This window comes from Flavobacterium johnsoniae (assembly GCF_030388325.1).
GTDB classification, from domain to species: Bacteria; Bacteroidota; Bacteroidia; order Flavobacteriales; family Flavobacteriaceae; genus Flavobacterium; species Flavobacterium johnsoniae_C.
In genome coordinates, this window is sequence record NZ_CP103794.1 from 2,998,921 (window position 1) to 3,114,263 (window position 115,343).

The following is a 115,343-nucleotide window of genomic DNA, read 5'->3' on the forward strand; positions in this document are numbered from 1 at the left end:
TCAATTAATGCCGCACGACGAGAAACACCACCTTTATTAGGATTACGCGGATCATCAGCAGGAAAAGGATCGATATGGCTATGCACATCATTAGTATGTAAAACAGTTAAATGTTTAATATCGTTAGTTTCAAAACTGCTCAAAGACAATCCTAAACTTAATAGGGCAGTACTTGCTGCTGTTTTTTCTATAAACTCTCTTCTTTTCATTTTATATTTTTTTTGCAGGAATGCTTACTTTTTCTTTAATTTTTATTCTTCAGTAATTCTGATATTTTTCGGAGCAAGAACGGTATCTACTTCTTTAAAATAATCAATTAATACATTTCTAAGCTTATAGTTTAGATCGAATTTTTGAGTGCTTTTTGCAAAGAAAGTCATGCTGTCGCCACCATTTGCCAAATAATCATTGGTTGCAACATAATAAGTCTTATTAAGATCAAGTGGTTTTCCTTGAATTTGAATGTTTTTAGCGGTATTCTGTTTTGTAATCGTAAAAGTCATTCCAGATAAAGGCTGAGGTTTTTTCTCCTTTATTATATAAGCCGCAATATCTTGAATTTGCTCACCTTTTAGCGCTAATACTACGAGATTGTTTTCAAAAGGCATGATTTCAAAAGCAGATCTTGTAGTCACATTTCCTTTAGGAAGAATAGCGCGAATACCTCCATGATTTAAAAGACATAAATCTATATCTTTATTTTCACGCGCTTTAAAAACAGTATTTCCTCTTTGCAAACAAACGTCAGCTAATAAACTTCCAATGCTAGTTTGCCATTTTCCTGTGCTTTTGTCTAGCGTTTCAGGACAATAAGCTAAAACATTATCTAAATCTTGGTTAATGTGATCGCGATAAGGCTTTATAAAGGATTCAATTTCTGGTGTTTCCGAAGCTTTTTCTGTAACAGGAAGCTGTTTTCCTTCGATCTTAGTTAAATTGTAATTTTTCGTTCCGCAAGAAGAGATTGAAAAAAGTGTTAAGAATATAACAAAAAGTTTTAAAAATCCGTTATACTTTTTTAGTTTTACCATTTTAAATGCAACTTAAATAATTAATTTTGTAATCTGGTAAAAGTACTATGTTTTTGAATTATATAAAGGAGTTTTTTGTAAAAAAATCATTAAAAAATAACTTGAGTAATGAAAATGACAAAGTTTTTTCCAGAAACGTTCAAACAATTGGTTTATTGATAGATGAAAGTAATTTTGAAGATTCAGAATCTTTAATTAAAGAATTAACGCTTCAGGGAATTGCTTTAGAAAACATAAAAGTTGTTGCTTACGAAGCTAAATTCAAAGAAAAAGCAATCTATTTACGACCTACTTTTGGTAAAAAACACATTAGTTGGAACGGCGAAATAGCAGAAAATTTTTTAAACGAATTTATAAATTTAGAGTTTGATGTTTTGTTGAGTTATTATGATGTCGAGAATGTCTTTTTAATGATGATTACAAATAAGTCGAAAGCTAAATTTAAAGTCGGATTTTCTAATGTAGACAATAGATTAAACCGTTTGATGATCAATACAGAATTACAAAACTATAAACTGTTCATTTCGGAATTGTTTAGGTATTTAAAAAATATAAAATAAATTATAATTAAAATATGCAATCATTAATAGGAACTGGTGTTGCTTTAGTAACTCCATTTAAAAAAGATTTTTCAGTTGACATTGAAGCTTTACATCGAATTGTAAACTTTTCTATAGATGGAGGAGTGGAGTATCTTGTTGTTATGGGAACAACTGCAGAAAATGCAACCCTAACAGCAGATGAGAAAGAATTGGTTATAAAGACTGTAATCGATGTAAATAAAGGAAGATTGCCTCTAGTTTTAGGAGTTGGAGGAAACAACACTATGCAGATTGTTGAAGAGTTAAAAACAAGAGATTTTTCTGCTTTTGAAGCAATTTTATCTGTTTCACCATATTATAATAAACCAACGCAAGAAGGAATTTACCAGCATTTTAAAGCAATTGCTGAAGCTTCTCCGATTCCGGTAATTTTATATAATGTTCCAGGAAGAACATCTAGCAACATGCTTCCTTCTACAGTAATTCGTTTGGCAAATGATTTTGATAATGTTGTAGCGATAAAAGAAGCAGCAGGAGATATGGCTCAGGCAATGCAGATTATCAAAAATGCACCAAAAGATTTTCTTGTTATTTCTGGAGATGATATGCTGGCGCTGCCAATCGTTTTAGCGGGTGGAGCAGGAGTTATTTCTGTAATCGGACAAGGTTTTCCTAAAGAATTTTCAGAAATGATTCGTTTAGGATTGAATAAAAAAGTTGCTGATGCATTCAAAACGCATTACTTTTTATCAGACAGTATAGATATGATTTTTGAACAAGGAAATCCAGCTGGAATCAAACAAATCTTCCAAGCGCTTGGAATTGCTGATAATACCGTTCGTCTTCCATTAGTTTCTGTTGACGAATCTCTAGCAGAAAGACTAAATGACTTCGTAAAAAATAGCATTAAATAATTGTTAAAGTGTTAGTATTTTAAGATACTAAAAAATTATTTTGCAGTAGCTAAATTAATAACTAAATTTGCCACCGATTATTCGGTGTTATTTTGCTTTGGCATAATTGTCTGAAATCGTAATAATAATTATAAAATGAAAAAAATAGTATCGCTATTAATTGTTGTAACTCTTTTTTGTTCTTGTGGAGAATATCAAAAAGCGTTGAAAAATGAAGATGTTGCAGCAAAATTTGAAATGGCAACAAAAATGTATGATGCCGGAAAATATTCAAAAGCGATTCGTCTTTTCGAGCAATTGGCAACTTCTTATAGAGGAAAGCCTCAAGCAGAAAAGCTATTTTATATGTTTTCACAATCTTATTATAAAACGAAACAGTATTATTTAGCAGGATATCAATTTGAAGCTTTCGTTTCTGGTTATCCAAGAAGTGAAAAAGTACAGGAAGCAGCTTTTTTAGGAGCTTACAGTTATTCAAAACTAGCGCCTGTTTATAGTTTAGATCAATCAGATACAGTAAAAGCATTAGATAAATTACAGGCTTTTATCGATAATTATCCAAATTCAGAATATATTGCTCAAGCGAATGAAGCAGTGCAAAGACTGAACGGAAAATTAGAGAAAAAAGCATACGAAAATGCTAAAGGTTATAATACAATTTCAGATTATAAATCAGCTTTGGTCGCTTTTGATAATTTTATCGCTGATTTTCCTGGAACACCTTTTAAAGAAGATGCCTTGTTTTATAAATATGATTCGGCATATCAATTGGCAATTAACAGTGTGTCTTCTAAAATGGAAGAACGTTTAAATGTTGCTAAAGTGGCTTATAATAACTTAATTAAGTTTAAAAGCGATACAAAATACAAAGTTAAAGCGGACGAAATGAACGCTAGAGTTGAAACAGATTTACAAAAATTTACTAAATAAATAAAGTCATGGATTTAAAAAAGACGAATGCTCCTGTTAATACAATAACTTACAATAAAACAGTTATTGAAGAGCCAACAGGAAATGTGTATGAGGCAATTACCATTATGGCTAAAAGAGCAAATCAAATTAATTCTGAGATTAAAAAAGAATTGACTGAAAAATTAGAAGAGTTTGCTACTTATAATGATAGTCTAGAGGAAGTTTTTGAAAATAAAGAACAAATCGAAGTTTCTAAATTTTACGAAAAATTACCAAAACCACACGCTTTAGCTGTTCAAGAATGGTTAGACGGAAAAACTTACCACAGAGGTTCAAACAAATAATATAGTACAATGTCAGTTTTAAACGGGAAGAAAATTTTACTGGGTGTTTCCGGTGGAATTGCAGCCTATAAAACAGCCACTTTAGTACGACTTTTTATAAAAGCAGGTGCACATGTCCAGGTGATAATGACACCTGCTTCTAAGGATTTTGTAACTCCACTTACATTATCTACTTTATCTAAAAACCCAGTACATTCAAGTTTCTTCAATCAAGATGATGAAGGTGAAGTTTGGAACAATCATGTTGAATTAGGTCTTTGGGCCGATTTAATGCTGATTGCGCCTGCTACTGCCAATACTTTGTCTAAAATGGCAACGGGAAACTGTGATAATCTCTTAATTGCGGCTTATTTATCTGCTAAATGTCCAGTCTATTTTGCGCCTGCAATGGACTTGGATATGTACAAACATCCTTCTACTTTATCAAGTTTTGTAGCTTTAAAACAGTTTGGAAATGTTATGATTCCTGCTGAAAACGGAGAATTAGCAAGCGGTCTTTCTGGAGAAGGAAGAATGGCTGAGCCAGAAAATATTGTTGCCTTTTTAGAAGCTGATTTAGAAAGTAAATTACCTTTAAAAGGAAAAAAAATACTAGTTACTGCAGGACCAACATACGAAGCGATAGATCCCGTGCGTTTTATAGGAAATCATTCTTCTGGTAAAATGGGGTTTGATATTGCTAATGAAGCGGCTAGTTTAGGGGCAGAAGTTTTTTTAATTGCAGGGCCAACACATTATAAAGCAAAAAATGCTTTAGTAAAAGTAACAGATGTAGTTTCGGCACAAGAAATGTATGATGCTTGTCATTTGTATTTTGGCAAAGTAGATGCTGCAATTGCTGCGGCTGCTGTAGCAGATTATAAACCTAAATTTGTTGCAGATCAGAAGATTAAGAAGAATGATGCTGAATTTTCGATTGAACTTGAAAAGACAAAAGATATATTGTCTTCTTTAGGTGCAATCAAAAAAAATCAGTTCTTAATTGGATTTGCATTAGAAACTGAAAATGAAATTGAAAATGCTAAGTTGAAAATTCAGAAAAAAAACTTAGATTTGATTGTTTTAAATTCCTTACAAGATAAAGGCGCCGGTTTTAAAAAAGAAACCAATAAAGTAACTTTTATTGATAAAAATTTTGAGATCGAACCTATGGAATTAAAATCAAAAGAATCTGTTGCGGCTGATATTTTGAATAAAGTTATAAAGCATTTTTCAAAATCATAAATTTAAAATATACGCCGAAAACACTAAATCGAAATGATTTGTGTTTATAAAATTAAATTTTAGATGATTATGAATAAGATAGTTACGCTATTGATGTTTTTAAGCTTTGGTTTTGTGCAAGCGCAACAGCTAAACTGTACAGTAACTATTAATACTGAGCGACTTACAAATCCGAATAATCAGGTTTTTAAGACGCTTCAAACTTCTCTTTCTGAGTTTGTAAATAAAACAGATTGGACAGGTTCAGCTTTAAAGCAAAACGAAAGAATAAACTGTTCGATGTATATCACTTTATCATCCAACAGCTCAGATCAATTTACGGGAACTATTCAGGTGCAATCTTCTAGACTGATTTTTAATTCTACTTATTCTTCCCCGATCTTAAATTACAACGACAAAGATTTTAATTTCAGATATACAGAATACGAACCGTTGTTGTTTAATCCAACGACTTATGACTCGAATTTAGTTTCTGTGATTTCTTTCTACTGCTATATGATTTTGGGTATGGATGCCGATAGTTTTCAAATGGGAGCTGGAAATCCGTATTTTCAAACGGCACAAAATATTGCCAATGTAGCACAACAAGGTGGATTTAAAGGTTGGAGCCAAGCAGATGGACTTCAAAATCGTTATTTTTTAATTAACGATATGATTGCGCCAACTTACAGTGATTTGCGTCAGACTGTTTATTCATATCATACTGGTCTAGATGCTATGACTTTAGATTTAAAAGCTTCAAAGGAAAAAATTAAATCTTCATTGATGCTTATCGGAAAATTAAATTCAATTAAACCAAACGCTTTTATTACTCGAGTTTTTTTTGATGCCAAATCAGATGAAATAGTTTCAATTTTTTCTGGTGGTCCAAGTATTACTGTTTCTGATTTAACTGATGTTTTGAATAAAGTTTCGCCTTTAAACTCAACAAAATGGTCTCAGATTAAGTATTAATTCTGTTTTCGTTTTTATAAATCTTCACTAAATTTCATTTTACAAAACTGCTCTATGATTACGTCACTGTCAATTAAAAATTATGCTCTAATTGAAAAACTTGCAATAGATTTCTCTAAAGGTTTTTCTATAATTACAGGTGAGACAGGTGCGGGTAAATCGATTATATTAGGTGCAATTGGTCTTGTTTTAGGAAAAAGAGCCGATTTAAGTTCTTTAAAAAATAAAGAAGAAAAATGTGTAATCGAAGCTCAGTTTGAAATTGGTAAATATAACTTGAAAGAATTTTTCGAAGCCAATGATTTGGATTATGAAGAGGAAACAATTATTAGACGTGAAATTCTTCCTTCGGGCAAATCACGTGCTTTTATAAATGACAGTCCAGTCAATCTTCAAGAATTGCAAGATTTAAGTTTGTATCTAATCGATATTCATTCGCAACAGCAAACTCAAGAATTGTCAGATGAAAATGTGCAATTTAAAATTATTGATGCCATTGCAAATAATGGAGATATTATTTCCGAATATCAAAAACTCCTAAAATCTTATAAAACAGATAAATCTAAGTTTAATGCTTTGCTTAAAAAACAAAGTGATTCTGGAAAAGAACAGGAATACAATACTTTTTTGTTGAATGAATTGGTTTCGGCTCAATTAAAATCTGGTGAACAGGAAGAATTAGAGTCTGATTATGAAAAACTGAATAATGTTGAGGTAATTAAAGAAGCTCTTGATAAATCTTTGGTAATTTCAAATGAAGAACAATTTGGTGTTTTTCATAATTTAAATGAAATAAAAAATGCGCTACAAAAAGTGGCGTCATTTTCGCCAGAATATCAAAATCTATTTGAAAGAATAACGAGTTTAGCAATTGAATTTGATGATATTTCCAAAGAATTAGAAAATTGTTCGGAAAAATTATTAAATGATCCTACGCAATTAGAATTAGTAAATCAAAAATTGCAATTGATTTATAATCTTCAGAAAAAACATGCGGTAAGTTCTGTTGATGATTTGTTGCAGATTCAGGCAGATTTAGGAAATACTTTGTTGGAGCTTGATAATATGGATGAAGAAATTGCTTCGTTATCTAAAATTATCGAGCAAAAAACAATCGAATTGGATAAATATGCCGATAAAATTCATCAAAATAGAATAAATGCTATCCCGAAATTATCAGAACAGTTAATTTCGATTTTGCAAACTTTAGGAATGCCGAATACGCGTTTCAAAATGGAATTGTTGCCTTCAGAAACGTATTTTCAAAACGGAAAAGAAGAATTACAATTCTTATTTTCTGCAAACAAAGGAACCGATTTTGGTTTGTTGAAAAAAGTTGCTTCGGGAGGAGAAATGTCACGTATTATGTTGGCAGTAAAAGCAATTTTGGCAAAATATTCGAAATTACCAACTTTAATTTTTGACGAAATTGATACTGGAGTTTCTGGAGAAATAGCAATAAGAATGGGAGAGATTATGAAAGAAATGAGCGCTACAATGCAGATATTTGCAATTACACATTTGCCGCAAATTGCAGCAAAAGGAGATTCTCATTTTAAAGTTTCAAAATCTACAGTTGGAAATGATACGCAATCAGAATTGAAGCTTTTGTCGCAAGAAAACCGAATTTTAGAAATTGCTCAAATGTTATCTGGAGCAAATGTTTCTGATTCGGCATTAAACCATGCAAAACAATTATTGAACTAAAATATAGAAATGGAAAGTTTGAGTTTTTACGAAAATCAATTTATTAAAGCTGATGCATTAATTTCTGAAGGAAATTCTGCAGATGCAAAAGAATTACTAGAAGATATTTTGTCTCAATATCCTGATTTTGGAAAAGCCCATAATCATTTGGGATGGATTTACTATAATAAATTAAGTGACTACGAAAAAGGAGTTTATCATTATAAATTAGCAATGAAATTTGATTCAAAATATCCTGCTCCTTATCTTAATTATACTTATTTATTAATAGATCTTGGTCGATACGCTGAAGCAAAAGAGCATATCAATTTTACTTTAGCAAATTTAGAAAATGCGGATAACTCTACTTATAACAGTGAATTAGGTAGAATGGCAGAATATGAAGGTGAGTTCGCGGCAGCTTATGCTTATTATAAAGGAGCGACTAAAAATGCTTTAAACCCAAATTTTATTGACAATATGAATGCCAATATGAAAAGGGTTAAGGATAAAATGTCTATTTTTGAAAAATTAAAATTGAAATTCAAATAATACAAAAAAAATAATTACAAGATGATTATAGAACCTAGAATGAGAGGATTTATTTGTTTGACTGCCCATCCAACGGGAGCTGAACAAAATGTAAAAAATCAAATCGAGTACGTAAAATCTAAAGGAGAAATTGCTGGGCCTAAAAAAGTTTTGGTAATTGGTGCTTCTACTGGTTTCGGATTAGCTTCAAGAATTACTAGTGCTTTTGGTTCTGGTGCATCAACTATTGGAGTATTTTTTGAAAAACCACCAGTTGAAGGAAAAACTGCTTCTCCAGGATGGTATAATTCTGCTGCATTTGAAAAAGAAGCTCATAAAGCAGGTTTATATGCTAAAAGTATCAATGGCGATGCATTCTCAAATGAAATAAAAAGAGAAACTTTAGATTTAATCAAAGCTGATTTAGGGCAAGTTGATCTTGTAATTTATAGTTTAGCTTCTCCAGTTCGTACAAATCCTAACACAGGTGTTACACATCGTTCAGTTTTAAAGCCAATTGGACAAACTTTTACAAATAAAACAGTTGATTTTCATACAGGAAAAGTTTCAGAAGTTTCTATTGCTCCTGCAAACGAAGAAGATATTGAAAATACTGTAGCCGTTATGGGAGGTGAAGACTGGGCAATGTGGATTGATGCTTTAAAAGCTGAAAATTTATTAGCTGAAGGTGCTACAACGGTTGCTTACTCTTACATCGGGCCATCATTAACAGAGGCAGTTTACCGTAAAGGAACTATTGGGCGTGCAAAAGATCATTTAGAAGCTACAGCATTTACAATTGGAGATTCTTTAAAATCTATCGGAGGAAAAGCTTATGTTTCTGTAAATAAGGCATTAGTAACTCAAGCGAGTTCTGCAATTCCAGTAATTCCGTTATATATTTCACTTTTATATAAAATTATGAAAGAAGAAGGAATTCATGAAGGTTGTATTGAGCAGATTCAACGTTTATTCCAAGACAGATTGTATAACGGTTCAGAGGTTCCTGTTGATGAAAAAGGAAGAATCAGAATCGATGATTGGGAAATGCGTGATGATGTTCAAGAAAAAGTGGCTAAACTTTGGTTAGAAGCAACTACAGAAACATTACCAGAAATTGGAGATCTTGCAGGATATAGAAATGATTTCTTAAATTTATTCGGATTTGAATTTGCTGGTGTAGATTATGCTGCAGATACAAACGAAGTTGTTGAAATAGAAAGTATCAAATAGTATATTTTTACTTATAGTAAAACGAAAACCATCAATCAAAAGTTGATGGTTTTTTTGTTAATATACCTTATCTTTGTTAAAATTTTAAATATTTAAAAATTACCCTTTAATAACCGCACACTCTGCTATGATTTTTTCTCTAATTATACCCGTGTATAATCGTCCTGATGAAGTTGATGAACTTTTAGAAAGTCTCTCAAAATCAGATTATAATGAAGCTTTTGAAATTGTTCTTGTCGAAGATGGATCTTCAGTGCCATGCCGAGATGTGGTAATGAATTATCAAGGAAAATTAAACATATCCTATTATTTTAAAGAAAATTCAGGTCCTGGAGATTCAAGAAATTATGGAATGCAGAGAGCAAGAGGAGATTATTTTATCATTTTTGACTCAGATTGTATTATTCCGGCGCAATATTTAACAGAAGTTCGTAAAGAATTAGATGCTAATTATGTAGATTGCTTTGGAGGTCCAGATAAGGCACTTGATAGTTTTTCGGACATTCAGAAAGCCATCAATTTTGCAATGACTTCTTTTTTGACTACAGGCGGAATTAGAGGAGGTTCTGAAAAGATAAATAAGTTTCAGCCAAGAAGTTTTAATATGGGAATTTCTAGAAAAGCTTTTGAAGCTTCAAAAGGTTTTGGAAACATACATCCAGGCGAAGATCCAGATTTATCAATCCGTTTATGGAACTTAGGATTCGAAACTAGGCTGTTTAAAGAGGCTTATGTATATCATAAAAGAAGAATTGATTGGGAAAAATTCTCTATCCAAGTCAATAAATTTGGTATTGCGCGACCGATTTTAAATAGTTGGTATCCAGAACATAACAAGCTAACTTTTTTCTTTCCAACCCTTTTTATCTTAGGTTTATTATTAGCTTTTTTATTGTTAATTTTCAATATTGATATTTTATTACAATTATATTTCGTATATTTCGTTATAATTTTTCTTACAGCAAGTATTCAAAATAGAAGTATCAAAATTGGGTATTTGTCTGTAATAGCAGTTTGGAAACAGTTTTTTGGTTACGGAACAGGATTTTTAAAATCTTATATAAAAGTGATTTTATTAAAGAAAAAACCACAAGAAGCATTTCCACGTATGTTTTTTAAGTTATAATAATGACAAAGGTTATCGGTCTTACAGGAGGAATTGGTAGTGGCAAAACGACTATTGCGAATTATTTTAATGAATTGGGAGTTCCTGTTTATATTGCCGATGATGGCGCCAAAAGAGTAATGCAATCTCATGATATTCTTGAGGAAGTAAAATCTGTTTTTGGTAATAGCATTTTTGATGGAGAAGTTTTAAATAGAGCAAAATTAGCTCAGATAGTTTTTAATGATAAAGAACAATTAGCAAAATTAAATGCAATTGTACATCCAGGAGTAAAAAGAGATTTTGAATTATGGATGCAAGGTTATAAAAATTATGATTATGTAATTTATGAAGCCGCTATATTATTTGAAAGTGGTCGTTATAAAGAATGTGACGTAATTATAACAGTTACAGCTCCTGAGGAAATAAGAATTGAGCGTGTTATCGAACGAGATAAAACAACTAGAGAACAAGTTTTAAGCAGAATGAAAATGCAGTGGGATGATGAAAAACGAATTTCTAAGAGTAATTTCGTGATTAATAACGATAATCTTAAAATTGCTAAGGAAGAAGTTGTTAAAATTCTTAAAATTTTAAATATAAAACAAAATCAGTCTTAAATGTTAATATTTGGTTAATGTATTATTTAGTATATTGTTAAAATATTAATTTTGTTTCGATGAATAAATTATTTTTTAGAATACTTGTTTTGTTAATGAGTTTGTCCTTAATCGGGATAATTCTGGTTCAAGTATTTTGGTTCAATTCTTCGTTCAAAAATAATGAAGAACAATTTAAATACCACGTTACTCAAGTAATTGGAAATGTTGCAGACAAACTGGAACAGCAAGAAGAGTACAGTTTCTACGACAAATACAACCGTATTAAAGACAGTACGGGTAAAATTCCAAAAAAAGAAGATTTACTGGAAGTACTTTATGTACAAAGAAACCCGAAAACGAATAAAACAATTGTCTATTCGAGTACTTTGACATCTGAAGATTACGACATCAATGGTTCGGTTTTTGATAAAAAATTCAGTAATGAGCGTTTTAAAAATTTTAGTTCGAAAAGAGTCACTGAAATTTACAACAATAACAACGGTATTGATAATAACAATTTAGGACACAGTATCTTTCCAGATGATAGAATAGAAAAATCTGGAAGTTTAGATATTTTAAATAAAGTTCAGCAACAAATTCAATATAAAGACATTGCTTCTTTAACTCCAATTGAAGGAAGAGTAACAAAAGATAGGCTTTTCAAGTTATTAAAAAAAGAATTGGGAGAATATGAGGTTAAAACCAAGTTTGAATTTGGAATTTATAGCAGTGGCGTTCCAACCAAAATAAAATCTGACGGATTTCATTATGATAAAGACGCTACTTATAATATTCCAATTTTTACTGATAATGAAGGAAATAGTAAATATGAATTGTCTGTTACTTTTCCGAATAAAAAGAAATTCTTGTTATCAGAATTATTAAGTATTACTATTTTATCTATAGTATTTACATTGATTATTATAGTTGCTTATACAAGTGCATTGAATCAATTACTGCGTCAGAAACATATTTCTGAAATCAAAACCGATTTTATTAATAACATGACGCATGAGTTTAAAACTCCTATTGCAACTATAAATTTAGCTTTAGATGCTATTAAAAGCCCGAAAGTTATTGAAGATAAAGAAAAAGTTTATCGTTATCTCCAAATGATTAGAGATGAAAATAAACGAATGCATGCACAAGTTGAAAACGTTCTTCGTATTTCTAAGTTAGAAAAAAGAGAACTTGACATAACTAAAGAGCCTACTGTAGTTACTGATATTATTGATGATGCAATTGAGCACGTAAATCTAATATTAGAAGACAGACAAGGAACGGTTGAAAGGCATTATAATGCAGCGAGAACAACAGTTTTAATAAACGAAGTTCATTTCACAAATGTGTTGGTTAATATTTTAGAAAATGCTATAAAATATTCTCCAGACACTCCTAAAATTGAAATTTTTACAGAAAATGTAAAAGATGTAATTTTAATTAAGGTAAGAGATCACGGTTTAGGAATGAGTAAGATAGCTCAAAAGCGAGTTTTTGAGAAATTTTATAGAGAGCATACGGGAGATCTGCACAATGTAAAAGGTCATGGTTTAGGCCTGGCTTACGTAAAGAGAATTGTAGAAGACCATAACGGTCAAGTATATGTAGAAAGCGAAAAAGGAAAAGGTAGCACCTTTATAATAAAAATACCATTAATAAATTAAAATATGGAAAATACTAACAAAAGAATACTTTTAGTAGAAGATGACCTAAATTTTGGGGCGGTTCTTAAAGATTATCTAATGTTAAATGACTTTGAAGTTACTTTAGCTAAAAACGGTATGGAAGGTTTCGAAAAATTCAAGAAGGACGTATATGATTTGTGTATTCTTGATGTCATGATGCCTTATAAAGATGGCTATACTTTGGCTAAAGAAATTAGAGAAAAGAACAGTGAGGTGCCAATTATCTTTTTAACTGCAAAATCAATGAAAGAAGATGTGTTGAAAGGATACAAAGCTGGTGCTGACGATTATTTAAATAAACCTTTTGATTCTGAAGTGCTTTTAATGAAAATTAAAGCAATTATTCAAAGAAAATCTGCTGATACAAAAGCAGAACAAGTTCAATTTGAGTTTAACATTGGTAAATTCCATTTAAATTCTAAACTAAGATTCTTGACTTTCCAAGATGAAGAGCCTATTAAGTTATCTCCAAAAGAAAATGAATTGCTTAAAATGCTTATTCTTCATGAAAATGATTTAATGCCAAGAGAATTAGCTTTAACAAAAATTTGGAGAGATGATAACTACTTTACTTCAAGAAGTATGGACGTTTACATCGCTAAACTTAGAAAATACCTAAAAGCAGATGAAGATGTTGAAATCTTAAACATCCATGGAGAAGGTTTCAGACTTGTTGTAAAAAGTAAAGTTTCTGAATAATATTTTAGAATTCACTTAAAAAAAAGATATAAGCTCTGAGAAATCAGAGCTTTTTTTGTGGGCAAAATTTAGAATATTTTAAAAGATTCTTTTATGATTTATCTGATTGATAATTAATAGTTTAATTTCTGTTTTAAACTTGAGATTTGTATCTGAAAAATATTTTAAAAAGATTTTTCTCTAAAATAAATTTGGAAAATCAAAAAACAATTATGAATATTTGCACACGAAAAAAATAATAACCCTTTAAAAACGAAGAAAAAATGTTTGTACTTACATTGACATCACAAAGCTTCACGCCAAACGGATTTGGTGTAGCGTTTCTTCGTGGCTTATTTCAATCTTAGAAATATTTTTAGATATAAAAAAAGCCCGAAGACAGTTAGTTTCGGGCTTTTTTTATTCTAGACACTTCAAAATTTTCCCGAAAACATTTAGAATTTATCCGAAAGGATAGCAAATTCAGCATGTTTATTTCATTTTGATTTCTTTTAGATTTCAATCTGATTTATTCTGCATAACAGTATAATTAAAAATTTATGGGAAATAAATTATCTGGAAAAGACCTGATTAAACTAGGTTTTCCAAAGAACAATTCAATAAATATCGCCTTAGGGCAAATAAATAGATATAGAAAAAGAGAAAAAAAAGAATCTATTCTAACAGAAGCAAAAGATGTTTTATTGCATCCTGAAAAGTACGAAGGAAATGGAACATGGGGAAAAGTTGCCGAAGGTTTGATAAAACCGGTTCAGGTAAGAATGCATCAGCTTAAAAACACTAGAGTACCTTTTAAAATTTTTGGTGAAAATGAAATTGATGAACAAGCAAAGTTTCAATTGTATGATTCATTGAAACTGCCAATTTCAGTTGCTGGAGCTTTAATGCCAGATGCACATTCAGGTTACGGATTGCCAATTGGCGGCGTTTTGGCAACAGACAATGTAGTGATTCCGTATGGAGTTGGAGTTGATATTGGATGTCGAATGAGTCTTTCGATTTTTGACTTGCCAGCTTCTCATTTTAAAGGAAGAGAACATCAACTGGAAGCTATTTTAAAAGATAATACAAAGTTTGGAATGTATGAAACGCATGCTTCCAGAATTGATCATGAAGTATTTTATAAAAGTGAATTTCAAGATATTCCATTATTGAAAAATCTTTTACAAAAAGCCTACAAACAATTGGGAACTTCAGGTGGAGGAAATCATTTTGTAGAATTTGGAATTGCTAAAATCGATAATCCAGAAAATGAATGGAAATTGGAGAAAGGCGAATATTTCGCAGTTCTTTCACATAGCGGTTCTCGCGGTTTGGGTGCAAACATTGCAAAGCATTATACGTATTTAGCAACAAAACAATGTCCGTTACCAAAAAATGTTCAGCATTTGGCTTGGTTAGATTTGAATACACATGATGGTAAGGAATATTGGCTAGCAATGAATTTAGCTGGAGAATATGCAAAAGCCTGCCATGATGATATTCACAGACGAATTGCCAAAGCAATTGGAAAAAGAGTAGTGGTGACTATTGAAAACCATCACAATTTTGCTTGGAAAGAGATGGTTAACGGTCAGGAATGTATTGTGCATAGAAAAGGAGCAACTCCAGCAGGTGAAGGACAATTGGGAATTATCCCAGGTTCAATGACTGCGCCGGGTTACATTGTAAAAGGAAAAGGTAATGCTGAAAGTCTAAATTCGGCTTCGCATGGTGCAGGGCGTTTGTTTTCGAGAGCAAAATGCAAAAGCACTTTTACGCAAAGCGAAATCAAAAAGGTTTTGAAAGCTAATGATGTAACCTTGATTGGAGGAAATATTGATGAAGCACCAATGGCATACAAAGACATCGAGAAAGTAATGGCAAACCAAACCGATTTAGTTGAAGTTCTTGGAACCTTTACGCCGAAGATTGTTAGAATGGACCGTTAAAAAGAAAAAATATTATGGAAAGATTTCAAGATGAAAATAAATGGTTAGGGCATTTTGCAAATGAAATTTTTGTAAAATGTCCAAAATGTGAATGTAAATCTAGTATTATAAGAAATAAAATCAATCGTAACTGCAAATGTGGTGAATGTTATGACTATCAAGCATTGTTTCTATAAACTTGATAAACCAGTTTATCAATATATAGCTTATGGAAATCCATATTGCAACAATTGTTATGAACAATATGAATTTGAATCACAACCATTAAAAGAAAAACCAGAGAAGTATAAAGCAAAATGTCAATATTGTGGGTTTCACGAAGAATGGAAACCAAAGATTAAAGAGTTTCAACAGGATTCAAAAGTAGAAGATGGTTTGGTAAAAGATCAATACTATAACTTACCTCTTTGGTTTCAGAAAGAGATTGGTGGAAATATTTTCTGGGCTTATAATCAAGATCATATTGATTATCTAGAAAGATATATCCAAGCTAATTTAAGAGAGCGAAATTCAAAAGCGAATTACAATTCAAGCTTAGTTTCTCGTTTACCACAATTTGTAAAAGCAGCAAAAAATAGAGAAAAGCTGCTTAAAATTTTAAAAAAAATGGAAAGAATAATTCAAATAACAGCGGGTCGTGGACCTGCAGAATGCACTTGGGTTGTTGCTCAAGTGCTTAAAAAAGTTTTGGAAGAAGCTCAAGACCAAAATTTAGATGTGGTTTTACTGCAAAGAGAGAAAGGAGAAGAGAACGGAACTATTGAAACCGCATCGATTTCTGTAAAAGGAAAAAATGCAGATCAATTTGTGAAATCTTGGATAGGAACGATTCAATGGATTGGGCAGAGTCAGTTTAGGAAAATGCATAAACGGAAAAACTGGTTTATTGGAGTTTTTGAAATTGAACAGCAAAAGAATGAATTGGTTTCAGGAAATGATATTCAATATCAAGCTATGAGAAGTTCAGGAGCAGGAGGTCAGCATGTGAACAAAGTGAGTTCGGCAATTCGTGCGACGCATATTCCAACAGGAATTGCAGTTGTGGCAATGGATAGCCGTTCGCAACACCAAAACAAAAAACTGGCAACAGAAAGATTATTAAAAAAACTTGAAGACGAGAAGCTTGTTCAGCTTAAAAATCATGTGGGAAAACAATGGGAGAATCAACTGAATGTTGAAAGAGGAAATCCTGTTAGAGTTTTTACTGGAAGTGATTTTAAAAAGAATAAAATCGAGAAAAGCTACAAAGGAACTCGTCAAAAATTAAAAAACGATTTACGAAATGAAAACAATTGATAAATACCTTTTTCAAGCTTTGGATAATTATCCGTTTTGGCTTGAAGGAACAATTGAATCTCTAGATTATGCTTTCTCTTATGATGATAAAAATACAATGGTTTTGTGTTTGTACGGAAGAATTCAAGCAGAGCAATTATTGAATTATGAAGAAGCAAAATCTTATTTTCAGCAAGCTTTGTCGATTAATATTCATGCGCTTGAAGTATATCCGTATTATTTAAAAACATTGATTTTAAATGAAGATTATGAAGAAGCTCAGAAATTAATTGATTTTGCTTTGACAGTAAAAGGAATAAACAAATCGGAGATTTATATGAAGAAAGCAATCCTATTAGAAGTGCAGTATAAATTTAAAGATGCTTTAAAAGAAATTAAGCAGGCAAAATTATTTTCTATTCAACATGATTATGATTCGGGAATTAGTGAAGTTGAGAAAAGAATTAAAGGTAAAATGGATTTGTCAAAAAAGAAAAAGGAGAAGAAATCTAAGAAAGGTTCTAAAAAGAAATCGAAGTGATTTTGGTAAAAAAACGATGCAATTTGCATCGTTTTTTTTATTTATCAAAAGTAAATACTCAAAGTTTGTCATTTCGACGAAGGAGAAATCTTCGCGAGAAACTCTACAAAGATTGGCAAATTATTTGTGCGGAGCTACTTGCGAAGATTTCTCCTTCGTCGAAATGACAATATTGTGGTAAAGTAGGACGTTTAAAATTTCTGAAGTTCTATTTATTTCCAATGCAATTCTAAAGCAAAACAAGTTTTTTCGCCTTTTGTAATACTGAATGTTGCTGTTGTATGATCGTCGTCTTCGCTTTCGTGAATTACAACTTGATCTTTTAAAGAGAGCTCTTTCATAAAGTTCATTTCGAAGCTTTTTACTTCTTGTTTCATAATTCTTTTCGGGTCAACATGATCTAAACACCATTCTAGATATTTTACGTTATTTACGTGATTTACAATGTCTAAATCAGATAAATAAACTGTTTTTTCAAAAACGGCTTCTTTTTCGTGATTAATATTGATTTTAGAAAAACCTTCTTCTGTTGCTCTGTTTTCTGGAAATAATTCAAAATGTTCGTATGGAAGTGCCAGTGCTTCTGGACGACGTGTTTGTGTGTTAAAAACGGCCCAATAGGTTTCGCAACCTACTATTTTTTTACCATTAACATACATTTCCAACGCACGAACAGAACGCGAATTTTCTAAACTGTTTATCCATGTTTTTACGGTTACAACATCCTGCCATTTTGGTAAGGAATGAACTTCAACTCGCATTCGGCTTAAAACCCAAGCCTGGTGAAATTCTTGCATATCATAAAAGCTAATTCCTCCAACCTCAGAATGCGCTGCCGCGGTTAATTGTAAAATATTACACAAATCGGTATATTTTAAAAATCCTGTCGGTGTGCATTGTGTGAAATTGATTTCCCAGTCTTTACTTAAAACTGATGTGAAATTTGGAGATATTGGCATTGTTAATTTTAGATTTTAGATTTTAGATTTTAGATTGATGATTTTAGATTTTCTTCGATGTAATGAATAATCTCATTTCTGTCAGTCGAATAATCAAACCATTTGGTATTCTCATTTCTTTTGAACCATGTTAATTGTCTTTTAGAGAATCTTCGGGTGTTTTTCTTGATTTCTTCGATTGCAAAAAGCAACGTGAAATCTCCGTCAAAATAACTAAATAATTCTCTATATCCGACCGTTTGCAGCGCATTTAACGCTTTATTAGGATATAATGTTTTTGCTTCTTCAAGCAAACCTTCGTTGATCATAATATCTACACGCTGATTGATTCTGCTGTAAATAATTTCTCTGTCGGCATCTAAACCAATTAAAATAGGAGTGAAGTCTCTATTGTTTTTCTTTTGATTTAGAAAAGAAGAATATGGTTTTTGAGATCCAATGCAAACTTCTACAAAACGCATCATTCGTTGTGGATTTTGTAAAGTCTGCGGATTTTCAAGAGTTATTTTTTGATAATAATCAGGATCCAGGTTTTTTAATTGTTCTTGAAGATATTCGATTCCGAGTTTTTCGTAATTTGAATTTACTTCAGAACGAACTTTTGAATCGATTTCTGGAAATTCGTCGAATCCTTTTAAAATAGCATCGACATATAAACCTGAGCCACCAATAAGAATTGCAAAATCATTGGTTTGAAATAGTTCTTCAATTTTGGCTAAAGCTTCTTTTTCATAATCGCCAACGGTATAATTTTCAAAAATAGATTTGTTTTGAATAAAATGATGTTTGGCTGAACTTAATTCTTCCTGATTTGGAACGGCGGTTCCGATAGTCATTTCTTTGAAAAACTGACGACTGTCGCAAGAAACGATTTCGCATTTAAAATGTTGTGCCAAAGCAATGCTTAAGGCTGTTTTGCCTATAGCTGTTGGTCCGACAATGGTAATTAGGTATTTCATAGTTTTTAGCCCAGATGGAAATGAAAACCCCGGACTTATATTTGTTGCATTTTTTTGGTGTAAAAGAGCGACTCCCGACGCTTCGGGAGAAACTCCTTTTATGCCTTAAAAAATTACAAATATAAGGAGGAGTTGGAATGTACAGCTGGATTGGCTTCTAAAATTAATTATTTGGCAGTTCGGTTCCGCATTCGTAACAATATTTTGCGTTGTCAAAATGCACTTGTGACTGACATTTTCGGCATGTTTTTTTTCCGCTTACAGAATTGTTTCTTAAACTGCTTTTGGCAAATTCGGCAGTTACAATTCCTGTTGGAACTGCGATAATTCCGTAACCTAAAATCATAACAAATGCTGCTATAAATTGTCCAAGTGGCGTTTGCGGAGAAATATCTCCATAACCGACTGTTGTTAAGGTGACTATTGTCCAATAAATTCCCATTGGGATGCTCGTAAAACCTGATTCTCTGCCTTCGACTAAGTACATTATGGTTCCGATGATTACGGTACTGATGAGCACAAAATAGATAAAAACTAGAATCTTTTCTTTACTGGCTTCTATTGCTTCTTTTAATTGCAGGGATTGATGATTGATTTGTGGAATATGCAAAATTTTGAATAATCGTAAGAAACGTAACGCTCTTACAATCGATAAAATGCTCGCGCCAGGAAAAAATATGGATAAATACATTGGTAAAACGGCAAGTAAATCGATGATTCCGTAAAAACTGAAAATGTACTTGACAGGTTTCTGAATAGAAATTATCCTTAAAATATATTCGATTGTAAAGAATATTGTAATTACCCATTCGCAGATTATTAGTTGTTCGTGATATTTAGAACTGATTCCTTGAACGGTATCTAACATTATTAAAAGAACACTCAGTAAAATTAAACCCAGTAATACTAAATCGAACATTCGCCCTAAAATGGTATTGGTGCCATATAGAACGATTTTGACCTTTTCTCTAAAGATTTCGTACTGTGATTTTGTGTTTTTCATATCCTTAAAGATAATCCAATTTTTACTGTCTTAAAAATGAAGTATTTTTAATGATTTACTTTTGCGAATATAATTTTGAATAATGTTTTTTACATCGCGATTGTGCTGCATCGGAATAAGAATGTTTTTTAAGATTTCGATATTCGTGATTTGATAATTTAAATCGTAATACGCGTAACCTTTGTAAGCTCCATTTTCGATTAAAATGGCACTTCTTTCATTAACGTTTCTGCCTCTGTCTATTAAAATCATGCTTTTGTTTTCAAAACTATTTTCTGAAATAAATTGTTGAACTCTTAAATTGTAAGTTTCTGGAGCAACTTCACCTATGCATGCGCCGTCACATTCTTTGATTTTATACTGAAAGCATTCTTTTTTAGATTGGTATAAACCAGTCAGTTTTTGACATAAAAAGTATTTTGCTGTGATTTTGAAAAGTGCGTTTTTGCCTTCCTGTAAAGAAGCGTAAGATGTAATTTCTTTTTTGCGTCCGTCGGCTTTTTCAAGTTTTAGATTGATGTATCCATTAGCATCTTTTTCAGCATATAGAGCAAAAGGAAAAACGCTTTTCTTTTGTGAACGATTGTATCGAGGTCGGTTGATTTTTACTTCCTGACTTTCTTTTAAGAGTGCAATTAACTCGCTTCCCGTTTCGTCATAAGTAATTGTAAAAACTTCTGCCTGAATTCTTTTGCTTTTAGTTGTAATTCCTGTAAAATGCTGATTTACTCTTTTTTTGATATTTTGGCTTTTGCCAATATAAATTAGAGTACCTGCTTCGTTGTATATATAATAAACACCTGTTTTTGCAGGCATTTGATTAATTAGATCCAGAAATTTTGGAGAAATTCCTTTTTCGACTTCTAGTTTTATAAAATCTTTTACGATTGTTTTTTCAACATCTTTTTCTAAAAGCATTTTGAAAAGCTTAGTCGTGGCCATAGCATCTCCGCTGGCGCGATGTCTGTCTGCCATCGGAATTCCGAGTGCACGAACTAGTTTTCCTAAACTGTATGAAGGTTGTTCTGGAATTAATTTTTTTGCTAATTCTACAGTACAAAGAGTTTTGGCTTCGAAATCGTAGCCTAAACGTCTAAATTCGGTTCTAAGAATTCTATAGTCAAAAGATGCATTGTGAGCCACGATTACGCAGTCTGAAGTAATCTCGATAATGCGTTTCGCAACTTCATAGAATTTTGGAGCTGACTGCAACATAGCATTATTGATTCCAGTAAGTTTTACAACAAACGGTTGGATTGGAATTTCAGGATTGACAAGGCTTATGAATTGATCAACTACTTCATGCCCATCAAATTTATAGATAGCGATTTCGGTAATTCCCTCTTCATTAAATTGCCCCCCAGTGGTTTCTATGTCTAGTATTGCGTACAAATTTAGTGTTCAGTCTCAGTTTTTAGTATTCAGTTTTTTTCTGTAAAGGCGTATTATTTGTTCGCTTTACAGGATTTGATGTCGAAATTATCTTCCTCCAAAAATGCTGCTTCCAATGCGAACCATTGTGCTTCCGCATTCTATCGCTAATTGATAATCTCCAGACATTCCCATCGATATTGTGCTTAGATTACAGTTTTCAGCTTTCAATTCTTTTATTGAATCAAAAATGGATTTTAAATGGGTAAATTCTTTTTTAATCTGGTTTTGGTCTTCGGTGAAAGTCGCCATTCCCATCAAACCTAATATACGAATATTTTTCAACTCTTTGAACTCTACAGAAGTTAAAAGTTCATTTAATTCATTTTCGTCTAAACCAAATTTAGATTCTTCTTCGGCAATATAAATTTGAAGAAGACAATCTATAATTCTATTGTTTTTTAAAGCTTGTTTGTTGATTTCTTGCAATAATTTCAAACTGTCAACACCGTGAATTAAAGTTACATACGGCGCCATAAATTTGACTTTATTCGATTGAACGTGGCCAATCATATGCCATTGAATGTCTTTTGGCATTTGTTCCCATTTCTCCGTCATTTCCTGAATTTTGTTTTCTCCAAAAATGCGTTGTCCAGCTTCGTAAGCCTGCGTCAAGTCTGAAACAGGTTTTGTTTTTGAAACAGCAACGAGAGTTACGTGTTCAGGTAATGAAGTTTTAATTGTATTTAAGTTTGATGCTATTGACATTTTTATTTATTTTTTTGAAAGCTGAACATGTAATTTTTCATTTCTTTCTGACGGAATGTAAAAATCTATCTTTTTATCTTCCATTTTTAATTTAGGATCAAATCCAGGTCCTTTTGCCTCATTTTTTAAGTATGTGTAAAAAGAACCCATATCACTTTGATAAAGATTTCCAAAAATTTTATCATAGCAGTTAACAGAACCACAAAAATAACCTACTATTTTATCATCAAGATTAACGACTATTACTTCAAAATTTGCTTTTAGATTTAAATCCCTTAAATATAGAATTAAAAAATTGTGTTTTCTTTTTTTGTCAAAACTTTGAGTACTTTTGAAGACACAATTTTTGTATTTCTTGTTGTTAATATCTAATTGATAGTTATTCTCTTGTTTTAAGATTCGGGTTGTTCCAAAGAAATATTTAATAGTCATTGGTTTGTACCAATAAAGAGCAATTAAGCTACAAACAATCAGAATGACTAAAGAAAATACTCTTTTCATAAATTAATTAAAGTTTATAAAAACTGCTTCGAGATTTTTTCTGCTTTTTTGCTTTCGCTATAATCGTAGAAACCTTCTCCAGATTTCACTCCCAATTTCCCAGCTCTCACCATATTTACTAATAATGGGCAAGGAGCATATTTTGGATTTTTGAAACCTTCGTACATTACATTTAAAATGGCAAGACAAACATCAAGACCTATAAAATCAGCTAATTGAAGCGGTCCCATTGGATGTCCCATTCCTAATTTCATTACCGTGTCGATTTCATAAACTCCTGCAACTTTGTTGTATAAAGTTTCGATAGCTTCGTTTAGCATTGGCATTAAAATTCTGTTTGCCACAAAACCTGGATAATCGTTTACTTCAACAGGAACTTTGCCTAATTTTTCAGATAAAGTCATGATGATTTTGGTTACTTCATCGCTTGTATTATATCCACGAATGATTTCAACCAATTTCATAATCGGCACAGGATTCATAAAGTGCATTCCGATAACGCGCTCAGGATGTGCTACAACAGCTCCGATTTGTGTAATGGAAATTGAAGACGTATTAGTAGCTAAAATAGTATTGTGAGAGCAATATTCATTTAATTGTTTAAAGATGTTTAGCTTTAATTCAACATTTTCTGTAGCCGCTTCTACAACTAAATCTGCGCCAACAACACCATCTTTAATGTCTGTGTAAGTAATAATATTGGTTATTGTTTTAGCAACATCTTCTTGCGTAATTGTTCCTTTTGCAAGCATACGTTCTAAATTGGTCGCAATAGTTGCCATTCCTTTATCTAATGATTTTTCAGAAACGTCAATTAATTTTACAGTAAATCCGCTTTGTGCGAATGTATGAGCAATGCCGTTGCCCATTGTTCCTGCTCCAATTACAGCTATTGTTTTCATTTGTTTGATGGTATTTTATTTTACGATTAAGCCACGAATTCACAACTTGATTGTGACTTTCGTGGCCAATATTTTAATTTTTTGTTTTAATTATTTATTGAAACATTCAATAATTTGATACGCTACGCGCAAAGCATCTGTTGCTTGCTCTAGTGTTACAACTGGTGTAGTATCTGTATTGATTGCGTTAGCAAAAGATTCTAATTCGTCTAAGATAGCGTTATTTTGTTCAACATCAGGATTTGTAAAATAGATTTGTTTTTTTACACCTTCTGCATTTTGTAGAATCATATCAAAATCTCCTGGAACCTCTGGCGCATCTTTCATACGAACGACTTCGCATTTTTTCTCTAAAAAGTCTACTGAAATGTAAGCATCTTTTTGAAAGAAACGGGATTTACGCATATTTTTTAATGAAATTCTGCTTGCAGTTAAATTAGCAACACAGCCATTTTCAAATTCAATTCTAGCATTGGCAATATCTGGAGTATCACTAATTACAGATACACCGCTTGCGTGAATATCTTTTACTTTGGAATTAACAACACTTAAAATAGCATCAATGTCATGAATCATTAAATCCAAAACTACAGGAACGTCTGTTCCGCGTGGATTAAATTCAGCCAAACGATGCGTTTCTATAAACATCGGATTTTCGATCATGTTTTTTGTGGCAATAAATGCAGGATTAAAGCGCTCAACATGCCCAACTTGCCCTTTTACGTTGTATTCTTTTGCCAAAGCGATAATTTCTTCAGCTTCTTCAACCGTATTTGCAATTGGTTTTTCAATAAAAATATGTTTTCCTGATTTAATGGCAACTTTTGCACATTTATAATGCGAAAGGGTAGGAGTAACAATATCAATCACGTCGACAGCGTGAATAAGTTTTGCAATAGTGCTGAAATTTTTATAGCCAAACTCTTTTGAGATTCTTTCGGCATTTTCTTGATTTTCGTCGTAAAATCCAACTAATTCGTATTTGTCAGATTGTTGTAATAAGCGTAAATGTATTTTACCAAGATGACCAGCACCTAAAACTCCTACTTTTAACATGAGAATGTATTTTAAACAAAAATAGAATTTATTTGTTGAATGTAAAAATGAATTTAGCTAATTGTGAGTTCAGAATCATGAATTATAAATTATCAGAGGCGCCCTTTTGACTTTTGGCTTTGAACTTTCGACTGTATTAATTTATTATTTAAAAATCAATATTTGAAATCCTGTTTTGTTTCTTATTTTTGCGAAAATAAAACCTACCCAATTTTGAAAGATACTGCCAAACATCAAGGACTTCGTAATCAATTAGTAACCACTTTAGAGCAAAAAGGAATTACTGATAAGACAGTTCTAGAAGCAATAAAAAAAATCCCGAGACACCTTTTTTTGAATTCTAGTTTTGAAGATTTTGCTTATCAAGATAAGGCTTTTCCTATTGGTGCTGGGCAGACTATTTCTCAACCTTACACTGTTGCTTTTCAATCGCAGCTTTTAGAAGTGCAAAAAGACCATAAAATTTTGGAGATTGGAACTGGTTCTGGATATCAAACAGCGGTTTTGTTTCATCTTGGTGCAAAAGTTTATACTGTAGAAAGACAAAAAGAATTGTTTAAACAGACTTCTATCTTATTTCCGAAATTAAATATTCGTCCAAAACATGTATCTTTTGGCGATGGTTACAAAGGACTTCCTAATTTTGCACCTTTTGACAGCATAATAGTTACAGCGGGCGCACCGTTTATTCCGCAACCCTTAATGGCACAATTGAAAATAGGAGGAAGACTAGTTATTCCGCTTGGAGAAGACGTTCAGATTATGACTTTATTAATTAGAAAGAATGAAACTCAATTTGAAAAGCATGAGTTTGGAGAATTTAGATTTGTTCCTTTATTAGAAGATAAAAATTAATAAGAAAGTCCAGTTTTAAGCTGGGCTTTTTTTATTGAGTTAGAATTCCAATATATCTTTCTAAGCTTTCTTTTTGTGTTTGAGCTATAAAAAGCAAAAAATCTTCTTTATCCTTTTTAGTTTGAGCGACTTCTAAAGATTGATAATAGCGCATTCTATTTTCATAATCACCTTTAATATTAGCAATTAGATAACCTTTTTGCATCAAAATTAAATTCATTATTAGTCTTGAAGTTCTTCCGTTTCCATCAATGAAAGGATGAATTGTGACTAATCTTTCGTGCATTTCTGCAGCTAAAACAACAGGATGCAATTTATTTTTGTTGATTTCGTACCAAATAAAATATTCTTCCATTTCCTGCGGAACAAGTAAAGGTTGTGGAGGCATATGACTGCTTCCTTGAATCATAACCTGAACTTTTCTATAACGTCCCGCATCTTCGGGAATTATTCCTCTCAAAATTAAATTATGAATAGACAAAAGATCACGTTCATTTAATGAATTATTTTTGTTCATTAAATCTTTGATAAAACCAATTGCTTCTTGATGATTTATGGCTTCTAAATGTTCTCGCATACTTTTTCCAGAAATCGTTAAGCCTTCATTAATAACCATATCTGTTTCACGAAGTGTCATTGTATTTCCTTCGATTCTATTGCTTTCAAATGTATATTCAAGTTCTAAAGCTTGTCTAATTTTAAAACTGTCGAATTGCCTGTAAGAGTCTAATTTGTCTTTTAAAATATCAATCTCTTTTAATATTTTCTCTAAAGAAGTAGAAAGTTTAAGATTAGAAACTGTTTTGTTGTATTTGATTTCATCTTCAGCAACTTTTAAAGCTTTCAATGCAAATTCATCGTCACCAATTTCATAAAGAATTTTTTCCTTAAGCCAAGCGACCATTAAAGTTTCGTAATCAATTTCTAAAAGTTGAGACAGTTTAATGATTTGATCTTTTGTTGGTTTTCGCGTTCCAGATTCAAATTTGCTTATCAAAGCCTGATCAATTCCTGCAAGTTGTGCCAATTCGCGGGTTTTTAAACCTTTTTGTTCTCTAGCATTTTTTAGAAGTGATTTCATTATGAAAAATTTAGTCTTGACAAATTTAGTCAATTTTATTTGTGTAAAAAAAAGCAACTTTTATTTAGTTGCTTTTTTGATTTTATTTTGGAGGTAAAGAGCCGTCTTTTCTCATTTCCTTGACTACTGCTAACATAATTGCATCTACAGTTTGTCCTAAATCTGTAACATTTTGAGATTCTGTAGTTCCTGTCCAGATTAATTTATTTTCTTTTAATGAAAAAACATTGGTCTCTACCATGTATAAAGTCGATTCCTGATAATAACCCGGATCGTAAAAATTAGGAGAATACATACCGTACCAATTACCGAAACCATAACCATACATTCCTGTATACATTCCGTCAAATCCTCCATAATACATTCCTGTATAAGTTCCAGGTACATAGGTGGTTTCCTTTTCTTTGCTGACTAAACGCATACTGACAACTCCGTCAAAATTCTCATCTTGAAGAACCTTTAGTTTTTGTTCTTTAGTAAGTTGATCCGCAACACCTAAATATTGATATGAAGTTTTAAACACAGGATTACTTGCTGCAATTCTGTTTTCGGCAATTCGCCTTGAAGCTTCGTCTTTGACTAAAGCAACAACCAAAACCTTTTTAAATTGTTCCTGCGCAACAGTTACTTTTGGATCTCTCCAACTGTTGACGATAGTGGTGTTACTGCCGCATCCTATAAATGCAAAACTGGCAATCAGCAAAATAAAGTACTTTTTCATATTTTACAGTTAAATTGGTTATAAGTAAAAATAACTATAAAATACTAATAAATAGAAGTTTATGCTTAAAATTAAAAAAGCTTACTAATTATAAGCTTTTTTTATACGGTCTAAATCGCGTTTCGTATCTTGTTCTTTTAAAGATTCGCGTTTATCGTAGTTTTTCTTTCCTTTACAAAGTCCGATTTGCAGTTTTGCCAAACCTTTTTCGTTGGTAAATAGTTTTAACGGAATAATTGTTAGTCCTTTTGCCTGAACACTTTTGTGAAGTGTTTTTAATTCTTTTTTGTTTAAAAGTAATTTTCGCTCACTTCTTGATTTGTGATTGAATTGATTTCCAAAAGAATATTCTTCGATGTAAGTATTGATAGCAAAAAGTTCCATACCGCTAAACTCGCAGAAACTCTCTGTAATATTTGCTTTTCCTAAACGTATAGATTTGATTTCGGTACCTGCCAAAACGATTCCAGCAGTATAGGTATCGATTATTTCATAATCAAATCGCGCTCTCTTATTTAATATATTGACTGATTTTAACATAGTGCAAATGTAAGACAAAATTGAAAACTTTATCAAGGCACAAGATAATTAAAGTTTTTTTTAATTCTATGATTTTAATCAACTGGGACTAAAATGTTTGCTTTTAAGTTTGTTCTGTAATTTAAATTCGTTTTCTAATTATTCTTTATTTGATTGATGTAAAATTCTATTTCGTAATTTTACAAAAAAAGAAAGACCGTACTTTTTTGCAGTACGGTCTTTTTGATATATTTAAAAAGTATAAAATGGAAAATAAATCAAAAGATCCTTTACACGGAATTACACTTCAAAAAATTGTCGAAACTTTAGTCGATTTTTACGGTTTTGATACTTTGGGAGAATTAATTCCTATAAAGTGTTTTATTTCTAATCCAAGTATAAAATCGAGTCTTACTTTTTTAAGAAAAACAGATTGGGCTCGTAAAAAAGTTGAAAGTCTTTATATTAAAACACTTTCTAAACTAGGATGATTTTTATAATTTATAAGAAATCATAACTCCTCCACGGTACGGAAGCCATTCGCCACTTTTATTCCAGTTAACCGTTTTTTCATATCGTCCAGGAGTTCCATCATTATATTTACCATGATAAAATCCTTGATGCCAACCGCCTCCAACAAAAACATCAAGTAAAAATTTATCGTTTAATTTGATGTTGTAACCAACAGTTGCTCCAATTCTATAACCAAAGCCATCTTCATAATGATTGCTGTCCCAATAGTTCCATTTTTGTAGTTCGTATTTATCTGCTCCAATATGGGCTCCGGCATAAAAACCATTATATTTTTCTTTAAAATGGTAACGTATTTCTGGAGTTATCGTAATAAATTTCATTGGGTGATTTCCATTGAATGACTCCCAAAATGAAGCCATTACATCGGCACTAAAAGTCGTTTTTTTACCAATGCTGGTTTCTATTCCAACATTTGGAACTAATAATAGAGCTGTCGCTCCATTAAATTTTACAAAAGTCTGGCTTTGTAATTGCATACAAAATAAAAGAACAATAAGGGCTGATATTTTTTTCATAAAAATGTTTTCGTATTCAAAATCAGCTTTTTTTAACTGATTTCGAGCGCAAATATAACGCATAAAGGCAGATATCTATTGTGTTAACATAAGATTTAACAAGTGTAAAAATCTATTTTTCTAGTAATGAATAGATTACCTTATCTAAAAATTTTCCGTTATAAAATTCAGACTCTTTAAAATGCGCTTCTTTCGTAAATCCGCATTTTTGAAGCACTTTTTCAGAAGCATAGTTTTCTGGAGCAATAACAGCTTCAATAGAATGTAGCTTTAAATCTTCAAAACCATATTTTGTAAGTCTTTTTACGGCTTCAGGCACATATCCCTTTCCGTGAAATTCTGGCAAAATCATATAGCCAATTTCAGCTCTATAATTTTCTGGTTGCATTCTATAGAATCCAATAATTCCTAATAGTTTTGGTTCGTCTTTTATTCTAATTGCCCAATTAATACCGATATTGTTTTCAATATTGTCTAAAATCATTTTGATATGCGCCAAAGCATCTTCATTGTTTTTTGCCAATGGTCGCGGAATATATTTCATCGTTTCAGGATTAGAACGCAATTGAAAAATTTCATTTACATCTGAATTTTGAAGAAGATCTAATCGTAAACGTTCCGTTTCCATAACAGGAAAAGGAGAAAAATTAAATTCTAACATTGTGACGGTATTAAAGTATTGTAATGCTAAATTTCGCAACAAAGCTTTTATTTTGTTCTAAAGTTAAAATTCCTTCTTTTTCATATAAATTTCCAGAATTTTCATTCGTGTCAGAATAACCAAGCCAAGGTTCAATACAAACAAACGGAGCATTTTCTTTAGTCCATAAACCTAAACTTGGGAAATCTTTAAAATCAACTTTTACATAAGGTTTTGAATTTTCAAGAATAGTCAAAGATTTAGATTCTAATGTTTTAAAAATTAAAGCGTCATTCTTGAAAAGCTCATAATTTAAGGGAACAATTTTGTTTTTTGCTTCTAAAATTTTAGTTTTTGATGAAATTAAATCATTTTCAAGAAGATAATATTTTAGATTTTCCTCTTTTTCAAATTCAAAAGCATAATTCTCAAAGTTGTCAGGTAATGCAATTGCAGGATGAGCTCCAATTGAAAAAGGCATTTTTTGGGCTCCATTATTGATAACATTATATTCAAGTTCTAAAGAATTTTCATTTAAAGTATAAATAAGCAGTAATTCAAAATTAAAAGGATATTTTGTCAACGTTTCCTCAGAAGATTGTAAAGAAAATACAGCTTTGTTTTCAGTTTTTTCAATCAATTGAAATTCCATGTCACGCGCGAATCCGTGACGCGGTAAATTATATTCTTTACTATCGATTTTATAAGTGTTGTTTTTTAAAGTTCCTACGATAGGAAAAAGAACTGGTGAATGCTTTCCCCAAAAATCAGGGTTTCCTTCCCATATATATTCTTTGTTTTGGTTGTCTTTTATAGAAAACAATTCAGCTCCAAGATGATTTATAGAAGCCGTTAATGTTGAATTTGAGATTGTTGTAGTCAAAATAGAATGTCTAAAGTGAATAAAATTTACAGTGATGTAAATATATTTTATAAAAATTACTTTTTTGAGAAAATCGCTCAAATTATTTTATTGATAAAATTTTGCTAAAATTCAATTTATGTTTTGAAATTTCTCTGCGAATAGCTTTTTTTTTCATTAATTTGCTACATAAACAGCTAAAAAATATGAAAAAGCAATGTGCAAAAGCCATTTTAACCGCGGCTTTATTTTTTGGGATTTCTTCGGTTTGGGCGCAGCAAACTCCGTCAGCATCAACTGCAAATCCAGTAAATAATTACAATTATCATGATGCCTTTGGCCCTCATTTTTACACTAAAAACGGGACTTCAACTCGTACAGCGAGCGGTCAGCCAGGTGTTGAATATTGGCAAAATAGAGCCGATTATCAAATCACAGCAAAATTAAACGGAACAACAAATGAAATTGTAGGTACAGATGAGATTACTTACACTAATAATAGTCCAGATAAATTAGGCTTTCTTTGGTTGAATTTAGATCAGAATTTATTCAAAGACGATTCTAGGGGGAATGCAGTTGTGCCTTTAACAGGTAGCCGTAACGGAGCTCAAGGTCAGGTTTTTGACGGCGGTAATAAAATTAAATCTGTAAAAGTAATTTCTGGAGGAAAAAATAAAACAGAAGTTGAAGCAAAATATATTGTTACAGATACCAGAATGCAGATTTTTCTTCCGCAAGAATTGGCTGCAAAAGGAGGTTCTGTAAAAGTAAAAATTGAATTCTCATTTATCGCGCCATTCGAAGGTTCGGATAGAATGGGAGTTCTAGAAACTAAAAACGGAAAAATCTTTACTATTGCACAATGGTATCCGCGTATGTGCGTGTATGATGATGTACGTGGTTGGAACACGCCTCCTTATTTAGGTGCGTCTGAGTTTTATTTAGAATATGGAGATTTTGACGTGAAATTGACTGTTCCTGGAAATCACTTTGTAGTGGCTTCTGGTGAATTGGTTAATGGTCAGGAAGTATTTTCTGCAGATCATTTCAAAAAATATAAAGAAGCTTCTAACAGCGATAATACGGTAACAATTCGTTCGGAGCAAGAAGCAAATTCAGCTTCAGCTGCAGGAACGGATAAAACATGGCATTATAAAATTAAAAATGCACGTGATTTTTCTTGGGCATCTTCTCCAGCGTTTATCTTAGACGGAGCAAAAATCAATCTTCCAAGTGGTAAAAAAGCATTAGCATTATCTGCTTATCCTGTTGAAAGTGCAGGGAAAGATGGTTACGGACGTTCTACAGAGTATGTAAAGGCTTCAATTGAGCATTATTCTAAACAATGGTTTGAATATCCTTATCCAGCAGCTACAAACGTGGCAGGTAATGAAGGCGGAATGGAATATCCAGGAATTGTGTTCTGCGGATGGAAATCTAAAGGAGCAGATTTATGGGGAGTTACAGATCACGAATTCGGACATATTTGGTTCCCAATGATCGTAGGTTCGAACGAAAGACTATTCGGTTGGATGGATGAAGGATTTAACACTTTTATCAATTCATTAAGTACGGCTGCATTTAATAATGGAGAATACAAAGAACCAGCAGCAAATTTACACGAACAAGCAGAGTCATTTACACGACCTGATTTAGAAACCATTATGAGTTCTCCTGACAATATGAAGGAACAAAATATTGGAATGTTATGTTATTTTAAACCAAGTGCAGGTTTGGTAATTTTGAGAGAACAGATTTTAGGAAAAGAACGTTTTGATACAGCATTTAGAACTTACATTCAGCGTTGGGCTTACAAACACCCGCAGCCAGACGATTTTTTTAGATCTATCGAAAATGTTGCAGGAGAAGATTTAAGCTGGTTTTGGAGAAGCTGGTATGTAAATAACTGGAGATTTGATCAAGGAATTAATTCTATTAAATATGTAAAAAATGATCCTGCAAAAGGAGCAGTTATTACTGTAGAAAATTTCGATAAAATGCCAATGCCAATCGTTTTAGATGTTAAAACAAAAAGCGGAAAAGTTACAAGAGTAAATCTTCCTGTAGAAATATGGCAGCGTAACAACAGTTGGTCTTTCAAACATAATTCTACAGAAGAAATAGAAAGTATAACTTTAGATCCAGATAATGCGTTTCCAGACAATAATACATCAAACAATGTTTGGACAGCTGGAAAAGGTAAAGTAGAAAAAGACATTATTTTAGATCCGTATTTAGGAAAGTTTTCAACTTCGAGAGCGCCTCTTAAAATTGAAGTTACTGAGAAAAATAGTACTATGTATGTTGAAATTACAGATTTCCCTAAGTTTTCAGTTAAACCAGTAGAAAACGAAAAAGACACATTTGAGTCTAAAGGAGCTGGTTTGAAATTTAAATATAATGAAGCAAAAACAGGTTTTGATATGATTGTTTTAGGTAACGGACAAGTAATTCCTTTTACAAAAAACTAACTATAAAATCCTAGTAATATATAAACCCGATGGTATTTTTATCATCGGGTTTTCTTTTGTTTAATTTTTTTTGTTTCAAGTTTAAGGTTTCAAGTTTATCTCTTCAAGTTAGAAGAATAAAACCTCAGAACCTTAGTGACTTAGAATCTTAGTGTCTCCAAATAATAACTTTTCATTAAAAAAATGTTAGAATTTTAATTTTTTCTTTTGTGAATAAAAAAAAGATGTACTTTTGCACCGATGAATAAAATAAGTTTACATATAACTTCTTTGTCACGGACAAACTCACCGATTACTTCTCCCGAAGTACGGACACTAGCTCTATAGTGTTCACTGAGTTTTATAGCCGTATATTTATTTATTCATATCCATTTTTCATTTTGAAATCACATAATTTGTCCATTGGACAAACATATCCTAAAAGTATTTATTATTTTGTAAATTTTCTTGATCAAGCTTTTGATTTTGAGAATGTTACTTCTATTTTGCTTAATTTTATTGGATTCAATTCTGGATTTCAAACTAAACAATATGCTTTAATTTTTAACTCTAACTTCAATTATTGAAATGAAGATCTCTATTGTTGTTACCCAGGAAGAACACTTCAAATTCGCACAAGAAATCTGCGATACGATAGAATCATCTGCCTTGCTAAGAGGTACGGGGATTGCTAAAAGAACTCCTGAGTACATTCAGAAAAAAATGTCGAATGGTGATGCAATGATTGCTTTAGCTGATGGAAAGTTTGCTGGTTTTTGTTACATAGAAAGTTGGCAACATGGAAAATTTGTTGCTCATTCTGGATTAATTGTACATCCGGATTATAGAAGTCATGGTTTGGCAAAAAAAATAAAATCAAAAGTTTTTGATTATTCATTGAAAAGATTTCCAGATGCTAAAATCTTTGGTATTACAACTGGTTTAGCGGTTATGAAAATTAACTCTGAACTAGGCTATAAACCAGTTCCTTTCTCTGAATTAACAACCGATCCAAGCTTCTGGGCTGGCTGTAAAACGTGTACTAATTTTGAAATCCTACAAAGCAAACAAAACAAAATGTGCCTTTGTACTGGAATGTTATACGACCCAAAAGAAAAACAAAAAACACCGCCGAGACATCCTTTTAATGAGGCTGTTTTAAGCAGACTTAAAAAAATCAAACAGGCTTTATTCTTAAACAAAATATTGTCGCTTATTTTTTTATTCAAAATTTAATCAAAAAGAAATCTCAAACTGCTACATACGAAAGTATTAGCCTAAATTATAAAAAATGAAAAAAGTAGTATTAGCTTATAGCGGAGGATTAGATACCTCGTATTGTTTGAAATATTTAAAAAATGAAAAAGGATACGAAGTTCACACTGTTCTTGTAGACACAGGAGGATTTTCTGCTGAAGAATTAGTAGCTATTGAAAAAAGAGCTTATGAGTTAGGAAGTGCACAACACGCCAACTTAACGATTTTAGATAAATATTACGATAAAGCTATTAAATATCTGATTTTCGGAAACGTCTTAAAGAACAATACTTATCCATTATCAGTAAGTGCAGAGCGTGTTTTTCAAGCAATTGAAGCTATAAAATATGCGAAAAAAGTAGGAGCTACTGCAATCGCTCACGGAAGTACTGGTGCAGGAAACGATCAAATTCGTTTTGATTTGATTTTCCAAACCATTGCTCCAGAAATCGAAATTATTACACCAATTAGAGATTTAAAACTTTCTAGACAAGAAGAAGTAGATTATTTAGCTCAAAACGGAGTTCATTATTCTTGGGAAAAAGCACAATATTCTATTAATAAAGGACTTTGGGGAACAAGTGTTGGAGGAAAAGAAACTTTAACTTCAAGCCAACCATTGCCAAGCGAAGCATATCCATCTCAATTACAAAAAGAAGGTGAAGAAAAAGTAACGCTTCATTTTGAACAAGGAGAATTAGTTGGTTTAAACGGAAAAACAGATAAGCCTTCAAACAATATTGTAGCTCTTGAAAAATTAGCAAGTGCTTATGCAATTGGTAGAGATATTCATGTTGGAGATACCATTATTGGAATTAAAGGAAGAGTTGGTTTTGAAGCAGCAGCTCCTTTAATTATTATCAAAGCGCACCATTTATTAGAGAAACATACTCTTGGAAAATGGCAACAATACTGGAAAGAACAATTAGGAAACTGGTACGGAATGTTATTCCACGAAGGTCAGTTCTTAGATCCGGTTATGAGAAACATTGAAACGTTTTTACAAGACACTCAAAAAACAGTAAACGGAACTGTTACAGTTTCATTAAAACCATATCATTTCTCACTTGACGGAATTGAATCTGAAAATGATTTGATGAACACCGGTTTTGGTCAATACGGAGAAATGAACAATGCCTGGACATCAGACGATGCAAAAGGATTTATCAAGATTTTAGGAAATGCACAAAACATATTCTCATCTGTAAACAAATTAGATCATGATTAATGTCGGAATTATTGGTGGTTCGGGCTACACGGCCGGAGAACTCATCAGAATTTTAATGTATCACCCAAAAGTAAACATCGATTTTGTTTACAGTACAACAAATGCAGGAAAACCGCTTTCTGTGGCGCACCACGATTTGATGGGTGATATTGAAATGAATTTCACAGCTGAAATCAATCCAAATGTGAATGTTGTTTTTTTGTGTTTAGGTCACGGAAAATCGATTTCATTTTTGAAAGAAAATCAGTTTGCAAGTCATACCAAAATTATTGATTTAGGAAATGATTTCAGATTGAATAAAGACGCGCATTTCGAAGGAAAAGATTTTGTTTACGGTTTGCCTGAAATCAATAAAAATGAAATCAAAAAGACAAATTATATTGCTAATCCGGGTTGTTTTGCAACTGCTATTCAGTTGGCGTTATTGCCTTTAGCAAAACACAATTTGTTGAATAATGATGTTCATATTAACGCTACAACAGGAAGTACAGGAGCGGGAGTAAGTCTTTCGGAAACTTCTCATTTCAGTTGGAGAAACAATAATATGTCGCATTACAAAGCTTTTGAACACCAGCATTTGGGAGAAATCGGAGAAAGCTTAGTTCAATTGCAAGATGATTTTGACAGCGAATTGCTTTTCATTCCAAATAGAGGAGATTTTCCAAGAGGAATTTTTGCAACACTTTATACATTGTGTGATGACAGTTTGGAGCAATTGGTTGCTAAATACGAAGATTTCTATAAAGATCAACCTTTCGTAACCATCACCACAACAAACATCAACATGAAACAAGTGGTGCAAACGAATAAATGTATCATTAGTTTATTGAAAAAAGGAAACCGGGTTCTCATAACATCAATTATCGATAACTTAACCAAAGGTGCTTCAGGACAAGCGATTCAAAACATGAATTTAATGTTCGGATTAGAAGAAACCACAGGTTTACATTTGAAACCAAGCGGATTTTAATTTTTTAGTTTCAAGTTTAAAGTTTCAGGTTTCACGTTCTATACGTAATCTGAAATATGATAAAAGAAACATAACTAGTTTCAGGTTTAAAGTTTCACGTTGCAAGTTAACTTGAAACATGAAACCTGAAACAAAATAAACAAAACAAAAATGAACTTATTCAACGTTTACCCATTATACGACATAACTCCAGTAAAAGCAGTAGATTGTACAATTTTTGACGACAAAGGAGTAGAATATTTAGACTTATATAGCGGACATGGTGTGATTTCTATCGGACACACTCAACCAGATTATGTAGCAAAATTGAAGAATCAATTAGATCATTTAGGATTTTATTCGAATGCGATTCAGAATCCTTTGCAGGTTGAATTGGCACAGAAATTAGGAAAACTTTCTGGTCTTGAAGATTACGAATTGTTTTTATGCAGTTCTGGTGCTGAAGCCAACGAAAATGCTTTAAAACTAGCTTCTTTCCACAACGGAAAATCAAGAGTTGTAGCTTTTGATAATTCTTTCCACGGAAGAACTTCTGCGGCGGTTGCTGTTACAGACAACAAAAAAATTGTTGCGCCAATAAATGCACAGCAAGAAGTTACATTTTTGCCTTTAAACCAAATCGAATTAGTTGAAGCTGAATTGGCTAAAGGCGATGTTACAGCAGTAATTATTGAAGGAATTCAGGGAGTTGGAGGTTTAGATCAAGGAACAACAGAATTTTTTCAGGCTTTAGAAAAAGCATGTAAAAAACACGATGTTGTTTTAATTTTAGATGAAGTACAATCTGGATATGGAAGAAGCGGGAAATTTTTCGCTTTCCAACACCACGGAATCAACGCTGATATTATCTCCGTTGCAAAAGGAATGGGGAACGGATTTCCAGTTGGAGCTATTTTAATTTCTCCAAAATTCGAAGCAAGTTTCGGATTATTAGGAACAACTTTCGGCGGAAGCCATTTATCTTGTGCAGCAGGAATTGCAGTTTTAGATGTAATTGAAAAACTGGATTTACAAAAAAATGTAAACGAAGTTTATGAATATTTCTTAGAAAAAATCAAAGAAGTTGAAGGCATTAAACAAGTAAAAGGAAAAGGATTAATGCTTGGAGTTGAGTTTGATTTTGATGTAGCGGCTTTAAGAAAGAAATTAATCATCGAAAAACACATTTTTACAGGAAGTGCCAACAATAAAAATCTATTAAGAATTTTACCGCCGCTTACAGTGAAAAAAGCTGACATTGATACTTTTGTAAAAGCTTTAAAAGAAAGTTTAGAAGAATTAAAAAACTAATTCTCAGCGTTAAACCTCACGGGTTTTTAAAATCCGTGAGGTTTAAAATATAAGTTTCTACTACATAAAAGAAACATCCAAAAAACAACTAACCAACTACAAATTATGAATCCATTATCAATTGAAAAACGCAATCTCGTTCTGCGGACTATGGCGAAGCTGGTCGAACAGGATCGGAATCAGATTATCTTAACCAATCAGGAAGATCTTGCTGATTACGACGGCTCAGATTTAGCGATGGAAGAACGCTTAAAAGTAGATGATAAAAAAGTCGACGAAATGATTTTATCATTAAACCAATTAGCTTCTCAGGAAGATCCCGTTGGCGTTGAGCGTTTTCATTTTACTCATGATAATGGAATAAAAGTGGTTAATAAAACGGCGGCTTTTGGAACGATTTTAATTATTTACGAATCTCGCCCTGATGTTACAATAGAAGCGGGAGGAATTGCCTTTAAATCCGGAAATAAAATTTTATTAAAGGGAGGAAAAGAGTCTTTAAAATCAAATTTAAAAATCGTAAGTCTTTGGCATAAAGCTTTAGAAGAAAACGGAGTTTCAAAAGACTGGGTGGAATACCTGAATTATAACAGAACAGAAACTCAGGCATTTTTAGAAAAACCAACTCAAAAAGTCGATTTAATAGTTCCAAGAGGCGGAGAAAAATTAATTGAGTTTGTAAAAGCACACGCCACTTGTCCCGTAATAGTAAGCGGACGCGGCAATAATTTTGTTTACGTTCATAAAGATGCTGATACAGATTTAGCTTTAAAAGTAATTTTAAATGCTAAAACAGCCAAAATTTCAGCTTGTAATGCTTTAGATAAAGTTTTAATTGATTCGAAACTTCCAAATTTTGAAGGTTTTGTAGCAATGTTAATTGAAGCTTTAATTGAATCAAAAGTTGAAGTTATTGTAGATAAATCGTTAGAGTATTTCGAAAATACCAAGACAATCGAAAACGAAGATATTTGGTACGAAGAATTTCTGGATTATAAAATCGTAATAGGAACCATCGATTCTCAAGATCACGCAATCGATATGATTAATAAATACTGTGGTGGACATTCTGCAGCAATTATTACAAGAGATAATGAAGTTGCACAGCAATTTATGGAATCGATAGATGCAGCAGCAGTTTACCAAAATGCATCAACTCGTTTTACAGACGGCGGACAATTTGGTCTTGGCGGAGAATTAGCGATAAGCACTGATAAATTGCATCAACGCGGTCCAATTGGTCTACAACATTTGGTAACTAACAAATGGTACGTTTACGGAGAAGGACAAATTAGATAGTTAGACTTTTCTTAGATAGTTAGACTTCTTAGAATTTTAGATTGATGATTAACGATTTTAGATTTCAGATTATTGGAATTTGGTTCCGCTGCTTTGGGATAAAAAATGATATTTATTTAAAGATTTAGCTTTGCGAACTTAGCGTTTGTAGACACAAAGAATATAAAAAAACCTTGCGCACTTTGCGGTTAAAAAATCGCAACAAAACAACAACAATGAGCAAAAAAAGGATTTTATTAAAAATAGGAAGTAATACTTTAACCAAAGAAACCAATCATATTTCGCGGGGAAAGATTGAAGACCTTGGAGTTCAGATTGCGGCTCTAAACGATGAATATGAGTTTATCATAGTAAGTTCAGGAGCAATTGCGGCAGCAAAACAATTTGTAAAACTGGATAATCAAGACAAAGATGTTTTTGTAAAACAAGCTTTGGCTTCAATCGGACAGCCACATTTAATGCGGATTTACAATGAAAATTTTAAGGATTTAGGATTAAATACTTCGCAGTGTTTACTTTCTTATTCTGATTTCGAAAAAGAGCAGACCAAAAAGAACATTGTGAATACTATTAATGTATTAGTTAAAAACAATTACATTCCGATTATTAATGAAAATGATACCGTTGCCACAGATGAGATTCGGTTTGGAGATAATGACAAATTAGCGGCTTTAACGGCTGTTCTTTTAAATGTTGATATTCTGATTATTGCAACCAATACTAACGGAATTTACACCAAAGAATCAATTCATAATGAAGTTCCGGAAACAATAAAATTGGTAAATGATTTAAAAACGCTGGAAAAAGAAATCGGCGAATCAAAATCATCACACGGAACAGGAGGAATGCAGTCTAAAATAGAAGCAGCAGCAATTTCAAAAGCAGCAAATATAGAAACTTGGATTGTCAATGGATTGAATGATAATTTTATTTTAAAGGCGTTGAAGGACGAGATTGCGTTTACCAAGATTGTGTGATATTGAACGTGGATGAAACGGATTCGCTATCGCGAAGGCGCTGATTTAAACTGATTTTATATTTATTTTAATTTTATGTAGTATATTTCATTCGAATTTGTTTTTATGGAATTATTACATCGAGAGTTAACTGAAATCATTATTAAAACTTTTTATGAAGTATATAATGAATTAGGACATGGATTTTTAGAAAGAGTTTATCAAAATTCCTTGTATTTGGAATTGAAAAATAAAGGTTTGTATGTTGAAGCTCAGAAGAAAATTAAAGTTTATTATAAAGGAATAGAAGTTGGAGAATATTACGCAGATTTAGTAGTTGAAGATTTAATTATTTTAGAACTAAAAGCTGCTAATTGCATAGTAATAGAATTTGAAAACCAAATTTTAAATTATTTAAAAGGCACAAACTGTGAAGTAGGTTTGCTTCTAAATTTTGGAACAAAACCAGAATTTAGACGAAAAGTATTTGAAAACAGTAGAAAAATAAGAATATAAAAAATCCGCGTTAATCTGCGTCTTCGCGATAGCGAATCCGTTTCATCCGCGTCTAATTTTTACAAACCAATAAGAAACAAAGAAAAAAACAATGAACTACATCTCAATAAAAGACATCAACTCTTTATCAAAATGGGTGAAACAAGCGATTAAAATCAAAAAAAATCCACTTAAAAATCAAAGTTTAGGAAAGAATAAAACTCTTGGAATGTTATTCTTCAACCCGAGTTTAAGAACGCGTTTGAGTACTCAAAAAGCGGCTTTAAATTTAGGAATGAACGTTATGGTAATGAATTTTACCAATGAAGGCTGGACATTAGAGTTTGAAGATGGAGCTGTAATGAATTCTGGCGCTTCAGAGCATATCAAAGAAGCAGCAGAAGTAGTTTCTCAATATTGTGATATCATCGCTATTCGTGCTTTTGCAGGTTTGGTTGATAAAGAAAAAGATTATCAAGAAACTGTTATTTCAGGATTCTTGAAATATGCAACAGTGCCAATTGTAAATATGGAAAGTGCTATTCGTCATCCATTACAATCATTGGCAGACGCAATTACAATGGAAGAATTCAAGCCTAGACATAAAGATAAACCAAAAGTGGTTCTTTCTTGGGCGCCGCACCCCAAAGCTTTGCCTCAGGCAGTTGCAAATTCTTTCGTAGAAATGATGCAGATGCAAAAAGATATGGATTTTGTAATTACACATCCAGAAGGTTATGAATTGAGCCCAGAAATCACAAAAGACTGCAAAATCGAATACGATCAAGACAAAGCTTTTGAAAATGCTGATTTCGTTTACGTAAAAAACTGGAGCAACTTCAACGATTACGGAAAAGTAACCAACAGCGATCCAAATTGGACAGTTACTGCCGAAAAAATGGCGTTAACCAACAACGGAAAATTCATGCACTGTCTTCCAGTTCGTCGTAATGTTATTGTAAGCGACGAAGTTTTAGACGGAGAAAATTCAATCGTAATCGAACAAGCGAATAATAGAACGTATTCAGCACAATTAGTTTTACAAAAGATTCTTAAGAAAATATAATTTATAGGTGCAAAGGTTCAAAGTTGCAAAGGAACAGAGGTTTTACAGCCTTTAGAAAAACCTTTGCACCTTTGTCCCTCTGCTCCTTTGAACCTTGAAGAAATGAATGTATCAGTAATAAAAATAGGTGGAAACATCATCGACAATCCAGCAGAATTAGAACAATTTTTAACCGATTTTTCTAAAATAGAAGGATATAAAGTTTTAGTTCACGGCGGTGGAAAATCGGCTACAAAAATGGCACAGAGTATTGGTTTGGTTCCGCAGATGATTGACGGACGCCGAATTACAGATGCTCCAATGCTTGATGTTGTGGTAATGATTTACGCAGGGCAAATCAATAAACATATTGTGGCGCAATTGCAGGCTAAAGACAATAATGCAATTGGTTTTTCAGGAGCAGACGGAAATTTAATTCAGTCCACAAAAAGAAATCACCCAACAATAGATTACGGATTTGTAGGTGATGTAAAACAAGTCAACACCAAATTACTGACGACTTTATTAGAAGCTGGAGTTGTTCCTGTTTTCTGTGCAATCACACACGACAAAAATGGACAATTGTTAAACACCAATGCTGATACAATTGCAAGTGAATTATCAATTGCATTATCGGAAGTTTTTGATGTGACGCTGACATATTGTTTTGAAAAACAAGGTGTTTTGCAAGATTCTGAAGACGATTCATCTGTAATTACAGAAATCAACGAAACATTATACAATAAGTTAAAAGAAGAAAAAGTAATCCATTCTGGTATGATTCCAAAATTAGATAACTGTTTCAATAGTTTATCAAGAGGCGTGCAGAAAATCAAAATTGGACATCACAGAATGCTCCAAAACTCAAATATTCTGCATACAACGATTACATTATAAAAAATACTGCCACGAATTGACTTTAATTTTACTGTTAAAAGAGAAAATAATTTTAGACTTACATTAAAAAGTTTATTTTGATTTTAATCTGTGACAAAAAAATAATGTTTGAAAATCCGTGTAATTAGTGGCAAAAAAATAGAGCGCACGAGGTATTTTAAATAAATTTGCGCAAGTAAAAATGGTCAAAGGAAAGCTCAAAAACTTTGTTGCTTTGTTCCTTTGAGCCTTTGAACCTTATTAAAATGAAAAATATAGATACGCTTACCCAGGAAGCAATTAGTTTATTAAAAAGCCTAATCGAAACCCCTTCGTTTTCAAGTGAAGAAGATCAGACGGCTCTTTTAATCGAAAATTGGTTCAATCAGAATGAAATTCCCTTCAAGAGAGAAAACAACAATGTGTGGGCTTTCAACAAATATTTCGACGAGAACAAACCAACACTTTTACTAAACTCACATCACGATACTGTACGACCAAATCAAGCATATACAAACGATCCGTTTAAAGCGATCGAAAAAGACGGAAAATTATTTGGTTTAGGAAGTAATGATGCTGGAGGATGCCTAGTTTCTTTACTGGCAACGTTTGTACATTTTTACGAAAATCAAAATCTTTCTCATAATATTGTAATTGTGGCTTCCGCCGAAGAAGAAAGCAGCGGAAAAAATGGTTTAAACAGTGTTTTAAAGCACTTACCAGAATTAGATTGTGCCATTGTCGGCGAACCAACTTTAATGCAACTTGCAGTTGCTGAAAAAGGACTTTTAGTTTTAGATGTAAAAGTAAAAGGAACCGCAAGCCATGCCGCACATCAAAATGATGATAATGCATTATATAAATCAATTCCAGTAATGGAATGGTTTAAAAACTATAAATTCGATAAAATCTCAGACGTTTTAGGTCCTGTAAAAATGACCGTGACGCAGATTAATGCCGGAAAACAACACAATGTTGTACCATCAGAATGTGATTTGGTTGTAGATATTCGCGTAACTGACCGTTATACAAACGCTGAAATTTTGGAAGTTGTAAAAGCAAATGTAAACGCCGAAGTAACACCAAGATCCATGCATTTAAATGCGTCATCTATTCCAGTTGCACATGGTTTGGTTCAAGCAGGAATTGCTTTAGGAAGAACAACGTATGGCTCACCAACACTTTCAGATCAATCCGTTTTAAGCTGTCAGTCTTTAAAATTAGGGCCAGGAGAAACTTTACGTTCGCATTCAGCAGACGAATTTATTTTTGTAAATGAAATTGAAGAAGGAGTCGATTTGTATATTAAAATACTAACTGATTTCTTTAAATTATAAAAACGAAATTAAACCCGACAGGTTTTCAAAACCTGTCGGGTTTCTAAAAATAGTACCTATGAAACTTTGGGAAAAAGGAATACCAACAGATAAACAAATCGAACAATTTACCGTTGGTAACGACCGTGAACTAGATTTAGTTTTAGCAAAATATGATGCTTTAGGTTCAATTGCTCACGCGAAAATGTTAGGGCAGATTGGTTTGTTAACTCAGGAAGAAACAACTTCTTTGGTTGATGCATTAAACGAAATCATCGCAGATATCGTAGTTGGAAATTTCGAAATCGAAGACAGTTTCGAAGACGTACATTCTAAAATTGAGTATCTTCTAACAGTAAAACTAGGCGATGCTGGAAAGAAAATCCACACTGCGCGTTCTCGTAACGATCAGGTTCTAGTAGACGTTCATTTGTATTTAAAAGACGAATTAAAAGCAATAAAAGAACAGGTAAAAACTTTGTTTGACTTGTTGATGGAATCGGCAGAAAAGCATCAAAACGTTTTATTGCCTGGTTATACGCATTTGCAAATTGCAATGCCATCGTCATTCGGAATGTGGTTTTCTGCTTACGCTGAAAGTTTGATTGACGATATTACAATGTTGAACGCCGCTTCAAAAATTGTAGATCAGAATCCGTTGGGTTCTGCTGCGGGTTACGGAAGTTCATTTCCAATCAACAGAACATTTACGACTCAGGAACTAGGTTTTGAAACGTTGAAATACAATGCCGTTGCAGCGCAAATGAGCCGTGGAAAAGCAGAAAAAACAGTTGCTTTTGCTATGACAAGTGTTGCAGGAACATTATCAAAATTTGCAATGGACGTTTGTTTGTATATGAGCCAGAATTTCGATTTTATTGGTCTTCCGGCGCATCTTACAACAGGTTCAAGCATTATGCCTCATAAAAAAAATCCTGATGTTTTCGAATTAATCAGAGGAAAATGCAATAAGATTCAGGCGCTTCCATACGAAATCACTTTAATTACAAATAATCTTCCAAGCGGATATCATAGAGATTTACAGCTTTTAAAAGAAGGATTATTTCCGGCAATTCAAACTTTGAAATCTTGTTTGGATATTGCTATTTTCTCAATTAAAGATATTACAGTAAAAGATTATATTTTAGAAGATAAAAAATACGACTATTTATTTACTGTAGATACATTAAACGAAATGGTTGTGGCAGGAATGCCGTTTAGAGATGCTTACAAAGCTGTTGCTGAACAATTGGAAGCGGGAACGTATAAATCTCCAAAAGAAACCAAACACACGCACGAAGGCAGTATCAATAATTTATGTCTTGATGCGATTAAAGATAAAATGAAAGCAGCTTTTTAATGTTTCGTGAAATGTAAAAAGTAAGCTGTAAAAACTAAAAAGGTCATTGATTTGTTTCAATGACCTTTTTGATTTATCTAAATTTTAGTTTTTTACCAACTTAAATGTTTTGCTTCTGTTTTCAATTTGAACTTTGCAGATGTAAATTCCTTTCGCAAGATTTCCAACATTGAGTTCTAATTTTTCGTCAGCAGTAATATTTTTAGAATGCGAATATACTTTTGATCCATTCGAAGAAAATAAATCCACTTCAGCCAAACCGTTATCAGAGCTTGAAAAATCAATATTCAAAAGACGGTTAATTACTGAAGGATAATATTTCAAATCTAGATTGTTTACGCGGTCATTTAAGCCTAAATTATTGCAACTTGTAGATAAAACACCTTGAGCAGTAACCTGTAAAGTCGCCCCAGCGCCACATGTTGGGTTAGAAACAAATCCAGCAACATTAGCGATCGGTAAAACACTATAGTTATAAGAAGGTTTTGTTACAGCAGTTCCAGAGTTTGCAGGAGCATTTAAACAATTGGAAAAAGAAATGCCAATTGTACCGCCATCTGTGCTTACGTAACTTTTGAAAGGAGTTCCGATTTTAGCAAAATCCGTTCCTTCAACGTAACAAGTTGTGTTGTTGCTTCCTCCGCCTAAACCAATTGCTAAAGAACCTGATACAGAAGTGTTATAATAGCAATTTAAAATATGAAGTTCTGCATTTCTGGCTCTTGGCATTCTTTCTTTACAGCCTTCCGCCCAATAACAATTTTTGAAAGTAATGCTGTAATGCCCGTCAGAAGGCGCATCAGTTTTAGAAGATCCTACTAAATCAGAAAAACGATGATCATCTGCACCGCCAGAACCTCCCGCTTTTGGAGTTTTCAAATATGTAAATTTACACCAAGAAACAGTCACATTATCTGCAGCGCCTTTATTGTCGAAATTACCATCCATTCCGTCTTGAAATTCGCAATGATCTACCCAAATATTTGTTGCTTCGGAAGTCAAATTATCTTTACCGTCGACATCGTAAGCGCCTGGTCCTTCAAAAATTAAATTTCTAATAATGACATTATTTGAACCAGGTTTTAAATTTAAAATTCCAGAACCTGCGGCTGTCTGATCCAGATTTACCAATCTCGCTCCGGGAAGTCCAATTATGGTTTTGTCATTTACCTGCAAACTTGTATACGTGCAGTTTAGAATTCCAGAAACTAAAATGACTTGCGGAGTGGTTAATTTTAATTTTGCAGTTAAATCAGCAAGAGTAGAAACCGTAACAGGTGTTGCATTTCCTCCGCCGGTTGTAGAAGCTCCAAATCCTTCAGGTGCACTCATAAAATAATTTTGCGCAAAAAGAAAGGAGTAAGGCAGGAGCAAGGCCAATAAAATAAGTTTTGTTTTCATTTAAGTGTGGTTTTTTGTGGTTTAATAGTTTAATGTAATCGATTACACAAATGTAAAAGAATAAATATAATTTCAAATTAATTTATCAAATTTTTATGCTTTAATGTTTTGATTCTTAGATAAATAAGTGTTGTTTTTACACTAATAATTTATAAAGCGATGGATTAGAATGTTTTATCAAATAGGAAAAGGTTTTTAAGGAAAAGCAGAAAATTCATCCTAAATACATATATTTGATATACCAGTTTATATCAAATCAATGGGAAAATTTAAAGAAGAAGCTACTCTGAAACTTTTTGAGAAAGGCTTAATTACTGAAAATCAGTTTGAAGAAATAAAAACATATCGAAATCTAAATATCTTTTCATTAAATGCAGAATTAAAACTATTTCTGTATTTGTCTGTATTATTGTTTACTTCTGGAATAGGAATTTTGATTTATGAAAATATCGATTCTATCGGACATATTGCAATTCTTTCTTTGCTTTTGGTTGTAATTGTGGTTTGCTTTTATTATTGTTTTAAAAATTCTAAAGGTTTTCAGAAAACTGAAACAACATTTGAACACCCTGTTTTAGAATATTTAGTTTTAGCAGGAAATATTCTGACTTGTATTTTTATCGGATATCTTCAGTTTCAATACAAACCTTTTGGAGAACATTACGGATTGGCAACTTTAGTTCCTACTATTGTCAGTTTCTTTTGTGCTTATTATTTTGATAATCGAAGTGTTTTAACAATTGCAATAACAGGTTTAGCGGCATATGTTGGACTTTCTGTAACTCCTCAAGATATTTTTAATGATGGCAATAATTTTTATGCGAGTCAAGGTTTGAGTTATTCAGCAGTAATGCTTGGAGTTTTATTGATCTTATGGACAATTTACAGCCGTCGAATTTCCTTAAAAATACATTTCGGATTAGTTTTTCTAACTTTTGCTTTACATATTATAAGTATTGCTGCAATTAGTAATTTAACTAATTATGATGTCTTAACATGGATAATATTTGCTCTGGTTTTGGCAGTTTCTACCTATTATTTTTATAAAGCAAGTTACGATTACAAAGCAATGTCTCTCTATGTATTTATGATTATATACGCTTATATCGGTGCTAATATAGTTTTGTTTAGAATTTTTGAGAATGTAGATTTTTCTCAAATATGGGAATTGTTTATTTTCCTGCTTCCAGCATATTTTGTTGGTTCGATTATAATGTTCATAAAGTTGATTAAAAAATTCAATAAAGAAATAGCAGAATGATAGCGTACGATAAAAAAAAGTTAGATAATGAAGTTTTGATTGAAGAAGCAGATACTTTATATAAAGGAGGTTTTATTAATAAAGAACAGAAGAAATTTGTAGAAAAAGAGTTGCCTGTTTTAAGAAGTCAAGATAACATTTTGGTTAGAATTGGTTTCTTTCTATTAGGAAGTTTGCTTTACAGTTCTATCTGCGGAATGATTTCTTTGTTTGGATTAAATTCGGAACACATTTACCTGCAAATTTGTTTTTATATTTTTGCTGCCATTGGTTTTGCTGGAGCAGAATTTCTTGCTAATCAAGAATATCATAATCACGGTTTAGATGATGCTTTTATTTTAGGCGCTATTTCACAGGTTGGAATCGCTGTAGCGATTACGACTGAAGGTTATGAAACTGTAATTGCTTTTTTTGTGGCTGTTACTGCTCTTTTTATGTTTGTGCGCTATTTGCACGTATTGTCGATGTTGGTTTTTTGCATAGCGGTAACTGCATTTTTATTTTTTGAAATGTTTGAATTAGGAGATCTCGGAAAAGCTATTTTACCATTTGTTGCAATGGTTTTTGCAGGAGCTTTTTACTTTATAACAAAAAAGATAATCAGAAATCTAACAGAAAGTTATTATTACAATGGACTTTTACTAGCTAATAGTTTTTGTTTGGTTCTGTTTTATTTTTCTTGTAATTATTTAATTGTTAGAGAATTATCAGGAGAACTTTTAGGAATAGAAGTTAAATCTGGAACCGATATTCCGTTTGCGTTTTTCTTTTACGGATTTACGGTAATTGTTCCAATTATTTATTTGGTTCAGGCTTTAAGAACAAAAGATAGAATAATGCTATGGCTGAGTTTTCTAGCAATCGGATTCTCAATTTTTACCATTCGTTTTTATTATTCTGTTTTACCAGCTGAAGTTGCGTTGACACTTGGCGGATTAGTTTTATTTGCAATAGCTTCTTTTTCAATTAAAAAATTAAAAGAAAAAGAAAGCGGATTAACATTTAAACCAGACAGAATCAATCATTCTGATAATTTCTTAAATGCAGAAGCTTTAATTGTAGCTTCAACTTTTGGAATGAAACCAGAAGTGAAAACAGTTTCTCCAATGGAATTTGGTGGAGGAGGATTTAGCGGCGGAGGCTCTGAGGGAAGTTTTTAATTAATTGTGAATTGTAAATGATTAATTATTAGTTGTAAAAAAACTTATAAATTAAAAAACGCTGAATTTTTGATTCAGCGTTTTTTAATTTATTTAATAAAGAATCTTAATCGAAATACACTTCGTATTCTTCTATTTTAGTTCGTAAACGATTTTCTAAATAAAGATTACCGCCTTTTAATTTATCCAAAATAATCGCCGCTTCCTTTTTGTAATTTCTTCTTTTAAGATTATCCCAAGTTTTTGGAGGTTGTTGCAAATTGGTAATTCTATCCGCTAATTTTACAGCCCAAACTTCTTTTCTAAGTTTAGAAATTCTGTTTAAACTATCGAGCATTTTTTCTTCTTTTGGTAAATCATTGTTTTTTGTAAGTGCAGCAACTCCTTCGGCAACTTCCAATCCAAATTCAAGTTCTAATTCCTTAAATGTAGTATTAGTATCTTCTAAAGTATCATGCAATAAAGCAACTTTCGTTGCAAAATTTAAATCAAAATTTTCCGTGTTATTTGATGCAATCAGAATTTCCATTGCAACATTACTCAAATGAATAACATAAGGCAGATTAGAATCTGTAATCGTTTGGTTATTTTCTAAATGCTTTATTGTGGCGAAAATTATTGTTTTTTGATAAGCTGTTTGAACATCCATTCAATAGATTTTTAGAAGTATTACACTTTACTTTTCAATGCTTGTGCATCAATATCGCTGTGAGAAACATCATAAACAGCTTTTCCATTTTTGATTAAAATCAATTGTGGAGATTCATGGTAAACTCCAAATCTGCTTGCGATTTCGTTTGAAATATCTCGGTGCGCTATTAAATCTAAAAAATAAGCATCGACAACACCTTCAAGATCAAATTCTCTTTCAAATTGTTTTAATGCCATTCGGCTAATGCTGCATCTTGTGCTGTGTTTGAATATTACAACAGGTTTTTCTTTTGAGATAGCTTCGATTTCCATTAATTGAAGAATATCTGTTAATTCTGTCCAGTTTACGTTACTTTTTTGTGCTTCTGAGTTCTCTGAACTTCCGAAGATTGAATTAAAAAAACTCATATTTGGCTTGTTTTGTGACTTTTTGACGTGATAAAATCGTTAAAACATGATTTTAAATGTCATTTTGTCTGTTTTTTATGTGTGGAATATAATTTGAATATTCAATAGCAAAGTTAAATCTTTTGGGTTAAAAAAATATCTCAATAAGTCTTAACTTTAATGTAATCGAATATTAAAAACAAAAAATCAATCAAATCATAAAAATATGAACATAAATAAATTTACAATTAAATCGCAGGAAGCCATACAGTTGTCGCAACAATTAGCACAGCGAAATGGCCAGCAGCAAATTGAAAATGAACACATTTTCAAAGCTATTTTTGAAGTGGATGAAAACGTAGCGCCATTTATTTTGAAAAAACTAAATGTAAATGTTCCGTTGTTTCTTCAAATTTTAGACAGTACAATTCAGAGTTTTCCAAAAGTATCTGGTGGCGATGTTATGCTTTCTAGAGATGCAAATAAAGCTTTGAACGAAGCTGAGATTATCGCACAAAAAATGAACGATGAATACGTTTCGATCGAGCATTTAATCTTAGCCATTTTTGATTCAAAAAGTAAAGTTTCTCAGATTTTAAAAGATCAAGGAGTTACCGGAAAAGGACTTAAAGCAGCAATTGAAGAATTAAGAAAAGGAGAAAGAGTAACTTCGGCTTCAGCTGAGGAAACTTATAATTCTTTGAATAAATATGCTAAAAACTTAAACGAATTAGCAAGAACAGGAAAACTAGACCCAGTTATTGGTCGTGACGAAGAAATCCGCCGTGTGCTGCAGATTTTAACTCGTAGAACTAAAAACAATCCGATGTTAATTGGTGAACCGGGAGTTGGTAAAACCGCAATTGCAGAAGGATTAGCGCACAGAATTGTGGACGGAGATGTTCCTGAAAACTTAAAAGACAAAATCGTTTTCTCGCTAGATATGGGAGCTTTGATTGCTGGAGCAAAATACAAAGGAGAATTTGAAGAACGTTTAAAATCGGTTGTAAAAGAAGTTACTGCTGCAGACGGAGATATTGTTCTTTTTATTGATGAGATTCATACGCTTGTTGGAGCGGGTGGAGGAGAAGGCGCAATGGATGCGGCAAATATCCTAAAACCAGCTTTAGCTCGTGGTGAGTTAAGAGCTATTGGAGCTACGACTTTAGATGAATATCAAAAATATTTCGAAAAAGATAAAGCGCTTGAAAGACGTTTTCAAAAAGTTCTAATCGACGAGCCAGATACAGAAAGTGCGATTTCGATTTTACGTGGAATTAAAGAAAAATACGAAACGCATCATAAAGTTCAAATCAAAGATGAGGCAATTATTGCAGCGGTTGAACTTTCGCAAAGATATATTACAAACCGTTTTTTACCAGATAAAGCAATTGACTTGATGGACGAAGCGGCTTCTAAATTGCGTATGGAAATCAACTCAAAACCTGAAGAATTAGATGTTTTGGATCGTAAAATCATGCAGTTGGAGATTGAAATTGAAGCTATTAAGCGTGAAAAAGAAGAAAGCAAACTGAAAATTTTAGGGATGGAATTGGCCAACCTAAAAGAAGAGCGAAACGAAATCTACGCAAAATGGAAACAGGAAAAAGATATCGTTGACGGAATTCAAGCTGTAAAACACGAAATAGAAGACTTTAAATACGAAGCAGAACGCGCAGAACGTGATGGTGATTATGGAAAAGTAGCTGAAATTCGTTACGGAAAAATAAAAGAGGCACAAGAACGTCAGGAAAATTTGCAAAAACAATTATTAGAGTTTCAATCTGGAAGTTCTTTAATAAAAGAAGAAGTTACCAGAGAAGATATTGCAGAAGTTGTAGCAAAATGGACAGGAATTCCAGTTACAAAAATGCTTCAGACAGAAAGAGAAAAACTATTGCATTTGGAAGACGAATTGCACAAACGTGTTGTTGGTCAGGAAGAAGCGATAGAAGCCGTAAGTGATGCCGTTCGTAGAAGCCGTGCTGGTTTACAGGATATGAAAAAACCTGTTGGATCGTTCTTATTCTTAGGAACAACTGGAGTTGGTAAAACGGAGCTGGCAAAAGCTTTGGCAGAATATCTTTTTGATGATGAAAATGCGATGACTCGTATCGATATGAGCGAATATCAAGAGCGTCACAGTGTGAGCCGTTTGGTTGGTGCGCCTCCAGGATATGTGGGTTATGATGAGGGAGGTCAGTTAACAGAAGCTGTTCGTAGAAAACCTTATTCTGTTGTGCTTTTAGACGAGATCGAAAAAGCCCATCCAGATACTTTCAATATTTTGTTGCAGGTTCTAGACGAAGGGCGTTTAACTGATAACAAAGGACGTTTGGCTGATTTTAGAAATACGATTATTATTATGACCTCAAATATGGGAAGTAATATAATTCAGGAGAAATTTGAAAATCTAAAAGGAAGTGTTGAAGCAGCTACAGAAGCCGCTAAAAATGAAGTTCTTGGGTTATTAAAACAAACTGTTCGTCCTGAGTTTATTAACCGTATCGACGAAATTGTCATGTTCACGCCGCTTACAGTTGAGAATATTTCAAGAATTGTAAGTTTACAGTTGAAGAGCGTTACCAAAATGCTGGCTTTGCAAGGCATTACAATGGATGCAACTCCAGAAGCTATTGCATATTTGGCAGACAAAGGTTACGATCCACATTTTGGAGCAAGGCCTGTGAAACGTGTGGTTCAGAGAGAAGTACTTAATCAATTGTCAAAAGAGATTTTGGCAGGAAATATTACAACAGAAAGTATCATTTTATTAGATGCTTTCGATGGCAATTTGGTTTTTAGAAATCAGACAGCTAAATAATTTTTTTTCATGTTAATCTTAAAAAAGCATCAGTTTATAACTGGTGCTTTTTTTGTTAATATTTAAGTTGTTTTTACGTTTTTTTAATCTTTGTATCTATAAGAAATAGTATATATTTGATTCGAAACTATTAAATCATTTATATGAAAAGAAACCAAAGGACATTTTTAATTTTATTACTGTCTACTTTTTTCTTTATGGGAAAAACCTATTCGCAACAAAACATTGTTGCTACAGGCGGAAAAGGCAGTGGTATAGGTGGAACATCAAGTTATTCCATTGGTCAAATTGCCGATTTGCAATTGAAGGGAAGTGGTGGTTCTGCACAAGAAGGTATTCAGCAACCTTATGAAATTGCAACATTAGGGACTGATGAATTTAAGGAAATCAATCTTACCATGGTTGCTTATCCAAATCCAACTGTTGATGTTTTAAACTTGAGTATTAGTAACGATAAATTAGATGATTTAACATATGATTTATTTGATATCAATGGAAAAATAGTGTCGAAGAGCTTAAAAATAATAGCTTCGGAAACAACAGTTAATATGCATGAATTGCCACAAGGGGTTTATTTTCTTAGAGTAAACAGCAATTCAAAAACTATAAAAACTTTTAAAATCATTAAAAAATAAAATTCTAAACTGCAGACAGATATATGAAAAAAATTACTCTCGTATTACTATTATTAAGTTCTTTTACAATCTTATTTGCCCAAGCTCCTCAAAAAATGAGTTATCAATCGGTAATTCGTAAAACAGACGGAACATTGCTAGCAAATACTTCAGTTGGTATTAAAACTAGCATTTTGCTTGGTTCTGCAACAGGAACGGCTTCTTATGTAGAAACTCAAACTATAACAACAAACGCCAACGGATTAGCAACAATGGAAATCGGAGGAGGAACTCCAGTTACTGGTACATTTTCAGGAATTGATTGGGGGGCAGGTTCTCATTTTATTAAAACAGAAATTGATCCAGCAGGAGGAACTAATTATACAATTAGTGGTACAAGTCAGCTTTTGAGCGTGCCTTATGCATTATATGCAGGAAGTAGTGTGAATAAGGGAAAAACAAGTATAATCATCACTGGTGAAGTTACAGATGCAGAGGCGGCAGCACAATTAATGGCTGAGTTTGGTCCTTACACTGAAAATATCTATGTAACTAGCACAACAAATTTGACAACAATAGATTTGAGTTCAATAAAAAAACTAGTGAATTTAAAAATTCAAAATAACTTAAAATTAGTAAACTTCAATTTGAGTAACCTTATTGAGGTTTATAATGATTTAGATGTAGGTAATAATGATGTATTGACTTCGGCTACATTTCCGGCTTTGAAAATATTACATGCATATGATACAGGTATTTTAAATAATCCGCTTCTAAAATCAATCTCATTTCCTGTTTTAACTTCTAGTAAAGGGTTATATTTTAGTAATAATAAACTTCTTACTTCTATTGAATTGCCTGCATTATCAGTTGTAACAGATCAATCCATAACACTTGATTTTACTAGAAATGCTCTTTCTAGTTCCCAAGTGAACTTAATTTTAAAAAGACTTTTAAATCTTTCTTCGAATACAGGTGTGAGACTTGATGGTCAAAATCCTCCTGCTCCGCCAACAGGACAGGGAATTACAGATAAGGCGACTTTAATTGGCAGAGGAGTTACTGTTAATACAGATTAAATTTATCTTGAAGTAGAAAAGCATTAGTTTTTACTGGTGCTTTTTTTATACCTAAATTCTGAAACTTTTAATTCAAGTTATATAACAATTCATGTCTAAAATATATTCAATTTTAAATAAATAAAAATCAGCAAATTATTAATTAAAATTTAAAATCATGAACAATATTTTTAGAGGACTTTTAGCCGGTTATGGAGCTAAAAAATTAGGTGGAGGTTGTTTTGGAACTATTATCGTTTTTATTATTCTTTGGGTTTTACTCGGACAATGTAGCTAAAAGCAGATTACAGAAAATTACGAATAAAAAGATAAATTTTGATGCAATATTATTGGGAAGATTAATTCAAAATGTCTAGATTCGCATCACTAAAAATAAATTTATAAAATGGGTTCAGGTTTTTTCGCTTTGTTAGATGATATCGCAGCAATTATGGATGATGTTGCAGTAATGAGTAAAGTTGCTGCAAAGAAAACAGCTGGAATTCTAGGCGATGATTTGGCTGTAAATGCCGAAAAAGCTTCAGGATTTGCTTCTTCAAGAGAGCTTCCCGTTTTATGGGCAATCAGCAAAGGGTCTTTATTAAATAAAATTATTATTCTTCCAGTCGCCTTTTTATTAAGTGCATTTTTTCCGATAGCAATTATAGTAATTTTAGTTTTGGGAGGACTTTTTTTAGCATATGAGGGAGCCGAAAAGATCTACGAATTTATTTTTCCTCACAATCACGAAGAATCTGAAGGAATTACAGATGAAGTTTTGACTGAAGAACAGATTTTATTAGTTGAAAAAGATAAAGTAAAATCAGCAATTATTACAGATTTTATTCTATCAGTCGAAATCGTAATTATCGCTTTAGGCACTGTAATGGAAGAACCGCTAATGCAGAAGATAATTGTAACTTCGATAATCGCGCTAGTAGCAACCATCGGAGTTTACGGAATTGTGGCACTTATTGTTAGGATGGATGAAGCAGGTTTTAAGCTTATAAAACATAGCAAAAGCGAAAAGAGCCTTTCAAGATTTATTGGAAATTTGTTAGTAAAAGCGCTTCCGCTGGTAATAAAAGGTTTAACTGTAGTTGGTACAATTGCATTACTTTTAGTTGCTGGAGGAATCTTTGTACACTATATTCCGTATTTTCATCATTTATCAGAAGAAATTAAAATCCCTGCTATTATCAAAGAATTTACAATTGGTTTAGTTCTCGGATTTATAGTTTTACTTTTTGTAAATCTCTTCAAAAAGATTTTCAAAAAGAAATCAGCTTAATAAATAATCAAAATATACTTTAAAAAACATCAGTTAACGCTGGTGTTTTTTTTGTTTTAGAAGCAGAATGAATCGTTTTCAAAAGGACATTTGGTTCCGCTATCCACTATATCTTTTTCCTGCTAAAGGAGCAAGAAAAAGGATGTCGTTTCTATCGGGGCTAAACCAGAAATATTTATTTTTATAAGAAATAACGGTATTTTTATAAACTTTTTTTGCTAAATAAGCTTTTGATTTACAAATACTTAATGTTTTAATGAAAATTTTTAACATTTCACTAAAGCAACCAAAGCAATCTTCTCACATCTTCATAGTAATTAACAATTAATTATTATTTTATATGAAAAGTTTTAGATTAAAATCGGTTTTGGTAGTATTATTTTTATCAATTGCATTTGTTTCATGCAATAACGATGACGACGAAACAACGCCAGCTACAACATCAAAAGCAGCTTTGGCAACCGAAATTAAAGGACCGGCTACAGGAAAAGTAAATGACGAATTAAGCTACGATGTAACTTATGTTGTTGATAATGCTTGCGGAGAATTTGATAAAATCTCAGAAGTGAAAATAGGAGAAGTAAAAGGTTTGCAAGTAATGGCGAAATATCCAAAAGAAGGAGTTTGCACGCAACAAGTTCCAGAACCAAAAAAGACGGTTTATAAATTCAAATCGACTACAAAAGGAACTTTCGAAATTAAATTCAAAAAATCAGAAACTGAATTCGTAACTCAGAAAGTAGTAATCGAATAAAAATAATATCGATTTAACATTGTAGAATTAAAAATCCGCTTTATTTACACTTAGTATACTAAGTATAAATAAAGCGGATTTCTTGTAAGAAATATTCTTTAATTTGGAAAAAAATAATTAATATTGAATAATTAATTTAGATACCATTTTTTAACTTTTTATCCCGATATGGCAAGAACTTTACATTCTATTACACTTTTTTTTATCACCTTTTTTTTTACAATCTCGCTTTATTCTCAAAAAGATTGGGAATTGTTAAATCCAAAACCATCTTACAAAAAAGGATTAGATATTCAATTTGTAACCGATAAAATTGGATATGTAATAAATAATACAGAGATATTAGAGACATTAGACGGAGGTGTTTCTTGGAAAAAGACGAGAAACATAAATGCAAGTAACGATCTAAGTTTTTTTAATGAAATAGGATATATAGTAGGCGATAATGGTTACGTTTTAAAATCTGAAAACTCTGGTGCAGAGTGGACTAGTGTAACTACAGGCTTTACTGGTAAATTTAATACAGTAAATGTTATAAGTAAAGATGTAGTTATTATTTCAAGTGACAATACTATTGTTAAAACTATAGATGGAGGTCTGACTTGGAAGCAATTGATTATTCCGAATGTTAAAGTCAATAAGACATTTTTTACCACATCATTAGTAGGTCATGCAGTATGTAATAATGGAACTATTCTTAAAACAAAAGATGGAGGTGTCTCATGGTACAAAACAGCGACTGATAATGTTATTCCTTCTAATTATTTTACCGTTTATTTTATTAATGAAAATATTGGTTTTGCATCTAGAGAGCATAGTTATCTATATAAAACAGTTGATGGAGGAGAAACATGGACAAACGTTAAAGGTTCTTTACCAGCTTTTTATACTTTTTCTTTTCTAGATGAAAATGTAGGTTACGCTGGAGGCGAACATGGTGCAATTTTTAAAACAATAGATGGCGGATTAACGTGGACTTGGGCAAGTTTTCAGAATGCTTACATTGCTTCTACTGAGATATACGGGATTCATTTTTTAGATCACAACACTGGATTTGCAACAGGGGCTACAGGTAGAATTGTTAAAACAATAGATGGAGGGAAAAATTGGAGTCAAAATTCACCAACTCATAACGATATAAATAAATTAGAATTTTTGACAAAAGATTTAGGATATGCTCGCGTAGGAAACTCTTTTTACAAAACAATTGATTCAGGAAATAGCTGGAAACTTGCAGGATCAATTGATAATGGTACTTATAATTACTACGTCACATCATCTAAATTTTTGAATGAAAATGTTGGTTATGCGGTAACAGGATCTTTGGGATATATTTATAAAACTGTAGACGGAGGAGTTACTTGGAAAAAATTAGGTGGAGATAATTTATGGGTTGTTAATGAAGGAATTAATACTATGAGTGTGATCAGTGAAAAAATAATTTACATAAGTGGAGGATTTAATCAGCGTAGTTTTATGAAAAGTGTTGATGGGGGAGAAACCTGGACAATCCTTTCTAATTATAATTTTTACAGAATGCAATTTTTAGATGAAAATATTGGGTATGCTCATAATACATATGATAAGAAAGTGTACAAAACAATTGATGGAGGTAAAAATTGGTCTGTAGTTTTTACAGGAGATCAGGGTGTAAAATCGATAGATTTTTTGGATCAATATAATGGTTACGTAATTGGTGACAATGCTATGATGTATAAGACAATAAACGGAGGTGCCTCTTGGGAGAAAATAACAATTCCTTATGAATATTACACATTTGTTAAGTTTTATACTCAAAATGTGGGATATATTTTTGATGAAGAAGGAAGTTTTTATAAAACTGAAAATGGGGGTAAAAGTTGGAAATCTTTAATGGGGTTGGAAGATAGAGCATCACTAAAAGCTGTGGCCTTTAATGATGATAGTATATATGCCTATGGAGGGTATGGGAAAATTTTTAAAAGTAAGGTAGATTTTGCACCTTATTTTCTTAATCTCGATCCTGCTGTAGATGTACATAACAGATCTGCAAATTTACCAGGTAATGTAATTTCGAATGATGGAGAAATTACAAACGTTCGACTAGAAGTTTTAAGAAATAAAGTTATCATAAAAACTGTACAAATAGATCCAGACAATGTAAAACCAGGGTCTTCGTTAAGTTTCAAAGTCCCTGTTTTGGATCTTATTCCAGATACATTTTATGAATATAGAATTGTAGCAGTTCGTAATAATAGTGAAATTTATAGTCAATTTTCTAATTTTAGAACAGCAAAGAATTTTAAATTTACAATTAATCCAGTTACAGATATTAATCCTACTAGTGTTTTTGTGGCTGGATCAATCTTGTCGGAAGAAGGTGATATTACTGAAATTGAAATTGAATATAGCAATAAACAAGATTTTTCAGATTACAAAACTTTTAAAACCAATGTTGTTGTAAAAGGAAATACATCAGAAGATATTTCAACAACATTATCTGATCTAAATCCTAAAACACTTTATTACGTTAGATTAAAAGGTTTTCAAGAAGGAACTAAAATTTATAGTGATATTATTTCTTTTCAGACAAAATCAGAATATGAAATAAATATTTACTTCCCTTATGAAACTACTGATGGAGCAGTTTTAAATGCTTATCTTATTTCAAATGAGAAAGATATTACCAATGTTGTTTTTGAATATGGAGAGCTAAATTTTGATAAAAGTATTGCTGGAACTCCAGATAAAATATTGGGAAAAAGAGATAGTTTTGTAAGTGGAGAATTGAAAAATCTTGACAAAACTAAAGCTTATTTTTACAGAGTAAAAGCGATTTATGGAGATAAGGTAATTTATAGCAAAACAGAAATTTTAAATTACTCTAGAAAAGCAATATTATTTCTTGAAACTGCAAATTCTAATCAAAATGGCTCAGTTGAGTTAAAAGGTATTATAAATGCTGCAGGCAACTATCTTACAAATTTAGTGTTTGAATACGGGACTACAGAAAATTTTGGTTCAAGTATTCAAACAAATCCATCATATGTTTATGGAACAAGTACTCTGAATGTTAGCGCAACCATTCAAAATGTAACCGCTAATCAGAAGTATTATTATAGACTAAAAGCTAATATGGGTGGAACATTTCTCTATTCTAATACCTTATCTTTTATTAATTCAAATTTAGATGTGAATGATTTCAACTATGAAAAAAATATTTTATTGTTTCCAAATCCGACTAAAGATGTAGTAAATATTAAACTTATTGATAATAAAAAAATTGCTGCTTTAAAAGTAATTGATCAGTCGGGAAATGTACTTTCTTATGAAAAAGATGTTCGTCCAGAAGAAACTAAAATAATTGATTTTTCAGATAAGTCTACAGGAGTTTATTACATCCAATTTATTTTAGATGATAATTCAAAAATTAATAAAAAGGTAATTCGTAATTAAAAATCAGTTCCTGTAAGTGCAGAACTGTTATTGCCATTCCTTTAAAAAGTATTATTTTTGCACTCTAAATTTTATGTCATGCCGAAAAGAAAATATAAAATATCAGTAATTCAGTTAAATCTGAATGATGTTGCTGAAAATAATCTTAAAAAATGTATCAGCTGGGTAAGAGATGCTGCAAGTCAAGGAGCAGAGGTAATCTTACTTCCTGAATTATATAGCAGTCATTATTTCTGCCAAAGTGAAGATGTAGATAATTTTGCATTAGCAGAACCATTGTACAGTACTTCATTTGTTGCTTTTAGCGAATTGGCAAAAGAATTAGGCGTTGTAATTATTGTTCCTTTCTTCGAGAAAAGAATGGCTGGAATTTACCACAATAGTGCTTATATTATTGATACAGATGGTACAGAAGCAGGTTTGTACCGTAAAATGCACATTCCAGACGATCCGCATTTCTATGAAAAGTTCTATTTCACTCCAGGAGATTTAGGTTTTCAAGCAATTGAAACTAAAAAAGGAACTGTAGGAACATTAATTTGCTGGGATCAATGGTATCCAGAAGCTGCGCGTATTACAGCTTTAAAAGGTGCTGAAGTTTTATTTTATCCAACAGCTATCGGATGGCATCCTAAAGAAAAAGAACAATATGGAGAAAACCAATATGGCGCTTGGATGAATGTTATGAAAGGCCACGCGGTTGCAAATGGTGTTTTCGTTGCTGCTGCAAACAGAATTGGTCTTGAAAAATATCTTGAAGGAACTGAAGGAATTCAATTCTGGGGAGCTTCTTTTATTGCAGGACCACAAGGTGAAATTTTAGCGCAAGCTTCACACGATAAAGAAGAAATCTTAATTGCTGAGGTTGATTTAGATCTTCAAGAAAATGTTCGTCAAAACTGGCCATTCTTTAGAGATAGAAGAATTGATGCTTTTGGAGATATTACAAAAAGAGCAATCGATAAATAATTCAATTTATTTACAAATATAAAAAAGGCAAAATATATTATTTTGCCTTTTTTTGTAAGCTTCGGAGAAGCAAAATATTTATAGAACTTCAATAATACAAATGAGAAAAGCTCCAGCGGAGCGACACATTTTAACAACATAATATGTGTCGCTCCGCTGGAGCTTTATATTGTAAACATTTTTCCTTTTCTATAAATATTTTGCTTCTCCGAAGCTCTATACGTATTTTTTAATAACAAAAAAGGTGGTTTCAATATTTGAAACCACCTTTTTAAATATATATAGACTAAGATTATTTTACTTGGAAAGTAACTCTTCTCACGATTTGACGTGCTTCTTTAGAATTTTTGTTTACAGAAGTATCTTCTCCGTTCGCAATTACATTCAACCTAGAAGCATCAATTCCTGCATTTACAGCTACTTTTTTCACAGCTTCAGCTCTTTTTCTAGACAATTCAGTGTTGTAATTTGTATTTCCGATTTCGTCAGCGTAACCAATAATGTCAGCAGATTTTCCTGGATTGTTTTTCAAATATTTAACTAAGAAATCAACACCAGATAAAGAAGCGTTTGTTGGTTTAGACGAATTAAAGTCGAAATAAACATTTACATAACCACCGTTAATTAATTCTTCAACAGTGTTGTTTGTATTTGTTCCAGCACCTTTCTTTTCGTAAGTTTTATCTAAATAGCTTTCTAACTCATCTGGAACACCATTTTGGTTAGTATCAATAGATTGCCCTTTTGTATTTACTGCAACTCCAGCAATACTATTTGGTTCTAAATCGTATAAATCAGCAACTCCATCTTTGTCTGAATCGATAAGACCAGTTTCGATTAAGTCCACTCTTTTTTCCAATTCTCCAATTCTGTCTTCTTCACCAACCCAGTCAGCATGTTTTGTTTGTTTTCCTAAGTAGAAAGTTAAACCGACAGAAGCATTAAGTAAAACTCCATCAAAAGAACCAGTTGTAGTGTTGCCCATTCCGTCAAAGTTCCAGTTTTGTCTTCCGTTTACAATTCCTGTTAAGTCTCCAGTTAATGCTACTCTATTGCTTAATCTAAGTTGACCTGTTAAACCAGCAATTCCGTGAGCCATGTAATCTTGACCTCCAAAACCAGTTTCTGTACTAATTTGAGCAACTCCAAAACCACCATGAGCCAAAAGACCAAATGTGTTTGTCCATGTTTCAAAGTTTAAAGCACGTCCAACGTTTACAACTCCTTGTAAACTTGCTCTTACATAACGGCTTTCAAAATCTGGAGTATTCTTTTTCTCTTTAAATTGATCGTAACCAACATCTAATTTCAAACCAAATTTTGGATTAAACATATATCTTACACCTAAATCTCCGTGAAAGAAGTTGGCAGATTCTGTTGCGTAACCAGGAGTCATAGTTCTCGTTGGTTTGTTAACACCGCCATTAAGTTCAATAGACCATTTGTTGTATTCTTGATCTACACTTGGTTTTGTAGATGTGGTAGCCATATTTTGTGCACCTGCGGCAAAGGATAGTAATAATAAAGAGGCTGATACTAATTTCTTTTTCATGATATCAAAAATTAAATTGTTTTTATTTTAAACTCATGAACAAAAGTAGAGCACACGTTTTAAGTATGTGTTGTATACCTAATTACATAATTTCCATGTTTTGGCTTATAATTATGAAAATTAGTTAATTAAGTGTCAATAAAAAGCAAAAAAAAAGAGCAAAATTAATATTTTGCTCTTTCGAAATTTTGATAATTTTATGATTATTTCAAATCTGGCTGATAAATTTTAACAGTTCCGTCACCTTCACTGCTTACAACTAATAAACTTCTTTTAGTTGGGCTTTTTGAAGCTGGAATGAAAAGCAATCCTTCAGGAGCATCGCCTGTTTTAACGGTTTGTAAATATTGAGGAGAATTAGGATTTGTTACATCATAAGTAACAAAAGCATCAGCTCTTTCCAAACCAACAAAAAGAATGTTTTGAGAACCCATTTTTGCTACATAAACAGCTTCTGGCTCAGAACCTTTGTCATCACTTCTTTTATCGTCATAAAGTCCTAATTCATGAGCTTTTTTATCAAGATCATTTTTACTGTCGTAAACAATTTTTCCAGTATTACCGTTCCATATTGAGAAAGATCTTGCTCCAAAACTTACTAATTCGTCTATATCTCCATCTCCGTCAGTATCGCCCATATCGGTAACAAGATTTAATCTTCCTAAATTAGCATCTAATTTTAAATTAGCATCAGGGAAAGCCGTAGCATCAAGTTTTACGCTTTTCATTCTCTTAATATCTGTGTAAGCGTTGTATTCTCTTGCATCACCTTCGTTTGCAGTAACAAAATAAGGTACATTATTAGCAGAAAAATGACTGATTGCATCTGGCATGAATAATCCTTTAACTTTCCAAGGATTAAAAGCAATTTTATCGTCAAGATCACTTACATCAATAGCATTTTCAGCAGTATTGTAATCTTTTAAACCTAAAGGATAAATAGCAGTGATAGTTTTAGAAGTCAAATCAACTTTTGCAACACCATTGTTTTCTTGTAAAGTAACCCAAGCAGTTTTTGAATCGTCAGAAATTGTAATGTATTCTGGTTCAATATCCTGAGCGAAACTTTTAGCAAATTTAGAAATTCTAAATCCGTCTTTAGCTAAAGCAGCAGCTTGGTTTGCAAAAGAAGAAAAATCTAAAGTTGTAACAGTATAAGAGCTTGTTTCGATGATAGAGATTGTTCCGTTAGGATCTTGCGAATAGTCTGTATTTGGTTCTCCTTCGTTAGCAGTCATGATAAATTTTCCATCAGGAGAAAAAGTAACCATATCTGGCAAAGCGCCAACTGTAACTTGTTTGATTAAGCTATAATCTGAAGTGTTGAAAATAACTACTTTTCCGTTAGCTTGTTTATTTGCAGTAGATTCTAAAGCCACAGCTAGTTTTCCATCAAAAACAGAAACACTGTTTGCAGCGCCTGCGTAAGTTGTTAAATCAATTTTTCCAATTTTGGCTGGTTTAGTAGGATCAGTAATATCAATAACATCAATTTGGTTTACACCGCTATTGTTTACTGTAAAAAGTCTTTTAGTTTTTTCGCAATAAGCAGAGATTTCTGCGGCAGCTTCTCCACCAATTGTGATAGACCCAATTTCTTTAAAAGTTCCTGGGTTTTCGTTTGCACCTACTTCTGGTTGGTTGTTGTTTTCATCATTATTACAGCTTGCCAAAATCAAAAGTACAGCTAATAATGAGATCGATAATTTTTTCATGTGTTAGTTTTTAGTTTCGAGTGCAAAAGTAATTCTGCGATTCTGGTTAAATATTAAGAATATATTATATAATCTTTAACTTAAATTTTGCAGGATATTTTCTGTGAAATAACACATGAATTTCAATCAAATGTTTTATAATCCTAACGAATGCTTATCTTTGCACTTTCTAAATTAGAACGTATTTATGTCAACAAATAATAGAAGGTTTCCAGCAGAATGGGAAAAACAACAAGGAATTGTTTTATGTTTTCCGCATAATGGTAATGATTGGCCAGGAAAATATGAGGCTGTTCGATGGGCTTTTGTAGAATTTATTAAAAAAGTAGCCACTTTTGAAACTGTTTTTTTGGTTGTAGCCGATGAAAAACTAAAAGAAAAAGTTGCTGATATGTTAGAAAGAGCTCGAGTAAACCTTAATAATGTTTCCTACATCATTCATAAAACCAACAGAAGCTGGATGCGCGACTCAGGACCGATTATTGTAAAAAATGGTTCGAAAAGAGAAGCTTTAAACTTTAATTTTAATGGTTGGGCAAAATATAAAAACTATCAGTTAGATAAATTTGTTCCAGGTAAAATTGCTGATTTTATTGATGTTCCGTTAACTCAGGTTACTTACAAAGGAAAACCAGTAATTGTTGAAGGTGGAGCGATTGATGTTAATGGAAAAGGAACTTTACTGACTTCAGAAGAATGTTTGATGCATCCAACAATTCAGGTTCGTAATGCTGGTTTTACAAAAGAAGATTACGAAGCGGTTTTTAAAGAATATCTTGGAGTTACGAATGTAATTTGGCTTGGTGACGGAATTGAAGGTGATGATACGCATGGTCATATCGATGATTTATGCCGATTTGTAAATGAAGATACGATTGTAACGATTGTAGAAACAGATAAAAACGATTCAAATTACAAACCTTTACAGGATAATTTGAAACGTCTTCAAGAAGCAAAATTAGAAAACGGAAAATCGCCTGTAATTGTTGCGCTTCCAATGCCAAAACGAGTTGATTTTGAAGAGCTAAGATTGCCCGCTAGTTATGCTAATTTCTTAATTTTGAATAATTGCGTTTTAGTGCCGACATTTAATGACAGTAACGATCGTGTAGCTTTAAATATATTATCAGAATGTTTTCCAGACAGAGAAGTAATTGGAATTAGCTGTATCGATTTTATTTGGGGATTCGGAACTTTGCATTGTTTAAGCCAACAGATTCCAGCTTAATCTTTTTGCCAAGAACGTACAAAGACGCAAAGTTTTTGAATTGTTTTGTCAGGCTGAGCGAAGTCGAAGCCCCACAAAGTTTTTCCTCAAAGTTTTGCATTATGATTTAATCTCGCAAAGTCGCGAAGTCGCAAAGTTTTGTGAATTATTAAATAGCCTCCAGTTTTAACTGGAGTAAAATAAAGTCATAATAAAGGGCTTTAGCCAAAATTCGTATTTTGGCTAAAGCCTTTTTTGTTGTAAAAAATAAATCCCTCCAGTTAAAACTGGAGGCAACTGAAAAAACTTTGATAAAAAACTTTGCGACTTAGCGACTTTGCGAGATTAAAAAATACCGAGCAAAAAAAACGTTAGAAAAATCATTTATAATCCCTTTAATCTGTGGCAAAAAAAGACATAAAAAAACCTTGGCTCTCACCAAGGTTTTATATTTTCTATATCTCTTCAGATAATTTATCTGCTCTTCATTGTCTAGTAAAAGGAGGTAATAATTGGCTAGAAACTTCTCCGAAACCAATTCTAACTTCTGCATTTTCACAGAAACCACGAATAATAACAGTATCGTTATCTTCGATAAATTTACGTTCGCTTCCGTCCTTTAATTTAAGCGGATTTTTTCCTCCCCAAGTTAATTCCAACATAGAACCAAAACTATCTTGAGTTGGTCCAGAAATTGTTCCAGAACCCATCATGTCACCAGAATTTACACGGCATCCGTTTGATGTATGATGTGTTAATTGCTGTGCCATTGACCAGTACATATATTTGAAATTAGATTTTGAAATTACAGTTTCTTCCTGATCTTCAGGTTTTAGAGAAACTTCTAAATGAATATCAAAAGCTTTTTTTCCTTTTGTCTGTAAATAAGGAAGCGGAGAAGGATCTTGTTTAGGACCTTTTGTTCTAAAAGGTTCTAAAGCATCCATAGTAACAATCCAAGGCGAAATTGAAGTCGCAAAGTTTTTCGCTAAGAATGGTCCAAGAGGCACATATTCCCATTTTTGCATATCACGGGCACTCCAGTCATTTAGTAAAACCATTCCGAAAATATAATCTTCAGCTTCATAAGTTGAAATGTTTTCGCCCATTACATTTACATCTGTAGTAATAAAAGCAGTTTCCAATTCAAAATCTACCAAGCGGGAAGCACCAAAAACAGGTGTTTCATGTCCTGCAGGCAAAGTTTGTCCCATTGGTCTGTGAACTGGAATTCCCGAAGGTACAATTGTAGAACTTCTACCATGATATCCAACCGGAATGTGAAGCCAGTTTGGCAATAATGCATTTTCTGGATCACGGAACATTTTACCTACGTTTGTGGCATGTTCTCTGCTTGAATAAAAATCGGTATAATCGCCAATTAAAACAGGCAATTGCATCTCTACATCGTCGATTTTAAATATAACAATATCTCGGTGTTTTGTTGAATCTCTTAGCTGTGGATTGGTTTCGTCAAAGATATCAGCGATACGATTTCGAACCAGACGCCATGTTTTTTTTCCGTCAGAAATAAAATCATTTAGCGTATCCTGCATAAACATATCATCGGTTAAATCTATTCCTTCAAAATAGTTTAATTGTTGTAAAGCCCCTAAATCTATAGCATAATCGCCAATTCGCGTTCCTACTGTAACGACATTTTCTTTGGTAAGAAACACGCCAAAAGGAATATTCTGAATAGGGAAGTCGCTATTTTCTGGCACTTCTAACCATGATTTTCTACTGGTATCGTTGGCGGTTATAGGCATGTTTAATGTTAATTATTTGTTGAAAAATTGTATGTCAAATATATCATAATCTAGCAGTTTGACAAACGTTTTTTTGTATTTTTGCGTGAAATTAACGAAAAACATAGAAATGCAACGCGACGAACAAATTTTTGATCTTATCCAAGAGGAAAAAGAAAGACAAATTCACGGACTAGAGCTTATCGCTTCAGAGAATTTTGTAAGTGATGAAGTAATGGAAGCAGCTGGTTCTGTTTTAACTAACAAATATGCTGAGGGTTATCCTGGCAAAAGATACTACGGCGGTTGCGAAGTAGTTGACGTTATTGAGCAAATTGCTATTGACAGAGCTAAAGAATTATTTGGTGCTGAATACGCAAACGTACAACCACACTCTGGTTCTCAGGCAAATACTGCTGTTTACCATGCTTGTTTAAATCCTGGTGATACTATTTTAGGTTTCGATTTATCTCACGGAGGTCACTTAACTCACGGTTCTCCTGTAAACTTTTCAGGTCGTTTATACCGTCCTGTTTTTTATGGTGTAGATGCTGAGACTGGTCGTTTAGATTATGATAAAATTCAAGAAATTGCAACTAAAGAACAACCAAAATTAATCATCGCTGGAGCTTCGGCTTATTCTCGTGATATGGATTTTGCTCGTTTCAGACAAATTGCAGACAGCGTAGGAGCAATCTTATTTGCTGATATTTCTCACCCTGCAGGTTTAATTGCAAAAGGATTATTAAGTGATCCAATTCCACATTGTCATATTGTTTCTACAACAACTCACAAAACTTTACGTGGACCACGTGGAGGTTTGATCTTAATGGGGAAAGATTTCCCAAATCCACAAGGATTAACAACTCCAAAAGGAGAAATCAGAATGATGTCTTCATTATTAGATTTAGCTGTTTTCCCAGGAAATCAAGGTGGACCTTTAATGCACATTATTGCTGCTAAAGCAGTTGCTTTTGGTGAAGCTCTTAAAGATGAGTTCTTTACTTATGCAATGCAATTACAAAAAAATGCAAATGCAATGGCAGATGCTTTCGTAAAAAGAGGTTATAATATTATCTCTGGCGGAACTGATAACCACATGATGCTTATTGACTTAAGAAATAAAAATATTTCTGGTAAAGAAGCTGAAAATGCATTAGTAAAAGCAGAAATTACAGTAAACAAAAACATGGTTCCTTTTGACGATAAATCTCCATTTATCACGTCTGGAATTCGTGTTGGAACAGCTGCAATCACAACTCGTGGTTTAGTTGAAAAAGATATGGAAACTATCGTAGCTTTAATTGATAAAGTTTTATCTAATCATACAGATGAAGACGTTATCGAAGAAGTTGCAGAAGAAGTAAACGAATTAATGAGCGAAAGACCGATTTTTGCTTACTAAAAAATAGTTTCAAATTTTAAAGTTTCAAGTTTAAAGTTTTGGACTGTTCAAAAGACAGTTTAGAACTTTAAACTTTTTTCGTTCCTAAAAGAACCTGAAACCTGAAACTTGAAACAAAATAAACAAAAGACTATGGGCGTATTAAGATTACAATTGCCAACCGACCCAAGATGGGTAAATATTGTTGAGAAAAATATCGAAGAAATTCTAACGGATCACGCATGGTGCGAACAGAAAGCCGCAACAAACGCAATTACGATTATAACAAACAATCCAGAACATCAGGATTTGGTGAAAGATTTGTTGGCTTTAGCCAAAGAAGAAATTGATCATTTTGAGCAAGTTCACAATATTATCATCAAAAGAGGACTAAAATTAGGACGCGAACGTAAAGATGATTACGTAAACGAATTATACCAATACATGAAAAGAAGCGGAGACGGAAGTCGTGTTTCTGGACTTGTAGAAAGATTATTATTCTCAGCAATGATCGAAGCGAGAAGTTGCGAACGTTTTAAGGTGCTTTCTGAAAATATTCAAGACGAAGAATTAGCTGTTTTTTATAGAGAATTAATGGAAAGCGAAGCTGGCCACTATACTACTTTCATAACTTACGCACGTAAATACGGCGTTGGAATTGACGTTGAAAAACGTTGGAGAGAATGGTTGGCATTCGAAGAATCAATTATTACCAATTACGGAAAAGGAGAGACGATTCACGGATAAGTTTTAGTTTTCAGTATTCAGTCTCAGTGGCAGTTTTCAGTTTTTACTTTGTTAGTCTTTGTGAAAGCTTTGCGAATCTCTGTGAAATTTGATTATGCGTTTGTCAGGCTGAGCGAAGTCGAAGCTCACGCAAAGTATATCAGCTTCAAAATAATATTTAATCAGTGCTTTCGCGAAAGCGAATCAGGATCATAATTGTTCAAAAGTTCGGGTTTTTGTTAATCTAAAATCTCAAATCAGCAATCTAAAATTCTTATATTTGAAAGTAACCAAAATCTCGAACTATGAGAATAGAAATGGATCTAAAGCTAGGCTTTAAAGATGTAATGTTTAGACCTAAAAGATCAACGCTTAAAAGCCGATCTGAGGTTTCTTTAGAACGAAATTTCAAGTATTTGCACAGTTCGGCAGATTGGACAGGAATTCCGATTATGGCGGCAAATATGGACACGGTTGGTACTTTTGAAATGGCAAAAGTTTTAGCGAAAGAAAAACTATTCACAGCCATTCATAAACATTATACTTTAGAAGAATGGAACGCTTTTCTAAAAAATGTAACTCTAGATTTTTACGATTTTATTGCAGTAAGTACAGGAATCGGAAAAGAAGATTTTGAAAAGATTGAAAAAATAATTAGTGCAAATCCGTTGCTGAAATTTATTTGCATTGATGTTGCAAACGGATATTCTGAGCATTTTGTGCAGTTTTTAAAGAAAACCCGAAAACAATATCCAGATAAAATCATTATTGCTGGAAATGTCGTTACAGGCGAAATGACCGAAGAACTTTTATTGGCTGGAGCCGATATTGTAAAAGTCGGAATTGGACCAGGTTCTGTCTGTACTACTCGAGTTAAAACTGGAGTTGGTTATCCGCAACTTTCTGCAATTATAGAATGTGGAGATGCTGCTCATGGTTTAGGAGGACATATTATAAGTGATGGCGGATGCAAAACTCCTGGTGATGTAGCAAAAGCTTTTGGTGCAGGAGCCGATTTTGTTATGTTGGGCGGAATGCTTGCCGGACATACTGAAAGTGGGGGAGAACTAATAGAAGTAAATGGCGAAAAATTCAAACAATTTTACGGCATGAGTTCTAAAACTGCCATGGACAAACATTCTGGAGGCGTTGCTGAATATAGAGCAAGTGAAGGCAAAACAGTTCAAGTTCCGTTTAAAGGAGATGTAATTCAGACCGTTTTAGATATATTGGGTGGCATTAGAAGTACTTGTACTTATGTTGGTGCATCAAAATTAAAAGAATTGACTAAACGAACGACTTTCATCCGCGTAAGCGAACAAGAAAATCAAGTTTTTACAAAATAAATATGATTAAGATTACCGAAGCATTTGTTGAAGATATTGCTAAAATTCAAGAAATCGCACATATAACTTGGCCAATTACGTATGGCGAAATTTTGACTTCAGAACAATTAGATTATATGTTGAATCTTATTTATTCTGATGAAGCGCTTTCGAAACAAATTCAGAATAAAGAACAGTTGTTTTATTTAATTTCAGATTCAGAATCTGTAATTGGTTTTATCGGAATTGAGCATCATTATAAAAATGAAGCGATTACCAAAATCCATAAAATCTATCTTTTACCAGAAACGCAAGGAAAAGGTTATGGTAAAATAGTTTTTGAATCTATAGAAAAACTGGCTTTAGAGAATAATTCAAATGAACTTTTATTGAACGTAAACCGCTTTAATACGGCTTTGAACTTCTATAAAAAATTAGGTTTCGAAATCAAAGAAACTGTTGACATAGAAATTGGAAATGGGTATTTGATGGAAGATTATGTGATGGGAAAACTAATATCAAAATAATCTTCCCGCAATCTTGTCATTTCGACGAAGGAGAAATGACAAATTTTGTGTATACACTTAATGTTATTGGCTAGAATTCAGTTTTTTTTAACTAACTCACAACAATATCATGCGTAAACAATAATCCTTTCACTTCTTTCAAAGAAAAAATAGCTTTCTTCAATTTAGTTTTAGAAGGATCGATCGTATAGTTATAACTCGTTTTAAAATCGGTTTTATTGGCGATTGCTTTGTTGAATTCAGAGCGATATAAATCGCAATTGTCAAATAAAACGCTGGTTAAATCTGTTGCCATAAAATCTACAGCAATTAAACTGCAATTGGTAAAAATTGTTCCTTTTAGTTTTAAAGTATAAAACTTCGAGAAATCAAGAATACAATCATTAAAACCAATTTCAAAAATTAATTTATCGCACATTGCAAAATTAACGTCTTTAATTTCGCATCGATTGAAAGTTGCAGTTCTAAAAGCAACATAATTGATTTTTGCTTCACTGAAAATACAGTCATTAAAAATACAATCGATAAAAGTAACGGCAAGAAAAGTGCAGGCAGAGAAATTACAATTATTAAAAACGCAACATTCAAAATCCTTAAAATTAAGATCATCTTTTGCGTAAATAATCGTATTGTATTCTTTATCAAGAAAATATTCGCTTTCTTTTTTCAACTCTTTTGGGTAATTATTTGAGGGTGAAAAGTTACTAATTTACTATAGAAAAATCGGAACAAATTATAAATGATTTTGATTTCATTCACATTTTTAATTGATAAAATAATGTAGCTTTACACTTATTTTTTTAGTCAAAATTTATCAATTTCATTATATGGAATCAACAAGAAAAGAACACGATTTTCTAGGAGAATTAGAAATTCCAGATCATTTATATTACGGAATCCAGACTTTTAGAGCTGTAGAAAATTTTAATATTACAGGAATTCCGATTTCAAAAGAACCTTTGTTTATCAAAGCTTTAGGATATGTGAAAAAAGCTGCTGCATTAGCAAACAAAGACTGCGGCGCAATTGATGCAAAAATTGCCGAAGCAATCTGTTACGGAAGCGATCAAGTTATTGCGGGTAAATTTGATAAAGAATTTGTGAGTGATTTGATTCAAGGCGGCGCAGGAACTTCTGTAAATATGAATGCAAATGAAGTTATTGCAAATATCGGATTAGAATATCTTGGTCATAAAAAAGGCGAGTATAATTTTCTTCATCCAAATAATCACGTAAACTGTTCTCAGTCAACAAATGATGCTTATCCGTCGGCTTTTAGAATTGCTTTGTATTTGAAAATGGAAAGCTTTATTAAAACTTTTGCAGGTTTGGAAGTTGCTTTCGCTAAAAAAGGAGAAGAGTTTAAAGAGGTCTTAAAAATGGGAAGAACACAATTGCAAGATGCGGTTCCGATGACTTTGGGACAAGAATTTAAAGCATACGCAACCACAATTGGAGAAGATATTCAGCGTTTGAAAAATGCACACGAATTATTGTTGGAAATTAATATGGGCGCAACCGCAATCGGAACAAAAGTAAATGCTCCAGAAGGTTATCCTGAAATTTGCGTAAAATATTTGGCAGAAGAAGTTGGAATTCCGTTAACACTTTCACCAGATTTAATTGAAGCAACTGTAGATACAGGAGCTTACGTTCAGATTATGGGAACTTTAAAACGTTCTGCGGTTAAGATTTCAAAAATTTGTAATGATTTACGTTTATTAAGTTCTGGCCCAAGAACAGGTTTAAATGAAATTAATCTTCCGGCACGCCAGCCAGGTTCTTCAATAATGCCTGGAAAGGTAAATCCGGTAATTCCAGAAGTGGTTAATCAAACTTGTTTTTATGTAATCGGTCAGGATTTAACGGTTACAATGGCGGCAGAAGCGGGGCAATTGCAATTGAATGTAATGGAACCTGTTATTGCTTTTGCGATGTTTACTTCGTTGGATTATCTTTCAAATGCAATTCAGACTTTAATCGATAAATGTATTAACGGAATTACAGCAAATGTAGATCATTGCTACAATATGGTGATGAATAGCATTGGAATTGTAACGCAATTAAATCCAATTATTGGTTACGAAGAAAGTGCCAGTATTGCAGGCGAAGCTTTGAAAACAGGGAAAAGCGTGCATCAAATAGCTGTTTTAGAACGAAAATTAATTACTCAGGAAAAATGGGAAGAAATTTATTCTTTAGAAAATTTAATTCATCCAAAGTTTATCACAAAGTAATTTTGTTATAAAATATATGATAACAAGCCGTCAAGAAATTGATGGCTTTTTTTGTTATTTGTAAATGTATTGTTGTTTAAAGTATTGAAAATGAGTTATATTTACATGAGTATTGAAACTTGATTTTATAAAAGCTAAAACTTTACGAGTGTGGAATTTTTTAAAAACACAAATTTTCAGCATGATATCAAAGTAGCAGTTTTGCTTTTTATGATTCCATTATTTCTAAATGCTCAAAGTGAATTTGAATCGCAAAATCAAGATAAATGTCCTCCAAAAACTATTTTAGAAATTTTTAAGAAAAAAGATTCGGCCTACGTAGTTAAACCCACAAAAAATGACTTTTTTCTTGTAATTCCAGCAATTGGTTCTCAGCCTGCTACAGGATTTTTCTTTGGTGCAGTAGCGCAATATACTTTCAAAGGAAAACAAGAAAATGATAAATATTCTGTTACCAATTTAGGTATCCTTTATACACTAAAAAAACAATGGATGATTAATGTCAAGAATAATATTTTGTTGAAAAACAATAAAATTTTTCTTAGCGGAGATTATCGATTTTATATTTTTTCGCAACCCAATTACGGACTCGGAACCGATATTATTCCGCCCCGAAGAGACCGTCCTGATGGTTTTAGCATTGATTCTATTGCGCAATCAATGGATTACAATTATTTCAAATTTCACCAAACGGCTTCTTTTGAAATGAGAAAGAATTTTTATGTTGGCGGCGGTATAAACATCGATTGGTACACCGATATTCAAGACAAAGAACTTGATGTTGAAAACGGAAATTTAACCTATCATTACAATTACAGTCAGTTGCACGGTTTTGATAATTTAGAATATTTTTTAACGGGAGTAAGTTTGAACATGGTTTACGATTCTCGTGACAATCAGGTAAATTCTTCTCGAGGCTGGTTTGCAAACATCAATTATCGTTTTAATCCAGTTTTATTTAACAATCAAAAATATAGTAATGTTCTTTACGCTGAGTATAGACATTTTGTACCTCTTTCGCATAAAAATGACCGTTATATTTTGGGTATTTGGGCTTACGGACAATTTATAACCAGAGGCGAAGTTCCGTATTTAAATCTTCCTGCTATTGGTTGGGATCAGCGGAGCAGGAGTGGAGAAGGTTATACGCAGGGTTTATTTAGAGGAAATGGGCTAATTTATCTTTCAACTGAATTTAGATTTCCAATTACCTGCAATCAAATGCTTAGCGGAACGGTTTTTACCAATTTTGTAACGGCAAGTAATGCTGATAATAATACAGGACTTTTTCATTCAATTCAGCCAGCGGCAGGAGTTGGATTTAGAATTTTGATTGATAAAAAAACAAGAACCAATTTAGTTGCCGATTATTCTTGGGGAAATAATTCGAAAGGATTTTACTTAAATGCAGGTGAAGTTTTTTAATGTAAGTATTTGATAGTGTGAAAATTAAATTTTAAAATATTAAATTTTTAGAAGAAAAAACTTAAATTTGATATACCATTTAACTTTCAAACACAAAATTTATGAAAAAGTACAGTTTATTATTAGTTGTATTTCTGTCGGCGATAGGAATGCAGGCTCAAGATGCAAGGTCATTTTCTCTTAATTTATATGGGGGTTACGTATTTTCAGATAAAGTAGAATATGATAATGCTTACGGGTATGTTGAAGATGGTTTCGAATATGGAGCTGGTCTAGAATATTTTTTTATGCAGAATAGTTCAGTTGAATTAAAATATAATAGATTAGACACTAAACTTCCTCTTTATGGCCCACTAGGAAATCAAATAAATGCGGGTGATGACAAAGGTGCGATAAATTATATTTTGTTAGATTACACACATTATTTTGATACAGGATCTAATTTATTACCTTATTTAGGAGCTGGCGCTGGTGTAGCAATTCTAGAAACACCGCAAAGCGGAAGTGGCACTTATTTTGGATGGGAAATAAAAGGAGGTGTTAAAATCAAAACGGCTTCATCTGTTTCAATTAATCTAAATGCTTACCTTCAATCTATGGCTGCTGCTGTAGGTGATAGCTATTATTGGACGTATTATGGAATTGTAGGAGTTACGGATTATGTTTCTACTTATCAATTTGGTCTCGGAGCAGTATTAAGTTTTAATTTTAAAAATTAAGGATTTAAAGCTTTAAAACATAAATAAATAAAGATGAGCAGGCTATTTGGCCTGCTTTTTTTATGTTTTGGCATAATTGTTCATAATAAATCATAATTTCTATCCGTAATAAGTACTATTTTTGAATCTCAATGCTTATTTTTGTTGTATATACAAACTTCTCAAGATGAAATTACTGATAGTTGAAGACGAACCAAATCTATTATCTATACTACGAAAAGGATTTGCTGAAAATAATAATGAAGTAAGCGTTGCCATGGATGGTAAAACAGCCTTGGAGATGATTCATAACTATACTTTTGATGTTGTCGTATTAGATGTAATGCTTCCAGATATTAACGGAATCGAAATCTGCAGAAGACTTCGCGCAAGCAAAAACTTTGTTCCAATTTTACTTTTAACAGCTTTAGGAACTTCAGAAAATATCGTAACGGGACTAAATGCTGGTGCAGATGATTATTTAGTTAAGCCATTTAAATTTGGAGAATTAGATGCAAGAGTAAATGCTTTGTACAGAAGATCGCATCAAGAAACAGAAAAAATAGATACCATTACGATTGCCGATTTAGAAATAAACGGACGAGCAAAATCTGTAAAAAGAGGAGGAGAAAATATTACTTTGACTGCAAAAGAATTTAAACTTCTGTATTATTTGGCAAAAAACACAGGAAGAATTGTTTCAAGAGATCAGATTTTGGATAATGTTTGGGATATCAATTTTGATATGAATACTAATGTTGTCGATGTATATATTACTTATTTAAGAAGAAAAATTGATAAGCCTTACGATACCAAATTGATTCACACAATGAAAGGTTTGGGCTATGTTATAAAGCCATAAAATGGATATTAGAAAAAAAATCACCTTTAATTACGTTGCCCTTTCTACCTTTAGTACATCGCTATTGTGTATTATTGTTTTTTTCTTGTTTAGGGAAAACAATCGCTATCACTTTTTAAAGCGTTTAGATGATAGATCTAAAATCGTTTCTTCTATTCATTTTCAAAAAGATCCAGAAAAGATTAGGTATTATAAAAACCTTAAAAAAAATGGACTTGAAGAATTAATTGAAGAAGAAGAATATGTACTAAAAATTAATAGTGAGAACAGTTTTGATTATAATACTAATCTAAATCTTCCTAATACTTTTTATACCAATATTTTAAAAACAGGAAAAGATTCTTTTGAAAGAGATAATAAATATTATTTAGGTCAGATTTTTCAGGAAAATAATCAAAAATATATGGTAATTGTCGGAGCGAGAGATCGTAAAGGAAAAGACACAACTATATATATTGTCAAAATTATGCTGTTTGGCGGAATCGGTTTTGTTATTCTAGCATTTCTTTTAGGACGATTTTTAGCCAAACGTGTCATAAATCCTGTTGCGCGAATTACTAAAGAAGTAAAAAGAATTAGTGCTTCTAATCTTCATAACAGACTTCCAGAGGTTAAAAATTCTGATGAAATTTCAGATTTGACCAATACTTTTAATAATATGCTTGATCGATTGGAAACTTCTTTCGAAATACAAGCCAACTTTATTAATAATGCTTCTCACGAATTAAAAACGCCAATCACAACGATTATTGCCGAAGCAGAAATTATGTTGCTCAAAGAGCGTGAAGTGGCAGAATATGTTGAATCTTTAGAAAATATCTATAGCCAAGCTTCAAGATTAGGAAATCTAACAGAAAGCCTTCTTAAACTGACTCAAACTGGTTATGACGGACAAAAACAAGTTTCGGATATTGCTAGAATTGATGAATTATTATTGGATGTAAAATCAGATTTGGATAAAATTTATCCTGATAACCGAGTAAGTGTTAGACTTAATTTTGCACCAGAAGATTCTAATTTGCTTTTATTGCCTTGTAATAAACCATTATTAGAATTGGCAATCAATAATATTATTACAAACGGGGTAAAATATTCTGATAATAATGAAGTTTTTGTAAGCCTTTCGGCTAATGACGAAATGATTAAAATTACGATCAACGATATCGGAATTGGAATTCCGCCCGAAGATATTCCGCATTTGTACGAACCTTTCTTTAGAGGAAAAATTGCAACCAAATATATTGGTTATGGTTTAGGATTGCCTTTGGCTTCTAAAATTATTAGAATGCATCAAGGAGAGCTGCAAGTTCAGTCTGAACAAAATAAAGGTACGATTGTAACTATCATTTTTAAAAAATTGAATATTAAAAAATCTAATGTTTAATTTTAGAAAATTCTAATTTAAGATTAATAAGCGTCTAATTTTCTGAGAGTTATTTTGTAAGTATAAACTAAAAGATTGTACTTATGAAAAATTTTCTAATACCTACGACTTTAAAAGACGATACAATTCTGGCTGTTAAATCTGCTGTGAATCAGTCTAAAAATACGGAATCGGAAATTATTTTAGTATTAGTTTCAGAAGCGCCAGATACTTTTTCTTCGTCTAGTTTTTTAAGAGAAATGAGGTCTGGGCTTACTAAGAGTCAAGAAGAGGTTCTAGAAACCTGTCGTTATATTATTGATCACACTCCAAATGTCAAACTAAAAGTTCATAATCAATACGGACTTTCAGCGCCAATTTTTAAACGTCTTATCGAAGCATTTGCTGTAAAATTGGTAATTCTAACTCATTCTTATAAACAAGAAACAAAGAAAATTCACCAATATTTAGTGCAATTGGCTGGAAACCAAAAATGTCCGATTCTTCATTTAAGCACAGAAATTAACAAAGACGTGTTTCATAAAGCGCTTTACGTAGAAAATTCAAGCCGAAACATTCATGTAAAAGATGTTCAGGAATTTTTAAGTGCTAATTTCTCTTTCGAAATTGTTAGCCAGACCGCCAGTTTTGAAGATAATTACGAAAGTGTTGCGCCATTTCTATCAGAAGCTATTTCTAAACACAATATTGATATGTTGGTAGAAACTCGAAAAGGCGAAAAAATCAAATTTAAAAAAGCTAAAAAAGAAAATGTCAATGAAAAGTTAGGGCTTCCTGTACTTTCATTGTATGAAGAGATGGTTTGAAGTTATTAGTCCTTAGTAATTAGAGAGTACTGATGATTCCTGTTTTAACTAGCATTAATTAATTGTATAGTAACCCCCATTTTACAAATACAAGAATAGTTAAAACTAGATTGTTATTATTTATAAAACCTAATAGCTAAGGACTAATTGCTAATAACTAGACAGTTGTAATATTAATTTAATTTAAATGCCGGAAATATGTTGTTAAAGAAAAGAATACCAATGAAGTACGTTCTCGGGAAAATTAAAGTAGAAATTGCATTAGTGTTGGCTTATACCGTACTATTTGAAATATTTCATCATTATTTCATCAATCTTCCTGTAGATATCCCGATTGCCATTCCAACCATGATTGGAACCATAATATCCTTACTATTAGCTTTTAAGTCTAATCAAGCCTATGATAGATGGTGGGAAGCAAGAATTGTTTGGGGAGCAGTTGTAAACGATTCTAGAACTTTAATTCGTCAGGTTTTAACGTTCTATGAAGATCCAGATTTTTCGGTTGAAGCTAGCGAATTCAAGGAAAATTTTGCAAAAAGACAAATTGCGTGGTGTTACAGTTTAGGTCAGTCACTTCGAAATAGAGACGCAATTGCTCCTCTCGAAGGTTTGATGAGCGAGGAAGAAATTAAATATATAAAAAATCATCAAAACGTTCCGAATGCGATTTTAATGCTGCACGCAAGAGATTTGCGAAATGCGAAAAATGAAAAGAGAATAAATGTCTATCAGCAAGTCGAAATTGATAATACTTTGTCAAGATTATGCGATGAAATGGGAAAATGTGAAAGAATTAAAAACACCATTTTTCCAACCACTTATAGCATGTACATCAGATTGACATTGTGTTTGTTTATTCTGCTTTTGCCTTTCGGATTGACAAGTGTATTAAGTTGGTTCGCGATTCCTTTGATTACCGCAATTGGTGGAGCTTTCTTTTTGATCGAGAGAATGGCGATACATTTGCAAGATCCATTCGAAAACCGGCCAACTGATACACCAGTTACAACGATTGCAAATACTATAGAAAGAAATATCAAACAAATGTTGAATGAATATCAAAGCGAATTTGATATTTTAAATGAATTTGAATTAAAAGACGAACCTAAGAAAGTCGAAAAAGGCGCTTATTTTGTCTTATAAATAAACATTTTGGTTATGTTTAATTGTTGGCTGGACAGTGAGTAGTTGCACTGTTCAGCTTTTTTTTATTATTTGAACACATAGAAACATAGTTTTTTGAATGTAAAAAAGGCGTTTCACTTATTTGAATGCACATAGCTATGTGTGAGAAACTAGTTTCTTTCTTTGTTCTTTTTCGAAAAAATGAAATCTATGTCTCTATGTGTTTAAAAGATTTTATAGTTGTTTCGCCAGTCTCCCTAATGTCTGAATAGCAATTCTCAATTCATTAGACCAAGGCAATCCAAAACTTAAGCGCATACAATTAGAAAATTGATTTTGAAAGGAGAAAATCCTTCCTGGAGCAATACTAATTTTGTGTTTTAGCGCCAAATTATAAAAAGCCGCTGTATCGATTTTTTTATCTAATTCTACCCAAAGAAAAAATCCGCCTTGAGGTTGGCTCACTTTTGTTCCAGCAGGAAAAGATTCTAAAACAGTATTGATATAATTAGTACAATTTCGATTTAAAATCTGACGTATTTTTCTAAGATGATTTTCATAACGACCATTTTTCAAGAAATCTCCAACGACTTCATGTGTAATTGTAGAATTAGAGATTGTGTGGTATAATTTAGTTCTTAAGACTTCCTTTTTAAATTTTCCTGGAGAAACCCAACCAACGCGATAACCAGGAGCTAAAGTTTTAGAAACTGAACTGCAACACAAAACAATACCGCTTTCGTCATAAGTTTTGCAATTTGTTGGTCGGCTTGTGCCAAAGTACAAATCGCCGTGAATATCATCTTCAATTAACGGAACATTATAGAAATCCATCAATCTAACAATTTCTTTTTTATGTTCATTTGGCAGCATACTTCCAGACGGATTACTGAAATTGCTCATCAAAACGCAAGCTTTTACTTTATTTGTAGAAAGTGTTTTTTTAACCGCTTCGAGTTCAATTCCAGTTGTCATGTTTGTTGGAAGTTCCATCACGTACAATCCCAAAGATCTGGCTAATTGTAAAATTCCAAAATAAACCGGACTTTCTGTAATAATAGTATCTCCAGGTTTTGTCAACGTTAATAAACAATCTGAAATTGCCGAAATACAGCCTGGAGTTGTAATAATATCATCTTCAGTAAGAGAGCCGCCCCAAGTAAAAGACCAACGTGCAATTTCTTTTCTTAAATTACTATTTCCTTCAATTTCCTCATAACTCGTTCCGCTATTAGGCAATTGACGCATGGCTTGAACCATTCCTTTATTTAGTTTCGCAATCGGAAGTAACTCATTTGACGGAAAACCAAGCGAGAGCATCGTAATATCTTTTTTGCGCATATCGCCATAAACTAGATCAACTAAGTCTTCACGATCAATATTTTCAAGAGTTAAAATTGGTGTGCTTGCCGAAGGTTCAGGAATTACGCGTGCAGAAATATTACTTACATAATATCCAGATTGCGGACGAGATTCGATCAAAGAACGGCTTTCAACTTCATAATATGCTTTGCTAACCGTGCTCATGCTGTAACCTGTTTCGGCACAAACTTCTCGTATAGAAGGCAATTTATCGCCTACATTTAAAAGTCCCGATTTAATCTGTTTCTCGATTCGGTCAGCAAATTGAAGGTATAAGTAATTAGAATTTTTCATGGAAATAAAAACTGTTATGCTACAATTTACAAAAACTGTATCTGTATTGCTGTTTTATTTTTTAGAAATTTGCTTCATTAAAAGAAAACAATTCAAAACAGCGTTTTTGTGAAAACAACAAAATACTATATAGCAGCAATCTCAGCCTTTGTAACTTGGGGACTTTTCAGCTTGGTTTTAAAGCCAATTCATGAATATCCTTCGTTGGATATTTTGTTTTTTCGAGTTTTTAGCTGTGGTATTTTGATGCTTTTAATTGCTTTTCTATTCAAAAGAAAACAAATAAAAGAAACCATTCAAATCTTTAAATCTCTATCAAAATCAGAAAGAAGAAAATCGATTCTTTTGAATATTGGCGGAAGCGCATTTTTGATGGCCAATTGGTTTACATTTATTTATGTAGTCAATCATGTTAGCGTAAAAGCGGCTTCTCTGGCTTATCTCGTTTGTCCAATTCTGACGACTTTATTGGCTTATTTTATTTTGCACGAAAAGCTTCTAAAAACACAATGGCTTTCTGTAGGTTTAAGTATTTCAGGATGTTTGCTTCTTTCATACAGCGATATTATGGATATGTTTTTTAGTATCATTATTGGTTTAACATATGCAGCATATTTAGTAAGCCAGCGCGCTAATAGAGGTTTTGATAAATTTATTGTATTGAGTTTTCATATTACTTTGGCTGCCTTAGTTTTATTACCTTTTTATCCGGTTTTTGGGGGACCGGTACCAACGGAATTCAAGTTTTATCTTTGTATTGAGACCATTGCAATTATTTTTACGATAATTCCGTTGTTTTTAAATTTATATGCACTTTCTGGAATCAATTCTTCTACAGTTGGAATGTTATTAAACATCAACCCGATGATTGCATTTGGATTGGCGGCTTTTGTTTTCAAAGAAAATATAACGCCTTTGCAGATTACAGCATACGGTATAATTTTTACCGCAGTGTTAGTTTTTAATTCGCATCATATTTTTGCTATAAAGCAAAAAATGACCTCAATATCCAAGGGTTCTTAATTATTAGTTTTCATATTTTTTATTGGTTTAAAATCGAAAATTATCAGAATCTTAACAGGATGTTTAAACAGGAATGAGTATTTTTCATTCCTGTTTTTTTATGCGATAAAGCGTAATAAAAATATCGCCAAAGATTAATTGGATTAAAAAGATTAAAAAAGCTTGCCGCGAATTACACGAATTTCCACGAATTTTTTTTTCAAAATCTAAAATTAAAATTTGTGGAAATTCATGTAATTTGTGGCTAAAAAAATCCTTTAAATCTGTGGCAAAAAGAACAACTATAAACCGAATACTATCTATATGAAAATATCAAAACTTCAAGCTTTTACGCCATTATTTTATTTAGTGTGGTCAGATGATTTATTGACACAAAAAGAATTTGCAACCTTAAAAGACTTTATAAATTCTTTAAGTGTTTTATCTCAAGAAGAAAAAGATTATTTGCTTTCTAAAGTTGATATTTCAAATCCGCCTTCGCGAAATGAACTCACACAATGGAAATCGGATATTGAAAAAAGTATTCAAGATACCTCTTCTATAAAATCGATTTTTGATATTACAAAAGCACTTTCAGGCAATGATTTAGATTTGTCACCAATAGAATCAGACTTTAAAAAACTAGAAAATGATTTAGGAATTTTAGGCGAAGAAGCGCTTCAAAATTTCAAAACAAAAACGGGTTCTTTTACCGCAAATTCTCATACAAACGCGAGTTTTGACATTCAGAAAATCACAAAAATTTTAGACGGAAAAGAAGCCGCAATAATTGAAAAAGTAAAATCAGTTATTTCAAGACCTGAATTTGCTTATGAAACTTCTACAGACATTAATGTTTTCAGAGAAACGGTTTATAAATGGTGTAAAATCTTAGCCGATGAAAATCTTGGAAGTATGGCTTATCCGAAGGAATACGGAGGTGGAGGAAATGTAGAAGATTATTTTGCAATTATGGAAACGCTGAGTTACCACGATTTAAGTTTGGTGATAAAATTCGGTGTTCAGTTTGGACTTTGGGGAATGAGCGTTCAATCTTTAGGAACAGAGAAAAATTATGCTAAATATTTGAAAGACATTGGTTCGCTTAAACTTCCAGGCTGTTTTGCGATGACCGAAACTCATCACGGATCTAATGTAAAAGGTTTAGAAACTACAGCAACTTATAATCATTCAGATCAAACTTTTACGATTCATACACCAAATAAAAACGCTCAGAAAGAATATATCGGAAACGCAGCAGTTCACGGACAAATGGCAACTGTTTTTGCAAAACTGATTATCGACGGACATGATTACGGCGTTAATGCTTTTGTTGTTCCGTTACGTGATGCGAGTGGAAATGTTGCAAAAGGAGTAACCATTGGCGATTGCGGACATAAAATGGGATTAAACGGCGTAGATAACGGAACAATCAGCTTTGATAATGTCGTAATTCCGAAAGATGAAATGTTGGATCGTTTTGCTTCTGTAAATGAAAAAGGAGAATTCGAAAGTCCGATTCCGAGTGATAACAGAAGATTTTTTACTATGTTAGGAACTTTGGTAGGAGGAAGAATCGGAATTCCGCGTTCGGCTTTAGCGGCGGCAAAATCGGGATTAACAATTGCCATTCGCTACAGCGATCAAAGAAGACAATTTGGACCAGAAGGCGGATCTGAAGTTCCGATTTTGAATTATAGAATGCATCAGCGTCGATTATTACCTCATTTAGCCAAAACTTATGCAGTACATTTTGCACTTCAATATCTAACAAACAGATTTTTGAATAGAACAGAAAGCGAAATGCAGGAAATCGAAGCTTTGGCAGCTGGAATGAAATCGTATTCTACATGGAGTACAAGAGATATTCTGCAAGAATGCCGAGAAGCTTGCGGAGGAAAAGGTTATTTGTCTGAAAATAGGATAGATGCTCTTAAAAATGATACTGAAATTTATACCACTTTTGAAGGAGATAATACGGTTTTAATGCAATTAGTTGCTAAAAATCGTTTGTCAGAATTCAGAAAATCATTTGGTGAAATGGGTTCTTTAGGAATCATTAATTATGTTTACGAAAATGCCAAAACAGCTATTACGGAGAAAAATCCAATTGCAACTCGCAGGACAGATGATGAACATTTATTGGATAGCGAATTTCATCTTCAAGCTTTTGTTCATAGAGAAAAAACAATTTTGGCTTCGGCAGCAAGACGTATTAAAAAATTGGTCGATGGCGGTTTAGAAGCCTATGATGCCTTTAATGTCGTTCAGCATCAAATGATTGATGTGGCTCAGGCATATTTGGAAAGAGTTGTTTTAGAACAATTTCAAACTGCAATAAAAGAAGTTGAAGATTTGCAATCTAAAGCCATATTGACAAAATTAAATCAATTATACTCGCTTTCTCAAATAGAAAAAAACAAAGCTTGGTATTTAGAAGACGGATATATGGAAGCCGTAAAAACGAAAGCAGTCCGTAAAATAGTAAATCAGCTTTGTTGGGACATTCGTCCAGACGCTGTAGCTTTGGTAAATGCATTTGATATTCCAGAAAGCTGTTTAGCTGCACCAATTGCAGTAAATCTTTAATTTTGAAATAAAACTATAATAGATGATTTCAGTTTAATAAATTTAAACTGAAATCGTTTTGTTTATAACTGGATAGTGTTTGTGATTTTTTTATTTATAGCAAAATCTAAACGCAACCCATTTTTAGTACATTTTAACCACATTTAAATAATTCGTTTTTTATATTTTCGCTTTGCTATATTTGTAATTCCTTTATATTAAATCGTCTTGAAAAATTATTACTCGTTTCTAATTCTTATTTTGATAAACTTTCCAGTTTTTGCATTGGATAATACAGATGTTATTTTAAAAGAATTAAATGAAGCGATTAAAAATAAACAACATTATGTAAAGATTAAAGAAGAGCGAATTTTCAACTTCAAAAAAATAAAATCAGAGAATTTGACAAAAGAACAAGAGTATAATTACAACAAAACATTATACCTTGAATATCAAAAGTTAAATACTGATTCTGCCATTCAGTATGTAAAAAAGAATTTAAGAATTGCAGAACAGCTTCAAAACAAAGAACTTTTAAATTTAGCACAGTTACAATTAGTTACGCTTTATTCTTCGTCAGGAAAATATCGAGAATCTGAAGCCATTTTAAAAAGCATCAATAAAAAGCATCTGCCAGTTTCGTTGCTTCCAAATTATTACATTTCATATCGAGAGTTTTTTGAACATTACGCAGCCAATAGTGATAATCGACAGTATAGAATACAGATTGGAAAATATCGTGATTCATTACTAGGAGTTCTAAATCCGAATACTTTAGATTATCAAATAAATAGAATTCAGCAGAATATTTTCATTCATAAAAAATATAAAGAACCAGAAAAGCAATTACTTTCTTTATTAAGCAAAACCAAAGAAGAAAGTCCGAACTACGCAATGATCACTTATTTGCTTGGTAAAATTGCTGAAGCGACACATCAATTAGAATCAAGAAAAAAATATTACGCGCTTTCGGCAACTTCTGATATTAAAAATGCCAATAAAGACAATGCTTCATTGCAAGAATTAGCTTTGGTTTTTTATGAAATTGGAGATGTAGATATGGCGTATAAATTGACGCAATCTGCTATTGAAGATGCGCTTTACTGCAATGTTCAATTTCGAACTTTATTAATGTCAGAAGTTTATTCGATTATTAATACCGTTTATCAAGAACGTGAGGCAGAGCGTAAAAGCGAATTGCAAATTTATCTGCTTTGTATCAGTCTTTTATCTTTATTCTTGTTAGTAGCCATTATTTATGTTTACAAACAAATGAAAAAAGTTTCGAGAATTCGAACAGAATTATATGAAACTAGTCAGAAACTGGCAGAATTGAACAAAGATATAACCGAAACCAATAGTCAGCTTCAAGAAAGTAATTTGCAATTGTCTGAATCTAATTTAGTTAAAGAAGAATATATTGCGCATTTTTTCAACCTTTGTTCGACTTATATTAATAAGTTAGAAAACTACCGCATCATCTTAAATAAAAAAGCGACTGCAAAACAGTTTGACGAAATTTACAAAATTCTAAAATCAACCACTTTGGTTGATAATGAGTTGGAAGAATTGTACAAGAATTTTGATATTATCTTTTTGAATTTGTATCCAACATTCGTTAAAGATTTTAATGCTTTATTAATTCCAGAAGAGCAAATTGTGCTTAAACAAAACGAATTATTAAATACTGAACTTCGAATTTTTGCTCTAATCAGATTAGGAATTACAGATAGTGTTAAGATAGCTGCATTTTTGCGTTACTCTTTAAGCACAATTTACAACTATCGAACAAGAGCTCGTAATAAGGCTGCAGTTTCGCGAAATGACTTCGAAGAAATGGTTATGAAAATCGGTATAATGTCTTTGAAATCATAAATATTTATTTTAAATCTACTACTTTTTTTGCTAGTTTTTTTATTTTAAACATTTGTAAATCAATATTTTATTTTTTTAAACCACTACTTTTTTCTATCTAAAAATGTAACTTGTACGATAACGTTTTAGTTTTACAATATGATAGAAAAAGTTTTATAATAATACTTTATACTATTATCTAACTAATGCTTTAATAATTACTGTTATGTTAAAAAACGTTAAAACAATTGTTGTTTTACTTTTACTATGTTCTTTTGGGATGAATGCCCAAGACAAAGTTCCAGTTTATCTAGACGATAAAAAACCAATGAATGAGCGTGTAGAAGATGCGCTTAAGCGAATGACAACCGAAGAGAAAATCGCCATGATTCATGCGCAATCTAAATTTAGTTCTCCGGGTGTAAAACGTCTTGGAATTCCAGAAAATTGGATGACCGACGGACCACACGGAATTCGTACAGAGGTAAAATGGGACGAATGGGATCAAGCAGGATGGACAAACGATTCTTGTATCGCTTTTCCGGCGCTTACAGCACTTTCATCAACTTGGAACAAAGAATTAGCTTCTTTATATGGTAAATCTATTGGAGAAGAAGCGCGTTTCCGTAACAAAAACGTATTATTAGGACCTGGTGTAAACATTTACAGAAGCCCACTAAACGGTCGTAACTTTGAATATATGGGAGAAGATCCGTTTTTAGCTTCTAAAATGGTTGTTCCTTATATAAAAGGAGTTCAGTTAAACGGAGTCGCAGCTTGCGTTAAACACTTCGCTTTAAATAATCAAGAAACCAATCGTAATTCAGTTAACGTAATCGTTGACGACCGTGCGTTGTACGAAATTTATCTTCCAGCTTTTAAAGCAGCAGTTCAAGAAGGTGACGTTTGGGCAATTATGGGCGCTTACAACAAATATAAAGGACAACAATGTTGCCACAACGAATATTTATTAAACGATATTCTTCGCGGAGAATGGGGCTTTAAAGGTGTTGTAGTTTCAGATTGGGGTGGAGTTAATGATACTAAACAAGCTATTCACAATGGATTGGATATGGAATTTGGTTCATGGACAAACGGACTTTCTTGGGGAACAAGTAATGCGTATGACAACTATTATTTAGCAAAACCATATTCTGAAATGATCAGAAAAGGAGAAATCGGAACAAAAGAACTAGACGAAAAAGTACGTCGCATTTTACGTTTGTCTTTCTTAACTACAATGGATAGAAATCGTCCTTTTGGATCTTTCGGAACAGAAGAACACGCTTTGGCGGGTCGTAAAATTGCTGAAGAAGGAATTGTTTTATTGCAAAACAACAATAATATTCTTCCAATCAATCTTTCTAAAACTAAAAAGATTGCTGTAATTGGAGAAAATGCTATCAAAATGATGACAGTTGGGGGAGGAAGTTCTTCACTTAAAGCAAGATACGAAATCACTCCGCTTGAAGGTTTAAAGAAAAGAATCGGAAATCAAGCTGAAATTGTGTACGCAAGAGGTTACGTTGGAGATCCAACAAGTAATTATAATGGTGTAGTTGCTAAAGTTAGTTTAGAAGAAAAACGCCCTCAAGCGGAATTAACGTCAGAAGCTTTAAAAATTGCTAAAGATGCAGATATTGTTCTTTTTATCGGAGGTTTAAACAAGAGTGAAAACCAAGATGATGAAGGACACGATCGTAAACATTTAGAACTACCTTATGGTCAGGATAAATTAATTAGCGAATTGGCTAAAGTGAATAAAAATATAGTTTTTGTAAATATTTCTGGAAATGCTGTAGCAATGCCTTGGATTAAAGAAGTTCCAGGAGTTGTTCAAGGCTGGTTTTTAGGAACTGAAGCAGGAAATGCTTTAGCAAATGTTTTGGTTGGAGATGTTAATCCGTCTGGAAAATTATCTTTCACTTTCCCAGTAAAATTAGCTGATAACGGCGCGCATGCTTTAGGAGAATTTCCTGGTGGGGATGAAGTAAAATACAATGAAGGAATTTTTGTTGGATACCGTTGGGTTGATAAAAATAAAATTAAACCATTGTTCCCATTTGGACACGGTTTAAGCTACACAACTTTTGCTTACGGAAAAGTTACGGCTGACAAAAAACAGATTAACGCTGGAGATAAAATTACATTCTCAGTTAATGTGAAAAATACTGGAAGTAGAGAAGGATCAGAAGTAGTGCAATTGTACATTACAGATTCTAAATCTTCATTGCCTCGTCCGATAAAAGAATTGAAAGGTTTTGAGAAAGTAGCTCTTAAAGCTGGAGAAGAAAAAACAGTAACGTTTACAATTGATAAAACGGCTTTAAGTTTCTTCGACGATAAAAAACATGACTGGGTTGCAGAACCTGGTGATTTCGAAGCAATTATTGGTGCTTCATCAACAGATATAAAATCTAAAGTGGGATTCTCACTTAAATAAGTTTTTATTTCTAAAAATTGGTTGGTTTGTAAAGCTGCAAGTGTCAAAATTTGCAGCTTTGCTTTTGTCTTAAAAAAGTTAGAGATTAAAAGTAAAAGGTTAGAAGTTTTACTTTTGAAAAATTAAGAATCAAATAAAATGAAACGAATATTATTTTTTACAGTTGGACTTGTTTTGTGTCAAAACATTTCTGCACAGACTCTTAGTAAAATGCAATGGTTTAATGAACCAGAAAAATGGGAAATTAAAAACAATGCTTTGATTATGAATGTAACCGCAAATAGCGATTATTGGAGAATTTCTCATTACGGATTTACTGTGGATGACGCACCTTTTTACTACGCAAATTATGGGGGCGAATTTGAAGCTAAAGTTAAGTTGACAGGAAATTACATTGCCAGATTTGATCAGATGGGTTTAATGATTCGCATTGACGAAAAAAACTACATCAAAACAGGTGTTGAGTTTGTTGACGGAAAATTCAATGTCAGTACTGTTGTTACACACGATAAAAGCGATTGGAGTGTAACAACTCTAGATAAAGTACCGCCTTTCATCTGGATTAAAGCCGTTAGAAGATTAGATGCCGTTGAGATATTCTATTCTCTTGATGATAAAAATTATATCATGACCAGAATTGCTCCTTTACAGGACAATACACCAGTTATGGTCGGATTAATGGCGGCTTCGCCAGACGGAAAAGGATTTGAGGCAAAATTTGAAAACTTCTCTGTTAAACATCTTCCAGACCAAAGAAGAGCAGAATGGCTTAAAAACCATCAATAATTGTTAATTGTAAATTATCAATTATAAATTAACCATTAACAATTAATAATTCACCATTATTATGAATGATATTACACCTAAAAAACACTACGAAATACTTGACGGTCTGCGTGGTGTAGCGGCAATTTTAGTTGTTGCTTTTCATATTTTTGAAGCTTTTGCTGGAGGAAACCGTTTCAAACAAATTATCAATCACGGTTATTTGGCGGTAGATTTCTTCTTCCTTTTATCAGGATTTGTTGTCGCTTACGCGTATGACGATCGTTGGGCAAAAATGACGCAATGGGAATTTTACAAACGTCGATTAATTCGATTACAGCCAATGGTAATTATGGGAATGATTATCGGGGCTATATTTTACTATTTTCAAGCATCCGATATATTATTTCCAATGATTGGAGGAATGGAAGTTTGGAAAGTCATTTTAACGATGGTAATAGGCTTTACTTTATTGCCAATTCCGCCTTCTTTGGAAATTAGAGGTTGGGGAGAAATGCATCCTTTAAACGGTCCTGCTTGGTCGCTTTTTTTCGAATATATCGCAAACATTTTATACGCTTTAATCTTTCGCAAATTTTCTAATAAAGTGATGTCGGTTTTTGTATTGATATTTGCTGGATTGCTAATCAATTATACCGTTTTTGGACCCAAAGGAGATGTGATAGGAGGCTGGTCGTTAAATTTAGAACAGCTTAATGTTGGTTTTACACGTTTGTTATATCCATTTTTTGCGGGTGTTTTGTTATGTCGTTTAGGCAAACTAATTCATGTAAAAAACGCTTTCTGGATTTGCACACTTTTGATAACGATTGTTTTAGCTCTTCCAAGGTTAGGAGATGAAAACAGCCTTTGGATTAATGGTATATATGAATCGATTTGTATTATTTTAATTTTTCCGCTTATTGTAGCAATTGGCGCAGGAGGAGAAATTAAAAACGAACTTTCTTTAAAAATCTGTAAAGCTCTAGGAGATATTTCTTATCCCATTTACATTACACATTATCCGCTAATTTATTGGTTTACAGCTTGGGTTGTAGATAATAAAGTTTCAATGAAAGATGGATATATGGAAGGAATTGGAGTTTTAATCGCAAGTATTATCATGGCTTTTGTATGCTTAAAATTATATGATGAACCAGTTAGAAACTGGCTTGTAAATAAATTTCTAAAGAGAAAAGTTTCTCTTTAGAGGTGCAAAGTTTCAGAGGAACAAAGGTTCAAAGGTAAAAGCTTTGTTCCTCTGAACCTTTGCCTCTTTGAACCTTAAATAAAAACTTTGAATCTCTTAATTTTGTTAGTTATGATATTCAAAAAAGGGATAAACTTTTAAGTTTATCCCTTTTGCATTTTAGATAATCAAAAGAAAACCTTTGTAACTTTGGATCTCTGTCTCTTTGTAACTTAACCTAAAGTAACTCATAAAAATTTCTCTTCCCAATTTTAATTTTGGTCTCTTTTTTTAATGAAATCAATTCGTATGGATTTAGAATTTTTTCGTGATTAATCTGAACAGCACCGCTTTCAATCAATTTTCTGTTTGCCGATTTTGTAATGTCATTTTTTATTAATGCGCACAAATCTATTAATGCCATTTGATTTGATTCATTTTCCAAAGAAGAAATCATAACCGATGTAAATGATTTTGCCTCTGCATTTTTATTTTGAAATTGATTAATAAAGAATTTCTCTGCATCTTCAGCACTTTTTACATCATGGTATTGCGTTATAATGTTCTTTGCAATTAACTTTTTAATGTTCATTGGGTTTTCCAGCTCCAATCTTTTTTTAATTTCTTGTTTTTCTTTAATTGAAAAATCGGTTGTCAAATCTAAAAACTCTAAAATAAGATTGTCTGGAATTGACATTGTTTTGCCAAACATTTCATGTGGTTCATCTGTTAAGCCGATAATATTATTCAAAGATTTACTCATTTTTTCCTTTCCATCCAATCCTTTCAATAGAGGCATACACATCACAATCTGAGGTGATTTTTTAAAGTTTTCCTGCAATTGCCTTCCCATCGTACAATTAAAAAGCTGATCTGTGCCGCCCATTTCTACATCAGCATTAATTTTAACCGAATCAAAGCCTTGTAAAATCGGGTATACCAATTCGTGCATTGCAATCGGAGAATTCTCTGTAAATCGTTTGTTAAAATCATTTCTGTGCATTAATTGTGCAACAGTCACGTTTGCCATAATCTGAATTACTTCAGAAAAAGAAAGTTGATCTAGCCAATCAGAATTAAAAACAATTTGAGCTTTATCTATATCAATAATTTTAGATAATTGCGCAATGTAAGTTTCAGCATTATGCTGAACTTCTTCTGCACTTAGAGGTTTTCGGCTTTTGTTTTTCCCTGTCGGATCTCCGATTCTGGCTGTAAAACTTCCAACCAAAATCACAATTTGATGGCCTAAATCCTGAAATTGTTTTAGTTTTTTCAATACAACGGCATGTCCTAAATGCAAATCGGGGGCTGTTGGATCAAATCCAAGTTTAATAATTAGTTTTCTGTTTTCTTTTTCTGCCTGATTTAATTTTTCTTCCAAACCATTTTCAGGAAGAAAGATTGCGGTGTTTTCTTTAAGTTTTTGAATTGTTTCCATTTTTTTGAAAATAAAAAAGCCCGGACGCAATGCCCGGGCTTTAAGGTTTATATAATTTATCTATTTAATTTACAATCGCGAATACGTTTAATTATATGCATAGCCTTTCCGAGCAGATATTATTGCATAATAATAAGTGCTGAAAAAAGGAAGACGTAATATGCTGTTCAAGAATTTCATGACTGCAAAGATAAAATTTTTAATTATGTATTCAAAAAAACTTAGTGCCTTAGAACCTTAGTAACTTAGCCTCTTAAATTTACTCTAAAACCAATTGACCTAAAGCTTCTTTACTGAAACCTTTTAATTCATCAGTTTTTCCAGCTTTAATTTTCGCCACCCAATTCGGATCAGATAAAAGCGGTCTTCCAACAGCAACCAAATCAAAATCGCCTCTATCGAAACGTCTGTTCAATTCTTCCAAAGAAGTTGGCTGAGAACTTTCTCCAGCAAATGCGCCAAAGAAATCACCAGAAAGTCCAACAGAACCAACCGTAATTGTTGGTGCTCCTGTAACTTTTTTAGCCCATCCTGCAAAGTTTAAATCAGAATCTTCAAATTCAGGTTCCCAGAATCTGCGTTGCGAAGCGTGTATAATATCAACTCCCGCATCAACAAGAGGAGTAAGCCAAGCTTCTAATTCTTGCGGATTTTTAGCCAATTTATAATTGTAATCAGAAGGTTTAAACTGAGAAAAACGCATGATAACAGCGAAATCATTTCCAACTTGTTTTCTAATTTCTTTTATAACTTCAATTGCAAAACGGTTACGTTCCGGAAGTGTTTTTCCTCCGTAAATATCTTCACGTAAATTTGTCTCAGCTCTAAAGAATTGATCGATTAAATAACCGTGTGCACCATGAATTTCGATAGTATCAAAACCTAATCTTTTAGCATCAGATGCAGCTTTACCAAAAGCAAGGATTGTATCTTCAATATCTTTCTCAGACATGGCAATTCCGTTTCTAAAATCGGGACGATTCAAACCAGACGGACCTTCAAAAGGAACAGGAGGAACCCATCCAGAATGATGATTATCCATAATTCCCATATGCCAGATTTGTGGTCCCATTTTTCCGCCAGCAGCGTGAACTTCATTAATTACTTTTTCCCATCCTTTTAAAGCTAAATCGCCATAAAAATGAGGAACATTTGCATCATTTGAAGAAGAAGCTCTGTCAATTACAGTTCCTTCAGATAATATTAAACCAACTTCGCCTTCAGCTCTTTTTTGGTAGTAAGCTGCTACTTCGTCAGTTGGAACTCCGTTTGGAGAGAATGAGCGCGTCATTGGCGCCATTACGATTCTGTTTTTCAGGTTTAACGTTTTTAAGTTAAACGGAGAAAAAAGGTTGTTTGTACTCATAGTAATTTTACAAATTAGATTGAATTAATTTACTGAGTGCTTCAAAGGCACCTTCGTTGCGTTTATAATAAGTCCATTGTCCAACACGCTTGGCTTCGATAAAACCAGCGCGCTGCAAAATAGACAGGTATTCGGATACTGTAGATTGTGTTAAACCAGCTTTTGCTTGAATTTGTCCAACGCAAACTCCGTGTTCAAATCCAGCGTGCTGCAATTGATCAGGAAAGTTAATTTCGGGCTCTTTTAGCCATTCCAGCATTTGCAATCTGGATTTATTTGATAAGGCTTTAAAAATTTCTATCTTTTCCATGATGTAAATATATCGACTTTTCCCGATATACCAATTAAGTAAAAAATATTTAGGATAATTTTATGATGGAGGAGAAGAAATGATGGAGAATTTGGTTAAGAAAATTTATATTTGCTTATGAATTAATCTCGCAAAGGCGCAAAGGCGCAAAGTTTTTTTGAATTGCCTCTAGCTTTAGCTGGAGATAGTAATGGAAGATTTAAAAGAGGCTTTAGCCAAACTTAATATTTTTTTGGCTAAAGCCTTTCAACTATCTTTTTAAACCTCCAGCTAAAGCTAGAGGCAACTCAGCTAAAACTAAAAAAAAACTTTGCGACTTTGCGCCTTTGCGAGATTAAAAAAACAACCCCAAATCCAAATAAAACTTAATCCATTATGAAAAAAACTTTACTCATTTTAGCATTTATATGCTGTGTAATTAACATTTCAAAAGCTCAAGTTGTAGGCGTTGATGTTGGAGATATTGCTCCAGAAATTGATCTTCCGAACACAAAAGGAGAAAACGTTGCACTTTCGTCATTACGAGGTTCTTTTGTTTTAATCGATTTTTGGGCTTCTTGGTGCGGGCCATGTATTAAAGAACAGCCTTTATTAGTAAAATTGCAGAATGCTTATCCTGAAAAATTATCTATTTATGGAGTTTCTATGGATACTAAAAAGCCATTGTGGACAGCTGCAATTGCAAAAGGAAAATTACCGTGGATAAATGTTAGCGATTTAAAATACTGGCAATCTCCATCTGTTGCTGACTATAGATTGCAATCTGTTCCGTTGAATTTTTTAGTGGATAAAAACGGAATTATTTTAGCAAAAAATATTCATGGAAAAGCTTTGGAAGATAAAATTAAAAGTTTGTTGGCGCCGTGATAATTCATAAAATGGAATCAAACCTTTCTCTATCAGATTTTCGTGCAAGATTGCAGAATAATATAGAAATTGGTTCTTTAAAAGTGAATTTAAGACGCTTTAGAATATTTCCCATTTTTGGTGGAGTAAAACCTTTTTACGGACTTTTTGATGATAATAGTTTTCGATTAACCATAAATTCAACTACATCTCCCACAATTTTTATTGTAAGAGGAAATTACAAGAATATTGATAATAGAGTTAATGTGAATTATATTGTTGAAGAAAACAGCAAATTTCAGCTGCTTTGGACAAAATTTTCTCCAGTAGTTTTTCTAATATTTATCAATATATTTTTTCTTTTCTTTGGAAGAGGCCTCAGACGCGCAACTACGATTGTAAGTTTGTTTCTTCTTATCGTCATTTTCTATTCCAGATGGAAAGAAGAACGTAAAAGGAAAAAACTGGAGAAAAAATTTATAAGAGTTTTTGAAATTAAATGAGTGAAAAAAGACAAACTTTTTTCACTCATTTTTTTAAGATTTTAAGCAATACTATATTGAAAAATAGTCGCTTCTTTGACAGATTTTAATGGTCTGTATTGAGCCACTAGGCAATTCTATCGATTTTAGGTCTTTCTCTAGTAATCCACTTCATTTTGTAAAGAAAAACAAATTAATTTCCATCAGTTGGATTTTTCTTTACCCCTCCAAAACTCGTTTTCAGCATTTCTCTAATCTGAAATTGCGTCTTGTTTCCCGATGCGCTTTTCCAATCTTTCAAATCAAATATATGAATCTGATCTGCGTAAGGATTTGTTAAAAATGAAATTCGTGAAATTGCATATTTATAGTATTTCAGTTCGTGAGAAACATGACGATTTGGAACAACAATAAGTATGTTTTCCCATTTCAAAAAGTCCTTCGGAACATCGTTTCGTTCTAATAATCCTAAAGATTCAAAAAAAGCATTAATCTTCTGATCATTAAGCTCATTAATCTTATGATCGAGGGTTTTAAATTTACTGTGGAGTCTATTTTCGTTTATAATAGTACTCATAATTTTCTTCGCTTTTTTATGATTTTAAAATAAAGTTACATCAAAAGAAAATCATTTTTGATTTTGAAGCCATTAGATTCATTCTAAATTTTAAATGCCATTTTACGGCTTTAAATATTAAGGAGTTATCACATTTTGATAAAATACTATCGATTTTTTGTATGTAAAAGCCTTATTTTTATCGCTATTTGATTTACTAACAAACCAACCTATGAAAACCTCTTTTATCCAAAAATCAATTTTGTCATTTTTTCTTTTGTTCTTATTGCCAGTTTTAGCTCAGAATAAATCGGATAGAGAGCTAATTTTAATTGATAAAGATTGGCGATTTTCATTCGGACATTTATACGATACCAAAAAAGATTTCGGTCACGCCGAAGGTTATTTTTCATACTTAACTAAAACTGGATTTGGCGACGGACCTGCTGCTTCAGGATTTGACGATCGCGCGTGGAGAAAATTAGATTTGCCGCACGATTGGGCTGTAGAACAGCCTTTTAGCGAAAGCGCCAGTTTTAGCCACGGATTTAAAGCTGCGGGTAAAAATTTTCCTGAAAAAAGTATTGGTTGGTATAGAAAGAAAATAACGATTCCGAATAGCGATTTAGGAAAAATTATTTCATTAAAATTTGATGGTGTTTTTAGAAATTCTAAAGTCTTTTTTAACGGATTTTATTTGGGAACTGAACAAAGTGGATATAATGGTTTTGAATACGATGTATCGGCTTATGTAAATTATGGCGGTGAAAATACGATTTCCGTTCGTGTTGATGCTTCAATGGAAGAAGGCTGGTTTTACGAAGGTGCTGGAATTTACAGACATGTGTATTTGCAAAAGACAAATCCGATACATATTAAGGCGAATGGAACTTATGTAACCTCAGAAATTAAAGGAGATAGTGCAGAAATAACGGCAGAAGTTTCTATTGAAAATAAAGGAAACTCTAAAGGTGATTTAGAAATTGTTCAGACGATTTTTGATGTTTCGAATAAGCAAATTTCAACTAATTCTGAAAAAGTTTCTGCGCCCGAATTTTATAAAACAGCAAATTATAGTTCAAAATTAAACGTCAAAAATCCACTTTTATGGGATGTTGATAATCCGAATTTGTATCGTTTAGTAACTGAAATTAAGCAAAACGAAAAATTAATTGACATTTATGAAACGCCTTTCGGAATCAGAACAATAAAGTTTGATCCAGAAAATGGTTTTTTTCTTAACGGAAAACCTTTAAAACTAAAAGGGACAAATAATCATCAAGATCATGCTGGAATTGGAACAGCGCTTCCAGATGAAATTCAGTATTATAGAATCGCAAAATTGAAAGAAATGGGCGCAAATGCCTATCGTTGTTCGCATCATCCGCCAACGCCAGAATTATTGAAAGCTTGCGATGAATTAGGGATGTTGGTTATTGATGAAACCCGTTTAATGGGAATTAACGATTATCATTTAAATGATTTACAACGAATGATGGAGCGCGACCGAAATCATCCAAGTATTTTTTGCTGGTCTGTTGGAAATGAAGAATGGCAGATTGAAGGCGGAATTATTGGCGAAAGAATTACCAATATTATGCAGGATTTCGCAAAAAGCATTGATTCTACAAGACCTGTAACAGTAGGAATTAGTAGCGGATTTAAAAGCGGAATATCTTCTGTGGTTGAAATTATGGGCTATAATTATCTCGGAAACGGAGATATCGACGCACACAGAAATGAGTTTAAAAATCAGCCAGGAATGGGAACAGAAGAAGGTTCTACTTTTGCCACGCGTGGCATTTATTTTACTGATGATGCGAAACATTATCAAAGCGCTTACGATAAAAAGCCAAGACCAACTTTTTACAGTATAGAAGAAGGCTGGAAATTTTACTCAGAAAGACCTTATTTAGCAGGAATGTTTATTTGGACAGGTTTTGATTATCGCGGAGAACCAACGCCTTACGGATGGCCTTCTGTAACATCGTATTTCGGAATGATGGATGTCTGCGGTTTTCCTAAAGACAATGTTTTTTACCTGAAATCTTGGTGGGGAAAAGAACCCGTTTTGCACTTATTGCCTCATTGGAATTGGAGTGGAATGGAAGGCAAAGAAATTGACGTTTGGGCATATTCTAATTGCGATGAAGTGGAGCTTTTTCTAAACAAAAAAAGTTTAGGAAAAAAGAAAATGGAACAAAACGGACATTTAGAATGGAAGGTAAATTACGCGCCTGGAACTTTAGAAGCTGTTGGTTATAAAAACGGAAAAAAAGTACTTTCAGATTTTCAGAAAACGACAGGTAAGGCAGAAAACATCAAATTATCTTTAGATAAAGAAAACGTTTTGAAAGGAAATGTTTCTGTTCTAACCGTTGAAGTTACAGATAAAAATAATTTGCACGTTCCAACCGCCAATGACGAAATTACGTTTTCAATAAAAGGCGGTAAAATTTTAGGAGTAGGAAATGGAAATCCAACTTCGCTAGAAAGCGATCAATTTATTGATGACATTGCTTTGGTTGCTATAAGTAATTTTAAAGAACAAAAAATTAATACTGCTTCTTTGCCTCAGCAATTACCAAATTATTCTAAGAACGAATGGACGGAAGCTTTTAAAGATCGTGATTATAAAAAACAAGCACCATCATATATTTATAAAGGAGAATTTGATTTGAAAAATAATTCGGCTTCAAATGTTGTGAGTTTCTTTTACAAGAAAATAGGTGTTCAAACTATAGTTTTCATCAACGGAAATAAAGTAGAATCAAGTGCAGAAGATCCTCAGAAATATATTCTAAGTTCATCAATTTTAAAAGAAGGAAAAAATACGATTCATATCGCCGCAACGCCTTTACAAAAAATAAAAGATTGGGATGTTATGAATACCGATCCAGGAATTATTCAGGTCATTACTCCTGCAGAACCTTCGAAAAGAAAGCTTTTTAACGGTTATGCTCAAATTATTATCCAAAAAGAAGATAATGCTAAAGAAGTTATTTTAACCGCTTCCGCGAAAGGATTACGGGCTGGAAGTTTGAAGAATTAGTTTTTTAACCGCAAGGGGCGCTAAGATTTACGCAAGGTTCGCAAAGCTTTTTTATGGAAGGAAATGATCTCGCAAAGTCGCTAAGACGTAAAGAAATTAGGCAAACTCTGCGTCTTAGCGACTTTGCGAGATTCAATTATTCTTTTTTTGCGTGCTTTACGTAAATCTTAGCGCCCCTTGCGGTTACCTTAAACCTAAAACAAAAATAAACCAAAATAATATTGTTTGATTTTCATAACTTTGCAAAATGAATAATCAAACAGAAACTCAGAATTGCGATTTTTCTTCAGATTTGAAGATGAAAGGATTTAAAGTATATCCTATAAATGGAGATTTTAGTAAAGTTCCCGTTTACAGTCGTAGAGATTTTTATAAAATCTGTATCAATACCAGTAAAAGTATCATACAATACGCTGATCGTGGAATAGAGACTGACGGTACGATTTTGTTTTTCGGTAATCCGATTATTCCGTATTCTTGGGAAACGCTTTCTGAAGGTTACGAAGGTTATGCTTGCGTTTTTACAGAAGAATTTCTAAGAGCAAAAGACCGTTCTGAAACACTTCATGAATCGCCTTTATTTAAAATAGGAGGAACGCCAATTTTTTCTTTAAATGCTGAACAAAAGCTTTTTATAGATTCTTTGTTTCAAAAAATGATTAAAGAATATGAAACAGATTATGTTTTTAAAGACGATTTGATGCGTAGTTACGTGAACTTGATTATTCATGAATCAATGAAAATGCAACCGTCAGAAAATTTCTTTAAACACAAAAATGCCTCTTCTAGAATTACCTCTTTATTTTTAGAATTATTAGAAAGACAATTTCCAATAGAAACTAAAAACGAACCTTTGGCTTTAAAAACGCCTCAAGATTATGCGCAAAGTCTTGCTGTACACGTTAACCATTTAAATCGTTCGGTAAAAGAAGTTACAGGAAAACCAACGACGGCACATATTACAGAACGAATTATTAATGAAGCAAAGGCTTTGTTGCAACACACAGACTGGAGTATTTCTGATATTGGTTATTCACTTGGATTTGAATATCCGAGTTATTTCAATAATTATTTTAAAAGACTTACAGGGACAGTTCCGAAATCGCTTCGAATGTAAATTGTTTCAATTTCATAATTTTTTGTTTGAATATTGTTATTTTCAGAAAGTCATGTTGACCTAATTTTGCCTTGAAATTACAACGCTGAAATAATTTATCAGTTTTGGAAAAACTAAATTGCTACTTCATAAAGCGGATTCTAGCTTTTTAAAATTTAGTTTATAATTCTGATAATGAATTACATAAGTGATTTTAAATAAAGTCAATCTCAAAAAAATAGCTAAATTTATGTCAACAAATTATTCAACCGTTATCGAAGAAGGAAAAGTGCCGAATACTTATATGACGGGTGACGTATCCTACAAAAAACAAACTAGTGATATTCATCCAGAAAACACTGTTATTAAGGAAGTTACTTTTGAGCCTTGCGCAAGAAGTAATTGGCATAGCAACGCAGGTCTGCACATGCTGATTGCAAAAGGAGGTATTGGATATTACCAAGAAAGAGGAAAAGCCGTTAGAAAGCTTCAAAAAGATGAGGTAGTTACAATTTTGCCAGATGTAGAACATTGGTACGGAGCAACTCCATTTGACAAATTCTCATATGTTGCCATTATCACAGAAGTAGATAAAGGTCATGGAACTTGGTTAGAAAAAGTAACCGATGGAGAATATTTTCTTTTAAGTAGTCTCTAAAAAAGTGCTAAGATACTAAGGTTCTGAGATTCTAAGTTTTTTATTTAGACTTGGAAATATTCTTTACGTGCTTTGCGCAAATCTTTGCGCACTTTGTGGTTAAATCTGAAACTTGAAACAAAAAAACAACCCTAAAACAAGAATAAAAAATGAAAAAACGCATTTTAGGAAATAGCGGTCTTGAAGTCTCTGCATTGGGACTTGGCTGTATGGGAATGAGTTTTGGTTATGGTCCAGCTCACGACAAAAAAGAAATGATTGCTTTAATTCGTTCGGCTTATGAAAAAGGAATAACTTTTTTTGATACAGCAGAATGTTATGGACCATTTTTGAACGAAGAACTTTTAGGAGAAGCTTTAGCTCCATTTCGCGATAAAGTTGTAATTGCAACGAAATTCGGTTTTTTAGAAGGTGATTCTAAGAAAGGACTAGATAGTCGTCCAGAATGGATTAGAAAAAGCATTGAAGGTTCATTAAAAAGATTGAATACAGATGTGATTGATTTGTATTATCAGCATCGTGTTGATCCAAATGTTCCAATTGAAGAAGTTGCGGGAACAATTAAAGATTTGATTCAAGAAGGAAAAGTAAAACATTTTGGACTTTCAGAAGCTGGCGTAGAAAACATTCGAAAAGCGCATGCAGTTCAACCTGTTACGGCGCTTCAGAGCGAATATTCACTTTGGTGGAGAACTCCAGAAGAAGAAATTTTTCCAGTTTTAGAAGAACTAGGAATCGGATTTGTGCCTTTCAGTCCGTTAGGAAGAGGTTTTCTAACAGCAAAAATTAACGAAAACACACAATTTGATAGCTCGGATTTTAGAAATTCATTGCCTCGTTTTGCGCCCGAAGCGAGAAAAACAAATCAAGCTTTTGTTGATCTTTTAGGCAAAATAGCTTCAGAAAGAGGCGTAACAAATGCACAAATTGCTTTGGCATGGAATTTAGCCCAAAAAAAATGGATTGTGCCAATTCCTGGAACTACAAAATTGCATCGTTTAGAGGAAAATATAGGAGCAATAGATTTAGAACTTTCAACAGAAGAAATTGCATCAATTGAAACTGCACTAGCACAAATTAAAATAGAAGGATCTCGTTATCCAGCACATTTAGAGAAACAGGCAAGTAAGTAAATTGGATAATGTGGCAATTTGAAAATTAGATAATTCAACCTGGAACCTGAAACACAAAAACAAAAAACAAACTATAAAAAAAATGGAAACAAAAAACATAAAAGCATTTGGTACAGAAGCGGCTGACGCGCCTTTACAAACATTAGATATTAAGCGTAGAGCAGTTCAGGCGCATGATGTGGAAATTGAGATTTTATATTGCGGAATCTGTCATTCAGATCTACATTCGGCTAGAAATGAATGGCATGGTACTATTTATCCGATAGTTCCTGGGCATGAAATTGTTGGACGTATTGTAAAGGTTGGAGATCATGTAAAAAACTTTAAAGTTGGCGAATTAGCTGGAGTTGGCTGTTTGGTTGATTCTTGCAGAGAATGCGAACATTGCAAAAATGATTTAGAGCAATTTTGTGATGAAGGAAGTGTCCAAACATTTAACTCGCCTGACAAGCATTTAGGCGGACAAACTTTTGGAGGTTATTCTCAAAGTATTGTAGTTGATGAAAGCTTTGCATTACACATTTCAGATAAATTAGATCTTGCGGGAGTTGCTCCATTATTATGCGCAGGAATTACAACTTATTCGCCATTAAAACACTGGAAAGTTGGTCCTGGTCAAAAAGTTGGAATCGTAGGAATTGGAGGTTTAGGTCACATGGGAATCAAAATTGCAAAAGCTATGGGTGCTCATGTTGTAGTTTTTACAACTAATTTATCTAAAACAGAAGATGCGAAACGTCTTGGAGCAGATGAAGTTGTATTGTCTACAGACGAAGCGCAAATGGCAGAACATGCTAGAAGTTTAAACTTTATTTTAGACTGCGTTTCTGCAGAACATAATATCGACGCTTACTTAAATTTACTAAAAGTTGACGGAACGCTTACTCTTGTTGGAGCTCCAATGGATCCGCTTCCTGTAACTTCTTTCAGTTTGATTTTAGGAAGAAGAAGTTTTTCGGGTTCTTTAATCGGCGGAATCGCAGAAACTCAAGAAATGCTGGATTTCTGTGCAGAACATAATATTACAGCTGATATCGAATTGATTGGCGTAAACGAAGTAAATGACGCTTACGAAAGATTATTAAAAGGTGATATCAAATATCGTTTTGTAATTGATATGGCTTCTTTGAAATAAAATTCAAAGACTCTAAGGTTCTGAGATTCTAAGTTTTTTAGTTTTTAATTATTTCAACATCTTAAAAAGTAAAAATAGATGCTGAGATTAAAGACAAAGTAAAAAACTTAGAATCTCGGCATCTTAATAACTTAGCCTCTTTTTTGTATTTTTGAAAAGAACAATCAAAAGCAAATTCTTTGAATAAAGATCTAATTCCTGTTTTATCTGTTGGCAATATACTTGGAGAAGAAACTTTAGGTATTACTTTATTTCGCCATAGCGTAAAGGGAAGAAATGCTTTTGAACAACCTCATAAACACGATTTTTACCTCGTTTTTTTCGTAGAAAAAGGATCAGGAATTCATAATGTCGATTTTACAAAATATAACGTTGCAGATAATCAGGTTTTCTTTGTTAGGCCAGGTCAAGTTCATAATTGGCTGTTGAATGAAGATACAATAGGTTTTCAGCTGATGCTTTCGTCTGAAATTGTAAATATATTTTCAGGTTTAACCATTTTACCATTCTTTGAACAAAATGTTCCTTATTGCCTTAAGCTGAACGAAAGCAGGTTTCAGGAAATAAAAAATCATCTTCATGATATTGAATTATTGCTACCCGAAAATGATTTGTTAAACAAAGAAATCACATTGTTGCAACTTCATTTGTTGCTAAAATTGTTGCAGAAAGATTATTTAATTCAATTTCCAGAACATGATTCTTCTTCAAAACCCGAAAAGATTATTAAACAGTTTAATTTTTTAATTGATCATCATTTTAATGAAGAATCTTCGGTACATTTTTATGCCGATAAATTAAATATCACACCCAATTATCTCAATATTCTTTCGCAGCGCTATTTAAAAATTCCCGCTGGCGATGTTATAAAAGAACGAACTATACTAGAAGCAAAACGTTTGCTTACTAGTACAGACTTATCAATCAAAGAAATTGCCTACCAGTTAGGGTTTAACGATAATACTTATTTTACTAAAGTATTTAAAAAGTATGTTGGCAAAACACCAGGTGATTTTAAAGAAAGTTATAAATTTTACCATCCTTATCCGTAATATTACCGTTCTGTTTTCGGTTTCTAAACGAATTTTGCATAATACTTTTCAATATAAAATTTGAAACGTATTATAAAATGTAAAAATCAAGATATGGAAGAAAATCTCATAAGCAGAAAGAAGTTTTTAGGATTAGGAGCAGCGGCAACAGGCGCAGCGTTGTTTTCTGGAATTGGAGCAAATGCAGCTTCGCAAGTTTTGCCCGTTATGGAAGAAAATAAAACTTCAGGAGAATATATTTTAAGCAATGTAAGATTGGAGGACGGTTTTGAATACAACGAAAAAAATGAAGTTGTAGCAACAAAAACGAACTTATACAATTTGCATATTGCTAATGGTAAAATCAAAAATATCATTTCTGGAAAATCTGATTTGAAACTAAAAACCATAGATGCAAAAGGACTTTTAATGCTTCCGGGATTGCGAGATATGCACATTCATATCGATAAAACATTTTATGGTGGCAATTGGAATGCGGCTCCTAGAAAAGGATATACGGTAAAAGATATGATTACGCTGGAGCAAAAACTTATTCCGCAATTATTACCCGATTCACAGCGAAAAGCCGAAGAAGCAATTAAATTGATGCAAAGTCAAGGAAGTTATTTTGCTAGATGTCAAACGAATATTGATCCCGTAAGCGGACTGAAAAGTCTGGAACATCTTTTGGCAGCATTAGAAAATAATAAAGATAGTTTTGGATGGGAAATTGTAGCTTTTCCGCAACACGGAATTTTGTATTCGCAGTCAGAACCGTTATTGCGTGAAGCGGCTAAAATGGGAGTTGATTTTATTGGAGGCTTAGATCCGACAAATGTTGATGGCAATATGGAAAAGTCGCTCGATACAATGTTCCAAATTGCACTTGACAATAAAAAAGGAATCGATATTCATTTGCATGAATCACCGCCATCTGGAAAAGCTGCGATTGAATATATTATAAAAAGAACGGAAGAAAATAAAGAACTTCAAGGAAAAACATATATCAGTCATGGTTTTGCTTTGGCAAGAATGGAACCAAAAGATATGGAGAAAATTGCCGAACAAATGGGCAATTTAGGAATTGGAGTAATTTCTACTATTCCGATTGGAAGAACCATAATGCCAATTCCGACGCTAAAAAAATACGGCGTAAAATTGATGACAGGAACAGACAGTATCGTCGATCACTGGCAGCCTTTTGGAACTTGCGATATGCTAGAAAAAGCAAAATTATGCGCACAACTTTACGGATGGACTGATGAATTTGGTTTAAGCCGAGCGCTTCATATTGCAACAAAAGACGAAATTTTACCATTAAATGATGCCGGAACACGAACTTGGCCATTACCAGGAAACGATGCCGACTTTATTCTAGTAAAAGCAAGCTGTTCTGCCGAAGCTGTAGCACGTCTTCCAAAAAGAGAAGGAGTTTTCTTTAAAGGAAAAATGATTTCAGGATCTTTAAAAGTATAGGTTCAAAGGAACAAAGGGACAAAGGTTCAGAGGCTTTCAAAAAAACCTTTGTCCCTTTGTGCCTCTGAACCTTTGAACCTCAAAAAAAACAACCCCCTCAAGCAATTCAACTCTTGAAGGGGTTTTTAGCAAAGATTTGAGGTTCTTAGATGCTACATTTAGAACCTTAGAATCTCAGAATCTTCGCATCTAAAAATAAATAATAACCAATTAAATTTATTTTACTTTTTGTCTAGGTTTTGTTTCAGCAATTTAGCGTGTTCTAAATGTGCCGTTAAACCCGCAATATTATTAGCAGCCCAAGTTCTAACTTCTTGATCGTTGGCATCTTTGGCTGCTTTTTCTAGTTTTTTGATTGCTTTTTCGTGACCATCAATCATTAAGTCAGCAAATTTTTTATCGAAATCAACACCAGTTTTTTCGTTCAATTTATTGTATTCCTCTTGTCCGTCTTCAGTTAGAGAAGTTGGAAGAGTAAAGTTTTTCGCTTTTGCTAAAGCACTTACTTCAGAAGCCGATTTAGTATGCTCATCAACAAGCATTTTACCAAATTTTTTCACTTCAGCATTTGTACTTTTAGTTTGTGCCAGTTTACCGATTTCAATTTCTGCCAAATTTACTTCAGCCTGATCTACTAAGAACTCAGAATCGTCTTCTTTGCTGTCAATAGAATCGAATTTTGCCTCATTTGCATCTTCTGCTACTTCTTTTGGATCTTCTTGTTTCGTTTCATTTTTACAAGATTGAAGGCATAATATAAGTAGTCCTGCTCCTAAAATGGTTTTTCCGGCTAATAGTAACTTTTTCATGATTTTAATAGTTTAAATGTTATAATGTAAAATTATTGAGAAGATGTAAGAAAATTTTACAGGATTTTAAAAGATTGTTATAGGATTTTTATATTTTTAATTCTGATAAAGAATGTATGTTTTATCAAGTAAAATTAAATTTAGAAAACTAACATGTAGAATATCAATGAAAATAGCTAGAACAATTTGTTTATTTATCTTATTTGGAATTTTTTGCATTTACATAAATTTTTTCTCGCCATTTGTAATGCCTTGGCAAAGAGAAGATGCTATAAAAAGTGCTTTGAGTTGGGGACAATTAGAAAAACTTCCTGAAAATGCAGAGATTATTGATATGGAAAAAAGAGGCTCAATCTTTACACGTCAATTTATAATTGAGTTTGAAAGTTCTGAATTGGAAATAAAAAAATGGATGCTAAAGAGTAAAGGATTCAAAAATAATATTCCAAAAACTATAAAAAACACCAAAATCTATCTCATTTATCCAAAAGAAGATTTGGAATCATCTGGAGGAAAAGTCGAAATAACCGGAAACAGAGTTTTAATTAATATGAGTTGGAGTTAATCAATCTAATCCAAAATGAGAAAAAATCTTTTTACAATTTTACTTTCAATAATAATCGTCTCTTGCCAATCAAACTCAGAATTCAAAACTCTAGATTTTGGTGATTTTGAAATAACAGTTCCACAGCAATGGGAAAAATTAGAATTTAAAGGAATTGATAGTTATGTAGGAGGGATAATTACACCAGAAAAAGATTCTTTGATTTTTGATATTGGTTGGTATTCTAGCGATATCACTAAAAATGATCTTCCATTAGTTTTTGACAAAAATAGTTATGCAGAATTAACTCAAAAGCAAAAACAGCTTTTGAAAAAGACCAAACATTTAATTGTAGATTCTTTATCAGGAGATATTGAATTTGCAAAATACAAAAGGCACAAATTTGTTTTTTACAACATAGATTGCTTTAAAGCAAAGATAATTACACCTGCAAATAAAGAATTTGGCACAACGGGAATTTATATTGATAGTTTAAGAGGCAATTCTAAAGATTTCAATAAGACTAATATGTGTTTTTATGGTCGTAATTTAAAAGAGAAAACACAAAATCAATTTGTAAAAGCTTTGAAAACGATCAAGCTTAAAGAATTTTGTCATTAAAAAAAGCTACAAAATCATTTTATTACTATTATGAAAAAAACGCAAACGTTTACCGTTGTAAATATAGTATTGTTGGGAATTTTCATTTTGCTTGGATTTTATTTTAAATCTGCGAAAAGTAAATATCTAAGAACAGATATTTACGCATTTAAAGAAGATTCATGGAAATATTCAATCGTAATTTCTCTTCTATTATTACTGATAATAACCTTTTATTTCATTCATTTTTTAAAGAAGAAAATAAGAATAGGTAATTTGCTTTTAATTATGCTATATGCATTTATGATTCCGTATTTTTTTAAAACTTACATCGATAACTTTTTGCTTTACATTAATACACAATTTACTCACGAAGTTGCTGTTGTAGAATATAATATAATTGAAAACAAAAAAAATAAAGTGTATGAATTATATGACGGAAATATTTTTATCGATGAAAAAGAAGAATTAGATAAAATCAGCAATCATATAATTAATTCAAAATATAAGTCAATTCGCGAGTATAAAAATAAAGATGTTATCAAGGTAGAATTTACTAATGGTTTATTGAATGTTAAATATTTAGAATAAAGAAATTAGTTTTTAATATTTAAAAACAAAATCCCAACTCCCTATAGAGTTGGGATTTTTGTTTTATAACATTAACCATTAATAATTAACGATTCATAATTCAACTAAATTTTACATTCCCACTTTCAGAATTCCCATGCTACAAATATGAAATTACCAACCAAAATTCTATAACAGAATCGCTTTACTTTTTGAGGAACTTTGACTTATCAGATTTTTAGAAATAATCTTTAAAAATTAAAGTCATGCCAGATCCAAGAATTAAGAATGAAAAGCAATATGAGGCGTTGGTGAAAAAAGGATACAGCAAAGAAAAATCGGCGCGTATAGCCAATACACCAGATGCAGGTGAGAAAGGCGGAAAAGCAAAACCTTATGAAGAATGGACAAAAGAAGAGCTTCAAAAACAAGCGAGTAAAGTCGGAATACAAGGAAGATCTTATATGAATAAAAAGAGTTTAATTGACTCTCTAAGAAATAATTAAAATTTGAAATGAATTATTAGTGTGATAAAAATTTAAATATCATGAATGCTGCGAGAAAAGAAATTTTAATGGATCAATTGATAAAGACGCCACATTTAGTAATAGAAAAACTAGATCTGGAGTATATAAATGATAATCAATTGACGATTGTAAGATGTCGCGAAGGAGAAAATTTCGTTTACAAAAAAAACGGAAAAAATGTAAAAAGCAAACATGAAATTAAACGTATTAATAGTTTAGTGCTTCCACCGGCTTGGGAAAATGTTCGAATCACATCCATAACAAACGGTCATTTACAAGCAGTTGGAACAGATTTAAAAAACAGAAAGCAATATCGCTATCACCCAAAATGGAATCTGATTCGAAATCAGACTAAGTTTTATAAAATAGCGGCATTTGGTGCAAAACTTCCATCGATTCGAAAACAAGTTGATCTTGATTTAGAGAAGAAAGAATGGTCGAAGGAAAAGGTAACGGCTTTAGTCATTCGATTGATGGAAGAAACGCACATTAGAATTGGAAATGAAAAATACGCCAAAGACAACAAATCGTACGGACTTTCTACTTTGAGAAAACGTCATATCAATATCAATAAAAATTCACTTCGATTTGAATTTGTCGGTAAAAAAGGCAAGCAGCATACAATAACTACCCGAAATAAAAAACTGATAAAATTAGTTAGCCGATGCGAGGAAATTCCAGGTTGGGAAGTTTTTAAATATTACGATAAAAACGGAGAAAAAAAGGTGTTGGACAGCCATATGGTAAATGAATACCTTCATAATATATCTGGGGAATATTTTAGTGCGAAAGATTTCAGAACGTGGGCAGCGTCAATTATTTTCTTCGAAAGTTTAATGGAAATGGGAATTGCATCTAGCGAGAAAGAAATTAAACAGAACGTTATAACTGCTTTTGATTTAACTGCTGAAGCGCTTGGAAACACTCGAAAAGTTTGCAAAGATTATTATGTTCATCCGCTTTTGATTTCTACTTACGAAGACGGTTCTATTGAGAAATATTTCGATATGGCAAAAAAGAGCCGAAGCACTAGAAAGTATTTTACAAAATCAGAAATAGCATTTTCAGAACTGATTCAGAATTATGAAATTAATCTAGAGTCAGAATGTTCATAAAAGAGTTAAAGCGTCTCTTTAAAAGCTTAAAAACACATACAGACAAAATCAAAAAATCAGTATTAACTAAAAAACTATTATTATGTTACGTTGGACAGTCACATTTATTATTCTAGCCATAGTGGCGGGAATATTTGGTTTTGGCGGAATTGCCGCTGGAGCCGCTAGTATAGCAAAAATTTTATTCTTTATATTTTTAGTCTTATTTGTTATTTCTCTAATCAGCGGAAGAACAAGAGTTTAATAAAAATATCAGTAAATAAAGCAAACAAAACGACACATTTATTTTGATGTGTCGTTTCTGGTTTCAATCTAAAAATAATAATAGTCATGGGAACAAAAAGCGGTGCTTATCAGGATGTATACGTCAAAAGAGACGATGCAATGGTAAGTTTGAAAAATGATGTTACAGATTTTTGCGAAAAATATATAAAACCAGTTCATCCTCAAAATTGGGATTGGTCGATACGAGATTTTGAAGATCCAAAAAATGATCCGACAGATGCAGAGGCAAGAGCTATTGCAAATGTCGTTTTTAAGGATTTAAATGATAGAAAACACACAGATGTTGATCTTTCTACTATGAATAATGTGCATGCGATAAAAGCTTATTTAGATCCGAAAAGCAAACACGAAGCTTTTAATATGGAAGAATTTGCTTTTGCTTTAAAGGTTGAATTAGAGCATGGTAAAATAAAAGATGTCAACGTGACCAATAATCATCCTTTTTTAACCGCCATGATTGCACTTGCGCACATGACAGAAAGTTTGACTTATTATAAAAGATTAAAAGTGATGGAAGCTGAAGGAGAAATATATGAGATTCTCAGAAAACTAGAGCATTCATCTCAAAAAGAAAAATGGCAGAAAGAATTGCACAAAGCAGAGTTGGAGCTTAAAGAAGCAAAAGCCGGATTGGCTGAGCGTTTGGAAAAAATGGACGATATTCCAGTATTGAAAATTATTGGAGATTAAGTTGAATTTTTAAACTCAAAAAAACCGTCCCGTTTTTAAACGGGACGGTTTTTTATTTTTACAATTTTTTTTAATTTAAAATTTTATAATCGGCGAGGATCATTTTCAGGGTATTCTTCATCGTCGTTATCTTCTTGAACATCATCTTCGATATAATCATTATCGTCGTCTATATCTTCTTCAATATATTCGTCTTCTTCCTCTTCTTCCTCTTCTTCCTCGTCATCATCTTCATCCTCATCTTCGTCAAGATCTTCTAGAACCTCTTCTGTTTCATTAAAATCATAATCGTCTTCTCCTGCATCTGAAGGATTGTCTAGTTCATCTCTTTCTTCTTCCAGTTCAACTTCATAAATATCGTCGTTGTTGTCTTCTAAATCTCTGTCGTTATGAAAGTCATCATTTAGATCATCCAAATCATCATCCGTAAGATCTTCATTTGGATTTGGGCGGTTCGGATTATGTCCATTTCTAACCATATAACCACGTTCTGCAATTTCTCTATTGTCATTATCAGGTTTGGTTGCATCGTCTTTAAGATCTTTTCCTAAGTTTCGATCAGAAGTAAAATGATCATTAATTTCTCTATAATGGCTGTTTTTTTTATCTATAGTGCTCATGACATCTTGTTTTTATGATTTGTATACTACAAAGCTAGTAACGATAGTGCAGGAACTTATTATAGAATTATAAAGTCTAATTGTATAATTAACAGATGTTTAGAATGCAATTTATATTCTAAATCATATAACCACTACCATTTTGTAGCTATTAATTTTATAATCTTATTAATCGCAAAAAATAAAACCATGAAAACTGCAGATAGTAAAAAAGAAACTACTTCAAAAAAAGAAACAACTCCAAGAGGAGTTACTAAACCAAAATCGAACGCTGCGTCTGGATTGACAGAATTGTTTGAAGATGGATTAAAAGATATTTATTGGGCAGAAAAAGCTTTGACAAAGGCATTGCCAACAATGGTGAAAAATGCTTCTTCGGTTGAATTAAAAGACGCAATCGATAATCATTTGACAGAAACAGAAGAGCAAATTGCCCGTTTAGAGCAAGTGTTTAAAATTATTGGGCAAAAACCTACTGCCAAAAAATGCGATGCTATGGAAGGTTTAATTGAAGAAGCAAAAGGAATGCTTGAAGAAACCGAAATAGGAGTGGTGCGTGATGCAGCAATTATTGCCGCAAGCCAGAAAATTGAGCATTACGAAATTGCAACTTATGGTACATTAAGACAATTTGCCGAAACTCTTGGTTTGCCAGAAGCAGCAACTTTGCTAGAACAAACACTAGATGAGGAAAAAGGCGCAGATAAAATACTGACAGAAGTCGCTGTAAACGCCATTAATCTCGAAGCCGCAGAAATCGAATAAAGTTTAAATACCACCAAAGTGCAGTTTTTTAAACTGCACTTTTTAATTAATAAATATATGCCCGAAGGTCCGTCTATAGTAATTTTAAAAGAAGAAGTAAAGCAATTTACTGGACAGAAAGTAATTTCTGCGTCTGGTACAAGCGCTATTGATTTTGCCCGAATAAAAGATAAAACTATTAATTCTTTTAAAACTTGGGGAAAACACTTTCTAGTTTGTTTTGATTCTTTTAGCATCAAAATCCAGTTGCTGATGTTTGGAACTTACAAAATCAATGAAAGAAAAGTAGCTAAACCAAGATTAAGTTTGATTTTTGAAGATGGCGAACTCAATTTTTATACTTGTTCTGTTAAGATTTTAGAAGGCGATATAAATAAACACTACGATTGGAGTGTTGATGTAATGAATGACAATTGGAATCCTAAAAAAGCGCAACAAACGCTCGAAGAATTGCCAAACGTTATGATTTCAGACGCAACTCTAGATCAGAATATTTTTGCAGGAGTCGGAAACATTATTAAAAATGAAGTTTTGTATCGCTGTTATGTTCATCCGGAATCTATTGTTGGCAAAATTCCGCCACACGAAATAAGTCAGATTATTGCCGAATGTTCTACATACAGTTTCGAATTTTTATATTGGAAAAAGAAAGCTGAACTCAAACAGCATTGGGAAGTTTATAGCAAGAAAAAATGTCACCGATGTAATCTTCCTATTCATTGCAAGAAAACTGGAGTAAGAAAACGAAATAGTTTTTTCTGCACAAACTGTCAACAATTATATAAATGAAAAATCAAATAGCAATAGGATGTTCAAGCTTTTATAACAGTTTCTGGAAGAATATTTTCTACCCTAGAAATCTGCCTTCAAAATCATGGTTCGATTTTTATTGCCAGCATTTTAATACTTACGAGTTTAATGGAAGTTTTTACAAATTTCCGACCGTGAGAGTTTTTAATAATTGGTACGATAAAACGCCAGAATCTTTTTTGTTTTCAGTTAAAGTTCCCAAAGAAATTACGCACATCAAGAAACTGAAAGATTGCGAAGCCCTTTTAGATGATTTTTATGAAGTTTGTAAATATGGAATGAAAGAAAAATTAGGTGCCATTTTGTTTCAATTTCCCCCGAGTTACGATTTTAGCAAACAAAAATTAGAAAGTCTTATCGGACTTCTTAATTATGATTTTAATAATGTAATTGAATTTCGCCATAAAACTTGGTGGAATGAAGAAGTCTGGAATACTTTTAAAGATAATAATATTACTTTTTGTAGTGTAAGTTATCCCGATTTACCTTCTACAATTTTTAAAGATTTTCCGTTGATTTATGTTCGTTTTCACGGAGTTCCTAAATTGTTTCATTCTGGCTATTCTAGCGAAGAATTGCACAAATTGAATGAAGAACTAAATTCAAAAAATGGATTTGTTTATTTTAATAATACAGCAAGCGAAGCAGGAATTTTAAATGCTTTAGAATTGAAAAGAATGCATACTTAAAATTATTTAACCGCAAAGTCCGCAAGGATTTACGCCAAGTTCGCTAAGATAATTTCTTTTGCGTGCATTGCGTAAATCCTTGCGGACTTTGCGGTTAAGTATAACGTTACAATTTCAAATTTCCTTCAATTCCATCATCCATTGTATGTCCTGTAACGAATGCTGCCGTCATTTTAGCAATTGCTACCATTTTTCCGTTTTTATTATTCCAATAATAACCATCTTCTGGAACAAATTTGATAACGCTCAAATTTGGATCGTCAACGCCGCCTGGCATCCAAACTTTTACAACCGGACTCCATAATCTTTCAATAGTTTCTTTATCATATTCAATACTTGCAGTTCCGTGCAGCGTAAGAAATTTATCGTGAGGTTCAGAAAAGAAGATTTCAACCATCGGATTTAATGTAATTTCTGCATTCTGACTGCTGTTTCTGTCTGATAAAAACCAAAGTTGTCCTTTATCGTCAATTTCTTGAACAGACATTGGTCGCGATTGCAATCTGTACTCATTGTAGGTACAAAACATGCAAGTTTTAATATTTTCAGCAAGATCTTTAATTTTCTCTACTGCAAATTCATCTGTAAGGTCTTTATGATCGCCCATAACATTATATTTTAAGTTTATATTTACTTCTAATTATTTGATTATGGTAAAGTTGGCTCTTTTTAAAGTTTTTCCGATTATATAATTAAACATAGAAATTATGATATTTCAATTCTTAATGTTTGTATAAGAATTTGGCCGAATTTAAAGTGTTATGGATAAAATGCTTTATATTTGATAAAATTTCCTAATAAATGCCATGACAGATTATACCATTTTTTATACCGACGATGATGAAGATGATATTAGTATCTTTTCTGATGCAGTAGAATCGATACCCCAAAATATTATTCTTCAAACTTATTCTGAAGGGCAAAAATTGCTGAACGCTATTTTTAATCCGCCTTCAACTCCTTATGTTGTCTTTTTAGATTTAAATATGCCTGGAAAAAATGGATTTGACGTTCTAGAAGAAATTAGAAAATCGGATCAGAATAATGAAATCCCTGTTGTAATATATTCAACTTCAAGCGAAGCAGGAATTATTGAAAGATGCAGAAATCTTGGCGCAAACTATTTTATAACAAAGCCAGTTTTAATGCGTGATATTATCAAAGCAATAGAACATGCCATTCAAATCGATTGGAGCGAGTTTATTCCAACACAATCTAACTTTGTCTTTAAATCCTGATTTTAAGTCAATTCTGGAATATAAACATTAAAAATAGAACCTTCGCCTTTTTCGCTAGAAACCGTAATGATACCTTTGTGATTTTCAACGATTTTCTTTACAATGGCAAGTCCAATTCCTGTTCCTTTGTATTCGCTTTCGGTATTTAACCGCTGGAAAACTTCAAATATTTTTTCTTTATAAACAAGTTCAAAACCGATTCCGTTGTCTGAAACTTGCAGATGATAGTATGTTTTATCTTTAAATTCAGCATCTGGAATTAATTTTCCGTCAATTTGTTCTCCAGAAATTTTTACTATGGGAGGAATTCCTGGTTTAGAAAACTTCAATGCATTTTCTACTAAATTATGAAGCAATTGTCTAAATTGAAACTGAATAATTGTTGCTTCTCCTAGATTTGCATATTCGACAATCGCATTTTTTTCTTCAATTCGATCCGAAAAATCACTTACCACTTCTTCAGCAATTTCATCAATATTGACTGTCGTGAAAACTC

General features: G+C 32.4%; 109 protein-coding genes (2 of these 109 only partly in view). 77 read left to right on the forward strand and 32 right to left on the reverse strand.

The window, feature by feature from the left end; genetic code table 11:
• A protein-coding gene (locus NYQ10_RS13035; RefSeq protein WP_289876758.1) for a bifunctional metallophosphatase/5'-nucleotidase crosses the window boundary here: on the reverse strand, positions 1-209 show its start. 703 nt of this gene lie to the left of the window's left edge; the window shows 209 of its 912 coding nt (coding positions 1-209); the start codon lies at positions 207-209; its stop codon lies beyond the left edge, outside the window.
• A 42-nt stretch (positions 210-251) separates the two neighbouring features.
• Complete coding sequence (locus tag NYQ10_RS13040; protein ID WP_289876759.1) at positions 252-1,031, reverse strand: 5'-nucleotidase C-terminal domain-containing protein; 780 nt, start codon at positions 1,029-1,031, stop codon at positions 252-254.
• Between the two features lie 47 nt (positions 1,032-1,078).
• Here NYQ10_RS13040 and NYQ10_RS13045 point away from each other — a divergent pair, with 47 nt between their 5' ends.
• The 16 genes from NYQ10_RS13045 (at position 1,079) to NYQ10_RS13120 (ending at position 17,209) form a co-directional block, all read left to right on the forward strand.
• Entirely contained in the window at positions 1,079-1,591 is a 513-nt protein-coding gene (locus NYQ10_RS13045) for a DUF6913 domain-containing protein (RefSeq protein ID WP_289876760.1), read from the forward strand.
• Positions 1,592-1,605: 14 nt separating this feature from the next.
• On the forward strand, positions 1,606-2,487 hold the full coding sequence (gene dapA, locus NYQ10_RS13050; protein ID WP_289876761.1) for a 4-hydroxy-tetrahydrodipicolinate synthase: 882 nt from the start codon (positions 1,606-1,608) through the stop codon (positions 2,485-2,487).
• 135 nt (positions 2,488-2,622) lie between these two features.
• Positions 2,623-3,417, forward strand: coding sequence for an outer membrane protein assembly factor BamD (locus NYQ10_RS13055; protein ID WP_289876762.1), 795 nt, complete (start codon positions 2,623-2,625; stop codon positions 3,415-3,417).
• A gap of 8 nt (positions 3,418-3,425) precedes the next feature.
• Complete coding sequence (locus NYQ10_RS13060; protein ID WP_007807938.1) at positions 3,426-3,743, forward strand: DNA-directed RNA polymerase subunit omega; 318 nt, start codon at positions 3,426-3,428, stop codon at positions 3,741-3,743.
• Between the two features lie 9 nt (positions 3,744-3,752).
• Complete coding sequence (gene coaBC, locus NYQ10_RS13065; protein WP_289876763.1) at positions 3,753-4,967, forward strand: bifunctional phosphopantothenoylcysteine decarboxylase/phosphopantothenate--cysteine ligase CoaBC; 1,215 nt, start codon at positions 3,753-3,755, stop codon at positions 4,965-4,967.
• 69 nt (positions 4,968-5,036) lie between these two features.
• Positions 5,037-5,921 carry a DUF4835 family protein gene (locus NYQ10_RS13070; RefSeq protein ID WP_289876764.1) on the forward strand — a complete coding sequence of 295 codons (885 nt, stop codon included), beginning with the start codon at positions 5,037-5,039 and terminating at the stop codon, positions 5,919-5,921.
• A gap of 54 nt (positions 5,922-5,975) precedes the next feature.
• Positions 5,976-7,628 (forward strand): DNA repair protein RecN, encoded by a 1,653-nt coding sequence (recN, locus tag NYQ10_RS13075; protein ID WP_289876765.1) that lies wholly within the window; start codon positions 5,976-5,978, stop codon positions 7,626-7,628.
• Positions 7,629-7,637: 9 nt separating this feature from the next.
• Positions 7,638-8,159 carry a tetratricopeptide repeat protein gene (locus NYQ10_RS13080; RefSeq protein WP_289876766.1) on the forward strand — a complete coding sequence of 174 codons (522 nt, stop codon included), beginning with the start codon at positions 7,638-7,640 and terminating at the stop codon, positions 8,157-8,159.
• Between the two features lie 21 nt (positions 8,160-8,180).
• Positions 8,181-9,371 (forward strand): enoyl-ACP reductase FabV, encoded by a 1,191-nt coding sequence (fabV, locus tag NYQ10_RS13085; protein WP_289876767.1) that lies wholly within the window; start codon positions 8,181-8,183, stop codon positions 9,369-9,371.
• A 127-nt stretch (positions 9,372-9,498) separates the two neighbouring features.
• Positions 9,499-10,497, forward strand: coding sequence for a glycosyltransferase (locus tag NYQ10_RS13090; protein WP_289876768.1), 999 nt, complete (start codon positions 9,499-9,501; stop codon positions 10,495-10,497).
• A gap of 2 nt (positions 10,498-10,499) precedes the next feature.
• Positions 10,500-11,096 (forward strand): dephospho-CoA kinase, encoded by a 597-nt coding sequence (coaE, locus tag NYQ10_RS13095; RefSeq protein ID WP_289876769.1) that lies wholly within the window; start codon positions 10,500-10,502, stop codon positions 11,094-11,096.
• Between the two features lie 59 nt (positions 11,097-11,155).
• A complete protein-coding gene (locus tag NYQ10_RS13100; protein ID WP_289876770.1) occupies positions 11,156-12,742 on the forward strand; it encodes a sensor histidine kinase in 1,587 nt (528 codons plus the stop codon).
• Between the two features lie 3 nt (positions 12,743-12,745).
• Complete coding sequence (locus NYQ10_RS13105; protein ID WP_008463080.1) at positions 12,746-13,462, forward strand: response regulator transcription factor; 717 nt, start codon at positions 12,746-12,748, stop codon at positions 13,460-13,462.
• 539 nt (positions 13,463-14,001) lie between these two features.
• A complete protein-coding gene (locus NYQ10_RS13110; RefSeq protein WP_289876771.1) occupies positions 14,002-15,393 on the forward strand; it encodes an RtcB family protein in 1,392 nt (463 codons plus the stop codon).
• A gap of 606 nt (positions 15,394-15,999) precedes the next feature.
• Positions 16,000-16,689 carry a peptide chain release factor H gene (gene prfH, locus NYQ10_RS13115; protein WP_289881040.1) on the forward strand — a complete coding sequence of 230 codons (690 nt, stop codon included), beginning with the start codon at positions 16,000-16,002 and terminating at the stop codon, positions 16,687-16,689.
• Positions 16,676-17,209, forward strand: coding sequence for a hypothetical protein (locus NYQ10_RS13120; protein WP_289876772.1), 534 nt, complete (start codon positions 16,676-16,678; stop codon positions 17,207-17,209). The genes prfH and NYQ10_RS13120 overlap by 14 nt, the downstream gene beginning before the upstream one ends.
• 212 nt (positions 17,210-17,421) lie before the next feature.
• Here the strand turns inward: NYQ10_RS13120 and NYQ10_RS13125 are convergent, their stop codons facing one another.
• The 8 genes from NYQ10_RS13125 to NYQ10_RS13160 all read right to left on the reverse strand — a co-directional run bounded on the left by NYQ10_RS13125 (position 17,422) and on the right by NYQ10_RS13160 (position 24,728).
• Positions 17,422-18,168: an acyl-[acyl-carrier-protein] thioesterase gene (locus NYQ10_RS13125; protein ID WP_289876773.1), complete on the reverse strand. Its 747-nt coding sequence runs from the start codon at positions 18,166-18,168 to the stop codon at positions 17,422-17,424.
• 29 nt (positions 18,169-18,197) lie between these two features.
• Positions 18,198-19,127 carry a tRNA (adenosine(37)-N6)-dimethylallyltransferase MiaA gene (gene miaA / locus NYQ10_RS13130; protein WP_289876774.1) on the reverse strand — a complete coding sequence of 310 codons (930 nt, stop codon included), beginning with the start codon at positions 19,125-19,127 and terminating at the stop codon, positions 18,198-18,200.
• Positions 19,128-19,290: 163 nt separating this feature from the next.
• Positions 19,291-20,130, reverse strand: a complete 840-nt coding sequence (locus NYQ10_RS13135) for an ion transporter (protein WP_289876775.1) — start codon at positions 20,128-20,130, stop codon at positions 19,291-19,293.
• Between the two features lie 30 nt (positions 20,131-20,160).
• Positions 20,161-21,522 carry an exonuclease domain-containing protein gene (locus NYQ10_RS13140; protein WP_289876776.1) on the reverse strand — a complete coding sequence of 454 codons (1,362 nt, stop codon included), beginning with the start codon at positions 21,520-21,522 and terminating at the stop codon, positions 20,161-20,163.
• Between the two features lie 87 nt (positions 21,523-21,609).
• A complete protein-coding gene (locus tag NYQ10_RS13145) occupies positions 21,610-22,269 on the reverse strand; it encodes a YggS family pyridoxal phosphate-dependent enzyme (protein WP_289876777.1) in 660 nt (219 codons plus the stop codon).
• Between the two features lie 6 nt (positions 22,270-22,275).
• A complete protein-coding gene (locus tag NYQ10_RS13150; RefSeq protein WP_289876778.1) occupies positions 22,276-22,770 on the reverse strand; it encodes a hypothetical protein in 495 nt (164 codons plus the stop codon).
• 14 nt (positions 22,771-22,784) lie between these two features.
• Positions 22,785-23,672, reverse strand: coding sequence for a 3-hydroxyacyl-CoA dehydrogenase family protein (locus tag NYQ10_RS13155; RefSeq protein ID WP_289876779.1), 888 nt, complete (start codon positions 23,670-23,672; stop codon positions 22,785-22,787).
• Between the two features lie 90 nt (positions 23,673-23,762).
• Complete coding sequence (locus NYQ10_RS13160) at positions 23,763-24,728, reverse strand: Gfo/Idh/MocA family protein (RefSeq protein ID WP_289876780.1); 966 nt, start codon at positions 24,726-24,728, stop codon at positions 23,763-23,765.
• 213 nt (positions 24,729-24,941) lie between these two features.
• Here NYQ10_RS13160 and NYQ10_RS13165 point away from each other — a divergent pair, with 213 nt between their 5' ends.
• Positions 24,942-25,583, forward strand: coding sequence for a protein-L-isoaspartate(D-aspartate) O-methyltransferase (locus NYQ10_RS13165; protein WP_289876781.1), 642 nt, complete (start codon positions 24,942-24,944; stop codon positions 25,581-25,583).
• A 31-nt stretch (positions 25,584-25,614) separates the two neighbouring features.
• Here the strand turns inward: NYQ10_RS13165 and NYQ10_RS13170 are convergent, their stop codons facing one another.
• From NYQ10_RS13170 to smpB, 3 genes are all read right to left on the reverse strand, one after another.
• Positions 25,615-26,664, reverse strand: coding sequence for a Fic family protein (locus NYQ10_RS13170; protein ID WP_289876783.1), 1,050 nt, complete (start codon positions 26,662-26,664; stop codon positions 25,615-25,617).
• A gap of 82 nt (positions 26,665-26,746) precedes the next feature.
• Positions 26,747-27,385 (reverse strand): hypothetical protein, encoded by a 639-nt coding sequence (locus NYQ10_RS13175; protein WP_289876784.1) that lies wholly within the window; start codon positions 27,383-27,385, stop codon positions 26,747-26,749.
• 84 nt (positions 27,386-27,469) lie between these two features.
• The gene (gene smpB, locus NYQ10_RS13180) at positions 27,470-27,925 is read right to left on the reverse strand and encodes an SsrA-binding protein SmpB (protein ID WP_223705569.1); all 456 of its coding nucleotides are present in this window, start codon (positions 27,923-27,925) and stop codon (positions 27,470-27,472) included.
• A 245-nt stretch (positions 27,926-28,170) separates the two neighbouring features.
• Between smpB and NYQ10_RS13185 the strand changes: the two genes are divergently transcribed.
• Positions 28,171-28,395: a VF530 family protein gene (locus NYQ10_RS13185; RefSeq protein ID WP_289876785.1), complete on the forward strand. Its 225-nt coding sequence runs from the start codon at positions 28,171-28,173 to the stop codon at positions 28,393-28,395.
• A 3-nt stretch (positions 28,396-28,398) separates the two neighbouring features.
• Here NYQ10_RS13185 and NYQ10_RS13190 read toward each other — a convergent pair whose 3' ends face one another.
• The 3 genes from NYQ10_RS13190 to NYQ10_RS13200 all read right to left on the reverse strand — a co-directional run bounded on the left by NYQ10_RS13190 (position 28,399) and on the right by NYQ10_RS13200 (position 30,476).
• Entirely contained in the window at positions 28,399-28,953 is a 555-nt protein-coding gene (locus NYQ10_RS13190; protein WP_289876786.1) for a DUF3575 domain-containing protein, read from the reverse strand.
• 112 nt (positions 28,954-29,065) lie between these two features.
• Positions 29,066-29,614: a GNAT family N-acetyltransferase gene (locus NYQ10_RS13195; protein ID WP_289876787.1), complete on the reverse strand. Its 549-nt coding sequence runs from the start codon at positions 29,612-29,614 to the stop codon at positions 29,066-29,068.
• Between the two features lie 10 nt (positions 29,615-29,624).
• Entirely contained in the window at positions 29,625-30,476 is an 852-nt protein-coding gene (locus NYQ10_RS13200; RefSeq protein WP_289876788.1) for an aldose 1-epimerase family protein, read from the reverse strand.
• A 185-nt stretch (positions 30,477-30,661) separates the two neighbouring features.
• On the opposite strand from NYQ10_RS13200, the gene NYQ10_RS13205 reads away from it, so the two are divergent.
• From NYQ10_RS13205 to argH, 12 genes are all read left to right on the forward strand, one after another.
• Positions 30,662-32,926: a M1 family metallopeptidase gene (locus NYQ10_RS13205; RefSeq protein ID WP_289876789.1), complete on the forward strand. Its 2,265-nt coding sequence runs from the start codon at positions 30,662-30,664 to the stop codon at positions 32,924-32,926.
• Positions 32,927-33,493: 567 nt separating this feature from the next.
• Entirely contained in the window at positions 33,494-34,141 is a 648-nt protein-coding gene (locus NYQ10_RS13210) for a GNAT family N-acetyltransferase (RefSeq protein ID WP_289876790.1), read from the forward strand.
• Between the two features lie 55 nt (positions 34,142-34,196).
• On the forward strand, positions 34,197-35,390 hold the full coding sequence (locus tag NYQ10_RS13215) for an argininosuccinate synthase (RefSeq protein WP_289876791.1): 1,194 nt from the start codon (positions 34,197-34,199) through the stop codon (positions 35,388-35,390).
• Positions 35,383-36,360 (forward strand): N-acetyl-gamma-glutamyl-phosphate reductase, encoded by a 978-nt coding sequence (gene argC, locus NYQ10_RS13220; RefSeq protein ID WP_289876792.1) that lies wholly within the window; start codon positions 35,383-35,385, stop codon positions 36,358-36,360. The genes NYQ10_RS13215 and argC overlap by 8 nt, the downstream gene beginning before the upstream one ends.
• A gap of 150 nt (positions 36,361-36,510) precedes the next feature.
• Positions 36,511-37,650 carry an aspartate aminotransferase family protein gene (locus NYQ10_RS13225; protein ID WP_289876793.1) on the forward strand — a complete coding sequence of 380 codons (1,140 nt, stop codon included), beginning with the start codon at positions 36,511-36,513 and terminating at the stop codon, positions 37,648-37,650.
• Between the two features lie 105 nt (positions 37,651-37,755).
• Entirely contained in the window at positions 37,756-38,949 is a 1,194-nt protein-coding gene (locus NYQ10_RS13230; protein WP_289876794.1) for a glutamate-5-semialdehyde dehydrogenase, read from the forward strand.
• A 215-nt stretch (positions 38,950-39,164) separates the two neighbouring features.
• Positions 39,165-39,926, forward strand: a complete 762-nt coding sequence (proB, locus tag NYQ10_RS13235; RefSeq protein ID WP_289876795.1) for a glutamate 5-kinase — start codon at positions 39,165-39,167, stop codon at positions 39,924-39,926.
• A gap of 105 nt (positions 39,927-40,031) precedes the next feature.
• A complete protein-coding gene (locus tag NYQ10_RS13240) occupies positions 40,032-40,421 on the forward strand; it encodes a GxxExxY protein (protein ID WP_289876796.1) in 390 nt (129 codons plus the stop codon).
• Between the two features lie 91 nt (positions 40,422-40,512).
• The gene (locus NYQ10_RS13245) at positions 40,513-41,466 is read left to right on the forward strand and encodes an N-acetylornithine carbamoyltransferase (protein ID WP_179003395.1); all 954 of its coding nucleotides are present in this window, start codon (positions 40,513-40,515) and stop codon (positions 41,464-41,466) included.
• A 102-nt stretch (positions 41,467-41,568) separates the two neighbouring features.
• A complete protein-coding gene (argB, locus tag NYQ10_RS13250) occupies positions 41,569-42,342 on the forward strand; it encodes an acetylglutamate kinase (protein ID WP_289876797.1) in 774 nt (257 codons plus the stop codon).
• A 245-nt stretch (positions 42,343-42,587) separates the two neighbouring features.
• Positions 42,588-43,658: a M20 family metallo-hydrolase gene (locus NYQ10_RS13255; protein ID WP_089055811.1), complete on the forward strand. Its 1,071-nt coding sequence runs from the start codon at positions 42,588-42,590 to the stop codon at positions 43,656-43,658.
• A 58-nt stretch (positions 43,659-43,716) separates the two neighbouring features.
• Entirely contained in the window at positions 43,717-44,997 is a 1,281-nt protein-coding gene (gene argH / locus NYQ10_RS13260; RefSeq protein ID WP_289876798.1) for an argininosuccinate lyase, read from the forward strand.
• 84 nt (positions 44,998-45,081) lie between these two features.
• Here argH and NYQ10_RS13265 read toward each other — a convergent pair whose 3' ends face one another.
• Positions 45,082-46,398, reverse strand: a complete 1,317-nt coding sequence (locus tag NYQ10_RS13265; RefSeq protein ID WP_289876799.1) for a T9SS type A sorting domain-containing protein — start codon at positions 46,396-46,398, stop codon at positions 45,082-45,084.
• A 259-nt stretch (positions 46,399-46,657) separates the two neighbouring features.
• On the opposite strand from NYQ10_RS13265, the gene NYQ10_RS13270 reads away from it, so the two are divergent.
• Positions 46,658-47,659, forward strand: coding sequence for a DUF2157 domain-containing protein (locus tag NYQ10_RS13270; protein WP_289876800.1), 1,002 nt, complete (start codon positions 46,658-46,660; stop codon positions 47,657-47,659).
• Positions 47,656-48,819: a hypothetical protein gene (locus NYQ10_RS13275; protein ID WP_289876801.1), complete on the forward strand. Its 1,164-nt coding sequence runs from the start codon at positions 47,656-47,658 to the stop codon at positions 48,817-48,819. Before NYQ10_RS13270 ends, NYQ10_RS13275 begins: the two co-directional genes overlap by 4 nt.
• A 106-nt stretch (positions 48,820-48,925) precedes the next feature.
• Here NYQ10_RS13275 and NYQ10_RS13280 read toward each other — a convergent pair whose 3' ends face one another.
• A complete protein-coding gene (locus NYQ10_RS13280; protein ID WP_289876802.1) occupies positions 48,926-49,468 on the reverse strand; it encodes an HD domain-containing protein in 543 nt (180 codons plus the stop codon).
• A gap of 20 nt (positions 49,469-49,488) precedes the next feature.
• Positions 49,489-49,878 carry a bacillithiol system redox-active protein YtxJ gene (gene ytxJ / locus NYQ10_RS13285; RefSeq protein WP_289876803.1) on the reverse strand — a complete coding sequence of 130 codons (390 nt, stop codon included), beginning with the start codon at positions 49,876-49,878 and terminating at the stop codon, positions 49,489-49,491.
• Between the two features lie 205 nt (positions 49,879-50,083).
• On the opposite strand from ytxJ, the gene clpB reads away from it, so the two are divergent.
• The 7 genes from clpB to NYQ10_RS13320 all read left to right on the forward strand — a co-directional run bounded on the left by clpB (position 50,084) and on the right by NYQ10_RS13320 (position 60,802).
• Positions 50,084-52,681: an ATP-dependent chaperone ClpB gene (gene clpB / locus NYQ10_RS13290; RefSeq protein WP_289876804.1), complete on the forward strand. Its 2,598-nt coding sequence runs from the start codon at positions 50,084-50,086 to the stop codon at positions 52,679-52,681.
• Between the two features lie 143 nt (positions 52,682-52,824).
• Positions 52,825-53,316, forward strand: a complete 492-nt coding sequence (locus NYQ10_RS13295) for a T9SS type A sorting domain-containing protein (protein WP_289876805.1) — start codon at positions 52,825-52,827, stop codon at positions 53,314-53,316.
• 23 nt (positions 53,317-53,339) lie between these two features.
• Positions 53,340-54,374: a hypothetical protein gene (locus tag NYQ10_RS13300; RefSeq protein ID WP_289876806.1), complete on the forward strand. Its 1,035-nt coding sequence runs from the start codon at positions 53,340-53,342 to the stop codon at positions 54,372-54,374.
• A gap of 385 nt (positions 54,375-54,759) precedes the next feature.
• Positions 54,760-55,644 (forward strand): DUF808 domain-containing protein, encoded by an 885-nt coding sequence (locus NYQ10_RS13305; RefSeq protein ID WP_289876807.1) that lies wholly within the window; start codon positions 54,760-54,762, stop codon positions 55,642-55,644.
• 340 nt (positions 55,645-55,984) lie between these two features.
• Positions 55,985-56,398 carry a hypothetical protein gene (locus tag NYQ10_RS13310; RefSeq protein WP_289876808.1) on the forward strand — a complete coding sequence of 138 codons (414 nt, stop codon included), beginning with the start codon at positions 55,985-55,987 and terminating at the stop codon, positions 56,396-56,398.
• Between the two features lie 168 nt (positions 56,399-56,566).
• On the forward strand, positions 56,567-59,833 hold the full coding sequence (locus tag NYQ10_RS13315; RefSeq protein ID WP_289876809.1) for a YCF48-related protein: 3,267 nt from the start codon (positions 56,567-56,569) through the stop codon (positions 59,831-59,833).
• A gap of 78 nt (positions 59,834-59,911) precedes the next feature.
• Positions 59,912-60,802 (forward strand): carbon-nitrogen hydrolase, encoded by an 891-nt coding sequence (locus NYQ10_RS13320; RefSeq protein ID WP_179003408.1) that lies wholly within the window; start codon positions 59,912-59,914, stop codon positions 60,800-60,802.
• Positions 60,803-61,094: 292 nt separating this feature from the next.
• Here NYQ10_RS13320 and NYQ10_RS13325 read toward each other — a convergent pair whose 3' ends face one another.
• Both NYQ10_RS13325 and NYQ10_RS13330 read right to left on the reverse strand, forming a co-directional pair.
• Positions 61,095-62,354, reverse strand: a complete 1,260-nt coding sequence (locus tag NYQ10_RS13325) for an OmpA family protein (RefSeq protein WP_289876810.1) — start codon at positions 62,352-62,354, stop codon at positions 61,095-61,097.
• 203 nt (positions 62,355-62,557) lie between these two features.
• Positions 62,558-64,069 (reverse strand): choice-of-anchor I family protein, encoded by a 1,512-nt coding sequence (locus tag NYQ10_RS13330; protein WP_289876811.1) that lies wholly within the window; start codon positions 64,067-64,069, stop codon positions 62,558-62,560.
• A gap of 187 nt (positions 64,070-64,256) precedes the next feature.
• Here NYQ10_RS13330 and NYQ10_RS13335 point away from each other — a divergent pair, with 187 nt between their 5' ends.
• Positions 64,257-65,297 carry an agmatine deiminase family protein gene (locus NYQ10_RS13335; RefSeq protein ID WP_289876812.1) on the forward strand — a complete coding sequence of 347 codons (1,041 nt, stop codon included), beginning with the start codon at positions 64,257-64,259 and terminating at the stop codon, positions 65,295-65,297.
• A gap of 464 nt (positions 65,298-65,761) precedes the next feature.
• On the opposite strand, the gene fahA is transcribed toward NYQ10_RS13335, so the two are convergent.
• Entirely contained in the window at positions 65,762-67,045 is a 1,284-nt protein-coding gene (gene fahA, locus NYQ10_RS13340) for a fumarylacetoacetase (RefSeq protein ID WP_289876813.1), read from the reverse strand.
• A 109-nt stretch (positions 67,046-67,154) separates the two neighbouring features.
• On the opposite strand from fahA, the gene glyA reads away from it, so the two are divergent.
• The 4 genes from glyA to NYQ10_RS13360 all read left to right on the forward strand — a co-directional run bounded on the left by glyA (position 67,155) and on the right by NYQ10_RS13360 (position 70,986).
• Complete coding sequence (gene glyA, locus NYQ10_RS13345; RefSeq protein ID WP_276174083.1) at positions 67,155-68,429, forward strand: serine hydroxymethyltransferase; 1,275 nt, start codon at positions 67,155-67,157, stop codon at positions 68,427-68,429.
• Positions 68,430-68,561: 132 nt separating this feature from the next.
• Positions 68,562-69,155 carry a tRNA-(ms[2]io[6]A)-hydroxylase gene (locus NYQ10_RS13350; protein WP_289876814.1) on the forward strand — a complete coding sequence of 198 codons (594 nt, stop codon included), beginning with the start codon at positions 68,562-68,564 and terminating at the stop codon, positions 69,153-69,155.
• Between the two features lie 284 nt (positions 69,156-69,439).
• A complete protein-coding gene (locus NYQ10_RS13355; RefSeq protein WP_289876815.1) occupies positions 69,440-70,480 on the forward strand; it encodes a GMP reductase in 1,041 nt (346 codons plus the stop codon).
• A 2-nt stretch (positions 70,481-70,482) separates the two neighbouring features.
• The gene (locus NYQ10_RS13360; protein WP_289876816.1) at positions 70,483-70,986 is read left to right on the forward strand and encodes a GNAT family N-acetyltransferase; all 504 of its coding nucleotides are present in this window, start codon (positions 70,483-70,485) and stop codon (positions 70,984-70,986) included.
• Between the two features lie 91 nt (positions 70,987-71,077).
• On the opposite strand, the gene NYQ10_RS13365 is transcribed toward NYQ10_RS13360, so the two are convergent.
• Positions 71,078-71,656 carry a pentapeptide repeat-containing protein gene (locus tag NYQ10_RS13365; RefSeq protein ID WP_289876818.1) on the reverse strand — a complete coding sequence of 193 codons (579 nt, stop codon included), beginning with the start codon at positions 71,654-71,656 and terminating at the stop codon, positions 71,078-71,080.
• Positions 71,657-71,813: 157 nt separating this feature from the next.
• Here NYQ10_RS13365 and aspA point away from each other — a divergent pair, with 157 nt between their 5' ends.
• From aspA to NYQ10_RS13400, 7 genes are all read left to right on the forward strand, one after another.
• Entirely contained in the window at positions 71,814-73,223 is a 1,410-nt protein-coding gene (gene aspA, locus NYQ10_RS13370) for an aspartate ammonia-lyase (RefSeq protein ID WP_289876820.1), read from the forward strand.
• A 150-nt stretch (positions 73,224-73,373) separates the two neighbouring features.
• The gene (locus NYQ10_RS13375) at positions 73,374-74,648 is read left to right on the forward strand and encodes a BamA/TamA family outer membrane protein (RefSeq protein ID WP_289876821.1); all 1,275 of its coding nucleotides are present in this window, start codon (positions 73,374-73,376) and stop codon (positions 74,646-74,648) included.
• A 101-nt stretch (positions 74,649-74,749) separates the two neighbouring features.
• Positions 74,750-75,367 (forward strand): outer membrane beta-barrel protein, encoded by a 618-nt coding sequence (locus NYQ10_RS13380; RefSeq protein WP_289876823.1) that lies wholly within the window; start codon positions 74,750-74,752, stop codon positions 75,365-75,367.
• Between the two features lie 166 nt (positions 75,368-75,533).
• Entirely contained in the window at positions 75,534-76,208 is a 675-nt protein-coding gene (locus NYQ10_RS13385) for a response regulator transcription factor (protein ID WP_289876825.1), read from the forward strand.
• Between the two features lies 1 nt (position 76,209).
• Positions 76,210-77,592, forward strand: a complete 1,383-nt coding sequence (locus tag NYQ10_RS13390) for a HAMP domain-containing sensor histidine kinase (RefSeq protein WP_289876826.1) — start codon at positions 76,210-76,212, stop codon at positions 77,590-77,592.
• An 83-nt stretch (positions 77,593-77,675) separates the two neighbouring features.
• Complete coding sequence (locus tag NYQ10_RS13395; protein ID WP_289876828.1) at positions 77,676-78,398, forward strand: hypothetical protein; 723 nt, start codon at positions 77,676-77,678, stop codon at positions 78,396-78,398.
• A gap of 198 nt (positions 78,399-78,596) precedes the next feature.
• Positions 78,597-79,544 (forward strand): bestrophin family protein, encoded by a 948-nt coding sequence (locus NYQ10_RS13400; RefSeq protein WP_354669339.1) that lies wholly within the window; start codon positions 78,597-78,599, stop codon positions 79,542-79,544.
• 216 nt (positions 79,545-79,760) lie between these two features.
• Here the strand turns inward: NYQ10_RS13400 and NYQ10_RS13405 are convergent, their stop codons facing one another.
• A complete protein-coding gene (locus tag NYQ10_RS13405; RefSeq protein WP_289876831.1) occupies positions 79,761-81,182 on the reverse strand; it encodes a PLP-dependent aminotransferase family protein in 1,422 nt (473 codons plus the stop codon).
• Positions 81,183-81,290: 108 nt separating this feature from the next.
• Here NYQ10_RS13405 and NYQ10_RS13410 point away from each other — a divergent pair, with 108 nt between their 5' ends.
• From NYQ10_RS13410 to NYQ10_RS13435, 6 genes are all read left to right on the forward strand, one after another.
• Positions 81,291-82,205 carry an EamA family transporter gene (locus tag NYQ10_RS13410; RefSeq protein ID WP_289876832.1) on the forward strand — a complete coding sequence of 305 codons (915 nt, stop codon included), beginning with the start codon at positions 81,291-81,293 and terminating at the stop codon, positions 82,203-82,205.
• Between the two features lie 303 nt (positions 82,206-82,508).
• Positions 82,509-84,773: an acyl-CoA dehydrogenase family protein gene (locus tag NYQ10_RS13415; protein WP_289876833.1), complete on the forward strand. Its 2,265-nt coding sequence runs from the start codon at positions 82,509-82,511 to the stop codon at positions 84,771-84,773.
• A gap of 240 nt (positions 84,774-85,013) precedes the next feature.
• Positions 85,014-86,627 carry a DUF6377 domain-containing protein gene (locus NYQ10_RS13420; RefSeq protein ID WP_289876834.1) on the forward strand — a complete coding sequence of 538 codons (1,614 nt, stop codon included), beginning with the start codon at positions 85,014-85,016 and terminating at the stop codon, positions 86,625-86,627.
• Positions 86,628-86,832: 205 nt separating this feature from the next.
• Positions 86,833-89,049, forward strand: coding sequence for a glycoside hydrolase family 3 C-terminal domain-containing protein (locus NYQ10_RS13425; RefSeq protein ID WP_289876835.1), 2,217 nt, complete (start codon positions 86,833-86,835; stop codon positions 89,047-89,049).
• A 138-nt stretch (positions 89,050-89,187) separates the two neighbouring features.
• Positions 89,188-89,835, forward strand: coding sequence for a DUF1349 domain-containing protein (locus NYQ10_RS13430; protein ID WP_289876836.1), 648 nt, complete (start codon positions 89,188-89,190; stop codon positions 89,833-89,835).
• A 61-nt stretch (positions 89,836-89,896) separates the two neighbouring features.
• The gene (locus NYQ10_RS13435; protein ID WP_289876837.1) at positions 89,897-91,024 is read left to right on the forward strand and encodes an acyltransferase family protein; all 1,128 of its coding nucleotides are present in this window, start codon (positions 89,897-89,899) and stop codon (positions 91,022-91,024) included.
• 217 nt (positions 91,025-91,241) lie between these two features.
• Here NYQ10_RS13435 and tyrS read toward each other — a convergent pair whose 3' ends face one another.
• The 3 genes from tyrS to NYQ10_RS13450 all read right to left on the reverse strand — a co-directional run bounded on the left by tyrS (position 91,242) and on the right by NYQ10_RS13450 (position 94,120).
• On the reverse strand, positions 91,242-92,444 hold the full coding sequence (gene tyrS, locus NYQ10_RS13440) for a tyrosine--tRNA ligase (RefSeq protein WP_289876838.1): 1,203 nt from the start codon (positions 92,442-92,444) through the stop codon (positions 91,242-91,244).
• 259 nt (positions 92,445-92,703) lie between these two features.
• Positions 92,704-93,810: an NADH:flavin oxidoreductase gene (locus tag NYQ10_RS13445; protein WP_289876839.1), complete on the reverse strand. Its 1,107-nt coding sequence runs from the start codon at positions 93,808-93,810 to the stop codon at positions 92,704-92,706.
• 7 nt (positions 93,811-93,817) lie between these two features.
• Positions 93,818-94,120 (reverse strand): ArsR/SmtB family transcription factor, encoded by a 303-nt coding sequence (locus NYQ10_RS13450; protein WP_229351565.1) that lies wholly within the window; start codon positions 94,118-94,120, stop codon positions 93,818-93,820.
• 375 nt (positions 94,121-94,495) lie between these two features.
• Between NYQ10_RS13450 and NYQ10_RS13455 the strand changes: the two genes are divergently transcribed.
• Both NYQ10_RS13455 and NYQ10_RS13460 read left to right on the forward strand, forming a co-directional pair.
• The gene (locus NYQ10_RS13455) at positions 94,496-94,987 is read left to right on the forward strand and encodes a TlpA family protein disulfide reductase (RefSeq protein WP_289876840.1); all 492 of its coding nucleotides are present in this window, start codon (positions 94,496-94,498) and stop codon (positions 94,985-94,987) included.
• 11 nt (positions 94,988-94,998) lie between these two features.
• The gene (locus tag NYQ10_RS13460) at positions 94,999-95,469 is read left to right on the forward strand and encodes a hypothetical protein (protein ID WP_289876842.1); all 471 of its coding nucleotides are present in this window, start codon (positions 94,999-95,001) and stop codon (positions 95,467-95,469) included.
• A gap of 172 nt (positions 95,470-95,641) precedes the next feature.
• On the opposite strand, the gene NYQ10_RS13465 is transcribed toward NYQ10_RS13460, so the two are convergent.
• Positions 95,642-96,025, reverse strand: a complete 384-nt coding sequence (locus tag NYQ10_RS13465) for a hypothetical protein (protein ID WP_276174057.1) — start codon at positions 96,023-96,025, stop codon at positions 95,642-95,644.
• Between the two features lie 211 nt (positions 96,026-96,236).
• On the opposite strand from NYQ10_RS13465, the gene galA reads away from it, so the two are divergent.
• From galA to NYQ10_RS13500, 7 genes are all read left to right on the forward strand, one after another.
• Positions 96,237-99,056, forward strand: a complete 2,820-nt coding sequence (galA, locus tag NYQ10_RS13470; RefSeq protein WP_289876843.1) for a beta-galactosidase GalA — start codon at positions 96,237-96,239, stop codon at positions 99,054-99,056.
• 247 nt (positions 99,057-99,303) lie between these two features.
• Complete coding sequence (locus tag NYQ10_RS13475) at positions 99,304-100,173, forward strand: helix-turn-helix domain-containing protein (protein ID WP_289876845.1); 870 nt, start codon at positions 99,304-99,306, stop codon at positions 100,171-100,173.
• 229 nt (positions 100,174-100,402) lie between these two features.
• The gene (locus NYQ10_RS13480) at positions 100,403-100,810 is read left to right on the forward strand and encodes a cupin domain-containing protein (protein WP_289876847.1); all 408 of its coding nucleotides are present in this window, start codon (positions 100,403-100,405) and stop codon (positions 100,808-100,810) included.
• A gap of 149 nt (positions 100,811-100,959) precedes the next feature.
• Positions 100,960-101,943 carry an aldo/keto reductase gene (locus tag NYQ10_RS13485; RefSeq protein ID WP_289876848.1) on the forward strand — a complete coding sequence of 328 codons (984 nt, stop codon included), beginning with the start codon at positions 100,960-100,962 and terminating at the stop codon, positions 101,941-101,943.
• A gap of 82 nt (positions 101,944-102,025) precedes the next feature.
• On the forward strand, positions 102,026-103,078 hold the full coding sequence (locus NYQ10_RS13490; protein ID WP_289876850.1) for an NAD(P)-dependent alcohol dehydrogenase: 1,053 nt from the start codon (positions 102,026-102,028) through the stop codon (positions 103,076-103,078).
• A gap of 179 nt (positions 103,079-103,257) precedes the next feature.
• Complete coding sequence (locus NYQ10_RS13495) at positions 103,258-104,130, forward strand: AraC family transcriptional regulator (RefSeq protein WP_289876853.1); 873 nt, start codon at positions 103,258-103,260, stop codon at positions 104,128-104,130.
• A gap of 93 nt (positions 104,131-104,223) precedes the next feature.
• Positions 104,224-105,585 (forward strand): amidohydrolase, encoded by a 1,362-nt coding sequence (locus NYQ10_RS13500; protein WP_289876854.1) that lies wholly within the window; start codon positions 104,224-104,226, stop codon positions 105,583-105,585.
• Positions 105,586-105,806: 221 nt separating this feature from the next.
• Here the strand turns inward: NYQ10_RS13500 and NYQ10_RS13505 are convergent, their stop codons facing one another.
• Positions 105,807-106,394 (reverse strand): DUF4142 domain-containing protein, encoded by a 588-nt coding sequence (locus NYQ10_RS13505; protein ID WP_276174049.1) that lies wholly within the window; start codon positions 106,392-106,394, stop codon positions 105,807-105,809.
• Positions 106,395-106,641: 247 nt separating this feature from the next.
• Here NYQ10_RS13505 and NYQ10_RS13510 point away from each other — a divergent pair, with 247 nt between their 5' ends.
• The 7 genes from NYQ10_RS13510 (at position 106,642) to NYQ10_RS13540 (ending at position 110,725) form a co-directional block, all read left to right on the forward strand.
• Positions 106,642-106,959 carry a hypothetical protein gene (locus NYQ10_RS13510; RefSeq protein WP_289876856.1) on the forward strand — a complete coding sequence of 106 codons (318 nt, stop codon included), beginning with the start codon at positions 106,642-106,644 and terminating at the stop codon, positions 106,957-106,959.
• A 15-nt stretch (positions 106,960-106,974) separates the two neighbouring features.
• Positions 106,975-107,559, forward strand: coding sequence for a hypothetical protein (locus NYQ10_RS13515; protein WP_289876857.1), 585 nt, complete (start codon positions 106,975-106,977; stop codon positions 107,557-107,559).
• A 267-nt stretch (positions 107,560-107,826) separates the two neighbouring features.
• Complete coding sequence (locus NYQ10_RS13520; RefSeq protein ID WP_289876858.1) at positions 107,827-108,129, forward strand: hypothetical protein; 303 nt, start codon at positions 107,827-107,829, stop codon at positions 108,127-108,129.
• 245 nt (positions 108,130-108,374) lie between these two features.
• On the forward strand, positions 108,375-108,614 hold the full coding sequence (locus NYQ10_RS13525; RefSeq protein ID WP_276174046.1) for a DUF7218 family protein: 240 nt from the start codon (positions 108,375-108,377) through the stop codon (positions 108,612-108,614).
• A gap of 41 nt (positions 108,615-108,655) precedes the next feature.
• Positions 108,656-109,750 carry a DNA topoisomerase IB gene (locus tag NYQ10_RS13530; protein ID WP_289876860.1) on the forward strand — a complete coding sequence of 365 codons (1,095 nt, stop codon included), beginning with the start codon at positions 108,656-108,658 and terminating at the stop codon, positions 109,748-109,750.
• Positions 109,751-109,832: 82 nt separating this feature from the next.
• Positions 109,833-109,994 (forward strand): DUF1328 domain-containing protein, encoded by a 162-nt coding sequence (locus tag NYQ10_RS13535; RefSeq protein WP_082586828.1) that lies wholly within the window; start codon positions 109,833-109,835, stop codon positions 109,992-109,994.
• An 86-nt stretch (positions 109,995-110,080) separates the two neighbouring features.
• Positions 110,081-110,725: a DUF5661 family protein gene (locus NYQ10_RS13540; RefSeq protein WP_289876861.1), complete on the forward strand. Its 645-nt coding sequence runs from the start codon at positions 110,081-110,083 to the stop codon at positions 110,723-110,725.
• Between the two features lie 83 nt (positions 110,726-110,808).
• Here NYQ10_RS13540 and NYQ10_RS13545 read toward each other — a convergent pair whose 3' ends face one another.
• Positions 110,809-111,345 carry a hypothetical protein gene (locus NYQ10_RS13545; RefSeq protein ID WP_289876862.1) on the reverse strand — a complete coding sequence of 179 codons (537 nt, stop codon included), beginning with the start codon at positions 111,343-111,345 and terminating at the stop codon, positions 110,809-110,811.
• A 189-nt stretch (positions 111,346-111,534) separates the two neighbouring features.
• On the opposite strand from NYQ10_RS13545, the gene NYQ10_RS13550 reads away from it, so the two are divergent.
• From NYQ10_RS13550 to NYQ10_RS13560, 3 genes are read left to right on the forward strand one after another with little or no spacing between them, the layout of a single operon-like run.
• Complete coding sequence (locus NYQ10_RS13550; RefSeq protein ID WP_289876863.1) at positions 111,535-112,110, forward strand: ferritin-like domain-containing protein; 576 nt, start codon at positions 111,535-111,537, stop codon at positions 112,108-112,110.
• Positions 112,111-112,128: 18 nt separating this feature from the next.
• Positions 112,129-112,899, forward strand: a complete 771-nt coding sequence (locus NYQ10_RS13555) for an endonuclease (RefSeq protein ID WP_289876864.1) — start codon at positions 112,129-112,131, stop codon at positions 112,897-112,899.
• On the forward strand, positions 112,896-113,609 hold the full coding sequence (locus NYQ10_RS13560; RefSeq protein ID WP_289876866.1) for a DUF72 domain-containing protein: 714 nt from the start codon (positions 112,896-112,898) through the stop codon (positions 113,607-113,609). Before NYQ10_RS13555 ends, NYQ10_RS13560 begins: the two co-directional genes overlap by 4 nt.
• Positions 113,610-113,715: 106 nt before the next feature.
• On the opposite strand, the gene NYQ10_RS13565 is transcribed toward NYQ10_RS13560, so the two are convergent.
• Positions 113,716-114,216, reverse strand: a complete 501-nt coding sequence (locus NYQ10_RS13565) for a pyridoxamine 5'-phosphate oxidase family protein (protein WP_289876867.1) — start codon at positions 114,214-114,216, stop codon at positions 113,716-113,718.
• Positions 114,217-114,415: 199 nt separating this feature from the next.
• Between NYQ10_RS13565 and NYQ10_RS13570 the strand changes: the two genes are divergently transcribed.
• Positions 114,416-114,847 carry a response regulator gene (locus tag NYQ10_RS13570; protein WP_289876868.1) on the forward strand — a complete coding sequence of 144 codons (432 nt, stop codon included), beginning with the start codon at positions 114,416-114,418 and terminating at the stop codon, positions 114,845-114,847.
• Between the two features lie 2 nt (positions 114,848-114,849).
• On the opposite strand, the gene NYQ10_RS13575 is transcribed toward NYQ10_RS13570, so the two are convergent.
• Positions 114,850-115,343, reverse strand: partial view of a PAS domain-containing protein gene (locus NYQ10_RS13575; protein ID WP_289876869.1) — the 3' portion only. The gene runs 2,320 nt beyond the window's last position; the window shows 494 of its 2,814 coding nt (coding positions 2,321-2,814); its start codon lies off the right edge, out of view; its stop codon occupies positions 114,850-114,852.

What these genes read in the sequence shown, in the direction of transcription:
- NYQ10_RS13040 (WP_289876759.1), bottom strand. Translation starts at nt 1,031, where the DNA reads ATGGTAAAACTAAAAAAGTATAACGGATTTTTAAAACTTTTTGTTATA.
- NYQ10_RS13045 (WP_289876760.1), top strand. Translation starts at nt 1,079, where the DNA reads ATGTTTTTGAATTATATAAAGGAGTTTTTTGTAAAAAAATCATTAAAA.
- dapA (WP_289876761.1), top strand. Translation starts at nt 1,606, where the DNA reads ATGCAATCATTAATAGGAACTGGTGTTGCTTTAGTAACTCCATTTAAA.
- NYQ10_RS13055 (WP_289876762.1), top strand. Translation starts at nt 2,623, where the DNA reads ATGAAAAAAATAGTATCGCTATTAATTGTTGTAACTCTTTTTTGTTCT.
- NYQ10_RS13060 (WP_007807938.1), top strand. Translation starts at nt 3,426, where the DNA reads ATGGATTTAAAAAAGACGAATGCTCCTGTTAATACAATAACTTACAAT.
- coaBC (WP_289876763.1), top strand. Translation starts at nt 3,753, where the DNA reads ATGTCAGTTTTAAACGGGAAGAAAATTTTACTGGGTGTTTCCGGTGGA.
- NYQ10_RS13070 (WP_289876764.1), top strand. Translation starts at nt 5,037, where the DNA reads ATGAATAAGATAGTTACGCTATTGATGTTTTTAAGCTTTGGTTTTGTG.
- recN (WP_289876765.1), top strand. Translation starts at nt 5,976, where the DNA reads ATGATTACGTCACTGTCAATTAAAAATTATGCTCTAATTGAAAAACTT.
- NYQ10_RS13080 (WP_289876766.1), top strand. Translation starts at nt 7,638, where the DNA reads ATGGAAAGTTTGAGTTTTTACGAAAATCAATTTATTAAAGCTGATGCA.
- fabV (WP_289876767.1), top strand. Translation starts at nt 8,181, where the DNA reads ATGATTATAGAACCTAGAATGAGAGGATTTATTTGTTTGACTGCCCAT.
- NYQ10_RS13090 (WP_289876768.1), top strand. Translation starts at nt 9,499, where the DNA reads ATGATTTTTTCTCTAATTATACCCGTGTATAATCGTCCTGATGAAGTT.
- coaE (WP_289876769.1), top strand. Translation starts at nt 10,500, where the DNA reads ATGACAAAGGTTATCGGTCTTACAGGAGGAATTGGTAGTGGCAAAACG.
- NYQ10_RS13100 (WP_289876770.1), top strand. Translation starts at nt 11,156, where the DNA reads ATGAATAAATTATTTTTTAGAATACTTGTTTTGTTAATGAGTTTGTCC.
- NYQ10_RS13105 (WP_008463080.1), top strand. Translation starts at nt 12,746, where the DNA reads ATGGAAAATACTAACAAAAGAATACTTTTAGTAGAAGATGACCTAAAT.
- NYQ10_RS13110 (WP_289876771.1), top strand. Translation starts at nt 14,002, where the DNA reads ATGGGAAATAAATTATCTGGAAAAGACCTGATTAAACTAGGTTTTCCA.
- prfH (WP_289881040.1), top strand. Translation starts at nt 16,000, where the DNA reads ATGGAAAGAATAATTCAAATAACAGCGGGTCGTGGACCTGCAGAATGC.
- NYQ10_RS13120 (WP_289876772.1), top strand. Translation starts at nt 16,676, where the DNA reads ATGAAAACAATTGATAAATACCTTTTTCAAGCTTTGGATAATTATCCG.
- NYQ10_RS13125 (WP_289876773.1), bottom strand. Translation starts at nt 18,168, where the DNA reads ATGCCAATATCTCCAAATTTCACATCAGTTTTAAGTAAAGACTGGGAA.
- miaA (WP_289876774.1), bottom strand. Translation starts at nt 19,127, where the DNA reads ATGAAATACCTAATTACCATTGTCGGACCAACAGCTATAGGCAAAACA.
- NYQ10_RS13135 (WP_289876775.1), bottom strand. Translation starts at nt 20,130, where the DNA reads ATGAAAAACACAAAATCACAGTACGAAATCTTTAGAGAAAAGGTCAAA.
- NYQ10_RS13145 (WP_289876777.1), bottom strand. Translation starts at nt 22,269, where the DNA reads ATGTCAATAGCATCAAACTTAAATACAATTAAAACTTCATTACCTGAA.
- NYQ10_RS13150 (WP_289876778.1), bottom strand. Translation starts at nt 22,770, where the DNA reads ATGAAAAGAGTATTTTCTTTAGTCATTCTGATTGTTTGTAGCTTAATT.
- NYQ10_RS13155 (WP_289876779.1), bottom strand. Translation starts at nt 23,672, where the DNA reads ATGAAAACAATAGCTGTAATTGGAGCAGGAACAATGGGCAACGGCATT.
- NYQ10_RS13160 (WP_289876780.1), bottom strand. Translation starts at nt 24,728, where the DNA reads ATGTTAAAAGTAGGAGTTTTAGGTGCTGGTCATCTTGGTAAAATACAT.
- NYQ10_RS13170 (WP_289876783.1), bottom strand. Translation starts at nt 26,664, where the DNA reads ATGAAATCACTTCTAAAAAATGCTAGAGAACAAAAAGGTTTAAAAACC.
- NYQ10_RS13175 (WP_289876784.1), bottom strand. Translation starts at nt 27,385, where the DNA reads ATGAAAAAGTACTTTATTTTGCTGATTGCCAGTTTTGCATTTATAGGA.
- smpB (WP_223705569.1), bottom strand. Translation starts at nt 27,925, where the DNA reads ATGTTAAAATCAGTCAATATATTAAATAAGAGAGCGCGATTTGATTAT.
- NYQ10_RS13185 (WP_289876785.1), top strand. Translation starts at nt 28,171, where the DNA reads ATGGAAAATAAATCAAAAGATCCTTTACACGGAATTACACTTCAAAAA.
- NYQ10_RS13190 (WP_289876786.1), bottom strand. Translation starts at nt 28,953, where the DNA reads ATGAAAAAAATATCAGCCCTTATTGTTCTTTTATTTTGTATGCAATTA.
- NYQ10_RS13195 (WP_289876787.1), bottom strand. Translation starts at nt 29,614, where the DNA reads ATGTTAGAATTTAATTTTTCTCCTTTTCCTGTTATGGAAACGGAACGT.
- NYQ10_RS13205 (WP_289876789.1), top strand. Translation starts at nt 30,662, where the DNA reads ATGAAAAAGCAATGTGCAAAAGCCATTTTAACCGCGGCTTTATTTTTT.
- NYQ10_RS13210 (WP_289876790.1), top strand. Translation starts at nt 33,494, where the DNA reads ATGAAGATCTCTATTGTTGTTACCCAGGAAGAACACTTCAAATTCGCA.
- NYQ10_RS13215 (WP_289876791.1), top strand. Translation starts at nt 34,197, where the DNA reads ATGAAAAAAGTAGTATTAGCTTATAGCGGAGGATTAGATACCTCGTAT.
- argC (WP_289876792.1), top strand. Translation starts at nt 35,383, where the DNA reads ATGATTAATGTCGGAATTATTGGTGGTTCGGGCTACACGGCCGGAGAA.
- NYQ10_RS13225 (WP_289876793.1), top strand. Translation starts at nt 36,511, where the DNA reads ATGAACTTATTCAACGTTTACCCATTATACGACATAACTCCAGTAAAA.
- NYQ10_RS13230 (WP_289876794.1), top strand. Translation starts at nt 37,756, where the DNA reads ATGAATCCATTATCAATTGAAAAACGCAATCTCGTTCTGCGGACTATG.
- proB (WP_289876795.1), top strand. Translation starts at nt 39,165, where the DNA reads ATGAGCAAAAAAAGGATTTTATTAAAAATAGGAAGTAATACTTTAACC.
- NYQ10_RS13240 (WP_289876796.1), top strand. Translation starts at nt 40,032, where the DNA reads ATGGAATTATTACATCGAGAGTTAACTGAAATCATTATTAAAACTTTT.
- NYQ10_RS13245 (WP_179003395.1), top strand. Translation starts at nt 40,513, where the DNA reads ATGAACTACATCTCAATAAAAGACATCAACTCTTTATCAAAATGGGTG.
- argB (WP_289876797.1), top strand. Translation starts at nt 41,569, where the DNA reads ATGAATGTATCAGTAATAAAAATAGGTGGAAACATCATCGACAATCCA.
- NYQ10_RS13255 (WP_089055811.1), top strand. Translation starts at nt 42,588, where the DNA reads ATGAAAAATATAGATACGCTTACCCAGGAAGCAATTAGTTTATTAAAA.
- argH (WP_289876798.1), top strand. Translation starts at nt 43,717, where the DNA reads ATGAAACTTTGGGAAAAAGGAATACCAACAGATAAACAAATCGAACAA.
- NYQ10_RS13265 (WP_289876799.1), bottom strand. Translation starts at nt 46,398, where the DNA reads ATGAAAACAAAACTTATTTTATTGGCCTTGCTCCTGCCTTACTCCTTT.
- NYQ10_RS13270 (WP_289876800.1), top strand. Translation starts at nt 46,658, where the DNA reads ATGGGAAAATTTAAAGAAGAAGCTACTCTGAAACTTTTTGAGAAAGGC.
- NYQ10_RS13275 (WP_289876801.1), top strand. Translation starts at nt 47,656, where the DNA reads ATGATAGCGTACGATAAAAAAAAGTTAGATAATGAAGTTTTGATTGAA.
- NYQ10_RS13280 (WP_289876802.1), bottom strand. Translation starts at nt 49,468, where the DNA reads ATGGATGTTCAAACAGCTTATCAAAAAACAATAATTTTCGCCACAATA.
- ytxJ (WP_289876803.1), bottom strand. Translation starts at nt 49,878, where the DNA reads ATGAGTTTTTTTAATTCAATCTTCGGAAGTTCAGAGAACTCAGAAGCA.
- clpB (WP_289876804.1), top strand. Translation starts at nt 50,084, where the DNA reads ATGAACATAAATAAATTTACAATTAAATCGCAGGAAGCCATACAGTTG.
- NYQ10_RS13295 (WP_289876805.1), top strand. Translation starts at nt 52,825, where the DNA reads ATGAAAAGAAACCAAAGGACATTTTTAATTTTATTACTGTCTACTTTT.
- NYQ10_RS13300 (WP_289876806.1), top strand. Translation starts at nt 53,340, where the DNA reads ATGAAAAAAATTACTCTCGTATTACTATTATTAAGTTCTTTTACAATC.
- NYQ10_RS13305 (WP_289876807.1), top strand. Translation starts at nt 54,760, where the DNA reads ATGGGTTCAGGTTTTTTCGCTTTGTTAGATGATATCGCAGCAATTATG.
- NYQ10_RS13310 (WP_289876808.1), top strand. Translation starts at nt 55,985, where the DNA reads ATGAAAAGTTTTAGATTAAAATCGGTTTTGGTAGTATTATTTTTATCA.
- NYQ10_RS13315 (WP_289876809.1), top strand. Translation starts at nt 56,567, where the DNA reads ATGGCAAGAACTTTACATTCTATTACACTTTTTTTTATCACCTTTTTT.
- NYQ10_RS13320 (WP_179003408.1), top strand. Translation starts at nt 59,912, where the DNA reads ATGCCGAAAAGAAAATATAAAATATCAGTAATTCAGTTAAATCTGAAT.
- NYQ10_RS13325 (WP_289876810.1), bottom strand. Translation starts at nt 62,354, where the DNA reads ATGAAAAAGAAATTAGTATCAGCCTCTTTATTATTACTATCCTTTGCC.
- NYQ10_RS13330 (WP_289876811.1), bottom strand. Translation starts at nt 64,069, where the DNA reads ATGAAAAAATTATCGATCTCATTATTAGCTGTACTTTTGATTTTGGCA.
- NYQ10_RS13335 (WP_289876812.1), top strand. Translation starts at nt 64,257, where the DNA reads ATGTCAACAAATAATAGAAGGTTTCCAGCAGAATGGGAAAAACAACAA.
- fahA (WP_289876813.1), bottom strand. Translation starts at nt 67,045, where the DNA reads ATGCCTATAACCGCCAACGATACCAGTAGAAAATCATGGTTAGAAGTG.
- glyA (WP_276174083.1), top strand. Translation starts at nt 67,155, where the DNA reads ATGCAACGCGACGAACAAATTTTTGATCTTATCCAAGAGGAAAAAGAA.
- NYQ10_RS13350 (WP_289876814.1), top strand. Translation starts at nt 68,562, where the DNA reads ATGGGCGTATTAAGATTACAATTGCCAACCGACCCAAGATGGGTAAAT.
- NYQ10_RS13355 (WP_289876815.1), top strand. Translation starts at nt 69,440, where the DNA reads ATGAGAATAGAAATGGATCTAAAGCTAGGCTTTAAAGATGTAATGTTT.
- NYQ10_RS13360 (WP_289876816.1), top strand. Translation starts at nt 70,483, where the DNA reads ATGATTAAGATTACCGAAGCATTTGTTGAAGATATTGCTAAAATTCAA.
- aspA (WP_289876820.1), top strand. Translation starts at nt 71,814, where the DNA reads ATGGAATCAACAAGAAAAGAACACGATTTTCTAGGAGAATTAGAAATT.
- NYQ10_RS13380 (WP_289876823.1), top strand. Translation starts at nt 74,750, where the DNA reads ATGAAAAAGTACAGTTTATTATTAGTTGTATTTCTGTCGGCGATAGGA.
- NYQ10_RS13385 (WP_289876825.1), top strand. Translation starts at nt 75,534, where the DNA reads ATGAAATTACTGATAGTTGAAGACGAACCAAATCTATTATCTATACTA.
- NYQ10_RS13390 (WP_289876826.1), top strand. Translation starts at nt 76,210, where the DNA reads ATGGATATTAGAAAAAAAATCACCTTTAATTACGTTGCCCTTTCTACC.
- NYQ10_RS13395 (WP_289876828.1), top strand. Translation starts at nt 77,676, where the DNA reads ATGAAAAATTTTCTAATACCTACGACTTTAAAAGACGATACAATTCTG.
- NYQ10_RS13400 (WP_354669339.1), top strand. Translation starts at nt 78,597, where the DNA reads ATGTTGTTAAAGAAAAGAATACCAATGAAGTACGTTCTCGGGAAAATT.
- NYQ10_RS13405 (WP_289876831.1), bottom strand. Translation starts at nt 81,182, where the DNA reads ATGAAAAATTCTAATTACTTATACCTTCAATTTGCTGACCGAATCGAG.
- NYQ10_RS13415 (WP_289876833.1), top strand. Translation starts at nt 82,509, where the DNA reads ATGAAAATATCAAAACTTCAAGCTTTTACGCCATTATTTTATTTAGTG.
- NYQ10_RS13425 (WP_289876835.1), top strand. Translation starts at nt 86,833, where the DNA reads ATGTTAAAAAACGTTAAAACAATTGTTGTTTTACTTTTACTATGTTCT.
- NYQ10_RS13430 (WP_289876836.1), top strand. Translation starts at nt 89,188, where the DNA reads ATGAAACGAATATTATTTTTTACAGTTGGACTTGTTTTGTGTCAAAAC.
- NYQ10_RS13435 (WP_289876837.1), top strand. Translation starts at nt 89,897, where the DNA reads ATGAATGATATTACACCTAAAAAACACTACGAAATACTTGACGGTCTG.
- tyrS (WP_289876838.1), bottom strand. Translation starts at nt 92,444, where the DNA reads ATGGAAACAATTCAAAAACTTAAAGAAAACACCGCAATCTTTCTTCCT.
- NYQ10_RS13445 (WP_289876839.1), bottom strand. Translation starts at nt 93,810, where the DNA reads ATGAGTACAAACAACCTTTTTTCTCCGTTTAACTTAAAAACGTTAAAC.
- NYQ10_RS13450 (WP_229351565.1), bottom strand. Translation starts at nt 94,120, where the DNA reads ATGGAAAAGATAGAAATTTTTAAAGCCTTATCAAATAAATCCAGATTG.
- NYQ10_RS13455 (WP_289876840.1), top strand. Translation starts at nt 94,496, where the DNA reads ATGAAAAAAACTTTACTCATTTTAGCATTTATATGCTGTGTAATTAAC.
- NYQ10_RS13460 (WP_289876842.1), top strand. Translation starts at nt 94,999, where the DNA reads ATGGAATCAAACCTTTCTCTATCAGATTTTCGTGCAAGATTGCAGAAT.
- NYQ10_RS13465 (WP_276174057.1), bottom strand. Translation starts at nt 96,025, where the DNA reads ATGAGTACTATTATAAACGAAAATAGACTCCACAGTAAATTTAAAACC.
- galA (WP_289876843.1), top strand. Translation starts at nt 96,237, where the DNA reads ATGAAAACCTCTTTTATCCAAAAATCAATTTTGTCATTTTTTCTTTTG.
- NYQ10_RS13475 (WP_289876845.1), top strand. Translation starts at nt 99,304, where the DNA reads ATGAATAATCAAACAGAAACTCAGAATTGCGATTTTTCTTCAGATTTG.
- NYQ10_RS13480 (WP_289876847.1), top strand. Translation starts at nt 100,403, where the DNA reads ATGTCAACAAATTATTCAACCGTTATCGAAGAAGGAAAAGTGCCGAAT.
- NYQ10_RS13485 (WP_289876848.1), top strand. Translation starts at nt 100,960, where the DNA reads ATGAAAAAACGCATTTTAGGAAATAGCGGTCTTGAAGTCTCTGCATTG.
- NYQ10_RS13490 (WP_289876850.1), top strand. Translation starts at nt 102,026, where the DNA reads ATGGAAACAAAAAACATAAAAGCATTTGGTACAGAAGCGGCTGACGCG.
- NYQ10_RS13500 (WP_289876854.1), top strand. Translation starts at nt 104,224, where the DNA reads ATGGAAGAAAATCTCATAAGCAGAAAGAAGTTTTTAGGATTAGGAGCA.
- NYQ10_RS13505 (WP_276174049.1), bottom strand. Translation starts at nt 106,394, where the DNA reads ATGAAAAAGTTACTATTAGCCGGAAAAACCATTTTAGGAGCAGGACTA.
- NYQ10_RS13510 (WP_289876856.1), top strand. Translation starts at nt 106,642, where the DNA reads ATGCCTTGGCAAAGAGAAGATGCTATAAAAAGTGCTTTGAGTTGGGGA.
- NYQ10_RS13515 (WP_289876857.1), top strand. Translation starts at nt 106,975, where the DNA reads ATGAGAAAAAATCTTTTTACAATTTTACTTTCAATAATAATCGTCTCT.
- NYQ10_RS13520 (WP_289876858.1), top strand. Translation starts at nt 107,827, where the DNA reads ATGCTATATGCATTTATGATTCCGTATTTTTTTAAAACTTACATCGAT.
- NYQ10_RS13525 (WP_276174046.1), top strand. Translation starts at nt 108,375, where the DNA reads ATGCCAGATCCAAGAATTAAGAATGAAAAGCAATATGAGGCGTTGGTG.
- NYQ10_RS13530 (WP_289876860.1), top strand. Translation starts at nt 108,656, where the DNA reads ATGAATGCTGCGAGAAAAGAAATTTTAATGGATCAATTGATAAAGACG.
- NYQ10_RS13535 (WP_082586828.1), top strand. Translation starts at nt 109,833, where the DNA reads ATGTTACGTTGGACAGTCACATTTATTATTCTAGCCATAGTGGCGGGA.
- NYQ10_RS13540 (WP_289876861.1), top strand. Translation starts at nt 110,081, where the DNA reads ATGGGAACAAAAAGCGGTGCTTATCAGGATGTATACGTCAAAAGAGAC.
- NYQ10_RS13545 (WP_289876862.1), bottom strand. Translation starts at nt 111,345, where the DNA reads ATGAGCACTATAGATAAAAAAAACAGCCATTATAGAGAAATTAATGAT.
- NYQ10_RS13550 (WP_289876863.1), top strand. Translation starts at nt 111,535, where the DNA reads ATGAAAACTGCAGATAGTAAAAAAGAAACTACTTCAAAAAAAGAAACA.
- NYQ10_RS13560 (WP_289876866.1), top strand. Translation starts at nt 112,896, where the DNA reads ATGAAAAATCAAATAGCAATAGGATGTTCAAGCTTTTATAACAGTTTC.
- NYQ10_RS13565 (WP_289876867.1), bottom strand. Translation starts at nt 114,216, where the DNA reads ATGGGCGATCATAAAGACCTTACAGATGAATTTGCAGTAGAGAAAATT.
- NYQ10_RS13570 (WP_289876868.1), top strand. Translation starts at nt 114,416, where the DNA reads ATGACAGATTATACCATTTTTTATACCGACGATGATGAAGATGATATT.